General features: G+C 66.4%; 115 protein-coding genes and 1 tRNA gene (2 of these 116 cut by a window edge). 63 read left to right on the top strand and 53 right to left on the bottom strand.

Annotated features, from left to right (window positions below; all coding sequences use genetic code 11):
• The 5 genes in view from C4N9_RS01665 to dxs are tightly spaced (at most 43 nt apart) and all read left to right on the top strand, a layout consistent with a single transcriptional unit that may run on beyond the window.
• Window positions 1-84, top strand: partial view of a glycosyltransferase gene (locus tag C4N9_RS01665; protein ID WP_109531543.1) — the final stretch only. The gene continues 1089 nt to the left of window position 1, outside the view; only the last 84 of its 1173 coding nucleotides appear in the window; the start codon falls outside the window, past its left edge; the stop codon is at window positions 82-84.
• A gap of 43 nt (window positions 85-127) precedes the next feature.
• The gene (locus C4N9_RS01660; RefSeq protein WP_109531748.1) at window positions 128-1054 is read left to right on the top strand and encodes a histone deacetylase family protein; all 927 of its coding nucleotides are present in this window, start codon (window positions 128-130) and stop codon (window positions 1052-1054) included.
• Complete coding sequence (locus C4N9_RS01655; RefSeq protein WP_109531542.1) at window positions 1051-1287, top strand: exodeoxyribonuclease VII small subunit; 237 nt, start codon at window positions 1051-1053, stop codon at window positions 1285-1287. Before C4N9_RS01660 ends, C4N9_RS01655 begins: the two co-directional genes overlap by 4 nt.
• Window positions 1284-2135: a polyprenyl synthetase family protein gene (locus C4N9_RS01650; protein ID WP_109531541.1), complete on the top strand. Its 852-nt coding sequence runs from the start codon at window positions 1284-1286 to the stop codon at window positions 2133-2135. Before C4N9_RS01655 ends, C4N9_RS01650 begins: the two co-directional genes overlap by 4 nt.
• A 14-nt stretch (window positions 2136-2149) precedes the next feature.
• Window positions 2150-4078, top strand: a complete 1929-nt coding sequence (gene dxs, locus C4N9_RS01645; protein ID WP_109531540.1) for a 1-deoxy-D-xylulose-5-phosphate synthase — start codon at window positions 2150-2152, stop codon at window positions 4076-4078.
• A gap of 62 nt (window positions 4079-4140) precedes the next feature.
• On the opposite strand, the gene C4N9_RS01640 is transcribed toward dxs, so the two are convergent.
• Both C4N9_RS01640 and C4N9_RS01635 read right to left on the bottom strand, forming a co-directional pair.
• Window positions 4141-4764: an outer membrane protein gene (locus tag C4N9_RS01640; RefSeq protein WP_109531539.1), complete on the bottom strand. Its 624-nt coding sequence runs from the start codon at window positions 4762-4764 to the stop codon at window positions 4141-4143.
• Window positions 4765-4966: 202 nt separating this feature from the next.
• Complete coding sequence (locus tag C4N9_RS01635) at window positions 4967-5578, bottom strand: outer membrane protein (RefSeq protein WP_109531538.1); 612 nt, start codon at window positions 5576-5578, stop codon at window positions 4967-4969.
• Window positions 5579-5872: 294 nt separating this feature from the next.
• Between C4N9_RS01635 and C4N9_RS01630 the strand changes: the two genes are divergently transcribed.
• The 4 genes from C4N9_RS01630 (at window position 5873) to ligD (ending at window position 11551) form a co-directional block, all read left to right on the top strand.
• Window positions 5873-7348, top strand: coding sequence for an AMP nucleosidase (locus C4N9_RS01630; protein WP_109531537.1), 1476 nt, complete (start codon window positions 5873-5875; stop codon window positions 7346-7348).
• Window positions 7349-7507: 159 nt separating this feature from the next.
• On the top strand, window positions 7508-7795 hold the full coding sequence (locus tag C4N9_RS01625) for an HU family DNA-binding protein (RefSeq protein ID WP_109531536.1): 288 nt from the start codon (window positions 7508-7510) through the stop codon (window positions 7793-7795).
• 372 nt (window positions 7796-8167) lie between these two features.
• Complete coding sequence (gene ku / locus C4N9_RS01620) at window positions 8168-9019, top strand: non-homologous end joining protein Ku (RefSeq protein WP_109531535.1); 852 nt, start codon at window positions 8168-8170, stop codon at window positions 9017-9019.
• 12 nt (window positions 9020-9031) lie between these two features.
• On the top strand, window positions 9032-11551 hold the full coding sequence (ligD, locus tag C4N9_RS01615) for a DNA ligase D (RefSeq protein WP_109531534.1): 2520 nt from the start codon (window positions 9032-9034) through the stop codon (window positions 11549-11551).
• Window positions 11552-11557: 6 nt separating this feature from the next.
• On the opposite strand, the gene ku (C4N9_RS01610) is transcribed toward ligD, so the two are convergent.
• From ku (C4N9_RS01610) to C4N9_RS01600, 3 genes are all read right to left on the bottom strand, one after another.
• Window positions 11558-12361: a non-homologous end joining protein Ku gene (ku, locus tag C4N9_RS01610; protein WP_109531533.1), complete on the bottom strand. Its 804-nt coding sequence runs from the start codon at window positions 12359-12361 to the stop codon at window positions 11558-11560.
• Window positions 12362-12449: 88 nt separating this feature from the next.
• Entirely contained in the window at window positions 12450-12797 is a 348-nt protein-coding gene (locus tag C4N9_RS22050; protein ID WP_210403962.1) for a hypothetical protein, read from the bottom strand.
• 57 nt (window positions 12798-12854) lie between these two features.
• Entirely contained in the window at window positions 12855-13712 is an 858-nt protein-coding gene (locus tag C4N9_RS01600) for an SDR family oxidoreductase (RefSeq protein ID WP_109531746.1), read from the bottom strand.
• A 326-nt stretch (window positions 13713-14038) separates the two neighbouring features.
• Between C4N9_RS01600 and C4N9_RS21760 the strand changes: the two genes are divergently transcribed.
• Window positions 14039-14206: a hypothetical protein gene (locus tag C4N9_RS21760; protein WP_168192086.1), complete on the top strand. Its 168-nt coding sequence runs from the start codon at window positions 14039-14041 to the stop codon at window positions 14204-14206.
• Window positions 14207-14212: 6 nt separating this feature from the next.
• Here the strand turns inward: C4N9_RS21760 and C4N9_RS22210 are convergent, their stop codons facing one another.
• The 3 genes from C4N9_RS22210 to C4N9_RS01585 all read right to left on the bottom strand — a co-directional run bounded on the left by C4N9_RS22210 (window position 14213) and on the right by C4N9_RS01585 (window position 16659).
• Window positions 14213-15073 (bottom strand): hypothetical protein, encoded by an 861-nt coding sequence (locus C4N9_RS22210; RefSeq protein WP_245902418.1) that lies wholly within the window; start codon window positions 15071-15073, stop codon window positions 14213-14215.
• A gap of 112 nt (window positions 15074-15185) precedes the next feature.
• Window positions 15186-15758: a superoxide dismutase family protein gene (locus C4N9_RS01590; RefSeq protein ID WP_109531532.1), complete on the bottom strand. Its 573-nt coding sequence runs from the start codon at window positions 15756-15758 to the stop codon at window positions 15186-15188.
• Window positions 15759-15933: 175 nt separating this feature from the next.
• The gene (locus C4N9_RS01585) at window positions 15934-16659 is read right to left on the bottom strand and encodes a hypothetical protein (RefSeq protein ID WP_168192085.1); all 726 of its coding nucleotides are present in this window, start codon (window positions 16657-16659) and stop codon (window positions 15934-15936) included.
• Window positions 16660-16849: 190 nt separating this feature from the next.
• Between C4N9_RS01585 and C4N9_RS21755 the strand changes: the two genes are divergently transcribed.
• Together C4N9_RS21755 and C4N9_RS01575 are read left to right on the top strand one after the other, a co-directional pair.
• Window positions 16850-17269 carry a BON domain-containing protein gene (locus C4N9_RS21755; protein WP_168192084.1) on the top strand — a complete coding sequence of 140 codons (420 nt, stop codon included), beginning with the start codon at window positions 16850-16852 and terminating at the stop codon, window positions 17267-17269.
• A 15-nt stretch (window positions 17270-17284) separates the two neighbouring features.
• Entirely contained in the window at window positions 17285-17779 is a 495-nt protein-coding gene (locus C4N9_RS01575) for an MgtC/SapB family protein (RefSeq protein ID WP_109531529.1), read from the top strand.
• Between the two features lie 10 nt (window positions 17780-17789).
• On the opposite strand, the gene C4N9_RS01570 is transcribed toward C4N9_RS01575, so the two are convergent.
• From C4N9_RS01570 to otsB, 7 genes are all read right to left on the bottom strand, one after another.
• Window positions 17790-18824: a glycosyltransferase family 2 protein gene (locus C4N9_RS01570; protein WP_168192083.1), complete on the bottom strand. Its 1035-nt coding sequence runs from the start codon at window positions 18822-18824 to the stop codon at window positions 17790-17792.
• Window positions 18821-19384: a class I SAM-dependent methyltransferase gene (locus C4N9_RS01565; RefSeq protein ID WP_109531527.1), complete on the bottom strand. Its 564-nt coding sequence runs from the start codon at window positions 19382-19384 to the stop codon at window positions 18821-18823. The genes C4N9_RS01570 and C4N9_RS01565 overlap by 4 nt, the downstream gene beginning before the upstream one ends.
• Window positions 19381-20100 carry a PIG-L deacetylase family protein gene (locus C4N9_RS01560; RefSeq protein WP_245902417.1) on the bottom strand — a complete coding sequence of 240 codons (720 nt, stop codon included), beginning with the start codon at window positions 20098-20100 and terminating at the stop codon, window positions 19381-19383. Before C4N9_RS01560 ends, C4N9_RS01565 begins: the two co-directional genes overlap by 4 nt.
• Window positions 20093-21094 (bottom strand): acyl-CoA dehydrogenase, encoded by a 1002-nt coding sequence (locus tag C4N9_RS01555; protein WP_245902416.1) that lies wholly within the window; start codon window positions 21092-21094, stop codon window positions 20093-20095. Before C4N9_RS01555 ends, C4N9_RS01560 begins: the two co-directional genes overlap by 8 nt.
• A gap of 131 nt (window positions 21095-21225) precedes the next feature.
• Complete coding sequence (locus C4N9_RS01550) at window positions 21226-22470, bottom strand: MFS transporter (RefSeq protein WP_109531525.1); 1245 nt, start codon at window positions 22468-22470, stop codon at window positions 21226-21228.
• Between the two features lie 157 nt (window positions 22471-22627).
• Window positions 22628-24043, bottom strand: coding sequence for an alpha,alpha-trehalose-phosphate synthase (UDP-forming) (locus tag C4N9_RS01545; protein ID WP_109531524.1), 1416 nt, complete (start codon window positions 24041-24043; stop codon window positions 22628-22630).
• 91 nt (window positions 24044-24134) lie between these two features.
• Complete coding sequence (otsB, locus tag C4N9_RS01540; protein ID WP_109531523.1) at window positions 24135-24896, bottom strand: trehalose-phosphatase; 762 nt, start codon at window positions 24894-24896, stop codon at window positions 24135-24137.
• Window positions 24897-25039: 143 nt separating this feature from the next.
• On the opposite strand from otsB, the gene C4N9_RS01535 reads away from it, so the two are divergent.
• Window positions 25040-25300 (top strand): hypothetical protein, encoded by a 261-nt coding sequence (locus C4N9_RS01535; RefSeq protein ID WP_109531522.1) that lies wholly within the window; start codon window positions 25040-25042, stop codon window positions 25298-25300.
• A 9-nt stretch (window positions 25301-25309) separates the two neighbouring features.
• Here C4N9_RS01535 and C4N9_RS01530 read toward each other — a convergent pair whose 3' ends face one another.
• Complete coding sequence (locus C4N9_RS01530; RefSeq protein WP_109531521.1) at window positions 25310-25891, bottom strand: response regulator; 582 nt, start codon at window positions 25889-25891, stop codon at window positions 25310-25312.
• A 228-nt stretch (window positions 25892-26119) separates the two neighbouring features.
• Between C4N9_RS01530 and C4N9_RS01525 the strand changes: the two genes are divergently transcribed.
• The 3 genes from C4N9_RS01525 (at window position 26120) to C4N9_RS01520 (ending at window position 30466) form a co-directional block, all read left to right on the top strand.
• A complete protein-coding gene (locus tag C4N9_RS01525; protein ID WP_109531520.1) occupies window positions 26120-29212 on the top strand; it encodes a CheR family methyltransferase in 3093 nt (1030 codons plus the stop codon).
• A gap of 157 nt (window positions 29213-29369) precedes the next feature.
• On the top strand, window positions 29370-29537 hold the full coding sequence (locus C4N9_RS21750; protein WP_168192082.1) for a hypothetical protein: 168 nt from the start codon (window positions 29370-29372) through the stop codon (window positions 29535-29537).
• A gap of 377 nt (window positions 29538-29914) precedes the next feature.
• Window positions 29915-30466 carry a sigma-70 family RNA polymerase sigma factor gene (locus C4N9_RS01520; protein ID WP_245902415.1) on the top strand — a complete coding sequence of 184 codons (552 nt, stop codon included), beginning with the start codon at window positions 29915-29917 and terminating at the stop codon, window positions 30464-30466.
• A 94-nt stretch (window positions 30467-30560) separates the two neighbouring features.
• On the opposite strand, the gene C4N9_RS01515 is transcribed toward C4N9_RS01520, so the two are convergent.
• Complete coding sequence (locus tag C4N9_RS01515) at window positions 30561-30911, bottom strand: PRC-barrel domain-containing protein (RefSeq protein ID WP_109531519.1); 351 nt, start codon at window positions 30909-30911, stop codon at window positions 30561-30563.
• Window positions 30912-31152: 241 nt separating this feature from the next.
• Here C4N9_RS01515 and C4N9_RS01510 point away from each other — a divergent pair, with 241 nt between their 5' ends.
• The 3 genes from C4N9_RS01510 (at window position 31153) to corA (ending at window position 35474) form a co-directional block, all read left to right on the top strand.
• Window positions 31153-33261: a catalase gene (locus C4N9_RS01510; RefSeq protein ID WP_109531518.1), complete on the top strand. Its 2109-nt coding sequence runs from the start codon at window positions 31153-31155 to the stop codon at window positions 33259-33261.
• A gap of 269 nt (window positions 33262-33530) precedes the next feature.
• Window positions 33531-34406, top strand: a complete 876-nt coding sequence (locus C4N9_RS01505; protein ID WP_109531517.1) for a DMT family transporter — start codon at window positions 33531-33533, stop codon at window positions 34404-34406.
• A 6-nt stretch (window positions 34407-34412) separates the two neighbouring features.
• On the top strand, window positions 34413-35474 hold the full coding sequence (corA, locus tag C4N9_RS01500; protein WP_109531516.1) for a magnesium/cobalt transporter CorA: 1062 nt from the start codon (window positions 34413-34415) through the stop codon (window positions 35472-35474).
• Between the two features lie 10 nt (window positions 35475-35484).
• Here corA and C4N9_RS01495 read toward each other — a convergent pair whose 3' ends face one another.
• Both C4N9_RS01495 and mutY read right to left on the bottom strand, forming a co-directional pair.
• Window positions 35485-36630, bottom strand: coding sequence for an alkane 1-monooxygenase (locus C4N9_RS01495; RefSeq protein WP_109531515.1), 1146 nt, complete (start codon window positions 36628-36630; stop codon window positions 35485-35487).
• A 24-nt stretch (window positions 36631-36654) separates the two neighbouring features.
• Window positions 36655-37734, bottom strand: a complete 1080-nt coding sequence (mutY, locus tag C4N9_RS01490) for an A/G-specific adenine glycosylase (protein WP_109531514.1) — start codon at window positions 37732-37734, stop codon at window positions 36655-36657.
• An 86-nt stretch (window positions 37735-37820) separates the two neighbouring features.
• On the opposite strand from mutY, the gene C4N9_RS01485 reads away from it, so the two are divergent.
• From C4N9_RS01485 to C4N9_RS01475, 3 genes are read left to right on the top strand one after another with little or no spacing between them, the layout of a single operon-like run.
• Complete coding sequence (locus C4N9_RS01485; RefSeq protein ID WP_245902414.1) at window positions 37821-38429, top strand: DUF721 domain-containing protein; 609 nt, start codon at window positions 37821-37823, stop codon at window positions 38427-38429.
• Window positions 38426-39112, top strand: coding sequence for a DsbA family protein (locus tag C4N9_RS01480; RefSeq protein ID WP_109531513.1), 687 nt, complete (start codon window positions 38426-38428; stop codon window positions 39110-39112). The genes C4N9_RS01485 and C4N9_RS01480 overlap by 4 nt, the downstream gene beginning before the upstream one ends.
• Window positions 39109-40284 carry a CaiB/BaiF CoA transferase family protein gene (locus C4N9_RS01475; RefSeq protein ID WP_109531512.1) on the top strand — a complete coding sequence of 392 codons (1176 nt, stop codon included), beginning with the start codon at window positions 39109-39111 and terminating at the stop codon, window positions 40282-40284. Before C4N9_RS01480 ends, C4N9_RS01475 begins: the two co-directional genes overlap by 4 nt.
• 211 nt (window positions 40285-40495) lie before the next feature.
• Here the strand turns inward: C4N9_RS01475 and htpX are convergent, their stop codons facing one another.
• The 5 genes from htpX to C4N9_RS01450 are packed head-to-tail and all read right to left on the bottom strand — an operon-like array spanning window position 40496 to window position 44759.
• Window positions 40496-41419, bottom strand: a complete 924-nt coding sequence (gene htpX / locus C4N9_RS01470; protein WP_109531511.1) for a zinc metalloprotease HtpX — start codon at window positions 41417-41419, stop codon at window positions 40496-40498.
• Window positions 41420-41474: 55 nt separating this feature from the next.
• Entirely contained in the window at window positions 41475-42467 is a 993-nt protein-coding gene (locus tag C4N9_RS01465; protein WP_109531510.1) for an adenosine kinase, read from the bottom strand.
• A complete protein-coding gene (locus C4N9_RS01460; protein ID WP_109531509.1) occupies window positions 42464-42862 on the bottom strand; it encodes a RidA family protein in 399 nt (132 codons plus the stop codon). Before C4N9_RS01460 ends, C4N9_RS01465 begins: the two co-directional genes overlap by 4 nt.
• On the bottom strand, window positions 42859-43503 hold the full coding sequence (gene nth / locus C4N9_RS01455) for an endonuclease III (RefSeq protein WP_109531508.1): 645 nt from the start codon (window positions 43501-43503) through the stop codon (window positions 42859-42861). Before nth ends, C4N9_RS01460 begins: the two co-directional genes overlap by 4 nt.
• Before the next feature lie 38 nt (window positions 43504-43541).
• The gene (locus C4N9_RS01450) at window positions 43542-44759 is read right to left on the bottom strand and encodes an MFS transporter (RefSeq protein WP_109531507.1); all 1218 of its coding nucleotides are present in this window, start codon (window positions 44757-44759) and stop codon (window positions 43542-43544) included.
• 99 nt (window positions 44760-44858) lie between these two features.
• On the opposite strand from C4N9_RS01450, the gene C4N9_RS01445 reads away from it, so the two are divergent.
• From C4N9_RS01445 to C4N9_RS21745, 5 genes are all read left to right on the top strand, one after another.
• Window positions 44859-46034, top strand: a complete 1176-nt coding sequence (locus C4N9_RS01445; RefSeq protein WP_109531506.1) for a 4Fe-4S double cluster binding domain-containing protein — start codon at window positions 44859-44861, stop codon at window positions 46032-46034.
• A 100-nt stretch (window positions 46035-46134) separates the two neighbouring features.
• Window positions 46135-46977: a methylated-DNA--[protein]-cysteine S-methyltransferase gene (locus C4N9_RS01440; RefSeq protein WP_109531741.1), complete on the top strand. Its 843-nt coding sequence runs from the start codon at window positions 46135-46137 to the stop codon at window positions 46975-46977.
• A 127-nt stretch (window positions 46978-47104) separates the two neighbouring features.
• Window positions 47105-47731, top strand: a complete 627-nt coding sequence (locus C4N9_RS01435; RefSeq protein WP_109531505.1) for a YiaD family glycine zipper/OmpA-like lipoprotein — start codon at window positions 47105-47107, stop codon at window positions 47729-47731.
• Window positions 47732-47875: 144 nt separating this feature from the next.
• Window positions 47876-48646 carry a FadR/GntR family transcriptional regulator gene (locus C4N9_RS01430; protein WP_109531504.1) on the top strand — a complete coding sequence of 257 codons (771 nt, stop codon included), beginning with the start codon at window positions 47876-47878 and terminating at the stop codon, window positions 48644-48646.
• 8 nt (window positions 48647-48654) lie between these two features.
• Window positions 48655-48819 carry a hypothetical protein gene (locus C4N9_RS21745; protein ID WP_168192081.1) on the top strand — a complete coding sequence of 55 codons (165 nt, stop codon included), beginning with the start codon at window positions 48655-48657 and terminating at the stop codon, window positions 48817-48819.
• Window positions 48820-48951: 132 nt separating this feature from the next.
• Here the strand turns inward: C4N9_RS21745 and C4N9_RS01425 are convergent, their stop codons facing one another.
• From C4N9_RS01425 to C4N9_RS01415, 3 genes are all read right to left on the bottom strand, one after another.
• On the bottom strand, window positions 48952-50061 hold the full coding sequence (locus tag C4N9_RS01425; RefSeq protein ID WP_109531503.1) for a site-specific DNA-methyltransferase: 1110 nt from the start codon (window positions 50059-50061) through the stop codon (window positions 48952-48954).
• Window positions 50062-50177: 116 nt separating this feature from the next.
• Complete coding sequence (locus tag C4N9_RS01420) at window positions 50178-50810, bottom strand: ribonuclease HII (RefSeq protein ID WP_109531502.1); 633 nt, start codon at window positions 50808-50810, stop codon at window positions 50178-50180.
• Between the two features lie 183 nt (window positions 50811-50993).
• On the bottom strand, window positions 50994-51704 hold the full coding sequence (locus C4N9_RS01415; RefSeq protein ID WP_146195101.1) for a hypothetical protein: 711 nt from the start codon (window positions 51702-51704) through the stop codon (window positions 50994-50996).
• A 263-nt stretch (window positions 51705-51967) separates the two neighbouring features.
• Between C4N9_RS01415 and C4N9_RS01410 the strand changes: the two genes are divergently transcribed.
• Both C4N9_RS01410 and C4N9_RS01405 read left to right on the top strand, forming a co-directional pair.
• Window positions 51968-52258 carry a hypothetical protein gene (locus C4N9_RS01410; RefSeq protein WP_109531500.1) on the top strand — a complete coding sequence of 97 codons (291 nt, stop codon included), beginning with the start codon at window positions 51968-51970 and terminating at the stop codon, window positions 52256-52258.
• A complete protein-coding gene (locus tag C4N9_RS01405) occupies window positions 52236-52940 on the top strand; it encodes a hypothetical protein (protein ID WP_109531499.1) in 705 nt (234 codons plus the stop codon). The genes C4N9_RS01410 and C4N9_RS01405 overlap by 23 nt, the downstream gene beginning before the upstream one ends.
• Window positions 52941-53005: 65 nt before the next feature.
• Here the strand turns inward: C4N9_RS01405 and C4N9_RS01400 are convergent, their stop codons facing one another.
• Both C4N9_RS01400 and C4N9_RS01395 read right to left on the bottom strand, forming a co-directional pair.
• The gene (locus tag C4N9_RS01400) at window positions 53006-54274 is read right to left on the bottom strand and encodes a phosphopantothenoylcysteine decarboxylase domain-containing protein (protein WP_109531498.1); all 1269 of its coding nucleotides are present in this window, start codon (window positions 54272-54274) and stop codon (window positions 53006-53008) included.
• Window positions 54271-55257 carry a transglutaminase domain-containing protein gene (locus C4N9_RS01395; RefSeq protein WP_168192080.1) on the bottom strand — a complete coding sequence of 329 codons (987 nt, stop codon included), beginning with the start codon at window positions 55255-55257 and terminating at the stop codon, window positions 54271-54273. Before C4N9_RS01395 ends, C4N9_RS01400 begins: the two co-directional genes overlap by 4 nt.
• Before the next feature lie 434 nt (window positions 55258-55691).
• On the opposite strand from C4N9_RS01395, the gene C4N9_RS01390 reads away from it, so the two are divergent.
• Genes C4N9_RS01390 through C4N9_RS01365 form a run of 6 tightly spaced genes read left to right on the top strand, consistent with a single transcriptional unit; the run spans window position 55692 to window position 62305 of the window.
• Window positions 55692-56567, top strand: coding sequence for a branched-chain amino acid ABC transporter permease (locus C4N9_RS01390; protein ID WP_109531496.1), 876 nt, complete (start codon window positions 55692-55694; stop codon window positions 56565-56567).
• Window positions 56568-56571: 4 nt separating this feature from the next.
• Window positions 56572-57651, top strand: a complete 1080-nt coding sequence (locus tag C4N9_RS01385; protein ID WP_109531495.1) for a branched-chain amino acid ABC transporter permease — start codon at window positions 56572-56574, stop codon at window positions 57649-57651.
• Complete coding sequence (locus C4N9_RS01380) at window positions 57648-58448, top strand: ABC transporter ATP-binding protein (RefSeq protein WP_109531494.1); 801 nt, start codon at window positions 57648-57650, stop codon at window positions 58446-58448. The genes C4N9_RS01385 and C4N9_RS01380 overlap by 4 nt, the downstream gene beginning before the upstream one ends.
• Window positions 58445-59215, top strand: a complete 771-nt coding sequence (locus tag C4N9_RS01375; RefSeq protein WP_109531493.1) for an ABC transporter ATP-binding protein — start codon at window positions 58445-58447, stop codon at window positions 59213-59215. The genes C4N9_RS01380 and C4N9_RS01375 overlap by 4 nt, the downstream gene beginning before the upstream one ends.
• Window positions 59212-61074 carry an AMP-dependent synthetase/ligase gene (locus C4N9_RS01370; protein ID WP_425440789.1) on the top strand — a complete coding sequence of 621 codons (1863 nt, stop codon included), beginning with the start codon at window positions 59212-59214 and terminating at the stop codon, window positions 61072-61074. The genes C4N9_RS01375 and C4N9_RS01370 overlap by 4 nt, the downstream gene beginning before the upstream one ends.
• Before the next feature lie 43 nt (window positions 61075-61117).
• Window positions 61118-62305 (top strand): ABC transporter substrate-binding protein, encoded by a 1188-nt coding sequence (locus tag C4N9_RS01365; protein WP_109531491.1) that lies wholly within the window; start codon window positions 61118-61120, stop codon window positions 62303-62305.
• A 91-nt stretch (window positions 62306-62396) separates the two neighbouring features.
• On the opposite strand, the gene gltB is transcribed toward C4N9_RS01365, so the two are convergent.
• From gltB to C4N9_RS01345, 4 genes are read right to left on the bottom strand one after another with little or no spacing between them, the layout of a single operon-like run.
• A complete protein-coding gene (gene gltB / locus C4N9_RS01360) occupies window positions 62397-66935 on the bottom strand; it encodes a glutamate synthase large subunit (protein WP_109531490.1) in 4539 nt (1512 codons plus the stop codon).
• 14 nt (window positions 66936-66949) lie between these two features.
• Entirely contained in the window at window positions 66950-67396 is a 447-nt protein-coding gene (locus C4N9_RS01355) for a GFA family protein (RefSeq protein WP_342748759.1), read from the bottom strand.
• Window positions 67393-68097: a hypothetical protein gene (locus C4N9_RS01350; protein ID WP_109531489.1), complete on the bottom strand. Its 705-nt coding sequence runs from the start codon at window positions 68095-68097 to the stop codon at window positions 67393-67395. The genes C4N9_RS01355 and C4N9_RS01350 overlap by 4 nt, the downstream gene beginning before the upstream one ends.
• A complete protein-coding gene (locus C4N9_RS01345; RefSeq protein ID WP_109531488.1) occupies window positions 68097-69533 on the bottom strand; it encodes an NAD(P)-dependent oxidoreductase in 1437 nt (478 codons plus the stop codon). Before C4N9_RS01345 ends, C4N9_RS01350 begins: the two co-directional genes overlap by 1 nt.
• A 214-nt stretch (window positions 69534-69747) precedes the next feature.
• Between C4N9_RS01345 and C4N9_RS01340 the strand changes: the two genes are divergently transcribed.
• Window positions 69748-70551, top strand: a complete 804-nt coding sequence (locus tag C4N9_RS01340; RefSeq protein ID WP_109531487.1) for an undecaprenyl-diphosphate phosphatase — start codon at window positions 69748-69750, stop codon at window positions 70549-70551.
• Here the strand turns inward: C4N9_RS01340 and C4N9_RS01335 are convergent.
• The gene (locus tag C4N9_RS01335) at window positions 70542-71528 is read right to left on the bottom strand and encodes a complex I NDUFA9 subunit family protein (protein WP_109531486.1); all 987 of its coding nucleotides are present in this window, start codon (window positions 71526-71528) and stop codon (window positions 70542-70544) included. The two genes, C4N9_RS01340 and C4N9_RS01335, sit on opposite strands and share 10 nt — an antisense overlap.
• Window positions 71529-71732: 204 nt before the next feature.
• On the opposite strand from C4N9_RS01335, the gene C4N9_RS01330 reads away from it, so the two are divergent.
• Both C4N9_RS01330 and pcaF read left to right on the top strand, forming a co-directional pair.
• Window positions 71733-71819 (top strand) — tRNA-Leu (locus C4N9_RS01330).
• Window positions 71820-72042: 223 nt separating this feature from the next.
• Complete coding sequence (gene pcaF, locus C4N9_RS01325) at window positions 72043-73245, top strand: 3-oxoadipyl-CoA thiolase (protein WP_109531485.1); 1203 nt, start codon at window positions 72043-72045, stop codon at window positions 73243-73245.
• Between the two features lie 48 nt (window positions 73246-73293).
• On the opposite strand, the gene C4N9_RS01320 is transcribed toward pcaF, so the two are convergent.
• From C4N9_RS01320 to C4N9_RS01300, 5 genes are all read right to left on the bottom strand, one after another.
• A complete protein-coding gene (locus tag C4N9_RS01320; RefSeq protein WP_109531484.1) occupies window positions 73294-73617 on the bottom strand; it encodes a DUF3775 domain-containing protein in 324 nt (107 codons plus the stop codon).
• A 68-nt stretch (window positions 73618-73685) separates the two neighbouring features.
• Window positions 73686-74417 (bottom strand): SDR family NAD(P)-dependent oxidoreductase, encoded by a 732-nt coding sequence (locus tag C4N9_RS01315; protein WP_109531483.1) that lies wholly within the window; start codon window positions 74415-74417, stop codon window positions 73686-73688.
• Complete coding sequence (locus C4N9_RS01310; RefSeq protein ID WP_109531482.1) at window positions 74414-74965, bottom strand: DUF3833 domain-containing protein; 552 nt, start codon at window positions 74963-74965, stop codon at window positions 74414-74416. Before C4N9_RS01310 ends, C4N9_RS01315 begins: the two co-directional genes overlap by 4 nt.
• A complete protein-coding gene (locus C4N9_RS01305) occupies window positions 74962-75717 on the bottom strand; it encodes a DUF1365 domain-containing protein (protein ID WP_109531481.1) in 756 nt (251 codons plus the stop codon). Before C4N9_RS01305 ends, C4N9_RS01310 begins: the two co-directional genes overlap by 4 nt.
• Window positions 75714-77006: an NAD(P)/FAD-dependent oxidoreductase gene (locus C4N9_RS01300; protein ID WP_109531480.1), complete on the bottom strand. Its 1293-nt coding sequence runs from the start codon at window positions 77004-77006 to the stop codon at window positions 75714-75716. Before C4N9_RS01300 ends, C4N9_RS01305 begins: the two co-directional genes overlap by 4 nt.
• Before the next feature lie 305 nt (window positions 77007-77311).
• Here C4N9_RS01300 and C4N9_RS01295 point away from each other — a divergent pair, with 305 nt between their 5' ends.
• Together C4N9_RS01295 and C4N9_RS01290 are read left to right on the top strand one after the other, a co-directional pair.
• On the top strand, window positions 77312-77818 hold the full coding sequence (locus C4N9_RS01295; RefSeq protein WP_168192096.1) for a sigma-70 family RNA polymerase sigma factor: 507 nt from the start codon (window positions 77312-77314) through the stop codon (window positions 77816-77818).
• Between the two features lie 12 nt (window positions 77819-77830).
• Complete coding sequence (locus C4N9_RS01290; protein ID WP_109531478.1) at window positions 77831-78472, top strand: ChrR family anti-sigma-E factor; 642 nt, start codon at window positions 77831-77833, stop codon at window positions 78470-78472.
• 63 nt (window positions 78473-78535) lie between these two features.
• Here the strand turns inward: C4N9_RS01290 and C4N9_RS01285 are convergent, their stop codons facing one another.
• From C4N9_RS01285 to sseA, 3 genes are read right to left on the bottom strand one after another with little or no spacing between them, the layout of a single operon-like run.
• Window positions 78536-79714: an amino acid aminotransferase gene (locus C4N9_RS01285; RefSeq protein WP_109531477.1), complete on the bottom strand. Its 1179-nt coding sequence runs from the start codon at window positions 79712-79714 to the stop codon at window positions 78536-78538.
• Between the two features lie 16 nt (window positions 79715-79730).
• Window positions 79731-80297, bottom strand: coding sequence for a GNAT family N-acetyltransferase (locus C4N9_RS01280; protein ID WP_109531476.1), 567 nt, complete (start codon window positions 80295-80297; stop codon window positions 79731-79733).
• 1 nt (window position 80298) lies between these two features.
• Window positions 80299-81150, bottom strand: a complete 852-nt coding sequence (gene sseA, locus C4N9_RS01275) for a 3-mercaptopyruvate sulfurtransferase (RefSeq protein ID WP_109531475.1) — start codon at window positions 81148-81150, stop codon at window positions 80299-80301.
• 170 nt (window positions 81151-81320) lie between these two features.
• On the opposite strand from sseA, the gene zapE reads away from it, so the two are divergent.
• Entirely contained in the window at window positions 81321-82412 is a 1092-nt protein-coding gene (gene zapE, locus C4N9_RS01270) for a cell division protein ZapE (protein WP_109531474.1), read from the top strand.
• On the opposite strand, the gene C4N9_RS01265 is transcribed toward zapE, so the two are convergent.
• Together C4N9_RS01265 and C4N9_RS01260 are read right to left on the bottom strand one after the other, a co-directional pair.
• Window positions 82409-82594, bottom strand: a complete 186-nt coding sequence (locus C4N9_RS01265; protein ID WP_109531473.1) for a hypothetical protein — start codon at window positions 82592-82594, stop codon at window positions 82409-82411. The two genes, zapE and C4N9_RS01265, sit on opposite strands and share 4 nt — an antisense overlap.
• Window positions 82595-82654: 60 nt before the next feature.
• Complete coding sequence (locus tag C4N9_RS01260) at window positions 82655-83542, bottom strand: NAD-dependent epimerase/dehydratase family protein (protein ID WP_109531472.1); 888 nt, start codon at window positions 83540-83542, stop codon at window positions 82655-82657.
• An 87-nt stretch (window positions 83543-83629) separates the two neighbouring features.
• On the opposite strand from C4N9_RS01260, the gene C4N9_RS01255 reads away from it, so the two are divergent.
• A complete protein-coding gene (locus tag C4N9_RS01255; protein WP_109531471.1) occupies window positions 83630-84532 on the top strand; it encodes a LysR family transcriptional regulator in 903 nt (300 codons plus the stop codon).
• On the opposite strand, the gene C4N9_RS01250 is transcribed toward C4N9_RS01255, so the two are convergent.
• Window positions 84522-84932 (bottom strand): hypothetical protein, encoded by a 411-nt coding sequence (locus C4N9_RS01250; RefSeq protein ID WP_109531470.1) that lies wholly within the window; start codon window positions 84930-84932, stop codon window positions 84522-84524. The two genes, C4N9_RS01255 and C4N9_RS01250, sit on opposite strands and share 11 nt — an antisense overlap.
• Before the next feature lie 190 nt (window positions 84933-85122).
• Here C4N9_RS01250 and leuB point away from each other — a divergent pair, with 190 nt between their 5' ends.
• The 3 genes from leuB to C4N9_RS01235 all read left to right on the top strand — a co-directional run bounded on the left by leuB (window position 85123) and on the right by C4N9_RS01235 (window position 87670).
• A complete protein-coding gene (gene leuB / locus C4N9_RS01245) occupies window positions 85123-86229 on the top strand; it encodes a 3-isopropylmalate dehydrogenase (protein WP_109531469.1) in 1107 nt (368 codons plus the stop codon).
• Window positions 86230-86677: 448 nt separating this feature from the next.
• Entirely contained in the window at window positions 86678-87019 is a 342-nt protein-coding gene (locus C4N9_RS01240; RefSeq protein ID WP_109531468.1) for a hypothetical protein, read from the top strand.
• A gap of 207 nt (window positions 87020-87226) precedes the next feature.
• Window positions 87227-87670, top strand: coding sequence for a YybH family protein (locus C4N9_RS01235; protein WP_109531467.1), 444 nt, complete (start codon window positions 87227-87229; stop codon window positions 87668-87670).
• A gap of 6 nt (window positions 87671-87676) precedes the next feature.
• On the opposite strand, the gene C4N9_RS01230 is transcribed toward C4N9_RS01235, so the two are convergent.
• Window positions 87677-88276 carry an exopolysaccharide biosynthesis protein gene (locus C4N9_RS01230; RefSeq protein ID WP_109531466.1) on the bottom strand — a complete coding sequence of 200 codons (600 nt, stop codon included), beginning with the start codon at window positions 88274-88276 and terminating at the stop codon, window positions 87677-87679.
• 312 nt (window positions 88277-88588) lie between these two features.
• Here C4N9_RS01230 and purU point away from each other — a divergent pair, with 312 nt between their 5' ends.
• From purU to C4N9_RS01190, 8 genes are all read left to right on the top strand, one after another.
• Window positions 88589-89473 (top strand): formyltetrahydrofolate deformylase, encoded by an 885-nt coding sequence (purU, locus tag C4N9_RS01225; protein WP_109531465.1) that lies wholly within the window; start codon window positions 88589-88591, stop codon window positions 89471-89473.
• Between the two features lie 134 nt (window positions 89474-89607).
• Complete coding sequence (locus tag C4N9_RS01220; RefSeq protein WP_109531464.1) at window positions 89608-90219, top strand: ribonuclease D; 612 nt, start codon at window positions 89608-89610, stop codon at window positions 90217-90219.
• 1 nt (window position 90220) lies between these two features.
• On the top strand, window positions 90221-90847 hold the full coding sequence (lptC, locus tag C4N9_RS01215) for an LPS export ABC transporter periplasmic protein LptC (protein ID WP_168192079.1): 627 nt from the start codon (window positions 90221-90223) through the stop codon (window positions 90845-90847).
• A gap of 10 nt (window positions 90848-90857) precedes the next feature.
• Complete coding sequence (locus C4N9_RS01210; RefSeq protein WP_109531462.1) at window positions 90858-91379, top strand: LptA/OstA family protein; 522 nt, start codon at window positions 90858-90860, stop codon at window positions 91377-91379.
• Between the two features lie 7 nt (window positions 91380-91386).
• Window positions 91387-92127, top strand: coding sequence for an LPS export ABC transporter ATP-binding protein (lptB, locus tag C4N9_RS01205; RefSeq protein ID WP_109531461.1), 741 nt, complete (start codon window positions 91387-91389; stop codon window positions 92125-92127).
• 18 nt (window positions 92128-92145) lie between these two features.
• Window positions 92146-93426 carry an RNA polymerase factor sigma-54 gene (locus C4N9_RS01200; protein WP_109531460.1) on the top strand — a complete coding sequence of 427 codons (1281 nt, stop codon included), beginning with the start codon at window positions 92146-92148 and terminating at the stop codon, window positions 93424-93426.
• Between the two features lie 81 nt (window positions 93427-93507).
• The gene (gene hpf / locus C4N9_RS01195; protein ID WP_109531459.1) at window positions 93508-94074 is read left to right on the top strand and encodes a ribosome hibernation-promoting factor, HPF/YfiA family; all 567 of its coding nucleotides are present in this window, start codon (window positions 93508-93510) and stop codon (window positions 94072-94074) included.
• Between the two features lie 66 nt (window positions 94075-94140).
• Window positions 94141-94605 (top strand): PTS sugar transporter subunit IIA, encoded by a 465-nt coding sequence (locus C4N9_RS01190; RefSeq protein WP_109531458.1) that lies wholly within the window; start codon window positions 94141-94143, stop codon window positions 94603-94605.
• A gap of 46 nt (window positions 94606-94651) precedes the next feature.
• On the opposite strand, the gene C4N9_RS01185 is transcribed toward C4N9_RS01190, so the two are convergent.
• From C4N9_RS01185 to C4N9_RS01175, 3 genes are all read right to left on the bottom strand, one after another.
• Window positions 94652-95302 carry an RluA family pseudouridine synthase gene (locus tag C4N9_RS01185; protein ID WP_109531457.1) on the bottom strand — a complete coding sequence of 217 codons (651 nt, stop codon included), beginning with the start codon at window positions 95300-95302 and terminating at the stop codon, window positions 94652-94654.
• A 26-nt stretch (window positions 95303-95328) separates the two neighbouring features.
• Window positions 95329-95670: a DUF2794 domain-containing protein gene (locus C4N9_RS01180; protein ID WP_109531456.1), complete on the bottom strand. Its 342-nt coding sequence runs from the start codon at window positions 95668-95670 to the stop codon at window positions 95329-95331.
• 283 nt (window positions 95671-95953) lie between these two features.
• Window positions 95954-96352: an I78 family peptidase inhibitor gene (locus tag C4N9_RS01175; protein WP_168192078.1), complete on the bottom strand. Its 399-nt coding sequence runs from the start codon at window positions 96350-96352 to the stop codon at window positions 95954-95956.
• A gap of 79 nt (window positions 96353-96431) precedes the next feature.
• Between C4N9_RS01175 and smpB the strand changes: the two genes are divergently transcribed.
• Complete coding sequence (gene smpB / locus C4N9_RS01170; protein ID WP_109531738.1) at window positions 96432-96908, top strand: SsrA-binding protein SmpB; 477 nt, start codon at window positions 96432-96434, stop codon at window positions 96906-96908.
• A 187-nt stretch (window positions 96909-97095) separates the two neighbouring features.
• On the opposite strand, the gene C4N9_RS01165 is transcribed toward smpB, so the two are convergent.
• Window positions 97096-97794, bottom strand: coding sequence for a hypothetical protein (locus tag C4N9_RS01165; protein ID WP_109531455.1), 699 nt, complete (start codon window positions 97792-97794; stop codon window positions 97096-97098).
• A 93-nt stretch (window positions 97795-97887) separates the two neighbouring features.
• Between C4N9_RS01165 and C4N9_RS01160 the strand changes: the two genes are divergently transcribed.
• Window positions 97888-98778 (top strand): LysR family transcriptional regulator, encoded by an 891-nt coding sequence (locus tag C4N9_RS01160; RefSeq protein WP_168192077.1) that lies wholly within the window; start codon window positions 97888-97890, stop codon window positions 98776-98778.
• Between the two features lie 123 nt (window positions 98779-98901).
• On the opposite strand, the gene dapB is transcribed toward C4N9_RS01160, so the two are convergent.
• Window positions 98902-99711, bottom strand: coding sequence for a 4-hydroxy-tetrahydrodipicolinate reductase (gene dapB, locus C4N9_RS01155; RefSeq protein ID WP_109531453.1), 810 nt, complete (start codon window positions 99709-99711; stop codon window positions 98902-98904).
• Window positions 99712-99801: 90 nt separating this feature from the next.
• Between dapB and rbfA the strand changes: the two genes are divergently transcribed.
• Genes rbfA through C4N9_RS01140 form a run of 3 tightly spaced genes read left to right on the top strand, consistent with a single transcriptional unit; the run spans window position 99802 to window position 102480 of the window.
• Window positions 99802-100242 carry a 30S ribosome-binding factor RbfA gene (gene rbfA, locus C4N9_RS01150; RefSeq protein WP_109531452.1) on the top strand — a complete coding sequence of 147 codons (441 nt, stop codon included), beginning with the start codon at window positions 99802-99804 and terminating at the stop codon, window positions 100240-100242.
• Window positions 100232-100993 carry a phosphodiester glycosidase family protein gene (locus tag C4N9_RS01145; protein WP_109531451.1) on the top strand — a complete coding sequence of 254 codons (762 nt, stop codon included), beginning with the start codon at window positions 100232-100234 and terminating at the stop codon, window positions 100991-100993. The genes rbfA and C4N9_RS01145 overlap by 11 nt, the downstream gene beginning before the upstream one ends.
• A 53-nt stretch (window positions 100994-101046) precedes the next feature.
• A complete protein-coding gene (locus tag C4N9_RS01140) occupies window positions 101047-102480 on the top strand; it encodes a protein adenylyltransferase SelO (protein WP_210403960.1) in 1434 nt (477 codons plus the stop codon).
• Here C4N9_RS01140 and C4N9_RS01135 read toward each other — a convergent pair.
• The gene (locus C4N9_RS01135; protein ID WP_109531449.1) at window positions 102461-103033 is read right to left on the bottom strand and encodes a hypothetical protein; all 573 of its coding nucleotides are present in this window, start codon (window positions 103031-103033) and stop codon (window positions 102461-102463) included. The genes C4N9_RS01140 and C4N9_RS01135 overlap by 20 nt on opposite strands.
• 102 nt (window positions 103034-103135) lie before the next feature.
• On the opposite strand from C4N9_RS01135, the gene C4N9_RS01130 reads away from it, so the two are divergent.
• Entirely contained in the window at window positions 103136-103480 is a 345-nt protein-coding gene (locus C4N9_RS01130; RefSeq protein WP_146195100.1) for a dihydrodipicolinate reductase, read from the top strand.
• 55 nt (window positions 103481-103535) lie between these two features.
• On the opposite strand, the gene C4N9_RS01125 is transcribed toward C4N9_RS01130, so the two are convergent.
• A complete protein-coding gene (locus C4N9_RS01125; RefSeq protein WP_109531447.1) occupies window positions 103536-103724 on the bottom strand; it encodes a DUF1674 domain-containing protein in 189 nt (62 codons plus the stop codon).
• A 76-nt stretch (window positions 103725-103800) separates the two neighbouring features.
• Here C4N9_RS01125 and C4N9_RS01120 point away from each other — a divergent pair, with 76 nt between their 5' ends.
• The 4 genes in view from C4N9_RS01120 to lspA are tightly spaced (at most 55 nt apart) and all read left to right on the top strand, a layout consistent with a single transcriptional unit that may run on beyond the window.
• Window positions 103801-105024 carry an RsmB/NOP family class I SAM-dependent RNA methyltransferase gene (locus tag C4N9_RS01120; RefSeq protein WP_109531446.1) on the top strand — a complete coding sequence of 408 codons (1224 nt, stop codon included), beginning with the start codon at window positions 103801-103803 and terminating at the stop codon, window positions 105022-105024.
• Between the two features lie 55 nt (window positions 105025-105079).
• Window positions 105080-106834 carry a heparinase II/III family protein gene (locus tag C4N9_RS01115; RefSeq protein WP_109531445.1) on the top strand — a complete coding sequence of 585 codons (1755 nt, stop codon included), beginning with the start codon at window positions 105080-105082 and terminating at the stop codon, window positions 106832-106834.
• A 13-nt stretch (window positions 106835-106847) separates the two neighbouring features.
• Entirely contained in the window at window positions 106848-108431 is a 1584-nt protein-coding gene (gene purH, locus C4N9_RS01110) for a bifunctional phosphoribosylaminoimidazolecarboxamide formyltransferase/IMP cyclohydrolase (protein WP_109531444.1), read from the top strand.
• A gap of 4 nt (window positions 108432-108435) precedes the next feature.
• On the top strand, window positions 108436-108841 hold the 5' portion of the coding sequence (gene lspA / locus C4N9_RS01105; RefSeq protein ID WP_109531443.1) for a signal peptidase II. It continues 74 nt past the right edge of the window; only the first 406 of its 480 coding nucleotides appear in the window; it begins with the start codon at window positions 108436-108438; its stop codon lies beyond the right edge, outside the window.

Below are 108841 nucleotides of genomic sequence, written 5' to 3'. Positions count from 1 at the left end.
GTCGATTTCGCCCGCGCCAATTCCTTCGAGCATGTCTTCTCGCGCCGGATGACCGATCTGCGCGATATCGCCGGTCTGGACTGAGCGCGGCTTGCCGCAGGCCGGGCCGGGCGCTAGCGTGATCGCCATGAGCACCGCGTTTTTCACCGATCCCGCCTGCCTGACCCATGTCACCCCCGACGGCCATCCCGAGCGCGTGGCGCGGCTGAACGTCGTGCTCGACGCGCTGGCACCGCTGGAGCTTGACCGCCGCGACAGCCAGCCCGCGCCCGAGGCAGAGCTGCTGCGCTGTCATCCGCAGGATTACGTCGACCGGATCCGGCAGGCGATCCCTGCAAGCGGGCAGGAACAGCTCGACGCCGATACCTGGCTGTCGCCGGGCAGCTGGGACGCGGCTCTGGGCGGGTTGGGCGCGCTGCTGGCCGCGCTCGATACCGTGCTGGCGGGCGAGGCACGGAACGCCTTCGCCGCGATCCGCCCGCCCGGCCACCATGCCGAAACCGCTACGCCGATGGGGTTCTGCCTGTTCGGCAACGTCGCCATCGCCGCGAAGCGCGCGCTTGACCATCACGGGCTGGAGCGCGTCGCGGTACTGGATTTCGATGTCCATCACGGCAACGGGACGCAGGACCTTCTGCAATCGGATCCCCGCGCGCTGTTCGTGTCGTCGCACCAGTTTCCGCTCTGGCCTGGCACCGGCCGGGCCGAGGAAACCGGCCCCCACGGCACGATCCTGAACCTGCCCCTGCCGCCCGGAACGCAGGGCGCAGAGTTCCGCGACGCCTGGGACAGCGTCGTCTTCCCCCGGCTTGACGATTTCCGCCCCGAACTGATCCTCGTCTCGGCCGGGTTCGACGCCCATGTCGACGACCCGCTCGCCCAGTTGGCCCTGACCGAAGAGGATTTCGTCTGGATCACCCGGCGGATCTGCGAGACCGCCGACCGCCATTGCGCGGGCCGGGTGGTCAGCGTCCTGGAAGGCGGATATAACCTCGACGCGCTCGCCGCCTCGGCGCTGGCGCATGTCCGGGTACTGATGGAGCAAGGCGCATGAAAGACGTGGCCGAGATGTCGTTCGAAGAGGCTCTGCGCGAGCTTGAGCAGGTCGTCGGACAGCTTGAAAGCGGCAATGTCGATCTGGAGAAATCCATCGCCTTCTACGAACGCGGCGCGCTTCTGAAAAAGCATTGCGAAAGCAAGCTGGCGCAGGCGCAGGCGCGGATCGAGCAGATCACGCTGGCGGAAAACGGCCAGCCCGACGGCACCGCCCCCTTCGACGCGAAATGAGCTTTCCCGACGATCTGAGCGCCGCCGCCATCGCCGTGGCGGGCCGTCTTGCCACCGCGCTGGACGCGCTGCCGCCCAGCCGCGTGCGCGACGCCATGGGCCATGCCCTGCATGGCGGCAAGTGCCTGCGCGGTTATCTGGTGCTGGAAAGCTGTGCGCTGCACGATGTCGACCGCGCGCGGGCCCTGTCCGCCGCCGCCGCGATCGAGGCGATGCATGCCTATTCGCTGGTCCATGACGACCTGCCGGCAATGGATGACGACGCCATGCGCCGGGGTCGCCCGACCGTGCATATCGCCTATGACGAGGCGACCGCGATCCTTGCTGGCGACGCGCTGCAGACGCTGGCTTTCGAGCTGTGCGCGCAGACCGGCGATGCCGCGCTGACCGGTGCGCTGGCCCGCGCCGCCGGGGCGCAGGGCATGGTGCTGGGACAGGCGCTGGATATCGAGGCCGAAACCGCGCCCGAGCCGCTGACGCTGGATCAGATCGTCCACCTGCAGCAGGGCAAGACCGGCGCGCTGTTCGGCTGGTCCTGCACCGCCGGGCCGATGCTGGCAGGCGCCGATACCGCGCCGCTTTCTGCCTATGCCGAGGCGCTGGGCCTTGCCTTTCAGATCGCCGACGACATCCTTGATACCGAGGGCGACGCCGCGACCGCCGGCAAGCGCCTGCAGAAGGATGCCGAGGCGGGCAAGGCCACCTTCGTCTCGCTTCTGGGCCTTCAGGCCGCCAAGCACCGCGCCGCCGGGCTGATTTCACAGGCCTGTGACGCGCTGTCACCCTACGGTGCGCGGGCGGATTCCTTGCGGCAGGCGGCCCGTTTCGTTATCAGCCGCGACAGATAAGTTCCGGAGCGTACATGACCAGCCGACCCGCCACTCCGCTCCTCGACACCGTGCACAGTCCCGCCGACCTGAAACGGCTGAGCGATTCCCAGCTCAGACAGGTCGCGGACGAGCTGCGGGCCGAGACGATCAGCGCCGTCAGCGAAACCGGCGGGCATCTGGGCGCGGGGCTGGGCGTGGTGGAACTGACCGTGGCGATCCACGCGATCTTCGACACGCCGCGCGACCGGCTGATCTGGGACGTGTCGCACCAATCCTATCCGCACAAGATCCTCACCGGGCGCCGCGACCGCATCCGCACGCTGCGGCAGAAGGACGGGCTGTCGGGCTTCACCAAGCGCACCGAAAGCCCCTATGACCCGTTCGGCGCCGCGCATAGCTCGACCTCGATCTCGGCGGCTCTGGGCTTCAAGGTCGCGCATGATCTGGGCGGCACGCCCGACCCGGCGCTGGGTGACGCCATCGCTGTGATCGGCGACGGCTCGATGTCGGCGGGCATGGCGTTCGAGGCGATGAACAATGCGGGCCATATGGGCAAGCGGCTGTTCGTCATTCTCAACGACAACGAAATGTCCATTGCGCCGCCCACCGGCGCGCTGTCGTCCTATCTGTCGCGGCTCTATGCCGAGAAGCCGCTGCAGGACCTGAAAGCCGTCGCCAAGGGCGCGCTGGGATTCTTCCCGCCGCCCTTCCAGGACGCCGCGCACCGCGCCAAGGACATGCTCAAGCACATGACCGTCGGCGGCACGATGTTCGAAGAGCTGGGCTTCAACTATGTCGGCCCGGTCGACGGCCACGACATGGACAGCCTGTTGGCCGTGCTGCGCACCGTGCATGACCGCGCCTCGGGGCCGACGCTGATCCATGTGCTGACCAAGAAGGGCAAGGGCTATCGCCCGGCCGAGCTGGCCGACGACAAGGGCCACGCCACCGCCAAGTTCGACGTCATCAGCGGCAAGCAGCACAAGGCGCCCTCGAACGCGCCGAGCTACACCAAGGTCTTCGCGCAGTCGCTCATCAAGGAGGCGCAAGCGGATACCAAGGTCGTGGCGATCACCGCCGCCATGCCCTCGGGTACCGGGCTGGACCTGTTCGCCGAGCATTTCCCCGAACGCTGCTTTGACGTGGGCATCGCCGAACAGCATGGCGTGACCTTCTGCGCGGGCCTTGCCGCGGGCGGAATGAAACCCTTCTGCACGATTTATTCGACCTTCCTGCAACGCGGCTACGATCAGGTCGTCCACGATGTCGCGCTGCAGAACCTGCCCGTGCGCTTTGCCATCGACCGCGCCGGACTGGTGGGGGCGGACGGCGCCACCCATGCCGGCAGCTTCGACGTGGCCTATCTGGCCAACCTGCCCAATTTCGTGGTCATGGCCGCCGCCGACGAGGCCGAGCTGGTCCACATGGTCGCCACCGCCACCGCGCATGACACCGGCCCCATCGCCTTCCGCTTTCCGCGCGGCGAGGGCGAGGGCGTCGAGATGCCCGAACGCGGCGTACCGCTGGAAATCGGCAAGGGCCGCATGATCCGCGAGGGCAAGCGCGTCGCCATCCTGTCCTTCGGCACCCGCCTGTCCGAGGTGATGAAGGCGACAGAGGCGCTGTCGGCGCGCGGCATCGAACCCAGTGTCGCCGATGCCCGCTTCGCCAAGCCGCTCGACCGCGATCTGATCCTGAAGCTGGCGCAGGATCACGAGGCGCTGATCACCATCGAGGAAGGCGCCGTCGGCGGTTTCGGCAGCCATGTCGCCCAGCTTCTGGCCGAAGAGGGCGTGTTCGACAAAGGGCTCAAATACCGTTCGATGGTGCTGCCCGACATCTTCATCGATCAGGCCTCGCCCGCGCAGATGTACGAAGCGGCGGGCCTGACGGCGGCGGATATCGAAGCGAAGGTGCTCGACGTGCTGGGGGTTGTCCGGATCGGCGCGAAGCGGGCGTAACCTCCAGAACGCAAGCGGCCGCGCCCGAAGATGCGGCCGTCCTTCTATCCGATGCCCTGATCTCAGAACCGGAAACCCACGCGCAGCGTCGCGGTGTCGATCTGGGCACCCAGCCCGCTGGTCTGGTCCAGATAGACCTCGCGGCGGGCCAGTTCGAGGCCCACGGACATCCGTTCGGTCATCATCATCTCGGCGCCCAGCCCCCAGACATAGCCGGTTTCGGCGTCCGGTGTCCCGCCCATGCCATACGCCATCGTCAATTCCGACCGCGCGGCGCCGACGAAGCCATAGGCCATGATCCGCCCGAAATCGTATCCTGCGCGGGCGCGCAGTTCGACCGAGTCGCCCTGATGGACATAGGGCAGCCAATAGGTCGTGCCGAAATGGACATAGCTCAGCTCGCCGCCGAACACGAAGCCGCCGCGCTGCCAGTTATAGCCCACGAAGCCGCCAAAGCCCGTCGTGTCGTCGAAATCCGCGATCATACGACTGTTCAGCGCCGAGCCCGCGACTGCGGAATAGCTCAGACCGGCATAGAAACCGGCCCAGTCACGCTCTGCGCTGATCGGAGCGGCGAGCGAGACGGGCTCGGATACCGTCACCGGGCCCGAAGCCAGCGCCGACCCGGCGCAGAGCGTCAGCGCCGAGGCGGAAACAGTCAGGGAAAGAAGGAACGTGCGGGACATCGTACGCAGGCCTCATGGCTAAAACGTTGTTTACCCTGCTCTTTGAGGCTTCAACAAAGGCGACAAAAAGGCGCGATCCGGGTGCTTTTCGGCTGCTGTCACGATTTTCCGATGCGCCCCTGCCGCCGCCGGCCCGGCACAGAAGAAAGCCGCCCTCCCGGCAGGGAAGGCGGCGTTCCGGATGGCGCTGTTCGCCGAAGGCTCAGAACTGATAGCCCAGCCGCAGGCTGAGGGTGTCGATCTCGGCCTCGACCGCGATCCGGTCGTTGCCCACGCGCCGCCGGGCATATTCCAGGCCGACGAAGACATTGTTGCCCAGATGCGCCTGCACGCCCAGCCCCAGGCTGTAGCCTTCAAGCCGGGGATAGGCGATGACGCCGGTAAATTCCGAGCGCGACGCCCCGGCAAAGCCATAGACCAGCACGTTGTCAAAGGCATAGCCGGCGCGGATTCGCAGATCCAGCGCGTTGTCCTGAGTGTTCAGGAAGCCGGGCAGCCGCGCTTCGAAGTCGCTATAGGCCAGCTCGGTGCCGAACACGAAGCCGCCGCGCTGCCAGTTGTAGCCCAGGAAGATCCCGAGAGCGGTTTCATCCGTGAAGTCGCTCACCGCGTTGACGATATCGACCTGCGTGGCGACCCCCGAATAGCTCAGGCCGCCATAGGCCCCGGCCCATGAGAATGCCGGCGCCGGGGCGGCGATGACCGCCGGGGCCCGGGTTTCCGCCACCGGCCCCGAGGCCAGCGCCGGACCGGCTGCCAGCGCAAGCGTGGCCGAGGTCAGGGCAAGAAGGGTTTTGCGGGCAATCGTCGTCATGTCACTCGTTCCGTTTCTTAGACCCCGCGCTTTGAACGGCCCGGGGTGGCAGGAAGATGGCGTGAACCCGGCTTCTTTCGGTTGCCAACGCAATTCGGTCGCCCGTGCATCGCGGCCGCCGTTGACCCGGCATCATCCTGCACAGCGCTGCGTCAGGTTTTCCCAGACCCCTTGCCGAACAGCGCTTTCACCGCCATCTTGGCGCATGGAACCCTATTTCCCCTCAGCCTCGTGTCATAGGCCCGCCGCAAGCCTGCGGCAGGGAGGGGACACTTATAAGAAACGAGATGATGCATGAAACCGACCCGCTCTTTGCCGATCCAGACGGCGCCCGATGCCGAGCCGCAATCCTTTACCGACGCGCAAGAGGCCGTGGCGCATCTGCGGATGCTCTATGACCGCGCGACCGATTTTCTGGCCGACCAGTTCCGCGAGGCCGTGTCCGATGGCCTGCCCAAGGCCCGTTCGCGCGCCTATTACCCGGAAATCCGCCTGACCACGACGACCTTCGACCTGCCCGACAGCCGGCTTGCCTTTGGCTACGTGCCCGAACCCGGCACCTATGCCACCAGCGTGACGCGGCCCGACCTGTTCCGCCATTACCTTGAACAGCAGATCGACCTTTTGCTGAAAAACCACGGCCAGCCGGTGGTGATCGGCTATTCCGACACGCCGATCCCTCTGCATTTCGCGATGGCCGGGCGTGACGATGTGGCGATGGCGGGCGAGCTGGCCTTTACCCTGCGCGACGTGTTCGATGTGCCGGACCTGTCGATTACCAATGACGACATCGTCAATGGCGAAGGCGTGCGCAATGCCGACGGCTCGATCCCGCTCGCGCCCTTCACCGCGCAGCGCGTGGATTACTCGCTGGCCCGGCTTGCGCATTACACCGCGACCGATCCCGAGCATTTCCAGAACCACGTCCTGTTCACCAATTACCAGTTCTACGTGGACGAATTCGAAGCCTATGCCCGGTTGCAACTGGCCGATCCCGAGAGCGGCTACACTGCCTTCGTCTCGCCGGGCAACCACGTGATCGACAGCGAAGACGGCGTGATCCCGATGCTGACGCGCCTGCCGCAGATGCCGACCTATCACCTCAAGCGCAAGGACGGGCAGGGCGTGACGCTGGTCAATATCGGCGTCGGCCCGTCCAACGCCAAGACCGCAACCGACCATATCGCCGTGCTGCGCCCCCATGCCTGGCTGATGGTGGGCCATTGCGCGGGGCTGCGGAACTCGCAGAGCCTCGGCGATTTCGTGCTGGCTCATGCGTATCTGCGCGAGGACAAGGTGCTGGACGAGGATCTGCCGATCTGGGTGCCGATCCCCGCTCTGGCCGAGATCCAGATCGCCCTGCAGGAAGCGGTGGCCGAGATGACCCAGCTCAAGGATTACGAACTGAAGCGCATCATGCGCACCGGCACCGTCGCCACCGTCGATAACCGCAACTGGGAACTGCGCGACCAGTCCGGTCCCGTGCAGCGCCTCAGCCAGTCGCGGGCCATCGCGCTGGACATGGAAAGCGCCACCATCGCCGCCAACGGCTTCCGCTTCCGCGTGCCCTATGGAACGCTGCTTTGCGTGTCCGACAAGCCGCTTCATGGCGAGCTGAAACTGCCCGGCATGGCCTCGGCTTTCTACAAGACACAGGTTGCGCGCCACCTGCTGATCGGTGTACGCGCGATGGAACGTCTGCGTGAGATGCCTCTGGATCGCATCCATTCCCGCAAACTGCGCAGCTTCGAGGAAACGGCTTTCCTGTAGGGCCGGATTTCCAAGCGAAACACCGTGTTTTCGGTGTAATTTCGCCTGTACCAGTGCCTTTGCGATTGCCTGACCCGCGCGCAGAAGATAGACGCGCTGCACCACATAGCGGGGCCTCAGAATCCCGCCACCGTCGCTTGACACACGGAGAGCAAGAGAATGACCACCAAGCCGATGACCAAGACCCAGCTCGTCGCGACCCTCGCCGAACAGATGGGCGCCGACAAGAAGACCGCCGCCGCCGCGCTGGATACCCTGGCTTCGATCGTCGCCAGCGAAGTCGCCGCCGGTGGCGCCGTCACCCTGCCGGGCATCGGCAAGGTCGCCTGCCGCGCCCGCCCCGAGCGCGAAGTGCGCAACCCCGCCACCGGCGAGACGCTGACCAAGCCCGCCGACCGCGCGGTGAAAGTCACCGTCGCCAAGGCGCTGAAGGATGCCGTGGCCTGATCGCAGGATCACCGGACCGCTTGCAAAGGCCGCCCCACCGGGCGGCCTTTTCGCGTTGCAGGGCCCACCGCTGCCGGCAGGCCGGTTTCGGCGGGCATGAGGGCCGGACGGACCCGGAGAGACGCCCGTCCGGCCGAGATCGCCCAAGGCCCGGGAGCAAGGCCCGGCGTCTCTGTTTGTCCTGAGCGGTGACTTGCGCGGATGGCACCGGTTTCGCCGCCCTGGACAGCCGGGCAACCTGTCCCGGGGCCGGATGTTCCTGCAGCGGCGCCCCGTTTCGCGGCTCCGCTGGCAATGTCCCGTCCGGCCGGACAGGAACAATCCTTGGCCTGCCGGGTTCCCCAGACGTCCGGAACCCGAGGAAAAGGCACGATGGCACCACGCGCGAACTGGAAGGGGACGTTGTCCATCGGCGAAGTCAGTTGCGCCGTGGCGCTCTACACTGCCGCGTCGACCACGGGGCGGATCGCCTTTCACACGATCAACCGGAAGACGGGCAACCGCGTGCGGCGCGACTATGTCGATGCCGAGACCGGCAAGACGGTCGACCGCGACGCACAGGTCAAGGGCTACGGGACGGGCGACGATGACTATATCGTCTTCCAGCCCGAGGAAATCGCCGAGGCCGTGCCCGACAGCGACAAGGTTCTGAAAGTCGAGGCTTTTCTTGCCTGCGACGATATCGACCCGACCTATTTCGACAAGCCTTATTACCTGGCTCCCGCCGATGACGCCGCGCATGAGGCCTTTGCACTGATCCGCGAGGGGATGCGCGCAACCGACACCGCCGCGCTGGCGCGCACCGTTCTGTTCCGGCGTCTGCGCACCGTCCTTATCCGGGCGCAGGATGACGGGCTGATCGCGCGCACGCTCAATTTCGATTACGAGGTGCGCTCGGCCGAGGAAGCCTTCGAGGACATTCCCGACCGCAAGATCGGTGGCGAGATGCTGGATCTCGCGCAGCATATCATCGAGACGAAGGCAGGCGATTTCGACCCCGCTGCCTTCGATGATCGCTACGAGGCCGCGCTGGCCGATCTGGTCAAGGCGCGCGCCGAAGGGCGCGAACCCGACCGCCCGGAACCGCGGAAAGACGAGAGTGTCGTCGATCTGATGGAGGCCCTGCGCCAGAGCGCGGGCCAGAAAGCGCGCAAGGCAAAGCCGAAAGCCAAGACCGCCGCCGGGCGCAAGAAAAGCGCGCCGTCGAAGCGCAAGGCGGGGTAGGGAGGGCAATCCATGGGTCTCGACCGCTACCGCGAATTGCGCGATTTCGGGGAGACGCCCGAACCCAAGGGGCGTGTGTCGCGCAAGCGGGGGCGGTCCTTCGTTGTCCAGAAACACGCCGCGCGCCGGCTGCATTACGATTTCCGGCTGGAAATGGACGGGGTGTTGCGCAGCTGGGCGGTGACGCGGGGGCCGAGCCTCGATCCCGGGCAGCGGCGGCTGGCGGTCCATGTCGAGGATCACCCGCTGGATTACGGCAGCTTCGAGGGCACGATTCCCAAGCGCGCTTACGGCGCCGGGACGGTCATGCTGTGGGATCGCGGCAGCTGGGAGCCGATCGGCGACGCCGCAAAGGGATACGCCAAGGGGCATCTGGAGTTCCTCCTGTCGGGCGAGAAACTGACAGGCCGCTGGCATCTGGTCCGGATGCAGGGAAAGAAGGGCGAGAAGCGCGAGAACTGGCTTCTGATCAAGGCCCGCGACGAGGCTGCTCAAGACGAGGGCGATATCCTGAAGGACGCCCCGCTTTCGGTGGAAAGCGGCCGCGAGATGGCAGCGATTGCGCGCGGCGATAAGCCGGATGACAAGGAAGACGAGGCCGCCGGAAAAGCCGGGCAGGGGCGCGACGACAGGCCCGGCCTGACAATCCCCAAGTCTGCCAGGGCCGAGAGCCTGCCCGATTTCCTTCCGCCGATGCTGGCCACGCTGTCCGCCAAGGCTCCGTCCGGACGGGACTGGCTGCACGAGATCAAGTTCGACGGCTACCGCCTTCAGGCGCGGATCGGGAACGGAAAGGCGCAACTGCTGACGCGCAGCGGGCAGGACTGGACCGACCGTTTCGGGCCGGCGCTTGCCAAGGCGCTGGGGGACTTGCCGGTTGCGCAGGCCGTGCTTGACGGCGAGGTTGTGGTGGAAACCGGCGCGGGCGCGTCGGACTTCTCGGCGCTGCAGGCCGACCTGTCCGAAGGGCGCAGCGACCGGTTCATTTACTATGCCTTCGACTTGCTGCATCTCGACGGGCGCAACCTGCGCCCGCTGCGGCTGGAAGACCGCAAGGCCCTTCTGGAACCCTTGTTGGCCGAAGCGGCGCCAAACCTGCGCTACAGTGCGCATTTCGACGAAAGCGGCGCGATGGTGCTGCGCCATGCCTGCCGGCTCAGTCTGGAAGGCGTGGTCTCGAAGAAGCGGGGCGCGCCCTACACCGCGAAACGCTCGAAAAGCTGGCTGAAATCGAAATGCTCGGCGCGGCAGGAATTCGTGATCGGCGGGTACAAACCCTCGTCGGTCTCGCGGGGGGCCATCGGATCTCTGGTGCTCGGTGTGTTCGAGGGGGGCAAGCTGCGCCATGTCGGACGGGTGGGCACCGGGTTCTCGGCGGCCATGGCCCGGGATCTGTACAAGCGTCTGGCGCCGCTCGAGCGCGCGGACAGCCCTTTCGAGGCGGCGCTGAACGCCACCCAGAAGCGCGATGTGGTCTTCGTGAAGCCCGATCTTGTGGCCGAAGTCGAATTCCGCGCCTGGACCGGGGACGGACAACTGCGCCACGCCGCGTTTCGCGGACTGCGCGAGGACAAGCCCGCGACGGACGTCGTGGCCGAAGCCGCGCCTGAGACCGCGCCCAAAGCACCGAGCCGGGCGCCGATGCCGCGCGTGCGCCTGACCCATCCCGACCGGGTTTACTGGCCCGACGCCGGGATCACCAAAGAGGGGCTGGCCGAGTATCACGCGCAGGTCTGGCCCCGCATCGCGCCTTTCGTGGTGAACCGTCCGCTGGCGCTGCTGCGCTGCCCGACCGGGATCGGCGGTCAGACGTTCTTTCAGAAACATCCGTGGAAAGGGATGGGGTCCGAGATCGACGCGCCGACGGACAAGAAGGATGGCGAGCCGGCCATCGCGATCGGCAATCTGGCCGGGCTGGTCCGGCTGGTGCAGGGTGCCGCGCTGGAAATCCACCCGTGGGGCGCCTCGCTGGACGACTGGGAGCGGCCGGACATGCTGATCATGGATCTGGACCCGGGCCAAGGCGTCGACTGGCCGCGTATCGTCACCGCCGCGCGCGATCTGCGCGAACGGCTGGGCGAGGCCGGGCTGGAAGCCTTCGTCAAGACGTCGGGGGGCAAGGGGCTGCACGTCGTGGCCCCGCTCAAACCCCATGCGACATGGCCCGAGGTCAAATCCTTTACCAAGGCGATGGCGCAGGCGATGGCCTCGGATCAGCCGGGGGATTACGTGGCGACGGTATCCAAGGCCAAGCGCAAGGGTCGGATCCTGATCGATTACCTGCGCAACCAGCGCGGCGCCACGGCTGTTGCCGCCTATTCCCCCCGCGCGCGTCCGGGTGCGCCCGTTTCGACCCCGGTATCCTGGGACGAACTGGACGAGATCGGGCCCGCGCTGTTCACGGTCGAAACCCTTCCGGCGCGGCTCGATGCGCTGACACAGGATCCGTGGGAGGATTTTCACGCTGCCGCCCTGCCGCTGAAAACCGGCAAGACAGTGGCCAGCGCGGGGGGATCGCGCAAGAGGCGTTGATCAGTCCTATCCCTTGCCGGCTTTCTCGTCCTTCAGGCTGCGCTTCAGCGCGTCCATGATATTGACCACGTTGTCCGCCTGCGGCGCCGGTCTGGCCGAGGGTTTCGCCCGACGCTTGCGCCCCTTCTGCCGGGCCGCGATCATGTCCTGCAGTCGTTCCTGCACGGGGTCGGTGACCATGTCGGGCGTCCAGTCGCGGGTGCGTTCTTGTATCAGCGACTTCATCAGCTTGAGCGGCTTCGCGCCGGGCTTTCCGCTTTCGATGCCGTCGAAGTAGGGCGTCTGGTCGCGCACCTCGTCGCCGTAGCGCAGTGTCCACAACACGATCCCCTTGCCACGCGGACGCAGCATGACCGCGCGCTCACGGCGGTAGAGGACAAGCCGGGCAATGCCCACCGTGCTGGTCCCGGCCATGGCGGCGCGGATCACCGAGAACGCCTCTTCGCCCACCTTGTCCGCGGGTACGAGGAAATGCGGCCGGTCGTACCAGATCCAGCCGATAGACGCGGCGGGAACGAAGGTCTCGATATCGATGGTACGCGTGCTTTCCAGCGCGACGCTCTCCAGGTCCTCGTCTTCCAGCAGGACGAAGTCGTCCTCGCCCATCGGATAGCCGCGCGCCTCGTCCGCCTCGCGCACGGGTTTTCCCGTCTTCTCGTCGACATAGCGCGAGACGACGCGGTTGCCGGTGGCTTCGTTCAGGGTGTGAAAGCGCAGCTTCTCGGATTGGGTCACGGCCGGTTGCAACGTCACCGGGCAGGTGACGAGCGAAAGTTTGAGATAGCCTTTCCAGAAGCTGTTGCGCGCCATGCGGTCCCCCTTGGCAGACAGGAAGAACCCCGGCCGTCCGCGATTGTTCCCGCGCAGGGTCCCGAGGCGCATGTCGGCGCCGGGGTTCTCAGACGCTGCCCGACAGGCCCAGTGCCACGAGCCCGCCTGCGATGAGCGCAAGCAGGGCCACGATCACCGCGACCCGCCCCCGGTGTCGTCGCGGACGAGGCGGGGGCGGCGGCGGGGCCTCGGTTTCGGCCAGAGCGGCGGGCGGGGGCGTGCCCGCCGCTTCGTCATCGGTGCCCAGCGGCGCGGCGGCGGGATCTTCGCCTGCCACCTTGTCGCGCATGACCCCTTGGTCGATGGCGCGCCGCAATTGCGCGGCCACCGCGGGGCCGGGGTCCCGGTGCGATGGTGGCGCGACGCTTTTCCCGTCTTGCGGTGGCGCGCGCCTGGTATCCGGCTGTTTGGTCATCTGTTTCTCCTTTCCGCCCGTTCCGGCCTGGGGTGACGCGCGCCACCGCGCCCCGGATCAGATCATCGGGCGCCCGCCGGTCACGGCGATCGTCGCGCCCGAGACGTAGCTCGACGCGGGTTCGGCCAGCATGACATAGGCGCTGGCCAGTTCGGCAGGTTGCGCGGGTCGCTTCATCGGGCTGTTCTCGCCAAAATGCGCCACTTTCTCGGGCGACAGGCTGCCGGGGATCAGCGGGGTCCAGACCGGACCGGGCGCCACGCAGTTCACGCGGATCCCCCGCTCGGCCAGCATCTGCGCCAGACCGGCGGTGAAATTCTGGATCGCCCCCTTGGTGGTGGCGTAAGCCAGAAGTGTGGGGTTCGGATCGTCGGAATTGATCGAGGCCGTGTTGATGATCGCGCTTCCCGGCGGCATGTGGGGCACCGCCGCTTTCGCCAGATAGAACATGGCGTCGATATTCACCGCGAAAGTGCGGCGCCATTCTTCGTCGGGAATGTCCTCGAGCGCGCCGAAGGTCTGTTGATGCGCCGCGTTGTTCACCAGGATGTCGATATGGCCGAATTCCCGCAGCGTCTGGGCCACGATGTCGCGGCAGGTGCCGGGATCGGCAATGTCGCCCGGCAGCGTGACGCACCGCCGGCCGGTGGCCTCGATCATGTCGCGGGTATCAAGCGCCTCAGGCATCTCGTTGAGATAGCTCAGCGCGATATCGGCCCCTTCGCGGGCATAGGCGATGGCAACGGCCCGCCCGATTCCGCTGTCGCCCCCGGTAATCAGCGCGACCGAGCCGTCCAGCCTGCCATGCCCGATCCAGCTTTCCTCGCCATGGTCGGGGCGCGGGTTCATCGACATGAAGCTGCCGGGCAATTCCTGGTCCTGCCGGGGAAAGGGCGGCGTCGGGTAAGACGGCAGAGCGCGGGCGCGGGGCGGCGGGGTGCGCATCGTCTTCTCGGTGTCGTCGGGGCCAGCCATATCCATCCTCCGTGTCACATGGGGCGTCGGAGGCCATTCAACCGGCGATCCACCGGGATGTTCCCGTTGATCTGCCTGCTCGCCCAAGGCTCCGGCCCGGGTTGCGGCAACCGAACCCGTTGAAGGCGGCGGCGAATGATGCGACTGGGCCACACGGTCGCCATGCTTTAGGGTATCCGGTAACGCGCACGCTGACCCGCGATGCCCTGCATTGTCGTCCGGATGGCCACCCGGCCTGCATTGTTTATAACGAGGAGGCCGTGCAGATGGTCGATCCCAAGCACACCGCCCCGACACCGCAGACGGATAACGTCGAAAAGACGCTGTCCAAGCTGCTGAAACAGGTCAAATCAGAGCCGGTGTCGCGCGAACTGGCCGATCTGGCGCTGCAGCTGAAACTGGCGGTCGAGGCCCGCAACCGCGACCCGCATTAGGGGGTCTCAGTAATTCGCCGGCGGATCGCTTGCGGGGAAGGATTCATCGCTTTCCTCGTCCGTGGGCGTCCAGTGCCGCGGCGGATTGCTCATCTGCTTGCGCCCCGCAACGCGCACTTCGGGCGTGTCGCGGCCGGTTTCGGCTTCGTCGCCGATGCGCCCGGGCTGTTTGGTCGTTGCTCCCATGGGATCATTCGGATCCTCGGTCACGCGGCCGGCCGGGTCGATGCGCGATTGCCGCTCGTCGATGACGCCGGGTTCCGGGTGCCGCATCGCGTCGAGCCGGGTGTCGACGACGGGCTGGGCCGGCGATTGCGCAGGCGGCGGGACCGTCGCGGCGGGTTCGGGCTGTGCGCTGCCGCGGTGACGCGCGGAAACGTCCCCTCGCAGGCCCAGGGACAGGCCCAGCGAAAGGCCAAGGCCGAGCATCACGAAGCCCATCGCCACCCAGAGGGCGGGCAGGCTGTGTTCCCATCCCGGGCGCAGGGCGGCAGGAAGAAGGACGTAATCGACAACGCCCGCCAGCGCCGCCGTGCCGAACCCGGCGATCCAGCCCCGCGCAGTGCCAGTCCTGCCGCGCGACAGAAGCCCGGCGCCGAGCGTGGCGACGGACGCCCAGAAGAAGCAGGCGGCGGCGTTGATGGCCGCTCCCAGCCCGGTACGGGCGGCGTCGAACCCGCCCGCAAGCGCGGCTTCGGGTCCTTGGATGATGTGGGTCGTGGCGTTGATCGGCGCCCAGGCGGGCTGCCCCACGAGAACAGCGAAGAGCGGCAGCGAGACCAGCACAAGGCACGCGGCCAGCAGTCCGGCGGCCAGCCAGACGGCCAGAAAGGACGTGCGCGTGGGCGAATGCGGAGACGAGGTCATCGGGAAAACTCCTGCTGCAAGGGGTGGGCCAGCGCAAGAACCGGTTTCCCGCGCGATTGTTCCCGGGCGCGGACTCTGCCCCGCCCGGGAACCGCTTCGCATGGGCAGGGCCTCAGGGGATGGGGGCGCAGGCGATCCTGTCACCGGCGTCGCCCGAAGGCTGGCTCTGGTAATCGTCGGGGCCGGAATGGATCATGAGCGCCCGGCCGTGGATCGAATCCTCGCCCGCGTCGAAACGGATATAGGGATTGAGCGTTTCGGCCTGCACCCGGCCCTCGGCGTCGGTGTAGAGATTGGTCATGTCGCCGGCATGGGGACCGGTTTCGGTCAGAAGGCCGTGCTCGACACCCGAGGGATTGAAATGTCCGCCTGCGCCTTCGAACGCGGTTTCGGGATCGCAATCCGCGGTCTCGTGGATGTGGAAGCCCAGCCAGCTCTTGGCGGGAAGCGATCCCAGATCGACGCGGATCAGGACGCCGTTCGGGGTGCTGGTCAGCTCGGCGGTGCCGATCTCCGTGCCGTCCGTGTCGATGAAGCTGACACTCTGTTCCTGCGCGGCGGCCACCACGGGCAGGGCAAGCAGCGGCAGCGCCACGAGCGACAGGGCGAGCACCCGGTCGCGCAGGCGCGCGGATGCCGGCCGGGTCCGGGCGAAAGCGGGGGTCGAGGGGGCGAGACAGGGCATGGCATGTCCTTTCTGTGCGTCGCTGTTGGCGGGTCCAACCGGCTACGGCTGCCGATGTTCCTGCGGACGGGTCCGATGGCCCGGATCCGCCTGCCGGGGTCGGCGTGGTCCCGGGTGGACCGGGTGTGAAAAAAAAGCCCGGCGCGGGGCCGGGCTTTTTCCTGTTGAAGTCGCGTCAGTACGTGTTGCGCGGGGTCAGCGAGCGGCCATAGGTCGCCATGTCCCCTTCGACATATTCGGGCAGTTCTTCAAGCTGCTCCTCGGTCCAGGGCAGGTAGACGCGCACGTCGTCCGCGTTTTGATAGATCTGCAGGTCGCTCACCGGCACCGCGACGCGGTGCTCGCCAAGGCCCAGGAAACCGCCGATGTCGAGAATGGCATGCGACAGGGTTTCCGCCCCGTCCTGCCCCCCATGACCCGGAGTCGCGGTCGTGGCGGTCTCGCCCAGATCCGCAGCGCGGGGTTCGTCGTCCATGGTATTCTCGGCATCCATGTCCGGCGGATTGGTCATCTCGACCCCGGCGGACGCGCCGGTTTCGGTCTGGTCGACCGGGTCGGTCATGGCGCCTTCGGTTTCGCCCATCGCCATGTCTTCGCTGGTGGCGCCGTCCATCGCCCCTTCGGCCATAGCCGGATCATGCTGCATGTCCGAATGGCCTGCCTCGCCGAGAATGAGGTCGTGCACATCGCCGATGGCGTCGCCGGTCGGGCCGTAGATCGTCGCGTCGAGCAGATGCTCGGCGGTCAGCGGCATGTCGCTCAGCTGATACCCGTCGGGTGCCACGATGTCGGCGGTCATGCCGCCATTCTCGGCCGGTACTGTCTGCGCCAGCGCCGCACCGGTGGTGAGGGCCGCGCCGAGCCCGGTGGCAAGAACGGTCGTAAGCAGAAGCTTCTGCATGGGATCCTCCTTTGATCTGCATATGGGACCGGCAGCCGGCCCCTTTGATCTGCGCCCCTCAACAGGCCGGATGGGTGAATGTTCCCGGCTGTGTTCCGACTCAGCGGGAATTTTCGGCGCGGCGTTGCGGGAACATCCGGGGTTCGCTGCCGTTTCGGTGCCCATGTTCCAGACAGAGCAGGAGCGCAAGATGACCCCGAGGACGCATCAGGACTTCCGCAAAGAGGTCGAAGACAAGGAAAGCCCCAGGCCCGCCCGCAGCGATCGCGCGGATCTGACGGACCGCGCGCAGCTGACCACCGGTGAGCCGCCGCAAGGCGACCATCCGGGCGATCCTTACGGCGCGCCCCCACCCGCCAACACGGGGGAAAAGGCGCCTCCCGCGCATCGCGACGACCGGCAGATCCAAGCCGCCGTTCGGACCGCGCTGGTTTCAGGGGCCGGACCGGAGGCCGTGGGGATCGAGGTCTCCGTCCTTCAGGGCGTGGTGATCCTGCGGGGCACCGTGCCCTCTGCCAAGGCGATGCGCCGGGCGGTGGACCGCGCGCGGGACTGCCCGGGCGTGGTGCGGGTCCATAATGGCCTGCGCGCGGACGATCCCGCCCGATGACCCGGGGAGCCGAGCATGGACAGCCACGACATTCTCAGGATCCTGAGCACCGAGCTTGACGGCCAAGGCGCCTTGCCATGGCCCGTGGTGGCGCTTCGGATCTGCGGGGCGGTGCTGCTCTCGGGCTGCATCGGTTTCGAACGCGAGGTCAGGGACAGGCCCGCCGGTCTGCGTACGCATATGCTGGTCGGACTTGCCTCGTCCTGCTTCTGCCTGCTGACGCTGGAGCTTGTCGCGCGCAATTTCGGAAGCGATGTCCAGATGGACCCGATCCGCACCATCGAGGCCGTGACCAGCGGCGTCGCGTTCCTTGCCGCCGGAATGATCGTGTTCTCGCGCGGCGAGATCAAGGGATTGACCACCGGCGCAAGCCTGTGGCTTGCGGCTGCGGTCGGCGTGGCTGCAGGGCTTGGCATCTGGCTGCTGGCGGTGCTGGCGACGGTGCTGGCCCTGTTCATCATGCATCTTCTGTCGCGGTTCGAACGCCGGATGCAGAAGGGCGACGACTGAGCCGCTTACGCTAGGACGCGGCGCCGGGCCTCCGATGCGTTGCGCAATATTCTCGCCACAGCAGGTGTTCCCGTGCCTGATCGGTCGGGCAGCGGCTCAGACGCTCGACCCACTGCGCGAGCGCCGCAATATCGGAGGTGACGAAATCCGAGGTCGAGACAGGATCGGCGCCGCGCGTCTGCTCAAAGGGTTGCCGCAGCAGCGTCGAGAGCGGGCGCAGCGCCGAATCTGTGGCCGGCAATCCGGCAAGGCGCTGCGCGATGCCGCTGGACATGCCGTCCGGGGCGCGACCCTCTGCCCGCATCGATACCTGCACAAGCGCATCCTTGGCATGGGCAAGACGCCATCCGCCGGTCCGCAACCGCGCGAGAAGGTCGCGATCCTCGTGCGAGGCGAGCGGCGCGTAGCCGCCGACCCCCTCGTAAGCGTCGAAACGGATTCCGAAATTCGCGCCCGAGGCAAGGTTCAGCCCTTGACCGCCCCTTGGGGCGACCAGCGACAGGAATTCCTCGGTCAGTTGCAGGTAGCGCGCGTGCAGGGCGCTCTGGCAGTGGAAGGCCTGCGGCATCGCGGCCAGTTCTGCCGGGATCGGTTGCACCAATCCGGTCGCCGCGTCGGCCCATCTCAGGGCGCCGGCCATCGCGGCGATCCAGCCGGGCGCGGGCACGGCATCGGCATCGGTCGACAGCAGGAAACGGCAGCGCGGGGCCCTGTCGCGGACCAGCCGACCCCCGAGCCGTCGCGCGGCACCGACGCCCCCGGCTTCGATACGACCCTCCCACAGGATCAGCGGCAGCCGCCATTCCCGCGCCTTGGCCAGGGCGATCCGGGCGGTCGCGTCGCGGCTGTTGTTGACGATCAGCACGATCGCGGCGCGCAGGGGCGAAAGCTGCGGCGCAAGCGCGGCCAGACAGCGCGGCAGCAGCGCTTCCTCATCGCGGGCCGGAATGCAGATGACGACCTCGGCCGCCCGAACGGCCTGTTCCCCGACCACGACCAGACGCGCCGCCCGGCTTTCGGGGCTGACGAACGAGGGCGCCGTCACCGTCGCAGCCCGCGTGCCAGATCCAGCCGGTAGCCCGGTCCCCTTCGCAGGCAGGTGAAGCGCCGTGCCGAGGCGTGGCAATAGAGCGCAAGCGCCTGACGACCCTGAAGCGGGTTGCCGCTGGGTCCGAGCCATGTGCCGCACAAAACATCGGCGCGCGGATGGTTGCGGTCGATCTGGCGGGCAAGGTCCCCCAGCGCGGCGGGATCGAGAAAATACAGGATCTCGGACAGCAAGATCAGGTCGAACCGGCCCCGGGGCAGCGGTGCGGGCAGCAGCGTTTGCCTGAACCGGGCCTGCGGCAGCGCGGCCCGGGCCGTCGCCAGCGGCTTTTCCATCGCGTCGAGCCCCAGATAGCGGTCGCAGCGCTTGGCGATATGGCGCGCCAGTGCCCCGTTTCCGCAGCCGATTTCCAGCACGGCGCGATAACGGCTGCGGGGCAGGGCACGGGCCGTCGCACGAAAACGCCGCCGCTCATACGCGCTCGACCGGAAGTTCCACGGATCGTCGGTGTCGCGATAAAGACGCTCGAGATGCTCGATGCTGACCCGGGTTGTCATCTGGACCTCTCGAAGAAAAGCTCGGGCCCGGTCGAGAGATCCTCGACAAAACCGGGGTCAAGCCGGAAGGACACGGCCGCATCGTCGATCAGCGGTTCGAGCTGGCTGCGATGCGCGGCAATCGCGGCGCGCTTGCGGGCCGCGTGGGGGCCCGGCGGAAGCCGGTGTTCGGTCCAGCCCGTCAGGTCCGCACGGAAATCCGGGCGCTGCCAGCGGGTCCAGATCGGGTAGCCGAAATGTCTCAGGCCCACCCGCGCGGCGACCGCCTCGGCGATGGCGGCGGCGGTCTTGTGATCCGTATGCGGATCGGTTTCGAGCGTGGCAAAAAGGGAGCCCGCGCCAAGCCGCTGGCAGGTCCGGCACAACAGGCGGATCACCGCCGGGATCCTCGGATTGCCGGCGGTTCGCGCGTCCTCGAGCCCCAGCCACAGGATGTCGCGCGGCGTTCCGCCCAGCCGGAGGACAGCCTCCTCAAGCTCGCGCCGTCGCAGCGCGGCAAGGCGCGAGGGCGGATAGCGGCGAGACCCTTTATGCGAAGCGCTGCCATCCGTCAGGCACACGACCAGCGCGCCCGTTCCCGCCGCGAAGGCCTGCGCCAGCAGCGCTCCGCAGCCCAGCGATTCGTCGTCGGGATGCGGGGCCAGCACGACCAAAGGCGCGCCGTGCGTCAGGGCATCGAAGCTGGTGGTCATGGCCATGGATGACGGGTCACGCATCGAACCACGCCTCCAGCCCCGCGCCCTGTCCTGTGCCCCCGGTCAGCAGGGAACGTGCGACGCGCAGCATCATCGCGTCCCGTGCGGCCTGCCGGATATAGCAAGCCAGATCGCGGGCATGGGTCCCGACCGGGTCGTCGACCCGAAAGAGCGACAATCCCACGGAACGCTCGACCCCGGCGATGGCTTCCTGCGCCAGTTCTTCGGTCAGCAGGCGCATCGCTACCGATCTGGTGGCGGCGGCCTCGGGGTCCTTCTGTCCCGCCGCGCCCTCGGCGATCACGCCGGCCCTGAGGATCGCGTCCTCTGCCGCCAGCGCGCGGATGGCCAGGGGCCCCAGGCGCAGCGCCTGCGCCTCGGCGTCCAGATATCCGCGCCGCCCCAGCGCCAGGGCGGCGCGGTCGAGAAGCCCGGCAATGCCGCCCAGCGTGACCGACGCGATCCGCCATGTGCCGCCCAGAAAACCGGGTTCGCGCTGATAGGTGCCCGGCGCGCCCAGCGTTTCGCCGGTCAGCCCGTCGCAGAGAAACCCGCCCGAAAGGCTGGCCTGCATGCCGGTCATGTTCCAGTCGGCGCTGCGGTGACGCCCCGGATCGGACGCATCCACGATGACGAGTTGCTGCGCGTCAGGGCCAATCGCGGGAACGATGGCCTTGCCCACCCGCCCGAGACCCGACGCGAATTGCTTGGCACCGGACAGGACGCGCCCGTCCCATGCGACCTTGGTCGCGCTGTCGGCGCCCCAGACCCCGAACAACACGCCCGCGCGCATCTCGGACTCGGTCCTGCGGCGTTGCGCGTCGCTGCCCAGGCTGCAGACAAGCCGATGCGCGTTCACATGCCCTTCGAGCAGCCGCGCCTCGCTCAGATCCTCGTGTCCCGCGCGGCGAAGGGCGCGGTGCAGCGACCGGGGATCCGCCCAGAGACCGGGGTCCAGCGGCAGCGCCGAGCTCTCGGGAGGGATGATTCTGCGGGTCTTCTGATCGGCGGTCATGGCAGGTCCCGGTTGCGATGGGCCAGCCTAAACCCGCGCAGGGACAGGTTGTTCCCGCGCGCCGGGCGTCCACAGGCGGAAAGAAAGGCCGTCGGTGTTGGGGGAAGGCCGATGCGTCAGGAAGCGAGCCGTTACCGTGCCTCGGCCATGTCATCCGAAGACAGGGCAACCGTCTCTGGCGTCGACATCCGCGCCATGGGCGAGGCCTGGAACGCCGTCTTCAGGCCCGTGGCGATGGCCGAGCGGACGCGCAGCCGCCAGAGCGTGAAGAGAATGACGCTCAGATGGCAGATCCCTGTCACCAGGAACATTGCGGAGGGATCGGAATAGCCCATGGCCAGCCCGGCGACAGTGGGACCGATCACCGAGCCGATGCCGGTGACCAGCAAGAGCCCGCCGCTGACCTGGATGAAGGTTCCCGGCGCCGCGTGGTCATTGGCATGGGCGACGATCACCGGATACATCACGAAGACCGTCGCGCCGAAAGCGGCCGAGAGGCAGAACAGCAGGACCGGATCCGTGCTGCCGGTGAACAGGAAAGCCAGATCGGTGATCAGCGCCAGAACCGACACGCCCAGCAGCACCCGGCGCCGGTCGAACCGGTCCGAGGCGGCGCCGATCGGGATCTGCGACAGCGCCCCGGCCAGGATCGGGATGCTGGCGAACAGGGCGATATCGGTGATCGAGAACCCGGCCCAGTCGGCATAGACGGCGGCAAGGGTGCCGAAGGCGGAATTGGAAATGCCGACCATCAGCACCGCAAACACCGCGACCGGCGAATTGCGCCAGAGCGCGCCGACATCGAGCTTCACTACCGTCAGGGGCGTGGGGCTGGTCGTGGCCCCCACGGCGGTGGGCAGAAGCGCCAGGCAATACACGATGGCTCCCAGCACGAAAAAGAAGAACCCCGACGAATCCCCCAGCGACAGGATCATCTGCCCGGCCGTCGTCGCGGCAAGGTTGACCATGGTGTAGATGCCGAAGATCCTGCCGCGCGAGCGGGCATCCGCTTTCTCGTTGAGCCAGCTTTCGGCGATCATCGCCGCACCGGCAAAGCAGAAGCCGGACAGGGCACGCACCGGGATCCAGATCCCGGGCGCGATCACCAGAAGGGAAACCAGGATGGCCACCGCTGCCCCGGCGCACATCGCGCCGAACGCCCGGATATGGCCCACGCGCACCACCAGCCACGGCGTCAGCAGGCAGCCCGCGATATAACCGACCGCCCAGCCCGTCCCCAAAAGCCCCAGCGACGTGGCACTGAAACCCTCGGCGGTTCCGCGCACGGGCAGGATCAGGCCGTTGATCCCGCCGGCGAAAAGCAGAAGGGCGGTGCCCATGAACAGGGCGATGAGCGGAAGAAGACTACGGGACATACTTCGTGATCTGGGGTCGGTTTTCGGGCGAATGCCGCTTGCGGGTTAACATTAGTCAAGGTCAACGGACGGGTCCGGGACGGGTTCCCTTGCGATCCGGGTCACGGTCCGATCCACCGCCTTGCGCCAGCTTTTGCCCGAAAGTGTGACGGGATGATTAATCCGAAGGCGCCAGGAATTCGCTGTCTTCCAGCCGTCCGGTACTGCCCGGCCAGACGAGGGTTCCCGGCACCTGCGACAGGACGCTCACGAAAGAACGCGCCCAGCCGGTCGCATCGTTGGCCATCACGGCCTTCAGGCAGGCCGCGTGACGGCGCTGGCGCTCGGCAAGCGGCATGGAAACGGCCTGACGGATCGCGCCGGCGATATCGTCGATATCATAGGGATTGATCAACAGAGCGGCGGACAATTCCTCGGCCGCGCCGGCCAGCCGCGACAGGATCAGAACGCCGGGGTCGTCAGGGTCCTGCGCCGCGACGTATTCCTTCGCCACCAGGTTCATCCCGTCCGCATACGACGTCACCAGGCATCCCCGCGCTCCGCGGAACAGGCGCGCCAGCCGGTGACGCGGAACGCTGCGGTGGATGTAGCGCAGCGGCGTCCAGTCCAGTTCGGCAAAGGTGCCGTTCAGGTGCCCGGCGATCTCTTCAAGCTCGCGGGTGATATCGTGATAGGCCTGCACCCGTTCGCGCGAAGGCGGCGCGATCTGGACCAGACAGGGACGCTGGTCGGGCGGGCGGTTTTCGAGATAGCGACCGAAGGCCCGGAACCGGTTCGGCAGGCCCTTGGAATAATCGAGCCTGTCGACACCGATGAAATAGCTTTCCGGCGCTTCCTTGCCCAAGGGCTGCTCATCCTGCGCCGCCGCGTCCTTCTGGAATTGTTCGACATCGATGCCGATCGGAAAGGAACGCACCGAGGTGATCCTGTCGCGGAACTTGACGGTGCCGTCCATCAGGAATTCGGCCCGGGGATCGGCGCGGAACATCTCGAGCGCGCGCGCCACGTCCGACAGCGTCTGAAGGCCGACAAGGTTGTAATGCCCCAGCCACTCGGCAAAATCCGCAGGCTGGCTCAGGACGGAAAGATCGCCGAGAGACGGGAACGGGATGTGCAGGAAGAAGCCGATCCTGTTCTGCAGGCGCAGCGCCCGCAATTCCGCGGCCAGCGGGAAGAAATGGTAATCGTGCACCCAGATCGTGTCTTCGGGCCGGGCAATCGCCGCGATCATCCGCGCCACCCGCCGGTTCACGGCCCGATAGCTTTCCTCGTAGGCGGGTTTCAGGTCGACTAGGTCGGGACGACGGTGACAAAGCGGCCACAGCACCGAATTCGAATAGCCCAGGTAGAAATGCTCGATCTCCTGATGGCTCAGCTGATAGCCCAGCCGACTGTAGGGCTGGCTGGACAGAACCCGCAGGCTTTCCCCGGGCGTCTCGACAGGGTCCGCTTCCGCGCCGATCCACAGGCCACCCGTCGCGCTCAGAGCGTCGTGCAGCGCGACGATCAATCCGCCCGCACCCCCGGTCTCGCTTGGGATCCGGTTCGATACAACAATCAGCCTGCCTGTCATTCCACCCCCCCTGATGTCCGGTTTCCGACCGTCCGGTCGGACGGTCTCTCGGGCGGCACAACCGCCGCATCGCCGGAAATGTTCCCGCCGGTCAGACGCTTCGTTCAACGCCCGCGCGCAGCCAGTCCATCGCGCTGTAGCGGTCGGGGCAAAACAGCCGGGCGCAGCTGTCCCTGCGGCCGATGCTCACGCCGATACCGCCGAGCTGTTGCGCCGCCAGAAATCCGTCCTCGTCCGTGGTGTCGTCGCCGACCATCACGGGGATGCGGTCGCGGAACGGCGCTTCGCCCATCAGCGTCTGCAGGGCGCGGCCCTTGTCGTAGCCGGTCAGCATTGCCTCGCAGACCATGTTGCCCGCGATCATCCGAAGGTTCGATTTGCGGGCCACCTCTGACACGGCGTTCTTGCACAAGGGCGCCAGGTCGGGCCGGTTGCGGTAATGCAGCGCCAAGGCGCCCGGCTTGGTTTCAAGCAGCAGGCCGTGGCTGCGGGCCAGATCGTCCAGCACCCGATACGCGGTATCGAGCGCCCGGCGATCCGCGAAAGAGGGGGTCAGCGTTCCCGCGTCGCGCCTTATCTCGACGCCATGCGTCCCCGCGAGAACGGGTGCAACCTGCGCCGTCAGGCGTTCAAGCTCGGCAAGCGCGCGCCCCGAGAGAATGGCCACGGCGCCGTCGCTGGCCCGCTGAAGCGCCTTCAGGAGATCCACGGTTTCAGGCAGCAGCACGACCTCGGACGGGCGCGCGGCAATGTCGACAAGGGTGCCGTCGAAATCGAGAAAGAAGGCATGACGCGCAGGGTCCGGCGGGGCGTGGCGGCCCGGCCCGCGCAGAGCATGAAGGGTGTTCGGCATCGGTTTCCGACCTTTCGTCCGGGTTCCGGGAGGTCGCCTCGGATCGAGACCCGGTGGGAACAACCGGGCGCGGCGGATGTTCCCACCTGTGGCCACGTTTCGTGGACCCCGCTCAGAAAGGGGCGCTCAGAAAGGGGAAAGACATGACCGATCCGGAAACCGAAATCGAGGCGCTGAAGGCCAGTCTGAGCGCCTTGCGCCGCGTGGTGGCCAAGACCGTCCTCTTGCTGCCCGAGGCCGAACGGCAAGAGCTTTGCGACTGGCTGCTCAGGGCGTCGATGGCAACCGACGGGCAGGAAGACCCCGGCGCCGTGACGATCCCGGGCGTCCCCAACGGCATGAAGCGCGCGGCCGAGATGGAGGAAGTCCTTGCCCTGATCCGGTTCTACCAGAAAGGCGAGTAGCCCGTGTTGTCAGTGGAAATGGCGGCGTCGGCGGTTGCGCAGCTCGTCGTTCAGCAGACGGCGCAGCCAGGGACCGGTCTCTTCGCCGTCGCTCCGTTTCGGAGCCTTGCTGATCGCGTCGCGCAGCACCGCGGCAACGAGCCGCTCGGCGGCGGAGCGGTCGGGCAGGACCCCGCGGGCGTGATCGAGAAGCCCGTTCACCACGCTTTCGACCGGTTCTGTTGTCGTGATGCCCATTCCCGGCCCTATTCCCGGCTCTGCAACTGGCATACTGAGCGCCTGAAGCAGGGAATCGGCGGTGGTGGGCTTGGCAAAGACGCGCACATGGCTCAGCCGTTCGGGAACCTTGCGGTTGTCATGCGCCGTCAGAAACAGGAACGGCACCCCAGAACACATCAACGCGTCGGCCACGGGGAACGAGACCGAATTGCCCAGACACACGTCGAGAATGGCGGCGTCGCTCGACTCGATATGGGGCAAGGCCAGCTGCATGGTCGGAAACGGCCCGATCACGCTGTTGCCCGTCCTGCGAATCTCGGACGCAAGCTGTTGCGCGCCAAAGAAATCATCTTCTACAATCAGGATCCGCAAGCGTCTTCCTCCGGGTTTCGTCTCCTCTGATGTCTGGTTGGCACCGCCCTGTTTCAACCGGGGGATGCGCCGTTCACCCATTGTGTTAACCTAAGGCCAATCGGCGAATGACAATGATTCGTATGAAGGAAAGCCGCCAACAAGCGGACTTCCGGGCTTTTTTTGTTTGCCCTGCCGGTTCGGTAACACGCTCTTTGGCCCGATTCGTCCTGATGCTGGAAAGCCTACATGCCTGACAGTAGATACCCGATCGTCGCAATCGGCTGCTCGACCGGCGCGGCGGAAACGCTCCGGGCCTTTTTCGGTGCCTTTACCGAAGAACCCGGCTTCGCGATGATCGTGATCCCGCCGGTCGAAACGCATGGATGGGAGGATCTTTGCAAAGAGCTTTCCACCGGCTCGCCCGTCAAGTTCGCGATGGCCGAGGACGGCGTTCGTGTGCTTGCCGGGCATGCCTACCTGATCCCGCATCATTGTGCCGCGACGTTCCGTGACGGAGCGCTTCACCTGTCCGTACCGCAGCCGGGCGAACATGCGCCGCGTCCCATCGACAATTTCTTTGCCTCGCTGGCCGAGGATCGGAGAGAATACGCGGTGGGCGTGTTGCTGGCGGGGGAGGACGGCGACGGGACGCTGGGATCGAAGGCGATCCGCGAGGTGGGGGGCCTGACCCTTGCCCGGGTGACAAAGGCCGAGCCCATGGACACCGCGGCCATGCCGGAAAGCGCGGTGTCGAGCGACGTGGTCGATCTGGAAATGCAGCCCGAGGCCATGCCGCACCGGCTGGAAGTCTTCGCGCGCAGTTTCCGGGCGCTGTCCGACGCGCGCAGCGCCGGCGATGCCCATCGCGCGGCCGAGCTTGACCGCATCCACCACGAGATCTGCGCCCTTCTGACCGCGCATTCGAGCCACGATTTTTCCGGCTACAAGACCCGGAGTTTCTTTCGCAGGGTCTATCGCCGCCTTCAGGTCCGGCAATTGCAGACGCTCGACGCCTATCTCGAATTGTTGCGAAAGGATCCGGTCGAGATCGGGAACCTGTTCCGCGATCTGCTGATCAACGTCACGAATTTCTTCCGCGACGCGGAGGCTTTCGCCCAACTCGAGCGCCAGATCGTGCCGCTTCTGTTCGAAGGCAAATCCCGGGGCGACACGCTGCGGATCTGGGTGCCGGGCTGTTCGACCGGGGAAGAGGTCTATTCGCTGGCGATCCTGCTGCGCGAGCATATGGACCGGATCGAGACTCCGCCGCAGGTTCAGATCTTCGCGACCGATATCGACGAGGCGGCGCTGTCGGTGGCGCGGACCGGGCGGTATCCCGACAGCCTGCTGGCCGAGGTCTCGCCCGAGCGCGTGAAGCGGTTCTTCAAGCCCGACGGCGACAGCCGGGTCGTCACCGCCGAGATCCGCGAGCTGTGCATCTTCTCGCCGCACAGCCTGGTGCGGGACCCGCCGTTCTCGCGAATGGACATGGTGTCGTGCCGGAACCTGCTGATCTATTTCGGCCCCGACGTGCAGCGTCACGTGATCCCGACCTTTCACTACTCGCTGCGACCCGGGGGCTACCTGTTCCTTGGCAGTTCCGAAAGCATCGGGCCGCATGGCGACCTGTTCGCCACGATCGACAAGAAACACCGCATCTATCAGGCGCGGGAACATGTGGGCCGCTCGCTGAAGGTGCCCGCTCTCACGGGCCCCAGCCGGGCGCGCAATTTCTCGGAAGGGACTGCCTCGATGCCGAAAGAGCGGATGGGCTCGCTGCGCAGCCGGATCGAAAGCCGGATCCTCGAACGCTATGCGCCGGCGCATGTGGCCGTCACCTCGGATGCGGATATCGTCTATTACTCGGCCGGAACCGGGCGTGTCCTCGAAGCGCCGCAAGGCGCCCCCAGCCGCCACCTTCTGACGCTGGCGCGGCACGGGCTGCGGCTGGATCTGCGGGGCGCGCTGCGGGAATGCGTGCGCACGCAGACGCGCGTCACCCGGCAGGGCCTGCGCATCGAGAGCGAGGGCGAGCCGATCCAGCTGGTCGATATCAGCATCGAGCCGCTGGGCGATTCCAAGGGTGCGGATCTGCTGTATCTGGTCGTGTTCGACCTGCGCGGCAGCCCCGATGCGGAGGCGATACCGCAGACGGGCGACGACGAAGCCCGCCGCCACGGCGAATACGAGCAGGAGCTGCGCGATACCAAGGAGCGGCTGCAATCGACGATCGAGGAATACGAAACCGCGCTGGAAGAGCTGAAATCCTCGAACGAAGAGCTGACCTCGGTCAATGAAGAGATGCAATCCGCCAACGAGGAACTGGAGGCATCGAAAGAGGAATCGCAGTCGCTCAACGAAGAGCTCAACACGATCAACGCCGAGCTGAACCACAAGATCGACGAGCTGGACCGCGCCAACAGCGACCTTCAGAACCTGTTCGAAAGCACGGGAATCGCCACGATCTTTCTGGACGAGGCGCTGGTGATCCGCAGTTTCACACCGGCGGCGGCCGCGTTCTTCAACCTGCGCAACAGCGATATCGGGCGACCTCTGACCGACCTGTCGGGCGCGCAGGAATATCCGGATCTGCACGCCGAGATCGACCGCGTGTTCCGTCTGGGCGAGCCGGACCAACGGCAACTCGGCGCCGATGCGGACGGGCGGCACTACCTGTTGCGCCTCAATCCCTACCGGACCGGCAGCGCGGCCATCGACGGGGTCGTCGTCACCTTCGTGGATGTCACCCAGCTGGCAGAAGCCGAACAGCATCAGCAGGTTCTGGTCGACGAGCTGAACCACCGCGTCAAGAACCTGTTGCTGGTGGTCACCGCGATTTCGCGCCGGACGCTGGAACGCTCGCCGGATCTCGAGACCTTCGGGCAGGCTTTCACCGGCCGGCTTGAGGCGCTGAACCGGACCTACGGCACCTTGTCGCGCGAAAGCTGGAAGAACGCCTCGCTCGCCGGGATCCTGGCCGACGAGCTTCGGCCGCATGGCGAGCAGGCCTTCTCGCTCGAGGGTGAGGACCTGAACCTGTCGCCGCAGATGGGCCTGTCGCTGGCGATGGCCGTGCACGAACTGGCCACCAATGCAATGAAATACGGCGCGCTCTCGGCCGAGGGCGGGACTGTCACCGTTTCGTGGTCGGTCGATGCCGGGCGGCTGCGGATCCGGTGGCGGGAAACCGGCGGTCCGCCCGTCACCCCGCCCGAGGACAAGGGCTTCGGAAGCGAGCTGCTGCATGGCGAGATCGAATATCGCCTGCAGGGGACGCTGACGCTTGCCTTTCCCCCCGAAGGGCTCGACGTGCAGATCGAGGTCCCGCTGGGTACGTGAGCGCCGGTATTTCCGGTCGTCTGGGTGAAAAACGCCGTGCCGCGGTGATCCGGGGGAACGAACCGGACGTACCCCCCTTTGACCTGCCGCGCACAGGGCCTTTGCCCCCCGATGACTGCAAACCGCCAGCGCGGCGTTGCGAAGAGAGATACGGACGATGGTTTACCGCAAAGAAACCGATCTTGCCGTCGCGCAGGAGCAATTTGACCGGACGCTTTCCCAGTTGCTCAAACAGGTCGAGGCCGAGCCGGTGTCAAAGGAATTGTCGGATCTTGCGCTCAAGCTGAAACTCGCGGTCGAAGCGCGAAACCGGGCGTCGCACTGATCCTGCGCACTCCTTCAATACCGACATGAGCCGCTAGGCGCCGTCTTCGCAAAGCCCTCCGGCTGGCTGCGATCAGCGGCCCGTTGCCCGAGTCTGAGCGGACAACCGCCTTTTTTTCGCGCAGCGGTGGACAAGGGCCTGACCCCGCACCACCCTATCGGAAAGACTGGGCGGGAGGCCTGCACAATTGCCGGACCGGGGCGGAGGACAAGAATTTCATGACCGTCTCATCCGGGGCCTGCCGTTCATCGAGCCACACGACGTGATACCACCCGGCGCCTGATATGTCCTGTCGGCGCGCGGGAAGGGTCACGACAAAAAAATGCGCTGGGACATCCCCGAGCGGGCTGTTTCAGACACATATTGGGAGAAGTGCCATGAAGCTGGCCAGCGAAGCCATGGGCGGCAAGGCGGCGGTGCGTCCGCCCGTATCAGTGCAACGCGATTCGTCCGAGACCGTGCAATCGGACGCCGTCATCGAGTTCATTCCGCCACTCCGTCTTTTTGCCCGGTCCCTGTGCAAGAACCCGGTCGAGGCAGACGATCTGGTGCAGGAAACCTTGCTGCGGGCGATCGAGAACATCCATCTCTACAAGCCCGGCACCAATCTGCGGGCGTGGTTGTTCACCATCATGCGCAATCGTTTCTATTCGAATTGCATCAAGCAGGCGCGCGAAAAACCGGGCAGCAAGGATTGCGTGGCCAGTATCCCCGTCGGGATCGTCGATACGCAATACTGGCATCTGCGCATGTCCGAGATGGTGCGCGCCATCAACGACCTTCCCGTGCATTTCCGCGAGACCTTCGTGGCCGTGGTGATCCTGGGCGTCAGCTACCTTGATGCGGCAGAGATGTTCGATTGCGATATCGGCACGATCAAGAGCCGCATCTACCGCGCCCGCGCGACCCTGGCGTCGGCAACGCAATAGCGCCGGCCCTGTTCCTGTCAGTCCCGGACAGGCCCGTGAGGAAAAGCCCGGCGCAAGCGCCGGGCTCTTGTTTGTCGTGAGGTCCGCGCCGGGATCACATCCAGTACGGCGGCAACCCGTAGACCGCATGCGTGCGCTCTTCCCAGTCCCGGTCCCTGTGCCATTGATCGTTCTTGGCCGGTGCGTCGGACAGCTGGTCCTCGGTGATGTTGGTGCGGAACCCGCCGAGGCTGGTGTCGTAGTTCAGCGCACCCCACGGTACGGGCCGCTCATCGCCGCCGATGCCGAGAATACCGCCGAAACTCATCACCGCATAAGCCACCTTGCCGCTGACCTTGTCGATCATCACCCGGTCGATCGATCCGACCTTGCTGCCATCCGGGCCATAAACGCTGGTGCCCGCGACATTGTCGGCGGAAACCAGATTGGAACCTTCGACGTCCATTGCATCTCTCCTTCGTGAGACGGCGCCGGATCACGGCGATCCGGCTTTACGGGCCATGAACCGCGTCGCAACCGCTATGTTCCCGCCGCCGCGTGAAAATCGGCGGAAGACGCGCCCCGCATCAGCCGGGCCGAAGGTCCGGGAACATCCCCGCGATCAAGCGGTTTACAGCCGCACGGAATCGGGGTTGGCGCACCACGCCCCCGGTCCCCCCTCTAGATCCAGCGCAGCAGGTAACGCCATGACCGACGATCCCCTCTATCGCCCGACCGCCGACAGCCAGACCGGCACCGCCACGACCGAGCATGCCGCCGCGCGCGGCGAGGGGGGCGAATGGCATCAGCACCCGGGCTCCGACAAGGAGCGGATGACGACCGCGCAAGGAGCGCCGGTGCGGGACAACCAGAATACCTTGCGGGCCGGCGCGCGCGGCCCCGCGCTGCTGGAAGACGTCCATTTCCGCGAGAAGATGTTCCATTTCGACCACGAGCGCATCCCCGAGCGCGTCGTTCACGCGCGCGGTTACGGGGCGCACGGCTATCTGGAAGTGACCGAGGCGATCCCCGAACTGACCTCGGCCAGCCTGTTTCAGAAAGCCGGAACCCGCGTGCCCGCCTTCGTCCGCTTCTCGACGGTGGCAGGCAACAAGGGCTCGGCGGATCTTGCCCGCGATGTGCGCGGCTTCGCGGTGAAGCTCTACACCGACGAGGGAAACTGGGACATCGTCGGCAACAATATCCCGGTCTTCTTCATCCAGGATGCGATGAAGTTCCCCGACCTGATCCACGCGGCCAAATCCGCGCCGGATCGCGGCTTTCCGCAGGCCCAGACCGCGCATGACAATTTCTGGGATTTCATTTCGCTCATGCCCGAGGCAATGCACATGGTCATGTGGACCATGTCCGACCGTGCGATCCCGCGATCCTTCCGGTTCATGGAGGGTTTCGGCGTCCACACCTTCCGCTTCGTCAATGCCGAGGGGGAAAGCCACTACGTCAAGTTCCACTGGAAGCCCAAGCTGGGCCTGCAATCGGTGACATGGGACGAGGCGATGAAGATCATGGGCGCGGACCCCGATTTCCATCGCCGCGACCTGTGGACGGCGATCCAGTCGGGCGATTTCCCCGAATGGGAGCTGGGCGTGCAGGTGTTCGACGATGATTTCGCGGACTCGTTCGATTTCGACGTGCTCGATGCGACGAAACTGATCCCCGAAGAGGAGGTCCCCGTGCGCATCATCGGCCGTCTGGTGCTGGACCGCATGGTCGACAATTTCTTCGCCGAGATCGAACAGGTGGCCTTTTGCACGCAGAACATCGTGCCGGGGATCGATTTCACCAACGATCCGCTGCTGCAGGGCCGGAATTTCAGCTATCTCGACACCCAGCTCAAGCGGCTGGGCGGGCCGAACTTCACCCATCTTCCGATCAACGCGCCGAAATGCCCGTTCCATCATTTCCAGCAGGACGGCCACATGGCGATGCACGCGCCCAAGGGCCGGGCCAATTACGAGCCGAATTCCTGGTCGCAGGGCGGGCCGCGCACGGATCCGGACACCGGCTTCCGGTCTTACCCCGAGCGCGTCGAGGGCGAGAAGCGCCGCCTGCGGCCCGAGAGCTTTGCCGACCATTACAGTCAGGCCCGCCAGTTCTATCGCAGCCAGACCGGGATCGAGCAGAAGCATATCGCCGATGCGCTGATCTTCGAATTGTCGAAGGTCGAGACCCCTGCCATCCGCGAGCGGCTGGTCTCGCATCTGCCGCATATCGACGAGGGGCTTGCCAAGGCCGTTGCCGAGGGGCTTGGCCTGGCGCAGCTGCCCGATACCGCCGAAGCGGCGCGCGCGCCTGTGGATCTGAAAGCGTCGGACAGGCTGTCGATCCTGAAAAACGGCCCCGACGCGTTCAAGGGCCGCAAGCTGGGTCTTCTGGTCACCGACGGGGCGGATGCCGCGCTGGTCCGCGCGCTGCAGGAGGCCGTGGACAAGGCCGGTGGTATGGTCGAGGTCGTCGCGCCCCATATCTTCGGCGTCACGCTGTCCGATGACGAGGAACTGCCCGCGCAGCAGAAGGTCGAAGGCGGGCCGTCGGTGCTGTACGACGCTGTCGCCATCGTCGTCAGCAAGGACGGGGCCGAGGCACTGGCACAGATGCCGGCCGCGCGCAGCTTTGTCGCCGATGCCCATGTCCACGCCAAGTTCATCGCCTATTCGCCCGACGCCGAAACGCTGCTCGACCGCGCGGGCGTCGGTGAACCGGATGCGGGGATGGTCCGGCTCGACAAGGCCAAGGACGCGTCCGGCTTCGTGAAGATCTGCGGCGCGCTGCGGTTCTGGGACCGCGTCGCCTGACGGGGAACGGCCAGAGCCGGAAACCTCTGGCCCGGGGGAGGCCAGGTCCTGACCCCCGGGACGGAACAGCGGTCCGGCGCGCGAATTGCGTGCCGGATCGGCGTTCCTGTTGCGGGTCTTTTCGTCCGACCCTTCGCGCCGTTTCCAATCCGTCGGACTCCTGCGCCTTGCCCCCTCTGCGGCCCAAAGGAGGCCCCTTTCCCTCGGCGGAAAGCCCGGCTAGTCTCGCCGCCGGGGACCCGGCCGGCCCCGCTGGACAGAGGATTCCCATGGATTTCAAAGCGCTCTTCATGGGCCTCGCTTTCGCCTTCATGTGGTCCTCGGCCTTTACATCGGCCCGGATGATCGTCGCGGACGCGCCGCCTCTCTACTCGTTGTCGCTGCGGTTCCTCATCTCGGGGCTGATCGGCGTCGCGCTCGCGCGGATGCTGGGCGAAAGCTGGAACCTGACGCGCTCTCAGTGGCGGGCGACGATCATTTTCGGGATCTGCCAGAACGCGGCCTATCTGGGCCTCAACTTCATCGCCATGCAGTGGATCGAGGCCTCGGCCGCCGCGATCATCGCCTCGACCCTGCCGCTGATGGTGGCTGCCGCCGGCTTCCTGTTCATGGGCGACAGGCTGAAACCCGTCGCCGTCGCCGGGTTGGTGGCCGGTTTCGGGGGCGTGATCCTGATCATGGGCGCGCGTTTCGGCGGCGGGCTGGACCCGGTCGGTGTCGCGCTGTGCGTGCTGGCCGCCATCGCGCTGACCATCGCCACGCTGGCTTTGCGCGGCGCCTCGTCGGGCGGGAACGTGATGATGGTGGTCGGGCTGCAGATGCTGGTGGGCTCGGTCGCGCTGATCGGCCCGGCGCTGGCCTTCGAGACGTTCGAGGTCCACTGGACCCCGCGCCTGATCCTTGCCTTCCTCTATACCACGCTGGTGCCGGGCCTCGCCGCGACCTGGGTCTGGTTCATGCTGGTGCAGCGCATCGGTGCGGTGCGCGGCGCGACCTTCCATTTCCTCAATCCGTTCTTCGGCGTGGCCATCGCGGCGGCCCTGCTGGGCGAGGGGTTGGGCCTGATCGACGTGATCGGCGTCGCCATCATCATGGCCGGGATCCTGGCGGTGCAGCTTTCCAAGGCGCCGCCCCGGCCTATCTGATCCGCCATGAGCAAGGAACCACGCTATTCCCGCCGAAGCCGCACGCCCCCCGGGGCGCCCCCCGGCACGCTGTCGGTCGATCCCGAGGCCCGCGCCACGAGGGTCCATTCCTTCCGCTTCTCGCCCGACGGGGTGGAAGAGAAAGAGGGCCTTCTTCCGGTCGAGGAGGGGCAGGTGCTGTGGCTGAACGTCGACGGTCTGGGCGACCACAAGATGCTGAGCCATATCGCCGCGACCTTCGGCCTGCATCCCTTGGCGATGGAGGACGTGGTCAGCGTCCATCAGCGCCCCAAGGCCGAGGAATACGAAGCCCATCACTTCATCGTCTTGCGCATGCCCGACCGGGGCGCCGCGCAGCTGGCGACCGAACAGGTGGCGATCTTTCTGGGTGACGGCTATGTCATCACCTTCCAGGAGAAGCCCGGCGACGTGTTCGATCCCGTCCGCGCCCGGCTGCGCAACCCGGTCGGCCAGATGCGCAAGCGCGGCGCGGATTACCTGTGCTATGCGCTGATCGACGCGCTGATCGACGCCTATTTCCCGGTGGTCGAACAGCTGGGCGATCAGCTGGAGACGCTGGAAGACGACATCGTCTTCCAGACGGGCGAGGTCGAGATGGGCCAGATTCACGCCCATAAGCGCGAATTGATGAGCGTGCGCAGCGCGGTCTGGCCGATGCGCGACGTGGTGGCGACGCTGCAGCGCGAAGAGATCCAGCGCTTTTCCGACAATACCCGGCTGTATCTGCGCGATGTGCAGGATCACACCGTGCAGTTGATCGAAACGATCCAGACCTACCGCGAAATTGCCACCGGGCTGGTCGATCTGCTGCTGTCGAGCCAGGCCAACAAGTCCAACGAGGTGATGCAGGTCCTGACGCTGATCGCCACGATCTTCATTCCGCTGACCTTCATCGTCGGCGTCTACGGGATGAATTTCGACTACATGCCCGAGCTGCACTGGAAATGGAGCTATCCCATCGTCATGGCGCTGATGGCGATCATGGCGCTCGCGCTGACCTACTGGTTCCACCGCAAGGGCTGGCTGTGGAGCAAGCCCCGGCGCTGACCCCGCCCGGTCAGATGGCGCCGCGCGGCATCGGGTTGGTGCCGGCCTTGTAGGCGGACCAGTCGTCGATGTCGGGATAGAATTGCTTGCGCCACGCGCGGACGCGCGGATTCATCATCCGGCGCCACCACGGCGGAAACGCCGCGACGAAGATCATCGCCGGATAGCCCGCCGGCAATTGCGGGGCTTCCTCGGCCGTGTAGGTCCGCAGAAGCGGAAAGCGGCGGTCGGGCTTGTAATGATGATCGGAATGGCGCTGCAGATTGATCAGCAGCCAGTTCGACGCCTTGTGCGCCGCGTTCCACGAATGCCGCGGCTGGACATGCTCGTAGCGGCCCTCGCCCAGGTATTTGCGCGTCAAGCCGTAATGCTCGACGTAATTCGTCAGCTCCAGAAGGAAGATCGCCGCCATCGCCTGATAGACGAACAGCGCCAGCCCCAGCCAGCCGCCGACGACGAAAGCCAGAATCAGGAACCCGGCCTGCAGCCCGGCATAGCGCCAGAACGGGTTGGCGGGGTCGAACGGACCTTTGCCCGCACGCTTCAGCATCGCCACCTCGGCCCGCCAGGCCGAGCGCGGGCAATCGCGCAGCACGCGGACAAAGAAGCTCCAGAACCCCTCGTTATAGCGCGCACTGACCGGATCGCGCGGCGTGGCGACCCACAGGTGATGCACGCGCAGATGCTCCGAGCGGAAATGCGAGTACAGCGCCTGCGCCATCAGCAGATCGCCCAGCCAGCGCTCGGACGGGGATTTCTGATGCATCAGCTCATGGGCATAGACGATGCCGATGCCGCCGGTCGCCATGCCAAGCCCGTAGAACAGCACCAGCAATTCGTGCCAGACCAGATCGCCGCGATGGGTGACGTACCAGATCAGGCCGAAGATCATCGCGGTCTGTATCGGGAACCAGATCAGCGTGATCAGGCGATACCATAAAAGCTGCTCGACGGGCGTTCCGGTATCGGGATTGGCAAGGTTCAGCCCGCCGATCGCATCCATGAGCGAGATCAGCCCGAATGCGTAGAGCGGCGCCAGCAGCAACCAGAAGCCGCCGCCCCACGCACCGATCCAGATCAGCGGCACGAAACCCAGCGACAGCCAGAAAGGCAGCGCGGCGGCAAGCGACGAGATCGGTCTGACGGCGGTGGTCATGGAAGCGCTCCGTTCCCCGCTACCCTAATCCCGCTTGCGCGGGGCGAAAAGGTCGCCCGATGCCGCATCCGCGTGATCGTGGACCTTGCGCATCAGCGTGGGCAGCGCGGTCGGGTCGAAGCCGGGGCGGAAGTCGCCCCGCTCGGGCGCGGCGTCCTGCGGCAGATGGGCCAGCGCGACCGTCAGCTCCAGATGGAAATGGGTGAAGGTGTGCTTCACCACGCCCGGCAGGATGGTCCAGTCCGCCGGGATAGGCGGCGCGGGGTCCGGATCGTCGGACCAGTCGGTGCCGGGCCATCCGGGCATCCCGCCCAGAAGCCCCTTGGGCGGGCGCGTTTCCAGCAGCGGCGCGCCGTCCGCGCGGAACGCGACATAGGCGATGCCGCGCCGGGTCGGCTTGGGCGCCTTGGGTGTCTTGCGCGGCAGCTCGGCGGCGATCCCCTGCGCGCGCGCCGCGCAGAAACCCTCGAGCGGACAATCGGCGCAGCGCGGATTGCGCGGCGTGCAGACCGTCGCGCCCAGATCCATCATCGCTTGCGCGAAATCGCCGGGGCGCTGCTGCGGTGTCAGGGTCGCGGCCAGCCGCGCCAGCGTTGGTTTCGACTTGGGCAACGGGTCCTGTACCGCGAAAAGCCGCGAGACCACGCGCTCGACATTGCCGTCGACCACCGTTTCGGGCCGGTCGAAGGCGATGGCGGCCACGGCAGCGGCGGTATAGGCGCCGATGCCGGGGAGCGCGCGCAGCCCGTCCAGCGTATCGGGAAACGCCCCCGCCTGTGCGACCTGCCGCGCACAGGCGATCAGGTTGCGCGCGCGGGCGTAATAGCCAAGACCCGCCCATTCGGCCATCACCTCGGCATCCTCGGCGGCGGCCAGTGCCCCGACATCGGGCCAGCGGGTGGTGAAACGGTCGAAATAGGCTTTCACGCTGGCCACCGTCGTCTGCTGCAGCATGATCTCGGACAGCCAGACGCGGTAGGGATCGGGCCGTTCGCCCGCCGCACGGTCTGCCGGCCCCACGCGCCACGGCAGCACCCGTGCGGCCCGGTCGTACCAGCGCAGAAGCGCCGCGGCTTCGTGGCGTGTTGCAGTCCCGTCACGCATTCTTGACGCCTCCTGTCGCGCGGCCTCTGGCCAAGGCTTTCAGAGTCACTAAGATATTGCCGACTGACAGGAAAGCCCGCCCCGCAATGACCTCTGCCTCGAAAGCCCCCGATGCCCCGCGCGCGAAAGCCTCGCGCCGGATGCGCGGATTCGAGCCGGCCAGTGGGCTGTTGCGCGACCCGATCCGCAAGGCGGGCGAATCGCGCGGCTTCGCCGTCACCCGCCTGCTAACCCACTGGCCGGAGATCGCCGGCCCGGAACTGGCGCGGATGTGCCGGCCGGTGAAGGTCAGCTATGCCCAGCAGGGGATCGGCGCCACGCTGACGCTGCTGGCCTCGGGCGCCGCCGCGCCGCTGGTGCAGATGCAGGCCGACACGCTGCGCGACAAGGTGAACGCAATCTACGGCTATGCCGCGATCAGCCGGGTCCGCGTGACCCAGACCTCGGCGCGCGGGATGGCGCCGCAACTGGCCCCCGGACTGGCAGAATCGCAGCGCCCCTTCGAGGGGCCGAATATCGCCACACCCTCGCCCAATGCGCTGTCGCGTGCGCGGCAGGTGGTCGAGGGTATGACCGAAGGCGTGAGCGATGGCGGGCTGAAGGCCGCGCTGGATCGTCTCGCCACCCAAGTTCTCATGCGACAGGACCGGCAAGCCCAGACACGGCGCCGGGACGAAGGAAAGGATACAGAATGAACCGACGCTCGCTTCTGCTTTCGGGCGGCGCCGCTTTGGCCGCCGCCGGTGCCTATGCCGGCTACACCAATCTGACAGGTCGCCCGGTGCCCGGCCAGACCCTGATCGCGCCCGGCGCCGCCCATGCCCAGACCGAGGGCGAGGTCGATACCTCGCGCGTCGAGGACCTGGTTCTCGGCAATCCCGATGCCGAGGTGACGATCATGGAATTCGCCTCGTATACCTGCCCGCATTGCGCCAACTTCCATGCAAGTGTATGGCCGCAACTGAAGGAAGAATACATCGATACCGGCCGCGTGCGCTTCGAATACCGCGAGGTCTATTTCGACGCCTATGGCCTGTGGGCCGCGCTGGTCGCGCGCTGCGGCGGGCAGATGCGCTATTTCGGCATCTCGGACATCCTGTATGACGAGCAGCAGCAATGGGCGCGCGGCTCGGACGCCAACGAGGTCGCCGACAACCTGCGCCGCATCGGCCGCCGCGCCGGGCTGACCGACGAGGCGCTGAACGAATGCCTCGCCGACCGCGAGATGGCCACGGCCATGATGCAGGTCTACCAGGAAGGGATGGAGGAATACGAGATCACCGGCACCCCGTCCTTCGTGATCAACGGCACGACCTATTCCAACATGAGCATGGATGAATTCCGTGCGATCCTGGACCCGCTGCTGGCCGACGGATGAGCGCAACACCGCTGAAAGGGCTGCGCGTCGTCGAACTGGCGCGCATCCTTGCCGGCCCCTGGGCCGGTCAGACGCTGGCCGATCTGGGCGCCGAGGTGATCAAGGTCGAGGCCCCTGAAGGCGACGATACCCGCCGCTGGGGGCCGCCCTTCATCGACCGCGACGGCACCCCGGTCGCGGCCTATTTCCATTCCGCGAACCGCGGCAAACGCTCGGTCACCGCCGATTTCCGCACGCCCGAAGGGCAGGCGAAGGTCAGGGCCTTGCTGGCCGATGCCGATATCCTGATCGAGAACTTCAAGGTCGGCGGGCTGAAGAAATACGGCCTCGATTACCAGACGCTGAAAGACGTCTTCCCGCGGCTCATCTATTGCTCGATCACCGGCTTCGGGCAGGACGGCCCCTATGCCCACCGCGCGGGCTACGATTACATCATCCAGGGGATGTCCGGGCTGATGTCGATCACCGGCCCGGCCGAGGGCGAACCGCATCGCGTGGGGGTCGCCGTAACCGACCTGTTCACCGGGGTCTATTCCACCACCGCCATTCTTGCCGCCGTGATCGAACGCGGGCGCACGGGGAAGGGCGCGCATGTCGACATGGCGCTTCTGGATTGCGCGGTCTCGGTAATGGCGAACCAGGGCATGAACTACCTGTCCTCGGGCCATGCGCCGGGCCGGACCGGAAACTGGCATCCCAACCTCGTGCCCTATCAGGTGTTCGAGGTCGCGGATGGCCATATCATCATCGCCACCGGGAACGACGCGCAGTATCACCGGTTGTGCACGCTGTTGGGTCTGGAAGACCTGATCACGCATCCCGATTACCGCGACAATGCCGGCCGCGTCGCCAACCGCGCGCCGCTTTGCGAGGCGATCTCGGCCAGGACGCGCGGCTGGACCAAGGCCGCGCTGCTTGCCGGATGCGAGGCTCAGGGAATCCCGGCCGGGCCGATCAACACGATGGACGAGGTCTTCGCCGATCCGCAGGTCAGGGCCCGCGGGATGGAGCTGGATCTGGGCGCGCATCGCGGCATCCGCTCGCCTTTCGTCTTCGACGGGGAGCCTGCGGTCTCGGCGCGTCCCGTGCCGACCTTGGGCGAGGCGGATGACGGGCAGGGGGGCTGTCTGCCCCCCTCGTCGCTGCGCTCCTCACCCCCCGAGGATATTTGAGGAACAAAGAGGGCCGCGTTTACCTGGCATCAAGGTTAATGCGCCACTCTGGCGGCACGGGACAGGCAGGGATGCCGATGACCGTGAACGAAGACGGCGGCGTGGTCGACTCCCGGCCACGCCGTTTGTCGTGCATCTTTGGTCCATAAATATCCCGGGGGGTCCGGGGGGCAGCGCCCCCCGTCCGTCCTCTCCGTCAGCCCCCCCTCCGTCAGCCCCAGGGGCCGGGGTCGTGGCGCGGGTCCGCGCTGCGCCGGTTCGAGGCCGGGCGGCCGCCCATGCCCGTCGCGCTGCGGGTACCCATCTCGACGGCCAGTTTCTCAAGCGCGGCGATGCGGTTCTCGGTCGCCGGATGGGTCGAGAACAGCTTGTCGCGCGCATGGGCATGCAGCGGGTTGATGATGAACATATGCGCCGTGGCGGGGTTGCGTTCGGCCGCGTCGTTGTCGATCCGGCTGGCATAGCCCTGGATCTTGCGCAGCGCGTCGGCCAGCCACAGCGGGTTGCCGACGATCTGCGCCCCGATGCGGTCCGCCTCGTATTCGCGCGAGCGCGAGATCGCCATCTGCACGAGCGCCGCCGCCAGCGGCGCAAGGATCATCATCGCGATCATGGCGATGGGATTCGCGCGTTCGCGCGAGCCGCCGAAGAACATCGCGAAATTCGCCAGCATCGAGATGGCCCCGGCGAAGGTTGCGGTGATGGTCATCGTCAGCGTGTCGTAATTCTTGATATGCGCCAGTTCATGCGCGACCACCGCCGCGACCTCTTCGCGCGACATGCGGTCCATCAGGCCGCGCGACACCGCGACCGCCGCGTTATCGGGGTTGCGGCCCGTGGCGAAGGCGTTGGGCTGGTCGCTTTCGATGACATAGATTGCGGGCGGCGGCAGGTCGGCATTGCGCGCCAGCTCCATCACCATCTGCTGCAGGTCGGGCGCGGTATGGGCGTCGACGGGGCGGGCATTGTGCATCCTCAGCACCGCCTTGTCCGAGTTCCACCAGGCGAAGGCGTTCATCCCGGCGGCGACGACCAGCGCGATCACCGCGCCGTAGCTGCCGCCGATGAGATAGCCCATGCCAAGGAACAGGGCGGTCATCGCCGCCATCAGGATCCCGGTCTTGACGTAACCCATGCGCGCCTCCGCTTTTACGCCTTCCGATATGGGGAGTGCCCGGCCTGCTGCAAGGTCAGACCAGCCCCTCGGCCTTGAACAATGCGTGTATGTCGGCGCGGGGTCGGGCGCCGATATGGCCGATCACCTCGGCCGCGGCGATGTTGCCCATGCGCCCGCAGGTTTCCATCGACCGCCCGGTGACCAGCCCGTAGAGAAACCCCGCCGCGAACTGGTCGCCCGCGCCCGTCGCATCGACCGGGATCCGCGTGTTGACCGGGGCTTCGACCCGATGGCCGTCCTTGATCACCACCACGGGATCGCCCGAGCGGGTGCAGACGACGATGCCGCAATCCCGGGCGGCGAGCGCCAGCGCCTCGTCCAGGTCGTTGACCTGATAGAGCGAGGTCCATTCCTTTTCATTGCCGATGACGTAATCCATTTCGTCGGCGACAAGGCGGCGGAAATCGGCGCGGTGACGGTCGACGCAGAACGGATCGGACAGGGCGATGCCGACCCGGCCGCCGCCCTTGTGGCAGGCGCGCGCGGCTTTGAGGAACGCTTCCTTTCCCTTGTCCTTGTCGAACAGGTAGCCTTCGAGGAACACGATCTCGGTATCGGCCATGACCGCGTCGTCGACATCGTCGGGGCCCACTTCGGACGAGATGCCCAGATAGGTGTTCATCGACCGCTCGCCATCGGGCGTCACGAAGATCATCGAGCGCGAGGTCGGCAGCTCGCCCCCCTTGACCGGCGGGTTGACGAAGGCGGTGCCGGTGCGTTCGGTATCCTGCGCGAAGAACCGACCGAGGCTGTCGTCGCGCACCCGACCCACCAGCGCGGTTTTCAGGCCCAGCGCGCCGACGCCCGCGATGGTGTTGCACACCGACCCGCCCGACGCTTCCTGCCGGTCGCGCATCGCGCCGAACAGGGTTTCGGCGCGTTCGCGTTCGATCAGCTGCATGATGCCTTTCCGGATGCCCATATGGTCCAGAAAGTGGTCGTCCACGGTCGAGATCACATCGACGATGGCGTTGCCGATGCCGGCGACCTGATAGGTTTTGCTCATTGCCCTGCCTCCGGGATGATCGCGTCCATTTCGGTTTCGACCAGCCAGTCGGGATCGACGAAGCCGCTGACCGCCATCACGGTGCAGGCGGGGCGGATCTCGCCGAAGACTTCGCCGTGGACGCGCGCGGCCTCTTCCCAGCGGGCGATATCGGTGACGATGATGCGCGAGCGGATCACGTGTTCGGGGCGCGCGCCCGCATCGGCCAGCGCGGCAAGGCTGATTTCCAGGCAGCGGCGCATCTGCGCGGCCATGTCGCCCACGCCATGCGTGCCGCCGCCCACGGCGATCGGTGCGGTACCGGCGATCGAGACATGCTGTCCGATGCGGACGGCGCGGCTGAAGCCGATGATCGGTTCGAGATACGAGCCGGAGGAGACATTGGTACGGGTCATAGGGTTTTCTCGTCGAAGGGGCAGAGGTCACGGATCAGGCAGGCGGGACAATTCGGTTTGCGCGCCTTGCAGACATAGCGGCCATGCAGGATGAGCCAGTGATGGGCGTGGTGCTGGTACTCGGCGGGGATGTTGTCCTCGATCGCGCGTTCCACCGCGTCGACATCCTTGCCAGGGCAGATGCCGGTGCGGTTGCCGATGCGGAAGATATGCGTGTCGACCGCCTGCGCGGGCACACCCCACCACATGTTCAGCACCACATTGGCGGTCTTGCGTCCGACGCCGGGCAACGATTGCAGCGCCGCGCGGGAGGACGGCACCTCGCCGCCATATTGCTCGACCAGGATGCGCGACAGCTTGATCACGTTCTTGGCCTTGTTGCGGTAAAGGCCGATGGTCTTGATATGCTCGATCAGCCCTTCTTCGCCGAGGGCCAGCATCTTTTCGGGCGTGTCGGCGATCTTGAACAGCGCTTTCGTGGCCTTGTTCACGCCGACATCCGTGGCCTGCGCCGACAGCGCCACCGCCACGACCAGCGTATAGGCGTTGGTGTGGTCGAGTTCGCCCTTGGGTTCGGGTTCGACCTCGTGAAACCTGCGGAAGATTTCCTTGAGCGTGAGATAGTCGAGTTGCGCGGCCATGAGGGTTCCTTGCAATGCCGGGCAGGCGGGCGCAAGCCTTACTCGTCCCGGCGCCTGAGCAGACGTCCGATCAGGAAGGATGTGCGCGGCGTGTAAACATAGGGTGTGTGGTGATCGGGCGTGCGGCCGACGCGCATCCGCACCAGCCCGAAGACGATCAGCAGCACATGCGCCAGCGCGATGAAGGCGAACATCGAGGCCGGGCCGAACGCGCCGATGAGCGCCGAGGCGATGACCGGCGAGGCGATGGCGCCGACGGCATAAAGAAACATCTGCGCGGCGCTGAGTTCGACGCGCTCGTGCTGCTCGGCGAAGTCATGGGCGTGCGCGGTCGATATCGAATAGATCGGGAAGGTGGTGAAGCCGAAGAATCCGGCGGCCAGGAAGATCGTGACGATGTTCCCCTGCGCCCCCGCGACCATGCCGGCGCATCCCAGGATGGACGCCGCCGAGATCCAGATCAGCACCAGCCGCCGGTCGTATTTGTCGGCGATCCAGCCCATCGGGAACTGGGCGAAGGCGCCGCCCAGCACATAGGCCGACAGGAACAGCGCGATGCGGTCGGCCTCGAGCCCCACGGCGATGCCGAAAAGCGGGCCGACCATGCGGAAGGCCGCGCCGGTCACGCCCGAGACCACGACACCCACCGCGCCGAGCGGCGATTTGCGCCACGCCATCATCGGCCTCAGCCGGGGCGCGGCGCCGGCCGGCGGGGCCTCGACCCGCGTCAGAAGCAGCGGGAACAGCGCAAAGCACATGAACAGCGCCAGCAGGTTGTAGCTGACATAGGCGGCGGGGGTCAGGAAGGCGATCATCACCTGCGCGCCCAGATTGCCGGTCACGTCGACCATCCGGTAGACCGCCATCGCCCGCCCGCGCGTGGCATTGGTGACCTTGGATTGCAGCCAGGCCTCGATGATCGTGTAGCAGCCCGCGACGGCCAGCCCCGACAGCATCCGCATCGCCGACCAGGCCCAGGGATCGACCCACATCATATGCGCGAGGATGCCGGTCGTGCCAGCGGCGGCGAAGGCGGCGAAGGCGCGGGAATGCCCCACGCTGCCCATCAGCCGGGGCGCCCACCAGCAACCCACGAAGAAGCCCAGGAAATGCGCCGAGCCCATCGCGCCGATCTGTTCGGCGCTGAAGCCCAGCTCGGTGCCCGACAGCGCATCCAGCGGCACCACGCCGCCCAGTCCCATCTGCAGCAGGAAGACCGAGACGAACAGAGCCGCGAAGGAAATGAGCAGGGACATGGGGGGGCCGGAAAAGCGTCTGTGCGTCACCATGGCGCGGGCGGGGCATTGCGTCCAGAGGCTTTGACAGCGCTCAGGCCCGGGGCGTAGCGTGGCGCCATGACACAGCCCGGCCATAACCACCCGCCCGACCCGCTGGATGCGGCGGCGGGGATCGTCGTCACCGATGCGTTCGAACGCTTCCGCCAGCGCGACGACGTATTCACGCGGGCGTTCTGGGACCCGTCGGTGCGCTCGAAACAGACCGATGCGTTCTTCGCCAGCTACCGCATCGACGCGACGCCGCGAAAGGGCGAGGGGTTCCAGCAAAAGGATTTCGCGCTGAGAAACGCGGCCTGGCTGGTCAGCGACATCGTCTCGAACCGCTCGGCGGGCGAGGGGGTGCGCGAGGGATTTCAGGCCCCGATCCGCGCGGACACGCCCATGGCCCCGGTGCAGGTGGCGGTGGACGACCCGGCGCGGATGGCGGGGGAGATCAAGCGCGTGGCGGCCTTCTTCGGGGCCGATCTGTGCGGGATCACCGCTTTCGATCCGCGCTGGATCTATGAAACGCAGGTCGATACCCGCGATTTCAGCGAGGCGCCGGTGGATCTGCCGCCCGGTATGACCTCGGTGATCGTGCTGGGCCACCAGATGGACCAGCCGCTGGTGCAGACCTATCCCTCGGCGCTGGCGGGCGCGGCGACGGGGCGGGAATACAGCCATGAAGCGGCGATCATCATGCAGCTCGCGGCCTTCATCCGCAACTTGGGATACGAGGCCGTGGCCTCGATGAACGATACCGGCCTGGTGATCCCCTATGCGGTGAAGGCGGGCTTGGGCGAATACGCGCGCAACCAGCTCGTGATCACGCCCGAATTCGGCCCGCGGCTGCGGTTCTCCAAGATCTTCACCAACCTGCCCCTGACCCACGACGCGCCGAAACCATTGGGCGTGAAGGCGGTCTGCGATATCTGCACCCGCTGCGCCGATGCCTGCCCGGTCAAGGCGCTGCCCTTCGATGCGCCCTCGGACCGGAGGCCGGGACGCAGTGCGATCAGGGGCGTGGTGAAATGGACCTCGGATGCCGAGAAATGCTTCGGTTACTGGGCGAAGCTGGCTTCGGATTGCGCGATCTGCCTGCGGGTCTGCCCCTTCAACCGGGACTTTTCGAAGCGCCGCAACCGGCTGTGGCTGACACTGGCGCTGTCGCCGCTCCGGCGGCTGGCCCTGTGGCTCGACGACCGGTCCGGGCGCGCCAAGCGGATGAAACCCCGCGACTGGTGGGGCGCGTGAATGCGCAGGTTCCGGGTCGAGAGCCCGCGCGCCGGTGGATAGGATGCCCCCGAAGGTGAGTATTTCCGGCAGAATGAAGGGGCGCGGGATGGACGGGGTGATGGACGAAGGCAGATATCATTACGGCGTCATGGCGCGCGCGATTGCCGAGATCGATGCGGCGGGCGGCGAGCGCGTGGCGTTGGAGGACTTGTCCGGGCGGCTGGGCATGTCGGCGGCGCATTTCCAGCGCGTCTTCACGCAATGGGTGGGCGTGTCGCCCAAGCGCTATCAGCAATATCTGGCGCTGGGGCATGCGCGCAGCCTGCTGGCCGAGCGCTTCACCGTGCTGGAGGCGGCGCACGAGGCCGGGTTGTCGGGTCCCGGGCGGCTGCATGACCTGTTCCTGCGCTGGGAGGCGATGACGCCGGGCGATTACGCGCGGGGCGGCGCGGGTCTGCGGATCTATTGGGGCTGGTTCGACAGCCCGTTCGGCGCGGCGCTTGTGATGGGGACGGACAAGGGCCTGTGCGGCATGGGTTTCGCCGCCGAAATGGGGGCCGAGGCTGCCTTTGCCGATCTGGTGCGCCGCTGGCCCAAGGCCGATTATGTCGAGGATCCGATGCGGCTGAAGCCTTGGGTGGATACCGCCTTCGGCCATGAGGGCGGGCTGCGCGAGACGCCGCTCTACCTGATCGGCGCGCCGTTCCAGATCAAGGTCTGGGAGGCGTTGCTGACGATCCCCTCGGGGCATGTCACGACCTATTCCGAGATCGCCCGTGCCATCGGCAGCCCAAAGGCGAACCGGGCGGTTGGCGCGGCGGTGGGGCGCAACCCGATCAGCTGGCTCATCCCGTGTCACCGTGCGATCGCCAAGTCGGGCGCGCTGACAGGCTATCACTGGGGCCTGCCGGTGAAGCGGGCGATGCTGGCCTGGGAGGCCGCGCGCGAAGACGCGGCCTAGCGGGCAGCAATCCGCCGATCAATCGATCGTGACGCGGGCGGTGCAACAAGGCCACTGTCCGCGCTGCAAGGCTTTGGATATTCTGCGCTCCGACAGTTTTGTCCCCAAGGACTTAAAGGAGATTTCCATGACCGCAACGAAGGCGATGGCGGCGATGTCCGCGCTGGCCCTGATGGCCGCCTGCACCACCTCGACCGGCGATCCCTATCGCGCCGGCACCGGCGCGCTGACCGGCGCCGCCGTGGGCGGTCTTCTGGGCTCCATGGTCGGCGACCGGGGCGACGCGGCGATCGGCGCCGGGCTTGGGGCTATCGCGGGCGGCATGATCGGGGCGCATATGGACCGGCAGGCGGCCGAGCTTCAGGCCTCGCTGGGATCGAACGCGCAGGTCGTCAACACCGGCCAGGAAATCGTCGTGACGATGTCGCAGGATATCCTGTTCGCCACCGACAGCTCGGCCGTGCGTCCGGATCTGCAGACCAATCTGCGCGCCGTCGCGCAGAACATCAACAGCTACCCGCTGAGCATGCTCTTCGTCACCGGCCATACCGACTCGACCGGTTCGGACGCCTATAACCAGGCGCTGTCGCTGCGCCGCGCCGATGCGGTGGCCGGCGTGCTGATCTCGGCCGGCGTGCCCGCGCAGCGCGTGCAGACCCGCGGCATGGGCGAAAGCCAGCCGGTGGCCTCGAACGAGACCGCGACGGGCCGGGCGCAGAACCGCCGGGTGGTGCTGACGATCCGTCCGAACTGAGCTGTCCGGGCCAGACCTTACAACACGTCGATTTCGGGGGCCGGGCCGCGTTGTCCGGCCCCCGATTATTCTGTCCGGTTTTCGGCGCAGCCAGTTGCCCGGCGGCAGGTGCGGTCATATCTTTTGACCAATCAGGGGGGGAAGATGCCGTTTCAGCCGGTCCAACAAGAAAAGCTCTCACGCGGGGTCGTTCGCCAGATCGAGCTTCTGATCCTGCGCGGCCTGCTGCGCCCCGGCGAGCGTCTGCCGTCCGAGCGCGAGCTGGCCGAGCGTATGGGCGTCAGCCGTCCGTCGCTGCGCGAGGCGATCGCCGACCTGCAGGAGCGCGGTCTGCTGGTCAGCCGCGCCGGGTCGGGCGTGTTCGTGGCCGACATGCTGGGCTCGGCCTTTTCCGAGGCGCTGATCAAGCTGTTCGCCACGCATGAAGAGGCGGTGGTCGATTACGTCAGCTTCCGGCGCGACCTTGAAGGCATGTGCGCCGACCGCGCGGCGCGGTTCGGATCGGATACCGATCTGAAGGTGATTGACACCGTGTTCCGAAAGATGGAAGCCGCGCATCTGAAGCGTAACCCGGCCGACGAGGCCGAGCTCGACGCGGAATTCCACCTCGCCATCATCGAGGCAAGCCACAACATCATCATGCTGCACACGATGCGGGTGATGTTCGACTTGCTGAAGGCCGGCGTTTTCTACAACCGCCAGCAGATGTTCCGCCAGCGTTCGACGCGGGATCTGCTGCTGGAACAGCACCGGGCGATCAACGCGGCCATCCAGGCGCGCGATCCCCAGGCCGCCCGGCAGGCCGCCGAGGCGCATATGAACAAGGTCGAGCAGACGCTCGGCGAATTGCGGCGCGCGGATCGCAACGAGGATGTCGCGCGGCTGCGGTACCAACACGAACTGGCGCGGGAGTAAGCGACCAAATGCCTGATTACAGCAAATCCGGGGGCCGTGGCGCGCCGGGGAAACATCCGCGCAACAAGACGGTGAACGAGCATCCGAAAGGGAAGCTGGGCGGCGATGCCGACAAGACGGCGCTGATCGAACGGATGAAGAAAGCGGCCGAGAAAAACCAGCAGGCCGATTGAAAAGGACGCGCCGGAATCGCTTGACCGATCCCGCGCCGCGCTATCTGATAAAAAAAGCCCCCGCCACGAAGGACGGGGGAAAGTGGCGTCCATGCGCGGAAGCACGGACGCTGGCGGTAAACTGTTGATGCGTCAGCCGTTTCGGGCCATTTCGGACCGGATCTGCTGGCGCAGGATATCGATGGGGATCAGCTGCCCGTCGCGCTTGAACTGCCAATAGGTCCAGCCGTTGCACGAAGGCGCGCCTTCCAGTGCGGCGCCGACCTGATGGATCGAGCCGCGATGCGCTTCCGAGACCAGCGAGCCGTCGGCGCGCACCTTCGCGGGCTTGCCGCGCGGTGACAGAAGAACCTCGCCCGGACGCAGCATCCCGCGCTCGACCAGCTGGCCGAAGGGCACGCGCGGTTCGGCGCGTTTCGAGGTCGAGATCTCGAGCGCCGAGGCGTCGAGCCTGCGCACCTTGTCGAGCCGTTTCAAAGCCGCCTTGCGGTAGCCTTCCTCGCGCTCGATGCCGATGAAGTGACGGCCCAGCATCTTCGCCACGGCGCCGGTGGTGCCGGTGCCGAAGAACGGGTCCAGCACGACATCGCCGGGATTGGTGGTGCCGATCAGCACGCGATGCAGCAGGCTTTCGGGCTTCTGCGTCGGGTGGACCTTGTCGCCGTTGTGATCCTTCAGGCGCTCATGGCCCGTACAGATCGGCAGCACCCAGTCCGAGCGCATCTGCACACCTTCGTTGAGCGCCTTGAGCGCCTCGTAATTGAAGGTGTATTTCGACGCTTCCGCCTTGGACGCCCAGATCATCGTCTCATGCGCGTTGGTCAGCCGCTTGCCCTTGAAGTTGGGCATCGGGTTGGACTTGCGCCAGACGACATCGTTGAGCACCCAGAACCCGGCGTCCTGCAACGCGGTTCCGACGCGGAAGATGTTATGGTAACTGCCGATAACCCAGATCGCCCCGTCCGGCTTCAGAAGCCGGCGCGCCGCGTTCAGCCATTGGCGGGTGAACTTGTCGTAAGCCGCGAAGCTTGCGAACTGGTCCCAATGGTCGGTCACCGCGTCCACAGCCGAATTGTCCGGCCGGTGGAGAGCCCCCTTGAGTTGGAGGTTATAGGGCGGATCCGCAAAGATCAGATCAACGCTGCCTTCCGGCAGGCTGTTCATCATTTCAATGCAATCGCCCGCAAGTATCTGGTCGAGCGGGAGCCTTTCGGCCACCGTCGCCCGGGTCTTCATTGCCATCACTGCCTCATTCCGGGCGCCGGTTTTTTGTTTGGTGGCGCTCCGATGGACTTAAGATGATTCAAGTTGGAGTCCGCGTCAATTCCCTTTCTGAATCAGTCCCTTATTTTGCGTTCTTAACACAACATCTTGCGGACGGGGGCGAAAGAGCGCCTATGATGCGGGGTTACCCCCCTCTCCTGCAGCGCCTTCAGGTGCGCGGGCGAGGGGTAGCCCGCGTTCTTTTCCCAGCCATATCCAGGGTTTGTGAGCGAAAGTTCAGACATGATCGCATCGCGCTCGACCTTGGCCAGGATGGATGCGGCGGCGATCGACAGGCTGAGGCTGTCGCCCTTCACCACGCATTGCGCGGGGATCGTCAGGTCGCGCGGCAGGCGGTTGCCGTCGATGAGCGCATGGGTTGCCACGGGCTGCAGGGCCGACAGCGCGCGCAGCATCGCCAGGTGGCTGGCCTGCAGGATATTGAGCGTGTCGATTTCGTCGACGCTGGCATGGGCCACGGCCCAGGCAACGGCGTTGACGCGGATCTCTTCGGCGAGCCGCAGGCGGGCGGGTTCGCGCAGGCGCTTTGAATCGTCGATCCCCGCGGGCAGCCGCGCCGGGTCCAGGATCACCGCCGCCGCCGTTACCGGCCCGGCCAGCGGTCCGCGCCCCACCTCGTCGACGCCTGCCACCAAGGGCACGCCGAGCGCGGTTTCAAGCGACAGGTCGGGCAGCGGGCGGGCGGTTCTGGTCAGTGTCAGGGTCATGACCCGAGAAACCACGCCGCGCGCGATCAGGCAAGTCGCGGCGCCCCTTTGCGGGGCAAAAGGGGGCAAGCCCAAGGCCTGCCCCCTTTCTCCGGGTTTCCCCGGCTCACGCGTCCCGGCCGCGATGCCGTTCGAAAGGAATTGCGGTGAAATACGAGGTCGCACCGCAACCGGGACGGTGACTCAATAGCCGGACTGCCGCAGGCAGGTGGCGTTGAAGATCCGGTCGCCGTTCGTCGCGGTGACGCGGCAGCGACCCGGCAGGTTGTTGTAGCCCGCGTTGCGCAGGCAGTTGGCCCAGTAGCCCTGCACGCTGCGCCCGTTCTGACGATAAGACATCAGGCAGCGGTTGGGCAGGTTGCCGCGCACCTGCGGCTGGCCGTGATAGGGCGGCGAGACGCGGGGCGGCTGGGCCTGGATCGGCGGGGAATAGGGCGGCTGGTAGCGCGGCGGCGAGGAATAATAGCCGCCCTGACCGCGATAGCCGGCCTCGTAGAGGCATTCGGCGATATAGCCGCGCCGGACATGGCCGCCCCGCAGCCGGAACTCGTAGCTGCAACGGCCGGGCAGGCCCTGATAACCCGCGCGGCGCAGGCAGCGGGCATTGTAGGATTGCACATTGCGATGGTTGACGCGGATGGTTTCCAGGCACGAATTCGGCAGCGCCCAGCGGCCGTAATATTGCGGCGTGTGGTTGTCGTCGATGGCGTTGACGATGGCGCCGACGACGATGGCCCCGGCAAGAAAGCGCAGGATGTCGTCGGCATCGGCCTTGGCCGGACGCGCGGTAGCGCCCAGACCGGCGAGCAGGAGTGCGGCGGCAGCCACCAGCATGGTCAGTCGCTGCGGCAACGCGCGCATCCCGGCCGAGGGATTGCGAGAGAGGGATGTCATGACAAGACCTTTCAGGATGTCGGTTACGCGGAATGTCGGTGGCACGATGCGTCGGCAACGGGCGTCTGAACCCGCAAGACACGCGGCGCGCGTGTGGACCGTCATGGACTCAGCCTGCGCAAGCCGGTCGTGAGAGGCAATATCGGGGGGTGGTTATCGGATAACGTCGGCGAAAACGCGCCTTTCCGGGGGCCGATATTGCATAGCGGGGCCGGGATGCGCATGGTCGGCAGGTATCCGCTCCATAAAAGCCCGAGACCGCCATGACCTTCCGTTCCCTGATTCTCACCGCCGCCACGCTTACGGCGCTTGCAGCGCCCGCGCAGGCCGCCTGCTATGCCGAGTATCGGGCGCAGCGGCAGAACCCCGTCCAGCTTGCCTTTGGCGTGGCCGAGATCCGCGGCGGGGCCTGCAATGCGCAGGCTGCCGCCGATTATCTGCGCAACGCGCTGGGCCGCTCCGGCTGGACCTTGTCGAATATTGTGTCCACAGTTAACTCGAACGCCGCTCCGGGAAATTCGGGTTACACGAATGGCCACTACCTCCGCTTCTGAAACCAGCCTGACGCGCGCGGGCTCGCGCGCGATCGTTCTGGGGATCGCTGCCATCGTGCTAATCCTAGCACTGGCGGCGGTTCTTTTGTTCATCAACCTGCCCGACACGAACGAGTTCAACGCGCGGGTGCTGCAGATCTTCAACGACAACGCCGACCTGACCGGCAATGCCGAGCTGCGGCTCCTGGAGATCCTGGCTCAGTCGGGCACCACCTTTACCGAGGTGCTGGTCAGCTATCGCGGCGTGATCTTCGTGCTGATCGTCTTCGCCAGCCTGCTTCTGATCACGTCGCTGGTTCTGGTTCTGGTGCTGATCGGGCTGAACCGAAAGCTGGCTGAGGTGCAGAAGACCGGCATTCAGGTATCGTCTCTGGTCATCAGCCGGGGTGAGCGCAAGGTCTATATCAACGACATGGAGTTCAACCTGACCGAGGCCGCGGTCGAGGCGCTGGCGGTGCTGGCCGAGGCGCGGATGGATGACGAGATGATGTCGGGCGCGTCGCTGGAATCGGTGATCTCGGGCCGCAAGGAGGCGGATTGCGAGGAAGCGGCAGGCGCCACGCGGATCAAGCGGCTGCGGGATTCGCTGGGCAACCAGATGGTCAGCGAATTGCTGGTGCGCAACATCCCGCGTCAGGGTTACATGCTGGCCGTCGAAAAGGACGTGATCCGCATGATCTGAGCCGCGGGAGCATACGAAAAGAGCGGCCGGAATCCCCGGCCGCCCTTTCGCGTTGTCCCGGTGGCTTACTCGGCGGCGTTCAGCATCGCCGGGCTGTCGACCAGCCCCTCGAGGTAGTCCGAGATCGCCCGCGCGATGGCGCGCTTGTCATCGACGGGCGTCACGCCCTCGGATGTCACCATCAGCGCGCGCTGATCGGTGCCGCGCGTATCCTCGCCGCGCGTGGCGACGACCAGCCCGGCACGGTCCAGCCGTTTCGACGCGACGCGGATCAGCTCTTCCTCGGAAACGCCCTCGAGATACTTGAACGCGACCGTGTGCATCCGCGTATCGGCGTTCATCGCAAGGTCGATCACCTTCTCGGTGGGTTCCAGATCCAGCGTCAGGCTGGCCTGACCCGAGGCGATCTTGCCGGTGACCGCCTGCCGGGGCCGGTAATCCGCCACCCCGGCCGAGAACACGCCCGCCCAGAGCCCGGATTTCACGCGCGAAACGACGGTATCCCGGTACTCGTCGAAGGTGCGGGTGACGGTGATCGGCATCGGCGTTTTCGGACGCCAGGCGCCGTCGCCAAGGATGAGCTCGGCCTCGGCCCCGCGCCAGACCAGCTCTTCGGCCAGCTGCGCGCCCAGACGGCCCCGGAAACGGTTGACGATGCGGCGCACGCCGTCGATCGGTACCGGGGTCGGGCCCGCCGTGACCATGATCCGGCGGCCCTGCAGCGGCGACTCGCTCAGCGCACGGCCCACGGCGATGCACAGAAGCTCGGTCTCGGGCAGGTTGTGCTTGCCATAGGCGTCACGGGGCGCGATCAGGTGCACGCCCTGCGCCGCCAGCCTGCGCGCATTGTCGACAAGCTGGGCGTTGTGCATCGTGCCGTGCATCGTCGGCGCAATCAGCACCTTCGCGCGTCCCTGTTCCATCCGGCCCAGGGCCGAGATCAGCGTCGAGGTGACGACGGTGTCGCCGATCCCGTGCGCCATCTTGGCGATGGTCGAATGAGTTGCCGGGGCAACAAGGTAGGCATCGAAAGGCTGCCCATCGCTGAGATGCTCGGCACGCCAGGTCAGTCCGGTCACGACCGGACCCAGCGTGGCCCATTCCAGCGCCTCGCGGGCGACGTAGTTCAGCGCGTCCTCGCTGGCGAAAGCGGTGACGCTGGCCCCGTGCCGGCGCAGACCGCGCGCCAGTTCGGGGGTCTTCATCGCCGCGATCCCGCCGGTCACGAGCAGCGCAATGCGTTTGCCCGCCAGCCGGTCCGAGGCGCGCGGCACGTCGTGGTCGCCCATCGACGACGGCGTCGGGGCGCTGAAGTCCCAGTCGTATAGACTCATGCGCTGACCCCGTTGCCGGCGACGGCCTCGGCGGTCGAACCCAGCCAGCGCTGGTGCACACCGCGCGCGCGATCGACATGGGTGTTGAGCGCTTCGAAATGGCGGGTTTCGAACCGGCTTTTCTTGCCCATTTCCCCGGCGATCGAGTCGACGACGGTGATGTCGAACAGGTCCTTGTGCTGGATCTCGAGGCAGGGAATATAAGGCGCGCCCTCGGTCAGGACCGGCTCTTCGCGATGCGCCATCCACGGAAACATTTCCAGGAAGATGCGGTAGCTGGCGTAGTCGTAGGACGAATCCGCGCCATGCCACACGCCGTTCAGCTTCACCGCGGCGAAGTAGTGACGCACGGTCGGGCGTTGCAGGGCCAGCCAGCTCGACGGCATCAGCTTGCCCAGAACCGAGGTCGGCATCGGCACTTCGACAAAGCCCGCTTCCAGCCCGGCGGCGCGCATCAGCGCGACCTGAAGATTGGTCTTGGTCGTACACATGCCGACGCCACGCTTGAGCGTGTCCGAGGCGCGTTCCTGCCAGGCGCCGAAGCGATAGGGGAAACCGTGCACGAATTTCAGGATCGCCTCGGCCGTGCTGGCGGGCGAGGCGCGGCGCAACCGTGCGGCCTGACGACGAATTTCCGGGTGATCGGCATCGCAAAGCGAATCAGCCTCGGGCAGTTCGTCGGCCGGTTTGGCCGCCGCTTCGGCCATGTCCGAGGCAATCAGCGCCTTCGTCATGCCGCGCCGCAGATCCATCGGCAGGGTGGTCGTATCCACTACCCAGACGCGCGCAGGGCGGTCCAGCGCCTGCAATTCGCTTTCCGGTGTCCCGAAATGGTTGCCCGGACCGAACCAGCCCGACGTCCCCGCAAGGCGCCCATCGAGCACAACATGAAGCGGTGACTCGGTTTTCGCGGGCAAGATGTCGCCCGCATCAAGGTAATCGATTGTTCCGAAGCTGAACAGTTCCGCCTCCCGTCCGGGCATGAAAAGCCCGAGGGTAGAATCCGAAAACATATTCAGCAATTCAGAGTTGTACTTGTCGAAAGCAGCTACCTGCATGTGAACCCCCAATAGTCTCGACGTTTTTTGCTTTCGCCCCGCACCCATCCAAAACTGGCAACCTGAATGAATGCGATCACAGCGCTAGATTAACGCCAGAATGCACGCACAAGAAGAAGAATGTTTCTATGAGGGAAACAAACTTCTGAAATGACTCACAGAATGCAACATGCCGCGTTGCAGAATGCACCGGCCCGATGGCTTCCGTCGCGGCAGGGATCTGCAAATTTTCGTCAGAGAATGGCTTTCTGTAGTTGAAATGCCCCGATCTTCCGTCAATCCTGAGACGACGCGCCGAAGGAGGCCGGCACCGGCGATCAACGCCGGGTCGAGACGGCGCGGGTCTGGGAGGACCATCCATGGATGTGTTGCAACTGCTGTTGAGCGGGCTCGCCAACGGCTGTGTCTACGGCCTCGTCGCCTTGGGATTCGTGCTGATCTACAAGGCGACCGAAGCCGTGAATTTCGCGCAGGGCGATTTCATGATGCTCGGCGCTTTCGTCATGGTGGGGCTGGTGAACCCCCATTTCATGGGGCTGAACTTCTGGCTGGCGGTGCCGATCGCGCTGATCATCATGGGCGCGCTGGGCTATCTGCTGGACCTGACCGTCCTGCGGTTCATGTTCGGGCAAAGCCAGACGGCGGTGGTGATCCTGACGATCTCGCTGGGATTCGTGATCCGTTTCGTCGCGGGGGTGATCTGGGGCCACGAGCCGCAGAACCTGCATTCCCCGCTGGCGCTGGGCGATGTGCGATTCGGCGGGGTGGTGCTGTCGCTCGCCGATATCGCGGTGATCGTCGTCACGCTGCTGATGACCCTTGCCCTGTGGCAGTTCTTTCAGCGCACGAAGCTGGGACTGGCCATGCAGGCGGCGTCGCAGAACCAGATGGCCGCCTATTACATGGGCATTCCGGTGAAGCGGGTTCAGGGCGCGGTCTGGGCGCTGGCGGGGATCGTCGCCTGCGTGGCGGGGATCCTCTACGGGTCGAAAGGGACGCTCGACATCTCGGCCGGGTTCATCGGCATCAAGGCCTTTGCGGCGGCGGTGATCGGCGGGTTCGGCAGCCTGCCGGGCGCGCTGATGGGCGGGCTGATCGTCGGCGTGATCGAGCCTTTCGCCGCGCGCTATCTGCCGACCGGCTATTCGCAGATCGCCCCCTACGCGATTCTCATCTTCGTGCTGGTATTCCGGCCGCACGGGCTGTTCGCACAAGTCCGCGTCAAGAAGGTCTGATCCCATGCGCTTTCACTTCAAGACATCCTACGATCAGGACATCCGGCTGTTCCCCGACTGGTGGAACTTCTCGCTTTACGTGGCGCTGTTGCTTCTGATGCTGGTGCTGCCGTGGCTGATCGACGGCTTTTATCTGGGCGAAGTCACCAACGTGCTGATCTGGGCGGTGGCGGGCCTTGGCCTGATGCTGCTGACCGGGCAGACGGGACAGGTGAGCCTCGGGCATTCGGCCTTCATGGCGCTGGGCTGCTACAGCTGCGTCAATTTCATGGAGCTGGGACTGCCGTTTCTGGCCGCGTTCCTGCTGGCCGGGATCGTGACCGGCATCATCGGCGCGATCATCGCCATTCCGGCGCTGAAACTGCACGGTGTCTATCTGGCGATCTTCACGCTGGCGCTGGCCATTCTGGCAGACGACCTGATCGTGATCCTTGAACCCTGGACCGGGGGCGTGAACGGCTATTTCGCCCCGGTGATCGAGATCTTCGGGATCGAGATCAACCGCTGGGCCGCGCCCGAGACCTGGTATTACCTTGCGCTGGGCACGTCGATCTTCGTCGCGCTGCTCTATCGCAACCTGCTGCGCTCGCCGCTGGGCCGGGCCTTTGCCGCCGTGCGGGATTCCGAGATTTCGGCGCAGGCGATGGGCGTCGATGTGGCGCGCACCAAGACGCTGGCTTTCGGCCTGTCCTGTGCCTTTGCGGGCCTTGGCGGGGCGCTGATGGGCCTGTTCGCGGGCGCCTTCAACAACGAAACCTTCAACTTCCTGATCGCGATCCAGCTTCTGATGATGATCATCATCGGCGGGCTGGGCTTTATCCACGGCGCGTTTCTGGGTGCGATCGTCATCGCCTTCCTGCCGCAATTCCTGTCGATCCTGACCGACAATCTGGGCTCGGCCTCGATCCCCGGGCTGGAGACCGGCGTGTTCGGCATGATCCTGATCGCCTTCATCCTGTTCGAGCCGATGGGCCTGTACGGACGCTGGCTGAAGATCCGCACATGGCTTGAGCTGTTCCCCTTCGCCCGCCGCGACATGTTCCGTCGCCAGAAAACCTATCTGAAGACGGAGCGCCTGAGATGAGCCTTTTGGAACTCGACGGCGTCACGCTGAAATTCGGCGGCGTCACGGCGGTGAACAACCTGTCGATGTCCGTGAACGAGGGCGAGGTCTTCGCGCTGGTCGGCCCCAATGGCGCGGGGAAATCGACGGTCTTCAACATGATCTCGCGGTTCTACCGCCCGGTTCGGGGCTCGATCCGGTTCGATGGCGAGGACCTGCTCAATCACCGCGCGCATGAGATCGCCAATCTGGGCATCGCCCGGACCTTCCAGAATATCGAGCTGTTCGAACGCGCGACGGTGCTGCAGAACCTGCTGGTCGGACGGCATCGTCACCGCCGGTCGACCTTGCCCGAACAATTGTTCTTTGCCGGGCGGATCCGGGCGGAAGAGCGCGAGCACAGGCATGCGGTCGAGGAGGTGATCGATTTCCTCGATCTGCAGGTCTACCGCGACAAGATGATCGCCGGGCTGCCCTACGGCGTGCGCAAGGTGGTGGAACTGGCGCGTGCGCTGGCGACGAAGCCGCGGCTTCTGTTGCTGGACGAACCGGCATCGGGCCTGTCGGTCGAGGAAACGCAGGACATGCGCTGGTGGATCGACGACATCCGCCGCCAGATGGGCATCACGGTGCTGATGGTCGAGCATGACATGGGGCTGGTCTCCAAGGTCTGCGACCGGGTGCTGGCGCTGGCCGACGGGGCCAAGCTGGCCGAAGGCACGCCCGCCGAGGTTCAGTCGCATCCGGCGGTGATCGAGGCTTACCTCGGCACCTCGGCCGTATCGAAGACCGCGAATGCGCAGGGAGAGCGGGTATGAGCGCGCTTCTTGAAGTCAAGAACCTTGAAACCTTCTACGGGCCGATCATGGCCATTCGCGGCGTCAGCCTGGAGGTGCAGAAGGGACAGGTCGTCACCGTGCTGGGCGCCAATGGCGCGGGCAAGACGACCCTGCTGAAGACCATTTCCGGGATCATGGACCCGGAAAAGGGGCAGATCCTGTTCGAAGGCGACCCGATTCAGGGCCGCGAGCCGCATCAGGTGGTGCGGCGCGGCATCGTGCAGGTCCCCGAGGGGCGCGAGGTCTTCCCCCTGCTCACGGTCGAGGAAAACCTCAGCCTCGGGGCCTATACCCGCTCGGACCGCGCCGAGATCGCGCGCGACCGGGACATGGTGTTCAGCTATTTCCCGATCCTTGCCGAGCGGCGCGAGCAGGAAGCGGGCACGCTGTCGGGCGGTCAGCAACAGATGCTCGCGATCGGACGGGGGTTGATGCTGCGGCCCAAGATCATGCTGCTGGACGAGCCGTCGCTGGGCCTGTCGCCGCTTCTGACGCAGGAAATTTTCGACATCCTGCGGCGTCTGAACAAGGACGAAGGCGTCACCATGATGCTGGTCGAACAGAATGCCGCCGTCGCGCTGGATCTGGCCGATCAGGGCTACGTGATGGAGCTGGGCCGGATCGTCATGGCCGACAGTGCCGCGAAGCTGGCGGCGTCCGAGGATATTCAGAGCTTCTATCTGGGCCATGCGAACGAGGGCGCGCGGGGCGAGAGGCGTTGGAAGAAAAGGAAAACATGGCGATGAGCGGCGAGAAGGTTCTCAAGGGCGTTCGCGTCAATGCCGAGCCCGGGCAGCGGCCCGTCCGCATCGACGGCCATGTGACGGTGCCCGCGCTGTTGCGTGCGCGCTGTCAGGAAAACGGGCTGGCCACCGCGCATCGCGAAAAGGATCTGGGCATCTGGCAAGCCTATAGCTGGACCGATTACCTGACGCATGCGCGGCTGATCGGCATGGGGCTGCGGGCGCTGGGGCTGGCGCGCGGCGACGTGATCTCCATCCTGTCCGAGGACAACAAGGAGTGGATGTATATCGATATGGCCGCGCAATGCATGGGCGCGGTCTCGTCGGGTGTCTACACGACCGACAGCGCCCAGCAGCTTGCCTATCTGGTCAATGACAGCGCGACGAAGTTCCTGTTCGTCGAGAATGACGAACAGCTCGACAAGTTCCTGGAAGTGGCCGACCAGATGCCGTCTTTGCAGAAGGTCATCATCCTCGACCCCGAGGGGCTGCACGACTTCGCGCATGAGAAATGCCTGTTCCTTGACGATCTCTACGATCTGGGCCGCCGTCACGACGACGAGGCCGTGTTCAACGCCGAGATCGACAAGGCCAAGCCCGAGGATGTCTGCGTGCTGATCTATACCTCGGGTACGACCGGGCAGCCCAAAGGCGTGATGCTGACGCAGGAAAACATCATGGCGGGGATGGAATGCTCGCTGTCGGGGCTGGGATTCGAAAAGCGGGCCGAGCAACTGTGCTTCCTGCCCCTGTGCCATATCCTGGAACGGATCGTGTCGCTTTACACGCCGCTGATCGTGTCCTCGACGGTGAATTTCGCGGAAAGCCCGGAAACCGTCTTCGACAATCTGCGCGAGATCTCGCCGCATGGTTTCGTTGCCGTGCCGCGGGTGTGGGAAAAGATCTATTCGCGCGTTCTGGTCATGGCGCAGGAATCCACCGCTCTGGGTCGCTGGGCCTTCGGGCAGGCGATCAAGGCCGGGCGCGCGCGGGCGGATTGCCTGCTTGACGACAAGCCGGTGCCCGCGGGTGTCGCGTTGCGTTACCGGATCTGGGATTTCCTTGTCCTGTCGAACCTGCGCCGGATGCTGGGCATGGACCGGATCGAGCGCGGATTGACCGGCGCCGCGCCCATCTCGCCCGACCTTTTGCGCTGGTATCACGCGATCGGCGTGCCGCTTTACGAAGGCTTCGGCATGTCCGAGACGGCGGGCGTGGCCACCATCAACCTGCCCGAATCCAATGCCACAGGGTCTGTGGGTCGCCCCAATCCAGGCGTCGCGGTGCGGATCTCGTCCGAGGGCGAGATCCAGGTCAAGGGGCTCAACGTCTTCAAGGGTTATCTCAACAAGCCCGACAAGACCGCCGAGGCTTTCACCGAGGACGGCTGGCTGAAGACCGGCGATGTCGGCCGGCTGGACAATCAGGGCTTCCTGACGATCACCGGCCGGATCAAGGACATCATCATCACCGCCGGGGGCAAGAACATCACCCCCGCCGAGATCGAGAGCCGTCTGAAATTCAGCCATTACATCAGCGATGCGGTGATCATCGGCGACCGGCGCAAATACCTGACCTGCCTGATCATGATCGACCAGGAAAACGTCGAGAAATACGCCCAGGACCACAAGGTGCCGTTCAGCGATTTCCGGTCGCTGTGCCGCGCCCCCGAGGTGCTGGACCTGATCCGCGCCGAGGTGGATGCGGTCAACAAGGAGTTCGCGCGGGTCGAGCAGATCAAGGATTTCCGTCTGATCGACGTGCTTCTGACAGCCGAGGATGAGGAGCTTACGGCCACGATGAAGCTGAAACGCGCAACCGTCGAAACGCGCCACAAGGCGCTGATCGACGCGATGTATTGAAACATCAAGACAGGGCCCTCGGGTCCGAAAAGGGGAGGAAGACATGAAGACCAAACTGATGATCGCCGCCGCCATCATGGCCGTGGCCGGCACGGCGGGCGCGCAGACCCGTGGCGTCACCGACAGCGAGATCCTGATCGGCGGCGCGCATGACCTGTCGGGCGTGTTCGCGGCGGTGTCGACCCCGGCGGTGAACGGCGCCAACCTGTTCTTCGAGCAGGTGAATGCCAATGGCGGCGTGCATGGCCGCCAGATCCGCTACATCACCGAGGATCACGGCTATCAGCTGCCGCGCGCCACGCAGGCCTATAACAAGCTGATCGAGCGCGACGGCGTCTTCGCGATGCTGCTCAATCTGGGCACGCCGCACAACCTGGCGCATTACCCGCTGATGGAGCGGCGCGGCGTCCCCAATATCAGCCCGCTGACCGCCGCGCGGGCCATCCTGCCCGAACCGCCGGGCATGAACTTCGTCGCGTTCTCCAGCTATTACGACCAGGTGCAGGCGGGGATCGAGTATCTGAATGCCGAAACCGGCGCGACCAATGTCTGCTCGATGTATCTGCCCACCGATTTCGGTGAAGAGATCGCGCTGTCGTCGCGCGAAGCGGCCGAGCGGCTGGGGCTGAACTATGTGGACGAAACCACGCACCGTCCAGACGAGCAGGACTTCGTCGGCGCCGTCAGCCGTCTGCGCGACGCGGGCTGCCAGATCATCACGCAGGCGCTGGGCGTCCGCGCCGGGATCACCGTCGTCGGCACGGCCAAGCGGCTGGGCTGGGAAGACGCGATGTTCCTGACCACGTCGGCCGGGTTCCTCGAGCCGGTGGCGATGGTGCCGGGCGGCGTGACGGACGGGCTTTATGCGTCGTCGGGCTGGCAGGATCTTTATGCCCGCGCGAATGACGAAGCCCCCGCCGCGTTCATCGAGGCCTATCAGGCGCGCTACGAGCAGCCGGCGTCCGGCTTCGCTATGCTGGGCTACACCGCGGCGCAGAACCTCGTGATGGCGCTGGAAGAGGCCGGGCCGGATCTGACCACGGAGAATTTCGTGGCGGCGATGGAATCGCTCGATTTCGATGACGCGCTTCTGGGCACGCATGTCAGCTACGGCGCCGATCACCAGGGATCGAACGACATCTTCATCAGCCAGGTCGGTGACGGGGCGTGGCACACGATCGCCCGGATCGACGGCGATACGATGGAAACGGTCGACATGACCGGCGAGTGATCGCCACCGGGCCTTGCCGGGAAGCGAAAGGGGCCGCGAAAGCGGCCCCTTTTTTGCGGTCCATGCGTGGCGGGGGCGAGCCGCCCGCGGCTCACTCGGCCGGCATGGCGGCCGGTTCGACCGACAGAGGATGCGACAGATGCACCAGCATCTCTTTCGGGCAGATCTGGATGAAGTTCGACTTCTCCATATCCCAGCGGCGCAGGATCTCGGTGCCGCGCACGCTTTCCGTCTCGGCGACGTGCTGCTCGATCAGGCCCTTCAGCTCGGCCTCCCAATGGTCGACGGTCACCGGGCAGGTCACCAGCGTTTCCATGTTCAGCATGTCCGCCGCCAGCCCCTCGGGGTCATAGACATAGGCCATGCCGCCGGTCATGCCCGCGCCAAAGTTCGCGCCGATCGAGCCCAGGATCACGGCCACACCGCCGGTCATGTATTCGCACCCGTTCGAGCCGCAGCCTTCGATCACCACCCGGGCGCCCGAGTTCCGCACCGCGAAGCGCTCGCCCGCGCGACCCGCCGCGAACAGCGTGCCCGCCGTCGCGCCGTAAAGCACGGTGTTGCCGATGATCGTGTTCTCGGACGCTTTCAGCGGCGAGGACATCCGCGGACGCACCACGATCAGCCCGCCCGACAGGCCCTTGCCGACATAGTCGTTGGCATCGCCGAAGACCTCGATCTTCATGCCGCGGACCGAGAAGGCGCCCAGCGACTGACCGGCGGAACCGGCCAGTTTCACCGTCAGGTGGTCGGCCTGAAGATTGTTGTTCATGCCGAATTTCTTGACGATATGGCTGGCCGCGCGCGTGCCCACCGTGCGGTGCGTGTTGCGCACCGCGTAGCTGAGCTGCATCTTCTCGCCCTCTTCGAAGAAGCGGGCGGCGTCGCGGATGATCTCGCTGTCCAGCGTCTCGGGCACGGCGTTGCGCGGCTTGTCGCGGTCGTAGCGGATCTTGCGCGCGCCATCGACGGTGATCAGCATCGGGTTCAGGTCCAGATCGTCCAGATGCGCGGCACCCCGGCTGACCTGCGTGAGCAGGTCGGCGCGGCCGATGATCTCGTCAATCGACCGGGCGCCGAGGCTGGCGAGGATCTCGCGCACTTCCTGCGCGTAGAAGGTGATGAGATTGACCACCTTGTCCGCGTTGCCGGTGAACTTCTGGCGCAGCTCTTCTTTCTGCGTGCAGACGCCGACCGGGCAGGTGTTCGACTGGCACTGACGCACCATGATGCAGCCCATGGCGATCAGCGCGGCGGTGCCGATGCCGTACTCCTCGGCCCCCAGCATTGCCGCCATGACGATGTCGCGACCCGTGCGCAGACCGCCATCGGTGCGCAGCGTCACCCGGTCGCGCAGGTTGTTCATCGCCAGAACCTGATGCGCCTCGGTCAAGCCCATCTCCCACGGCAGGCCCGCATACTTGATCGAGGTCGCGGGCGACGCCCCGGTGCCGCCGTTATGGCCCGAGATCAGGATGATGTCGGCCTTGGCCTTGGCCACGCCAGCCGCGATCGTGCCGACGCCCGAGGACGCCACCAGCTTCACGGTGACCTTGGCGCGCGGGTTGATCTGCTTGAGGTCGTAGATCAGCTGCGCGAGGTCTTCGATCGAATAGATGTCGTGGTGCGGCGGCGGCGAGATCAGCGTGACGCCCTTGGTCGAGTGGCGCAGCTTGGCGATCAGGTCGGTGACCTTCATGCCGGGCAGCTGACCGCCCTCGCCGGGCTTGGCGCCCTGGGCAACCTTGATCTCCAGTTCCTCGCAATGCAGCAGGTATTCGGCGGTCACGCCGAACCGGCCCGAAGCCACCTGCTTGATCTTGGCCGAGGCGTTGTCGCCATTGGGTTCGGGCGTGAAATCGTCGGGGCTTTCGCCGCCTTCGCCCGAATCCGACTTGGCGCCGATGCGGTTCATCGCGATGGACAGCGTGCGGTGCGCCTCGGGCGAGAGCGCGCCCAGCGACATGCCCGGCGTGACGAAGCGCTTGCGGATCGAGGTGATCGATTCGACCTCTTCGATCGGGATCGCCCGGCCCAGCGGTTTGAAATCCAGCAGATCGCGCAGATGGATCGGCGGGTTCGCCTGCAATGCAGCGGTATATTTGCGCCACATGTCATAGCTCGCGCGGTCGCAGGCCGATTGCAGCAGGTGCATGGTCTGCGCTTCCCAGGCGTGTTTTTCGCCCGAGCGCCGCGCCTTGTAGAAGCCGCCCACCGGCAGCGGGCCCACGGGCATCTTCCAACCCTTGGAATGGACCTCGACCAGCTTCATCTGGATCCCGTGCAGACCGATCCCCGAGATCCGGCTATGCATACCGGGGAAGTAATCGGCGACCAGCGCGCGCGACAGGCCGACGGCCTCGAAGTTCAGGCCACCGCGATAGGACGAGATGATCGAAATCCCCATCTTCGCCATGATCTTCAGCAGGCCCGCATCCACCGCGTCGCGGTAACGGCGCATGGCATCGACCAGCGAGCCTTCCAGAAGGCCACGGTCGATCCGGTCGGCGATGGTGTCCTCGGCCAGATAGGCATTCACGGTCGTCGCGCCGCAGCCGATCAGCACAGCGAAGTAATGCGGATCGACGCATTCGGCCGAGCGCACGTTGATCGAGGTGAAGGTCCGCAGGCCCTTGCGGGTCAGCCACGAATGAACCGCCGAGGTCGCCAGGATCATCGGCATCGGCACCCGGCTGGGACCCTGCTTTTCATCGGTCAGCACGATATGCGCATTCCCCGAGCGCACGGCATCCTCGGCCTCGGTGCGGATCCGCTCGAGCCCGTTGCGCAGCGCGTCCTCGTCGCCATCATCGTCGAAGGTGCAGTCGATCACCGCCACGCCGCCGCCGAATTGCTCGACCATGACGCGGAATTCCTCGTTCGCGATGAACGGCGATTCCAGCATCAGGATCTCGGTCTGGGCGCTGGATTCGTCCAGCACGTTCTTCAGGTTGCCGAACCGCGTCTTCAGCGACATCACCCGGCTTTCGCGCAGGCTGTCGATCGGCGGGTTGGTGACCTGGCTGAAGTTCTGGCGGAAGAAGTGGCTGAGCGGGCGATAGATTTTCGACAGCACGGCCGAGGGCGTGTCATCCCCCATCGAGGCCACGGCTTCCTTGCCGTCCTCGGCCATCGGCGAGAGGATCTGCTCGACCTCTTCCATCGAATAGCCGGCGGCGATCTGGCGGCGGCGCAGGTCCTCGCCCGAGAACATCGGCTTTTCGGGAACGTCCCGCAGCAGCGCGTTCAGGTCGACGATCTTGTCGATCCATTCGCCGAAGGGCTGGCTGGCCGACAGGCGGTCCTTCAGCGCGACGTCGCGGTAAAGTTTGCCATCTTTCATGTCCACGGCGATCATCTGCCCCGGACCCAGCGCGCCCTTTTCGCGCACGGTCATCTCGTCGGTCGGAACCATGCCGGTTTCCGACCCCGCGATCAGCATCCCGTCGCCGGTCACGACATAGCGCATCGGGCGCAGGCCGTTGCGGTCGAGACCCGCGCAGACCCAGCGGCCATCGGTCATGGCCAGGGCGGCGGGGCCGTCCCACGGCTCCATCACCGAGTTGCAATAGGAATACATGTCCTGCCACGCTTTCGGCAGCTCGACCGTGGTTTTCGACCACGCTTCGGGGACCAGCATGGTTTTCGCCATCGGCGCCGAGCGGCCCGAGCGCACCAGAACCTCGAACACCGCGTCCAGCGCGCCCGAATCGGACGTGCCCGCCGGGATGATCGGCTTGATATCCTCGGCCATGTCGCCGAAGGCCGACGAGGCCATGCGGATCTCGTGCGACTTCATCCAGTTGACGTTGCCCTTGAGCGTGTTGATCTCGCCGTTATGGGCGAGCATCCGGAAGGGCTGCGCCAGCCACCATTGCGGGAAGGTGTTGGTCGAATAGCGCTGGTGATAGATCGCGAAGGACGAGATGAAACGCTCGTCTTTCAGATCCGGGTAGAACTCGGCCACCTGCTCGGCCAGCATCATGCCCTTGTAGATCACCGAGCGGCAGCTCAGCGAACACAGATACATCCCCTGGATCTGTGCGTCGGCGGCGGCTTTCTCGATCCGGCGGCGGATGACGTAAAGCTCGCGCTCGAAGGTTTCCTCGTCGGTGCCCTTGGTGTTGCGGATCAGGATCTGTTCGATCTCGGGGCGCGTCGCGTTGGCTTTCTCGCCCAGCACCGAGGTATCGACCGGCACGTGACGCCAGCCGTAGATGTAATACCCCATCCGCAGGACTTCGGTCTCGACGATCGAGCGGCAGCGTTCCTGCGCGCCGAAATCGGTGCGCGGCAGGAAGACCTGGCCCACGGCGATCAGCGCGTCCAGATCGGGCTCGTGCCCGGTGCGGCGGATCTGGTCATAGAAGAAGGGGACGGGGATCTGCACATGGATACCCGCGCCGTCGCCCGTCTTGCCGTCGGCATCGACCGCGCCGCGGTGCCAGATCGCTTTCAGCGCGTTGATCCCGTTCACCACCACCTGACGCGAGGGCTTGCCGTCGATCGTCACGACAAGGCCCACGCCACAGGAGGCATGCTCGTCATCGGCCTTGTAAAGGCCGTTCTCATCCATCCACTGGCGCTTTGCCTCTTCGGCGGCGACCCAGCTTTCGTCATAGACGGTCATGGCAAGTCTCCTGTTCAGGTATTGGCGTTGGGGGCGTATTTGGCGAAGGTTTCGGCGCGCGTCATGGTGTGCCGCCCCTCGCCCGCATAGGTGAAACTGTCGGGCTTCTGATCGATGAAGATCTCGTTGGTCATCGTCAGCCCGCCGGCATCGTCCAGAAGCCCGATGGGCAGTTCCAGATCGGCCGACATCGGCCCTTCGGCTGTCAGGTGATAATAAAGCGGCGTTCCGCATTTGTTGCAGAAGGCGCGTTCGGCCCAGTCGGACGACTGGATCCGGCTTACATTCTCGGTGCCCTGCCAGGTGACATTGGCCTGCGGCACCGTGATGCCCAGAAGCGCCGAGCCGGTCCAGCGGCGGCACATCTCGCAATGGCAGGCGCCGAATTCCAGCTTGGTCAGCTTGGCCGTGAAACGGACGGCGCCGCACATGCAGCCGCCGGTGCGGGTCATATCGGTCATGCGTGATCCTCCGGCCGGGTCAGGGCGCTCATCATCTGGCCGCAGCCATGCAGCGGCATGGTCGAGCCGAAGCCCGGCTCGCCCTCGAACACGAAAGCAACGGGCGAGCGGTCGGTGGTGACGCTCTCGCCGTCGATCTCGGTCGTGCGCAGGCCGGCAAAGAAGCGGCTGTGCCGGCGCGAGGCGTATTCCTCGCCCGAGGAAACGCTCAGCTCGGTGCCGTCCATCGTCAGCGTGCGGAAGCTGTATTGCGTGCGCTCAAGCTCTTCGCCGTCGATCACGACGGTCTGGCCCAGCAGCCGGTCGTATCCTTCGACCCGCACCCTCTCGCCCGAGGGACGCCGCTCGACAAAGGCCCAGTCGTCGCGGCCGGTGTCGAACAGCGTGCTGATCGAGGCCGGGTCCGCAGCGGGTTGCTCCGTCATCGTCCACGCACCATCGGGCAACGAGCGGTCGCGCAGCCACTGGGCCTCGGCGTCGATCTCGTTGATATAGAACGCGCCCTGGCCGTCGAAGCTGATCCGCCAGCGATGGCCGGGGGCGTTTTCGCAGATGAAATGCTGCGAAACGGTGCAGTCGCGCGCCTGCTCGGTCATCGTCAGCGTGCATCCGGCAGGCGGCACGAAATCCTCCGCGAAAGCCGGCAGCGCAAAGCCCGCCATCGCGGCCGTCGCCGCCAGAAGGCGGAGCCGGGCCTCCATCACTCGGCCGCCACGGCGGCGGGCGCCGCCAGGTAATCCAGGATCGACTGCGCCGCTTCGCGCCCGTCGCGGATCGCCCAGACCACCAGCGAGGCCCCGCGCACGATGTCGCCCACGGCATAGACGCCCGGCAGGCTGGTCGCGTGCGTGGTGTGGTCGCAACGGATCGTCCCCCAGCGGGTCACGGTCAGCTCGGGCACGTCCCATAGCGCGGGCAGTTCCTCGGGTTCGAAACCCAGCGCCTTGATCACCAGATCGGCGGGCTCGACATAATCGGCGCCTTCGATCAGCTCGGGCGAGCGACGGCCAGACAGGTCGGGCGCACCCAGACGCATTTTCTGCACGACGACGCCTTCGACTTTCTCCGTGCCCTCGAAACCGGCGGGGGCGGTCAGCCAGACGAAATCGACGCCTTCTTCCTCGGCATTCTGCACTTCGCGCTGCGAGCCGGGCATGTTGTCGCGGTCACGCCGATAGAGCAGCTTGACCGAGGTCGCGCCCTGCCGCACGGCGGTGCGCACGCAATCCATGGCCGTATCGCCGCCGCCGATGACGACGACGCGCTTGCCCTTCGCATCCAGACGGCCCGAGTCGAAATCCTCGACCTCGTCGCCGAAGCTCTTGCGGTTCGACGCCGTCAGGTAGTCCAGCGCCTTGACGATCCCGTTCAGATCCGCGCCCTTGCCGCCAAGGTCGCGCGATTTGTAGACGCCGGTGGCGATCAGCACCGCGTCATGCTTGCCGCGGATCGCGTCGAAGCTGATGTCCTCGCCCACGGTGCAGTTCAGCACGAATTGCACGCCCGCCGCTTCCAGCTGCTCGACGCGGCGCATGACCACGTCCTTTTCCAGCTTGAAGCCCGGGATACCATAGGTCAGCAGCCCGCCCGCGCGGTCGTAACGGTCATAGACCGTGACCTGCAGGCCCGCGCGGCGCAGGTTGTCGGCCGCGGCCAGCCCGCCGGGGCCCGCGCCGATGATGGCGACCGACTGATCGCGCTCTTCAAGCGGGGCGCCGACCTTGACCCAGCCTTTTTCCCACGCGGTGTCGGTGATGTATTTTTCGACCGCGCCGATGGTGACGGTGCCGTGACCCGATTGCTCGATCACGCAATTGCCTTCGCACAGGCGGTCCTGCGGGCAGATGCGGCCACAGATCTCGGGGAAGGTGTTGGTCGATTGCGACAGCTCGTAGGCTTCCTGCAGCCGGCCCGTCGCCGTCAGCATCAGCCAGTCGGGGATGTTGTTGTGCAGCGGGCAGTGCGACTGGCAATAAGGGACGCCGCACTGGCTGCAGCGGCTGGCTTGCTCCTGCGCCTTTTCGGCCGCGTATTCGCGGTAGATCTCGGCGAAATCCTCGCGCCGTTCGTCCGGAGTGCGCTTGGTCGGCATCTCCTTGGACGTGGTCACGAATTTGAGCATAGGCTGTTTTGCCATGGGTACGGCCTCCCGATGTGTCGCGCAGAGATACTCTGAACCGCGGCGCAATAAAAGTCAGTATGCGTGACCTATATCCACTTTATTTTTGTCCATGCAATGCCAGCGCAGGATTTTTCCCGGAAAATAGGTCAGCATGAGTTACATATGTTTTCGGATGAAGCTGTCGCGCATTGCCGCTAAGGTGCGCGCGCACGGACCGGAGTCTTCCTGAATGCCGCTCTACCACATCCTGATTCTGGCGTTGATTCAGGGCATTACCGAGTTCCTTCCGATCTCGTCCTCGGGTCATCTGATCCTGTTCCCGCAATTGACAGGCATGCAGGACCAGGGCGTCGCGCTGGATGTCGCCGTGCATGTGGGCACGCTGTTTGCCGTGATGCTCTATTTCCGTGACGACGTGGTGTCGGTGCTGCGCGGCATGCCGGACATGATTCGCGGCCGGTTCGAGACCGAGGGCGCGCGGTTGGCCGGGCTTCTGGCCGTCGCCACGGTGCCGGTGATCCTGTTCGGGCTGATCCTGAAAGTCACCGGCCTGATCGATGCGATGCGGTCTGTCGCGGTCATCGGCTGGGCGATGCTGGGCTTCGGGATCGTGCTGTATATCGCCGACAAGAAGGGCCCGGAAACGCGCGCGGCCGAGGGCTGGAACCTGCGCGACGCGATGATCCTTGGCCTGTGGCAGGCCGTGGCGCTGATTCCGGGCACGTCACGCTCGGGCAGTACCATCACCGGCGCGCGGTTCCTGGGATTCGAGCGTCACGACGCCGCGCGGCTGTCGATGCTGATGTCGATCCCGACGATCATCGCCTCGGGCGCGATCACGGCGCTGGACCTGGTCGAGACCGCGAATGCCCGGGCCGCGATAGACGGCGCCATCGGCGCGGCGATCAGCTTCGTCGCGGCGCTGGTCGCGCTGAAGCTGATGATGCGGTTCCTCGCCGCCGTCAGCTTCACGCCCTACGTGATCTACCGGATCGCGCTGGGCGTGTTCCTGTTGTGGCTGGCTTATTCCTGACCGCGCAGGCCCTTCGCCGATTCCTTGATCGCGGCGTATTGCCCGGCGGGCCGGAAGCGCCACAGATAGGTCGGCAGGATCAGTTCCATCGGCGTGGGTGTGATGCCCAGATCGGTCAGGCCCTTCGCCTCGCCCGACACCACGTTGTCGCGCTGCAGATCGGCGATCTGGTCGCGGGTCAGTGGGTTCTTGACGATGCCGATGGTCAGGAACTGCACCACGCCCATCAGACGCGACACCAGCCCCGCCATCCAGCGCGGCATGTTGAAGATCACGCGGTTGCGGCGGATGTCATCGAGCATCATCGCCATCAGCTCGCGGAAGGTCATCACGTCGGGGCCGCCCAGCTCGTAGATACCGGGGGCGGCATCGCCCGTCGCGCCCTTGGCGGCGGCTTCGGCCACATCGTCGACATAGACCGGCTGGAACTTCGTCTGGCCCGCGGTGATCGGCAGGATCGGCGAGCTGCGGACCATCCCGGCGAAACGGTTGAAGAACTCGTCCTCGGGGCCGAAGATCACCGAGGGGCGCAGGATCACCGCGCTGGGGAAGGCGTCAAGCACCGCCGCTTCGCCCGCCGCCTTGGCGCGGGCATAGCCGCTTTCCGCCTGCGCATCGGCGCCGATGGCCGAGATATGCACCATATGCGCCACGCCCGCCTCGGTGGCCAGCCGCGCGACGCGCCCCGGACCTTCGGCCATCACCGCGCTGAAGCTGTTCTTGCCGCTTTCGGTCAGCACGCCCGCGCAGTTCACCACCGCGTCGGCGCCCTGCAGCACCGCGCGAATCGAGGCATCGTCGCGGATGTTGCACAGGACCGGCTCGACCTGACCGACGACGCCATAGGTCCGCACGAAGAGATGTTCGCTGGGACGGCGCGTGGCGACGCGAACGCGCCAACCCGCCTGTGCCATGCGGCGGGCGACATAGCGCCCGACAAAGCCCGAACCGCCCAGGATGGTGACAAGTTTCGACATTTCGCCCTCCGTACAGAGATCGCTGCGTCCATAGCGTTGTCTTGCTGAATACCTGCGCCCCCCAGTCGCGACAAGTTAAAACCACGAAACCGGCTAAGCGCTTGCTGCGATGCGGCGAGAGATTTCTTTCCCCGCCGCGCGATTTTTTCACGAGCCCCGTTGACAGTGCCCGAGGGCACGGATAATCAGCCGCTCACGCAACCGGCCCAGGTGGCGGAATTGGTAGACGCGCTAGCTTCAGGTGCTAGTTTCCGTACGGAAGTGGAGGTTCGAGTCCTCTCCTGGGCACCAATTGCGACAATGAAAACCCCGCAAGGTTCAAAGCCTTGCGGGGTTTTTTCTTGTCCGGCGCGCAGCCCCTGGGACAGGCGGGCCATGCGCTTCTCGCCCTGCGGTCCCGTCCCGCATTTCGTTGCAGATCCGGCATCCGCCGCTTAGCGTGCGCGCGGAACGGACGGCCCCGCGCCGCGCCGTCCAGACCCGTCCTGACGCTGCCACCGAACCGGAGACCCCCATGCCCGATGCTTACCTTTGCGATTATGTCCGCACGCCCATTGGCCGTTTCGGCGGCGCCCTGTCCTCGGTCCGGGCCGATGACCTGGCCGCGGTTCCCCTGCGGGCGCTGATCGAGCGCAACGCCGGCGTCGACTGGGCGGCGGTCGATGACGTGATCTATGGCTGCGCCAACCAGGCCGGCGAGGATAACCGCAACGTCGCGCGCATGGCCGCGCTGCTGGCCGGCCTGCCGGTCGAGGCCTCGGGCACCACGATCAACCGCCTGTGCGGCTCGGGGATGGACGCGATCCTGGCCGCCGCCCGCGCGATCAGGGCGGGCGAGGCCGATCTGATGATCGCGGGCGGCGTCGAAAGCATGTCGCGCGCGCCCTTCGTCATGCCCAAGGCCGACAGCGCCTTCTCGCGCAACAACGCGGTTTACGACACGACCATCGGCTGGCGCTTCGTCAACCCGCTGATGAAGGCGCAATACGGCGTCGATTCGATGCCCGAAACGGCCGAGAATGTCGCCGTCGACCACGGCGTCGCGCGCGCCGATCAGGACGCTTTCGCCCTGCGCAGCCAGCAGAAGGCCGCCGCAGCGCAGGCAAACGGGCGTCTGGCGAAAGAGATCACGCCGGTCGAGGTGAAAAGCCGCAAGGCCACCACCCTTGTCGATACCGACGAGCATCCGCGCGCCTCGACCACGCTGGAGGATCTGGCGCGTCTGCGGCCCATCGTGACGGCTGACGGTACGGTGACGGCGGGCAATGCCTCGGGCGTCAATGACGGGGCGGCGGCACTGATCGTGGCGTCCGAGGCGGCGGTCAAGGCCCATGGCCTGACGCCCATCGCCCGCATCCTGGGCGGCGCGACCGCCGGGGTGCCGCCGCGCGTGATGGGGATCGGTCCGGCGCCCGCCTCGCAGAAGCTGATGGCGCGGCTGGGGCTGACGCCGGCGGATTTCGACGTGATCGAGCTGAACGAGGCTTTCGCCTCGCAGGGGCTGGCCACGTTGCGCCAGCTTGGCATCGCCGATGACGACCCGCGCGTGAACCCCAATGGCGGCGCCATCGCGCTGGGTCATCCGCTGGGCATGTCGGGGGCCCGGATCACCGGCACCGCCGCGCTGGAGATGCAGCTCAACGGTGGGACGCGCGCGTTGTGCACCATGTGCATCGGCGTGGGGCAGGGCATTGCCATCGCGCTCGAGCGCGTCTGAATTCTGCGGGCGCAGCCTTCCCGGCTGCGCCGTTTCGCCCGTTGCGGATCAGCGGTCGTAGAAATCCTCTTCCGCCTCGGTCACGTCGATTTCCAGCGCTTCCAGCCCGGATTCGAGGTTCTCGGACAGGTGCGGCATGCCCATCAGGTAATCGGCGGTGGGCGCCGTCGCCTCGGCATAGGCGGTCTTCAGTGCCTCGTCGAAATCCTCGGGCTCGAAGGCGCCGCGCCCGACCCAGGCGACGGCGACCAGATTGGCCTTTTCGTCTTCGTTGAGCGCCTCGATGAAGGCGTGCAGTTCGGCGGTCCGGCCCGTTTCACGGGCCTGAAAGATGATATGCACCACTTTCTTGATGCTGATCTCGGGCGTCATCGGAATCTCCTGCGTTGTGGATCAGCATCGCCTTGAACGCCCATCGGTGCAAGGGGAGCCGGCGGCGTTCAGCCGCGCGCGAAGATCCGGTTCCACATCCCGGTGGGCAGGTTCCGCCCGGCGCGGAACAGCCACGAGAACAGCGCGGGAAACGAGGTCGCCGGTTTGCCGCTGCGGATCGCCTTCACGACGTGCCCGGCGGCTTCCTCGGGCTGCATGAGGAACGGCATCGAGAAATCGTTCTTGTCGGTCAGCCGGGTCTTGATGAAGCCCGGATTGACCAGTTGCACCGCCACGCCGGTGCCCTGCAGATCGGCCTGCAGGCCCTGCGCAAGGTTCATCAGCCCGGCCTTGGACTGCCCGTAGCCCAGGCTGCCGGGCAGGCCCCGGAACCCGGCCAGCGACCCGGTCAGAACGATCCGCCCCCGGTCGCGCGCGATCATCGCGGGCAGGACATGGCCCAGCACCCGCACCGCGCCCGTCAGGTTCACGTCGATCATCGTCTCGATCTTGCCGCTGTCCCATTCCTGCGCCCTGAGCGGCCAATAGGCCCCCGCCAGGTAGATCAGCCCGTCGATCTCGCCCGCCTGCTCGGCCGCTTGCGCGACCGAGTCGGGGTCTGACACATCCACCGTCAGCGGACGGCCCCCGGTTTCCAGCGCGACCTCGCGCAGGCGATCCTCGGACCGGGCCGACAGGATCAGCTCGGCGCCGTCCTGCGCCATGGCCTTTGCCACCGCGTGACCCAAACCCTCGGACGCGCCGATCAGCCACCATGTCTGGCCTGCAAGCGTGCTCATGCCGGAACCCTCCGCATCGTCGCGACCAGCTCGGCCACCTTGATGCCGAACTTGCGGAACTGGCTGCGGTTGATGATCGTGCCGTTCTCGGTGAGATACATCCAGTCCGTCACGTCCAGCACCCAGCCGCCCGCCTTCTCGGGCAGGCGAATGCGGTAGCACAATTGCAGCGCCGCGCCTTCCTGACGGCCCCGGCCCGGATCGGCAAGATCGTCGGCCTCGGCCCGGACCTCGCCGTCATTGGCCAGCGTCAGGCGCCATTGACGGATCTGCGTTTCACCGCTGGAATAGCGGAAATGCTCGTCCAGGACGCCGCGATTGCCCTCCCAGCGGCCCTGCATGTCGGCCACGAAACGCGAATTGACGCGTCCCAGCGGGCCGTAGATGACGCCTTCGCACAGAAGCGGACCGTCGAGGTGGCGGCGCAGATCGAATTGCGGCTGCTGGCCTGCGTAATGCGCCGGACGCTGGGCCGTGAAGCCCAGGAAATTGCGCGCCACCAACGTCAGAACGGCAAGGGCGCCGAGGGTCAGCAGGATCTCGGTCATCGCGAAACCTCCTGTTCGGGGGGCAGGGGGTGGGGGCGGTAGACCGCGCCTTTCCACCACAATTTGAGCGCCTGCCAGTGAATCAGCGCCAGCACCCGGCGCGAGCCGAAGGGGCGGCGCAGCATCGCGCGCAGCAGGCTGCCGGTCGTGGCCCGGCGGCGCGGGCCGGTCAGCGTGGCAACCAGCCCGCCCCCCGCATGGTCATAGGCGATGCGGATGGCGATCCGATCGGGGCGGATGTCGAAGCGGAAGCGATAGCCGCCCTCGACGGGCTGGAAGGGCGAGACGTGGAAGATCTTCTGCGCTTCCAGCGTGTCCTCGGGCCCGATCGGGGCAAAGCCGTCGTTGTGGCACAGATAGGAATGGCGGTCGCCGAAGGTGTTGTTAACCTCGGCGATTACGCAGACCAGCGCGCCCTGAAGATCGTGGCACAGCCAGAAGCAGACCGGGTTGAACACGTGACCCAGCACGCGTGGCTGGGCCAAAAGCTCGATCCGGCCGATCTGCGGCGCCTCGGTGGCTTCCATCACCGTGCGCACCCAGGCCGCGCCCCGCCCGGCGCCGCGTTCGCCGCCATGGTCGCGGTCGTGCAGCGAAATCAGGTTGGCGCGGTTGCGCGAGAACAGGCGCGGCGCGCTCTGCGCGGCCTCGGCATCGACCAGCACATAATCGACGCCGTAAGAGAAACGGTTCGACAGGGTGTCGTTGCGCCCGTGAAAGGTCTGCCCGGCGATATGTTCGACGGCGCTCATGCGGCCTCGGCTTCGGCGCCGGCGCCCATCTTGGTGACGACGTCCACCGCGCTGGCGAACCCGTCTTCGTGGAAGCCGTTCTTCATCCAGGCCCCGCAGAACCACGTGTTGCGCCGTCCGTTCAGCACGCGCAGCACGTCCTGCGCGGCAAAGGCCGCGATATCGTAGACGGGATGCCGGAAGGTATGCTCGTCGTAGATCCGGTCCTCGCGCACCGCGCGTGTGCTGTTGAGCGTGACGAACATCGGATCGTCCTGCGGGATCGGCTGCAGCGAGTTCATCCAGTAGGTCAGGCTGATCCTCTCGCGGTCCTGCGGCGAATGCTCGGTATAGCTCCACGAGGACCAGACCTTGCGGCGCTTCGGCATCAGCGTTTCGTCGCAATGCAGCACCGCGTGGTTGTCCTGATAGCGCACCGCGCCCAGGGCGGCGCGTTCCGTCGCGCTGGCATCCGAGAGCAGCGACAGGGTCGTGTCGGAATGCGTGGCAAAGATCACGTCGTCGAATTTTTCCCATTCGCCGCCCTGAAGCCGGACCTCGACCCCGTCGGGCAGGCGCCGCACGGCCTCGGTCCGCGCGTTGAGGCGGATATCCACGCCCCGGACCCTAAGGTCGCGTTCCAGCCGCGTGACATACTGGATCGAGCCGCCCTGCACGGTATACCACTGGTGCTGGCCCTTGTTCGACAACAGCGCATGGTTGCGGAAGAACTCGACCATCGCCCGGGCCGGGAAATCCATGATCTTGTCCGTGGGCGTTGACCAGATCGCGCCCGAGAACGGGGCGATGTAGCGCTCGCGGAACCAGCGGCCCATGCCCAGCCGGTCCATCAGGTTGCCGATGCTCATGTCCTGATCGGTCGCCGCATGTTCGGCGCGGGAATTGAAGCGCAGGATATCGCGCACCATGCGCAGGAAGCGCGGATCGGCCAGGTTGCGCCGGGTTGCAAACAGCGTGTCGAGATTGGCCAGCGCGTATTCGCAGGTGCCGCCTTCGAACGAGGCGCCGAAACTCATCTTGGCGGGCGCGGTCGGCACGTCCAGCGCTTCAAACATTGCCGTCAGGTTGGGATAATTCGCGTGGTTGAAGACGATGAAACCGGTATCCACCGGCTGATCGCCCCATTTCCCCGCGATCACGGTCCGCGCATGGCCGCCCAGCCGCCGCTCGGCTTCGATCAGCGTTACCCGGTGGCCCGGCGCCAGCATCCACGCGGCCGCCATCCCCGAAATCCCGGCACCGATGACGGCAATCCGCTTGGGCGGTACTGGAACGGATTCGAACGGCATCTTGCACTCCCGATGGTTTGGACAGGATACGCGCGGCAACGGGAAACGGATGAAAACAAATCCGAAAAAATGTCCGGTGAGGGATCCGGTCCCCTGTCTTGTCCCGTGTCTTGCGAAAAAATCGCGCGGCCGGTGATCCGGTTCGGCGGGAATAGCGTATTGACCGCATGTTGCAAGAACTCCGGGATCCGAAGACAATCGCTGTGCCGGTGCCGCCTGTGGGGCGCGCATCGTCCAACCGATTCACCGGCGGAGGGCCAAGCGACGTGACCAGCGACGACGATAGTCTGCGCTATGCCAATTTGATGATCGCGGTGGCGCGCGATGCAGACAAAGCGGCGTTTGCGGCCCTGTTCACGCATTTCGCGCCCCGGGTGAAAGCCTTCCTGATCAAGTCGGGCGCAACGCCCGCCGTGGCGGAAGACTGCGTTCAGGACGTGATGGCCACGGTCTGGCGCAAGGCGCGGATGTTCGATCCGGCCCGCGCCTCGGTCGCGACGTGGATCTTCACGATCGCCCGCAATCGCCGCATCGACCTGTTGCGGCGCGACCGCCGCCCCGAGCCCGAGGACCTTCCCTGGGGCCCGGAACCCGAACCCGATCAGCTTGATTCGCTGGTCCTGCAACAAGAGACAGAACGGCTGGGCGAGGCTCTCGCCCGGCTGCCCGAAGACCAACGCGCGCTGATCGAGCGGGCCTATTTCGGTGATCTGAGCCATTCCCAGATCGCCACCGCAACCGGGCTTCCGCTCGGGACGATCAAGTCGCGTATCCGGCTGGCGCTGGAAAAACTGCGCCAGCATATGAGCTGAGGACACCAACAGATGATCCGTCATCACCTCTCTGACGCCCTGCTGACCGGCTATTCCGCCGGAATCCTGCCCGAGGCGTTCAACCTGCTCGTCGCCACGCATGTGTCGATGTGCGACGAATGCCGCGCGCGGCTGCAGGCGCAGGACGCGGTCGGCGGCGCGCTTCTGGAAGACAGCGGCGCGGTGGCGATGGCGGGCGGCGCGTTGGCGGCGGTGCTGGAGCGGATCGGCGCCGATGCGCCCGAGCGTCCCGCGCCGCGCCGGGCTTCGACCGGCATTTTTCCGACGCCCTTGCAGGAGTATGTCGGCGGCGACAGCGACGCGGTGGCGTGGCGCAGCGTGGGCGGCGGGGTGCGGCAGGCGATCCTGACGCAGGGTCCGGACAGCAGCGCGCGGCTGCTCTACATCCCGCCCGGCACCGCTGTTCCCGATCACGGTCACCATGGCACCGAGCTGACGCTGGTGCTGCAGGGGGCGTTCCGCGACGAAACCGATCACTTCGCACGGGGCGATGTCGAAATCGCCGATGAAGCGCTCGAGCATACGCCGGTCGCCGAACCGGGGGCGCCGTGCATCTGCCTGGCCGTGACCGATGCGCCGTTGCGGTTCAACGGGCTGATCCCGCGCCTGCTGCAGCCGTTCCTGAAGATCTGACCCGGCCTGTTGCCGGTTCGCGAACGGGGGCGGTGATCGCCCCCGTTCTGCTTTGCGGCCGTGTCAGAGCACCGTGGCGATGGCCCGGGCGACATGGGGGATCGACTCTTCGGTCAGGCCCGCCATGTTCAGCCGTCCGCCGCCGACGACATAGACGCCGAATTCCTTGTGCAGGCGGTCGATCTGCGCGTCGTCCCCGCCAAGGACCGAGAACATCCCTCGCTGATCTGCCAGAAAGCCGAAACGGTCCGACCCGCATTCGCGGCGCAGGGCATCGGCCAGCTGGCGGCGCAGCGCGTTCATGCGGTCGCGCATCTCGGCCAGTTCGTGTTCCCAGGTTGCGCGCAGGGCGTCGTCGTCCAGGATCATCGTCACCAGCCGCGCGCCGTGATCGGGCGGGAAGCTGATGGCCTGCCGCTTGATCGTCTCCAGCGTGCCCTGCACGGCGGCACGCTCGGCCTCGGGGCTGATGACCAGACAGCAGCCGGCGCGGTCGCGGTACAGCCCGAAATTCTTCGAGGCCGAGGCGACGACGATCATCCGCTCCATCTGCCCGGCCAGCAGGCGCAGACCGGCGGCGTCCTCGTCCAGCCCGTCGCCGAAGCCCTGATAGGCGATGTCGATGAAGGGCATGACGCCCTTGGATTTGCAGAACTGGGCCATCTGCGCCCAGTCATCCGTGCCCAGATCGGCGCCGGTCGGGTTGTGGCAGCAGCCATGCAGCATGACCACGTCGCCCTCTTTCGCGCCGTTCAGGTCTTCCCACATGCCCGCGCGGTTCAGGCTGCCGCTTTCCGCGTCGTAATAGCGGTAGGTCTGGAATTTCAGCCCCGCCGCCTTGGTCAGCGCGAAGTGGTTGGGCCAGGTGGGCGTCGAGATCCACACCGTCGCCTCGGGGTTCGCCTGACGGATCAGCTCGAGCCCCTGCCGCACCCCGCCGGTGCCGCCCGTGGACGAGCTTCCGGCCAGCCGCGCGGCGGGGACCGTGTCGCCCAAAACCAGCTTGGCGACCGCTTTGGAATGCGCGGGATCGCCGGCAAGCGTGGTGTAGCTCTTGGTGTCCTGTTGCGCGACAAGCTGTTCTTCGGCCAGTTTGACCGCGCGCATCACCGGGGTGTTGCCGCTGGCATCCTTGTAGACACCCAGACCCAGATCGACCTTCTGCTCGCGCGCGTCCTCGCGATACATCGTCATGACCTTCAGGATCGGATCGGCAGCCGGGGCGGGCAGGCTCTGGAACATGGCGTTCTCTCTTCTTTCAGGTCAGGGGTTGCTTGGCGGTGAAATCCTGCGCCAAGGTCCGGGAATGCACTTCGGTCTTCAGCGGCGAAAAGCCCATGCGCTGGTACTGCGCCAGCGCGCGCGGGTGATCGAGCGTGCAGGTATTGACGGTCATGCGGGTCGTGCCCGCGCGCTCCCAGCCCGTCAGAATCGCGGTTTTCAGCAGCCAGCTTCCCAGCCCCATCCCGACCGCTTCGGGCACCAGCCCGAAATAGGCCAGATCGCAGGTTCCCGTCTCGCGCCAGTCGAGCATGAAGAAGCCCTGCGGCCAGCCTTTGCCCATCAGCGTGTACAGCGACACATCGGCATGCTGGATCCAGTCGGCAATCGCCGCGTCGTCCATCGCGTGCTTGTCGGTCCAGGCGTAATCGCGCCCGACCGCGTTATAAAGCGCCAGGAACCACCAGGCCGGAGGCGTGTCGGCATGGGTCAGGATCACGTCGCGCCCCACCGGCAGCGATGGCCAGCCATAGCCCGGCCGCCGCGTCATTTCCAGCCAGGTGACCCGGTACTCGACGGTTTCGCCAGCCTTGTAGAGCGTCATGTCAGCCCTTCTCGACCTTCAGGTCGGGATACATGCCCCATTCGCTCCACGATCCGTCGTAGAGCGCGTGTTGCGGGTGGCCCAGCCGTTCCAGCGCCAGCGACAGGATCGCGGCGGTCACGCCCGAACCGCAGGAGGTGATGATCGGCTTCGACAGGTCGACCCCCGAGGCCTCGAAGGCGGCGCGCAGGCCCGCTTCGTCCTTCATCGTGCCGTCTTCGTTCAGCAGGTTGCCGAAAGGCGTGTTCTTCGCCCCCGGAATATGGCCCGAGCGCAGGCCCGGACGGGGTTCTTCGACCTCGCCCTTGAAGCGCGCTTCGCCGCGCGCATCGACGATCTGCCAGTCGCCCAGCTTCGAGGCCGAGGCCACCTGGCTCACATCCTTGACCATATGCGCCTGGCGCTGGGTGGTGATGTGGCGGTCGCGCACGACGGGCGGCAGATCCTCGGTCTCGCGGTTCTCGCGCAGCCATTTCGGCATCCCGCCGTCCAGCACCGCAACATCCATCTTGCCCATCAGCTTGAAGGTCCACCACACGCGCGGGGCCGAGAAGATGCCCACGCTGTCATAGACCACGACCTGATGCCCGTCGCCGACGCCCATCGCCCGCATCCGCGAGATGAATTTCTCGGGCGGGGGGGCCATGTGCGGCAGGGCGCTGCGCTGGTCGCTGATCTCGTCGATATCGAAGAACCGGGCGCCCGGGATATGCGCGGCCTGATACTCGGCCTTCGAATCGCGATCCGAGCCGGGCATGTGCCACGAGGCATCGAGGATGCGCAGATCCGGGTCGTTCAGATGCGCTGCCAGCCAGTCGGTGGACACCAGCGTCCGCGGGTCGTCACTCGCCATCTCTCGCTCCCTGTTCAGCTACGCAACACCGTTACCGAATGCACCCCGGTAAGGGCAAGGCCAGATACGGGAGATCGGCGGGGCGCCCCGGGGAAAACCGGAACGAAACAAGGAAGGCGGAATGCAGCGAGGCGCTGGCGCGGAGCCGGGTGGCGCGCTAAGTCAGCGGGATGCGACAGACATTGACCGAACTCTACGATGCCAAGGTTGCCGCGGGCGACATCCGTCCCGACGCGGCGCAGCGGGCCATCCTGCCGGCGCTGGAGGAACGGCGCGCTTTCCTGGAGCAGCCGGTGAAGAAGGGCCTGCTGGGCGGTTTCTTCAAGAAGGCGCCTGATGGCTACAAGGGGCTCTACCTGTGGGGAGGCGTCGGGCGCGGCAAGTCGATGCTGATGGACCTGTTCGAAAAATCGGTCGATATTCCCGAAAAGCGGCGCGTCCATTTCCACGCCTTCATGCAGGAAGTGCATCACGGCATGCACGAGGCGCGCAAGACAGGCGTCGACGATGCGCTGGCCCCCGTGGGCCGCAAGGTTGCCGACGACGTTCGCCTGCTGGCCTTCGACGAGATGCAGATCACCGACATCACCGATGCGATGATCGTCGGACGCCTGTTCCAGATGCTGTTCGATGCGGGCGTCGTGATCGTGACGACCTCGAACAGGGTCCCCGAGGATCTGTACAAGAACGGGCTCAATCGCGCTCTGTTCGTGCCCTTCATCGACCTGATCCGCCAGAAGATGGACGTGATCGAGATGGAGAGCGAAACCGATTACCGGCAGCACCGGCTGAGCGGCCAGAAAGTGTTCTTTTCGCCCGCCGGGGCGGAGGCGCGGGCGGCGATCAACAATCTGTGGGACGAATTGACCGGCCATGCCGGCGGGACGCCTCTGGTGCTGGAAGTGCAGGGGCGCCGGGTCGAGGTGCCGCACCACCACAATGGCGTGGCACGCGCGTCGTTCTGGGATCTGTGCGCCAGGCCGCTGGGGCCGGCGGATTACCTGGCGCTGGCCGAACGGGTGCGGGTGCTGATCCTTGAAGACATTCCGCGCCTGTCGGCGTCGAATTACAACGAGGCGAAGCGCTTCGTCACGCTGATCGACGCCCTGTACGAGGCCAGGGTCCGCCTGATCGCCTCGGCCGCGGATGAGCCCGAGAGCCTGTATGCCGAAGGCGCAGGTTCCTTCGAATTCGAGCGCACGGCCAGCCGCCTGCGCGAGATGCAGGCGGCTGACTGGAGCGCGGACGGGTCCGAGGGTTAACCCGAAACGCCCCCCTTCTCGATCCTGGTATAGGCCCTGAGCTTTGCCTCGCCCTTGGTGCGTTCGCGTTTCTGCAGCTCGCGGGTGGCGGCGCTGGGCATTTCTGCTTTCTCGGCGGCGGTGAATTTCTCGAGCCGGCCTTTCGACGGGCCGTGGTCGTGATCCAGCGGATGCTTGGACATCGTAGCCTCCTCGTTTCGATAGGACTTGGCCTGACACGGTAGCGCAGCGGGGCGCTCAAGTCACGCTGCGGTTGCGAAACGCGTGTTCCGCGCCAGCACGGTCTGCAGGACTTCGCCGAGCGGGGTGGCGCGAAACTCCGGCAGCCGTTGCGAAAGCGGGCCGTCCGAAAGCCTGTGCGGCAGGTCGTAGAGATAGCGCATCTCGGTCATTTCCCGCGCCAGTTCCCAGAACGGGCCGCCCAGCCGCAACGCCCACCACGGAAAGCGCCGGATGCTCAGCGGGCGGCCGGTCATCTGAGACAGCGACGCGGTCAATTCGCGGATCGTGAAGGTGTGGCCCGGGAATGGGGTATCGCTGAAGGCGGGCAACGCGGCGCGTTTTTCGGCCAGCATGACCATCGCGCGCGCCAGATCGGGCAGGTAGGCATAGGCATGATCGGCATCGGGATCGCCCATGGTGGTGACGATGCCCTTGTGCAGCTTCTTGAGGAAAACGATGCCCATCAGGTCCTGATCGCTGTCGGGATCGATGAAGTCGCCCGCGCGCAGAAGGATCGTCTGCACGCCCGCGTCGGCGGCGGCGCGGTAGCGCGCTTCGACCTCGGCCCGGATGCGGCCCTTGCGCGTGACGGGAACGTGCGGTGTCGTGTCGTCCCATGGGCCGGGCCGGGTGCCGTAGACATAGACATTGCCGGGAAACAGCACCGCCGCGCCCGATGCCTTCGCCGCGTCCAGAACCTGCGTGGTGATGGCGGGCAGGATGTTCGCCCAGTCGTGGTAATTCGGCGGGTTGAGACCGTTGAAGATCACGTCGCATCCCTGCGCGGCCCGGGTCATGTCGGTGCCGCGCTGATAAGGGCGGATGGCCCAGCCCGCCGCGCGAAACGCCCGCGCGACATGGCCGCCGACCTTGCCATTCGCGCCGAGGATAAGAGCTGTCTGTGTCATGGATGTCTCCTTGCGATGGTCTGGATTTACGCGCGGCAAGATCGCAACGGAATTGCATGACTTCGCATGTCATGTATTCATGGATGAATGGATGCCTTCCATTCTCTCGACTGGTCTCTGGTGCAGGCTTTCCTGTCGGTGGCGGAAACCGGCAGCCTGTCGGCGGCGGCGCGGGCGCTGGGCCGAAGCCAGCCGACGCTGGGCCGGCAGATCCGCGCCATCGAGGACCAGCTGGGGGTCGAGCTGTTTCACCGGCAGGCACGCGGGCTGGTCCTGACCGATACCGGCGCCGCGCTGATCGATCCCGCGCGGCAGATGCGCGCGGCGGCGAATGCGATGGCGCTGGCCGCGGCCGGGCGCGAGCAGCGGCTGGAAGGCAGCGTGCGCATCACCGCCTCGGTCGCGGTCTCGGTCTGGCACCTGCCGCGCGTGCTGGCCGCGATACGCCGGCAGGAGCCGCGGATCGCGCTCGAACTCGTGCCCTCGGACCGCTCGTCCAACCTGCTCTATCGCGAGGCGGATATCGCCATCCGCATGTACCGCCCCACGCAGCAGGATCTGATCACCCGTCATCTGGGCGACACGGCGATCGGCGCCTTTGCCGCCCACAGCTATATCGAACGCCGCGGATTGCCCGCCACGCCCGCCGACCTGGCCCGGCATGACATCATCGGCCAGGACCGTGAAACCCTGCTGATCGAGGGGATGCAAAGCTACGGAATCCCCGCCAGTCGCGAGATGTTCGCCTTTCGCTGCGACGACGTGGCGACGGGATGGGAGCTGGTGCGCGCGGGCGCGGGGATCGGTTTCGCGCAGCGCAGCCTGGGTCAGCGCGACCCTCTGGTGCGCGAGCTCGATTTCGGCATTGCCCTGCCGACGCTTCCGGTCTGGCTGACGGCGCATGAAGCCATGCGCCGGACACCGCGCGTCCGCCGCGTCTGGGACCTGCTGGCCGACGCGCTGGTCCCGGCGATGGACCTTACTCGATGAAAACCGGCGCGGCGCCGTATCCGACGAGTGTCATCACCAGGGGCCGCAGATTGCCGGAATAATGCGCGCAGCGTTCGGGCTGACTGTCGAACATCCTCCGGGCGCGCTCGTAATGCGTGGCGTAGAGCTCGGATTCCGAAATGCCCTGGCTCTCGGCCAGCGCCAGCCCGCTGATCCACAGGATCTCGGCTTCCTCGACGGTCAGATCGTCGGGCGTGGTGGCGCAAACTTCAAGCGAGACAGAGGTGGCGACCGCTTCGTCGAACAAGGACTGGCGCCGGTCCTGCGGAATCCGGGACACATCGGGCGGGCGGACTTCCACGGTATCGGCCAGCACGGGCGAGGCGGGGGTCAGCAGCGCGATCGCGGCGGCGAGACAGGTCAGGCGGGAGAAAGGCATCGGTAAAATCCTCGGGACTCAAATCAACGGGGGAAGCGTAGCACGGCCCCGGCGTTTCGCAGAGATCGAATGAACGCCGCTTGCGCGCAGGGCCGGCGGCGTCGCAATGCACGCCATCGCGTGGAAATCTTGACCCTAGGGCACAGGCAGGCTAGGCCGCTCACGCATCCGTAATTCAGGGAGTCCCGCCGTGGCCAATCCTTCCATCCTGATCCTCGCCGGCGACGGCATCGGTCCCGAAGTCATGGGCGAGGTGAAGAAGATCATCACCTGGTATGGCGACAAGCGCGGGCTGAGCTTCGATGTCAGCGAGGACCTTGTCGGCGGCTGCGCCTATGACGCGCATGGAACGCCGCTGACCGATGCCACGATGGCCAAGGCGCAAGAGGTAGACGCGGTCCTGCTGGGCGCCGTGGGCGGCCCGAAATACGACAAGCTGGATTTCAGCGTGAAGCCCGAACGCGGCCTGCTGCGCCTGCGCAAGGAAATGGACCTGTACGCCAACCTGCGCCCGGCCCAGTGCTTTGACGCTTTGGCCGATTTCAGCTCGCTGAAGAAGGACGTTGTGGCCGGTCTCGACATCATGATCGTGCGCGAGCTGACCTCGGGCGTGTATTTCGGCGAGCCGCGGGGCATCCACAAGGAAGGCAACGAGCGCGTCGGCATCAACACCCAGCGCTACACGGAATCGGAAATCGCCCGCGTTGCCCGCTCGGCTTTCGAGCTGGCGCGCAAGCGCAACAACAAGGTCTGCTCGATGGAGAAGGCCAACGTGATGGAATCCGGGATCCTGTGGCGCGACGTGGTGCAGGAAATCCACGACGCGGAATATCCTGATGTCGAGCTGTCGCACATGTATGCCGATGCGGGCGCCATGCAGCTGACCCGCTGGCCCAAGCAGTTCGACGTGATCGTCACCGACAACCTGTTCGGCGACCTGTTGTCGGATCTGGCCGCCATGCTGACCGGCTCGCTGGGGATGCTGCCCTCGGCCAGCTTGGGCGCGCCGATGGCCAATGGCCGGCCGAAAGCGCTGTACGAGCCGGTGCATGGCTCGGCGCCCGACATCGCGGGGCAGGGCAAGGCCAACCCGATCGCCTGCATCCTGAGCTTTGCCATGGCGCTGCGCTATTCCTTCAGCGAACTGGCCGAGGCCGACCGTCTGGAAAAGGCGGTCGAGAAAGTCCTGGCCGACGGGTTGCGCACCGCCGACCTGATGGGGCCCGACGGCGGCACCCCGGTTTCGACCTCGGACATGGGGGATGCGATCATCGCCGCGCTCGACGCGAGCCTCTGATCGTCCCACCGATCCGCATTCTGGAAGGCCCGGCAGGTTCTGCCGGGCCTTTTCCATGGGTCAAGCGGGACATGACGGCTTTGCGTCTGGATCATACCGGCCCCGAAAGGCCGTTTTCGGCCCCCGTGCGAGGGGTAGCCGCCCCTCGTTTTGCCCCCTCTGCAGCGCCGCGATCCCGACCCGTGCGCGACGATCTCGATGCGCCGAGCGGCGTTTGAGCCTTGTCACCGCGACGTCAACCGGCTGTTACAAAATCGTCGCTAGTTCTGTGCGTTCCTGAGATCAAGGTTTTCGTTCGATTGTGTGATGTGCAGACCTGCACACAAAGCGGCTAATTTTGACACATATTCAGACGATTGAAGGCGGCGGAAGTCGGGCCTACCTCCAGCCCATGACCGGAAACGATCATCGAAAAACACAGACAGACTGACAAGAAAGGCAGACTGAAATGAACCGCTTTGCTATCACCGCCACCGCCGCTTTCGTTGCCCTGGGCGCCGTTGCCGCCAATGCGACCGACCTGTCCGCGACCCGCGACGCGTCGAACGCCGCCACCGCGCAGACCGAGTTCCGCGCCGGTGACGTCTACACCACGCGTGAACTGGTCGCCGCTGGCCTTCAAGCCTCGGACATCGTCGAAGTCGGTCCGCGCAAACAGGTGCAGGTCCGCGCCGGTGACGTCTACTCGTCGCGCGAACTGCAAGCTTCGGGTCTCAACGCGAACGACGTTCTGACCGTCAACGATTTCAGCGCCGGTGCCGGCAACCGCCCGAACTACCCGACGCGCTGAGCGGGTATTCCCTGACGGCCTGTTCTGGCCGATCTCTCACGACGCGCGCCTTTCCGGGCGCGCGTCGAAATGATTTTGAAGCACCATATTCGGGCCCCGCGGCCGCAGGCTGTGCCCGAAACCCGCTCCCCTCGCGCCTTAACCCGATTTGGTGAAGCCGCTTGCGACACCCGCTGCTAGGCACGGGGTTTGTCTCAAGGAGCGACCATGTCTTTTCCCCGAACCTTGTTCGCCGCCGCCCTGGGGGCCGCTGTCCTTTCGGCCGCACCCGCCGGCGCGCAGGTCGCCTCGCCCGCCCACGCGGCCGCGGCGATGACCGAGGCCGTTGCCGCCCGCGATGCCGACGCGGTGGCCGCGCTCTATACCCCGGATGCGGTGGTCTTCCTCCACGACGGTCCGATCCTGTCGGGCCGCGATCAGATCCGCGAGGTCTGGGCGCGCAATTTTGCAGGTGGCTATGACCGCCTGACCGTCACGCAGCACCGCGCCGAAACCGGCACCGACCGGGCGGCGCTGGTCATGGTGTGGAATGCGACCGTCTCGCCGCAGGGACAGGTGCCGCAGCAGGTCACGGGGCGGTCGCTTCTGTATCTTGTCCGGGTCGCGGATGGGTGGCTGATCTCGGCGGATATGTGGCAGCCGGGTCGCTGACGGCGATCACACCAGATAGACGACCAGCCCGATCACCAGTCCGATGAAGCCGAAACCGATCAGCGCGAATAGCCCGTCGCGCAAGAGCAGGGTCAGCGCCATCATCGTCACCGCCGCGCCCAGGATCGAGGACGAGAACGGCACGAGTTCCAGCATCGGCATGACAAGGCCGCAGACCATGCACAAGAAATGCGTGATACGGTCGAAGGGCGGCGAGACAAGGAATTGCAGCCGCGCCTTGGTCCGCTTGTCGATCCAGTGTGCCGGCTTGCGCAGGCTGTCAGTGGCCTCGCGCAGGCGCTTGGCCGGGATCGTGCGCTGATCCAGAAACCGCGGGATCCACAACGACGAGCGGCCGAAGAACATCTGCCCGGCCACCAGCGCGATGACCAACCCGCAGAAGCTTGAGAAAAACGGAATCCCCGAAAGCGGCGTCACCACGATCAGCGCCGGAGCCAGCAGGACCGGTACGAAAGACGCGTGTTCCAGCGCGCGCAGCACGGCGCCCAGCGTCGTCTTGCCGTCGCCGGTGGCGGCGTTGCGTATGTCTTCGACGACCTCGGCCATGCTTTGCAGGCTGCCGGTGTCGAGATCCTGGGCGCTCATCTGCTGGGGGTCTCCGGGCCTTGTCACGCTCAGATCTGGCGCGTTCCCGGCGTTCGTCAACCACGGCGTGCGCGGCCTGCCGGGTGCCGGCGGGACCGCTCGCGTACCCGTCCGGCACCGGGAGCCCGCCGTGCGGGGGAAAAAGTTCATCATCCGCGCCGGGCTGCTGCGTTTCGGCGTCGCTGGTATCGCGATTTGCGTCGCCGCCGGGGCTGCAGGGGCATATGCTGCGCCGCAGTATCCGCTAGATTTCCCGCCAGACGCCCCCAACACGCGCCCCCCCAACAGATGCCCGCACAAGGAACCACCCCGATGACCTCTTACGTCCTAACGGTCCGCTGCGACACGCAGCGCGGCATCGTCGCCGCGATCTCGGGCTTTCTGGCCGAGAACGGATGCAACATCACCGATGCCGCGCAGTTCGACGATCAGGGCACCGGCTGCTTCTTCACCCGCATCACCTTCATGGCCGAAACCGGCGCCAGCCCGGAAACGCTGCGCGACGGGTTTGCCCCGGTTGCCGAGAAATTCGGCATGGAATGGGGGATCCACGACACTGCCAAGCGGATGAAGGTCCTGCTGATGGTGTCGAATTTCGGCCATTGCCTGAACGACCTGCTCTATCGCTGGCGCATCGGTGCGCTGCCGGTCGAGATCGTCGGTGTCGTGTCGAACCACCTGACCTATCAGAAAGTGGTCGTGAACCACGATCTGCCGTTCCACCACATCAATGTCACCAAGCAGAACAAGCCCGAGGCCGAGGCCCGGCTGATGGAGGTGGTCGAGGATTCGGGCGCCGAGCTGATCGTGCTGGCGCGGTACATGCAGGTTCTGTCGGACGCGCTGTGCACGAAGATGTCGGGGCGGATCATCAACATCCACCATTCCTTTCTGCCGTCCTTCAAGGGTGCGAACCCCTACAAGCAGGCGTTCCAGCGCGGCGTGAAGCTGATCGGGGCCACGGCGCATTACGTCACCGCCGATCTGGATGAGGGGCCGATCATCGAACAGGACATCGTGCGCATCACCCACGCGCAATCGGCCAGCGATTACGTGTCTCTGGGGCGCGATGTCGAAGCGCAGGTTCTGGCGCGCGCGGTGCATGCCCATGCTCAACATCGCGTGTTCCAGAACGGCAACAAGACCGTCGTCTTCCCTGCCTCGCCGGGGGCCTATGCCTCGGACCGGATGGGCTGAAATCGCGATTTTGCGCGATGACGATACCGGGGCGCCCCACTGGCGCCCCGCTGCGTTCCGGGGCGCCGCAATTGACGCGCGGGGTCGTCGGGGCTAAGCCAAGCGCCAGTTTCCGCGGTTTCGAAAGCTTCAGCATGGCGACGCATCTCTATTCCCGTGACCTTCCCGACGATCTGGATCTGGGCGCGGTCGTGGCGATCGATTGCGAGACCATGGGCCTGAACCCGCATCGCGACCGGCTTTGCCTGGTCCAGCTTTCGGGCGGCGACGGGAATGCGCATCTGGTGCAGATCGACCCGGACCAGGACGACGCGCCCAACCTGAAACGCCTGCTGGCCGATCCGGACGTGATCAAGCTGTTCCATTACGGGCGCTTCGATATCGCGGCGATGTATCATCGTTTCGGCGTACTGGCCGCGCCCGTCTGGTGCACGAAGATTGCCTCGAAACTGGTGCGCACCTATACCGACCGGCACGGGCTGAAGAACCTGCTGTCAGAGCTGGTCGGCGTCGATATCTCGAAGCTGCAGCAATCCTCGGACTGGGGCGCGCCCGAGATCACGCAGGCGCAGCGCGATTACGCGGCGTCGGACGTGTTGTACCTTCACCGTCTGAAATCGGCGCTGGAAGGGATGCTCGCGCGCGAGGGCCGCACCGAGGTCGCGCAGGCCTGTTTCGACTTCCTGCCCACGCGCGCCCGGCTCGATCTGGCGGGCTGGCCGGATGTCGACATCTTCTCGCATTGATATGGCGATAACCGAACCCGACAGCCGAAAGCCGGCGCGCTACAGCAGGCTGGTCAGCGTTCTGAAAGTCGTGCTGCCGCTCGTCGCGCTGATCCTGCTGTCGCTGGTCTTCCTGCTGGCGCGCACCGTCGATCCCAGCGAGGCGATCTCGAATGCCGAGATCGATGTCGAGGAACGCGCGCGCGATCCCCGGCTGTCGGGCGCGCATTTCGCGGGCGTCACCGACGACGGCGCCGCGCTGACCATCCGCGCCGAGACCGCGCGGACCGATCAGGACGCGACCGTCCGGTTCGAGGTGACGGGCCTGTCGCTGCTGATCGAGGGCGCGGATGGCGAGCGTATGGAGGCCCGCGCCGAAACCGGCGCCATCGACCGCGGCAACGGCACGTTCGTGATGCGCGGCGGGCTGGAACTGAGCGTCACGCCGGGTTACACCCTGACCACGCAACGGCTGAGCGGGCTTCTGGACACGACGCTGATCCGGGCGCCGTCCGAGGTTTCCGGCACCGCCCCGGCCGGCACGATCACCGCCGGACGCATGGAGTTGCGCGGCGAAACCGGCGATGATGCGGGTTATGTGCTTGTTTTCGGGGGCGGGGTGCGGTTGAACTATCAGCCAGAAAACTGAGGGGGCTTTCATGCCGCGTCGTCATCTTCGCCTGATCCAAGCGTTCCTTCTGGCGCTGTCGCTTGCCGCGACCGGCAGCGCCGGTTCGGCGCAGACCCAGGACGGCGTGCAGATCACCTTCGGGGAATCGCTGCGCCTGTCAGGGGCCGAGATCGAGGTCACGGCGGATCAGCTCAGCGTCGACCAGACCAGCGGCTCGACCGAATTCACCGGCAACGTGATGGCGGTGCAGGGCGAGATGCGCATCGCCGCCGGGGCGATCCGCCTGGAATATTCCACCGGCGCCCGGAGCGGCACGCAGCGGATTTCGCGGCTGATCGCCTCGGGCGGGGTGACGATGACCACGCCCAACGAGGCGCTCGAAGCGCGCACGGCGACCTATGTGCTCGACTCTCAGTCGCTCGAGATGCAGGGCGACGTTCTGCTGGTACAAGGGCCCAACATGCTGTCGGGCGAGCGGTTCGTCGCCGATCTGCGCGCGGGCAACGGCCGCATGATCGGTCGCGTCCGCACCGTGATCCGGATGGAATGAGCCGGATATGGACGAAGGCCCCGACGCGGCTGCCGGACTGCAGATCCGTGGCCTGAAGAAAAGCTACAAGCGCCGCCCGATCCTGAAGGGGATCGACCTGGATCTTCGCCGGGGCGAGGTGGTGGCGCTTCTGGGGCCGAACGGGTCGGGCAAGACCACCTGCTTTTACTGCGTGGCCGGTCTGGTGCCGTCGGATGGCGGCCATGTGTCCATCGACGGGCTCGACGTGTCGGGCTGGCCGATGTACCGCCGCGCGCGGATGGGCATCGGTTATCTGCCGCAGGAAATGTCGATCTTCCGGGGCCTCTCGGTCGAGGACAATATCTCGGCCATCCTGGAAATCGCCGTGCCGGACCGCGCCACCCGCGCCGCCCGGCTTGAGGAATTGCTGGGCGAGTTCAACATCGCCCGGCTGCGCAAATCGCCCGCCCTGGCGCTGTCGGGGGGCGAGCGGCGCCGCGCCGAGATCGCCCGCTGCCTGGCCTCGGACCCGTCCTTCGTGCTTCTGGACGAGCCCTTCGCGGGCGTCGATCCCATCGCCGTCGGTGACATCCGCTCGCTGGTGTCCGACCTGACCGCGCGGGGGATCGGCGTGCTGATCACCGATCACAACGTGCGTGAAACCCTTGAGATCGTCGACCGAGCCTATATCCTTCATGATGGAAAGGTGCTGATGAGCGGCACCCCGGACGAGGTTGTGGCGAATGACGACGTGCGTCGCGTCTACCTTGGCGATACCTTCCGCTGATCGCTGCGGGTTGCCGTCATGGCGCTGAACCCCCGGCTTGAACTGCGGACCCAGCAGCGCCTCGCGCTGACCCCCGAATTGCGGACCCGGCTCAGCGTGCTGCGCATGACCCCCGCCGAGCTGGACGAGGCGCTTGCCGCCGAAGCCGCGCGCAATCCCTTCCTCAAACGCAATGCGGCGACGGCGGTCGGCGCCGCCACCGGGTTGGATCCGCTGGATTGGGTCGCCGCGCGCGAGGCGCCGTTCCAGGACGACCTGCGCCGCCAGATCGAGCGGATGGGGCTGGATCCCCGGCGCGAGGCCGTGGCGCTGCATCTGATCGCCGAACTGGGCGCGGACGGGTTTCTGGATGTCGGAACGGACGAGCTGGCGCTCGAGTTGGGCCTGCCCGAGGCGCTGATCGCCGACGCGCTTGCGTCCCTGCAAAGCTGCGAGCCTGCGGGCATCGCCGCGCGCTCGGTGAGCGAAAGCCTCGTTCTGCAGCTGGTGGCCAAGGGCATGGCGACGCGCGAAGCGCAGGCGACGGTCCGATTGCTGCCCGACTTCGCGCGGCTGAACTGGTCCGCGATCCAGTCCGCACTGGGGGTCACGTTGGGCGAGGCCCGCGCGCGGGCCGCGTTGCTCCGGACCCTGTCGCCGCGCCCGCTTGCACCGGGCGAATCCCCCCGCGCGGCGCCGCTGGTGGCCGATCTGCGGCTGGTGCGCGACGAATCGGGGCGGCTTGCCATCGTCCCGTCGCACTCGGCGCATCCGTCGGTGCAGCTGGACCAGACGCTGGTGCGCAAGGCCGAGGCCGAAGGCTTCGCGCCCGAGCTTCTGGCGCGCGCGCGGGCGATGCTGGCGGCCATCGACCAGCGGGGGCTCACGCTGGCGCGAATCGGGGAATGGCTGCTGGAAAAGCAGACCGGATTTTTTCAGCGCGGGCTGGGCGCTCTGGTGCCCTCGACCCGGCAGGATCTGGCCGCCGATCTGGGTTTGCATCCCTCGACGATCAGCCGCGCGCTGGCCGGCAAGGCGCTCGACGTGGATGGCCGCCTGTGGCCGCTTTCGACTTTCTTCTCGGCGGCGCTGCCCGGCCGGGACGGGCCGCTTTCGGCGCGCGCGGTCCAGCGGCGGGTCGCTGAGATGATCGCCGCCGAACCCGAGACGCGGCCGCTTTCGGATGAATGCGTGGCGGATCAGTTGCGCGCGCAGGGCGTTGACATCGCCCGGCGAACTGTCGCCAAATACAGGCAAGGCCTGCACATTCCCTCGTCTGCCATGAGGCGGCGACTGGCCGCTGACCGGCGCAGGGAATGACCGCGAAACGACAGGTTGAGAAGGCGGATCGGTCGGGCGTCATGTCGGCTTCCGGTCACCCGCCGCAAGAAGGAGAGGTCCATGCGGTACCAGATCAGCGGCAAGCAAATCGATGTCGGCGAAGCGCTGCAGACACATGTCGAAAGCGCGCTGGGCAATGTGATGGAGAAATATTCCCAGCGCCCCACAGACGCCAACGTCGTGTTTTCCCGCGATGCCCACATGTATGTCTGCGAATCGACCGTGCATCTGAGCTCGGGCCTGACCGCTCAGGCCAAGGGTCAGGCGACGGAAATCTACGCGGCTTTCGATGCCTGCTGCGAGCGTATGGACAAGCAATTGCGCCGCTACAAACGCCGTCTGAAGGACCATCATCGTGACCGGACGGCCCCGGTTGAATTCAACGGGGCTTCCTCGTATATCCTCGCCGGTGACGACGGGTCGGACGGGGAAGAGCCGGACTCCCTGCAGCCGATGATCATCGCCGAGATGGAAGCGCGTATTCCGTCGATCTCGGCCGGTGAGGCGGTGATGCAGATGGAGCTTCAGCACGCCCCGGTTCTGGTGTTCCGGAACGAGCGCCACGGAGGCCTGAACGTGGTCTACCGGCGTGACGACGGAAATATCGGGTGGATCGACCCGCAGTAAATTCGGTCCGGCCTCCGGGGACAACCCGGAGGCCGCGCCCAATACGAACCTAGGCAGGAGCACTGCATGGAAGTGGCCGATCTGTTGACCCCCGGAGCGATCCGGGTCTGCAACGCCGTGAAGAGCAAGAAACGCCTGTTTCAGGACCTTGCAGAAATCGCCGCCGCCGCCCATGACATCGACGAAGCGATCGCCGTGGATGCCCTGCAGGAGCGCGAAAGCCTGGGCCCGACCGGCGTCGGGCATGGTGTCGCCCTTCCACATGCGCGGATTGACGGGATCGACAGCGTCCGGGGCGTGTTCGTGCGTCTCGACCGTCCGCTCGATTACGGTTCGGTGGACCGCGCGCCCGTGGATCTGGTCTTTGCCCTGTTCGCCCCCGTCGACGCCGGGGTCGAGCATCTGAAAGCGCTGGCGCTGATCTCGCGCACGCTGCGCGATCCGGCGGTCTGCGCGAAGCTGCGCGCGAACGAGGAACCGGATGCGCTGTTCGGTATCCTGACCGAAACCACGGATACCAAGGCCGCCTGAACCGGCCTTTCCCGGCCCTGGCAGCCGGGACCCCGTCCCCTGCAGATCAGAACGGAACCGGCGAGCGGAACGTCAGCGCATCGCCGGTCATTGGCTGACGCAGTCTCAGTTCCTCGGCATGCAGCATCAGGCGCGGATAGTCCCGCGCCGCGCCCTCGGCGTAAAGCGGATCGCCCAGGATCGGATGTCCCATGGCCAGCATGTGCACCCTCAGCTGATGGCTGCGCCCGGTAATGGGTTTCAGCGCAACGCGGCTGTTCTCGCCTTCGGTTCTCAGCACGCGCCAGTCGGTCTGCGCGGGCCGACCCTCGACCGGATCGACCTTCTGGCGCGGCCGGTTCGGCCAGTCGACGCAAAGCGGCAGGTCGACGCGGCCTTTCTTCTCAATCGGATGCCCGGCGATGAGGGCGATATAGCGCTTCTGCGTGCGCCGTTCCTCGAACTGCTTGCCCAGATGCGCCTGTGCCTGCGGCGTCAGCGCGAAGACGATCACGCCCGACGTGTCCAGATCCAGCCGGTGCACCAGCAGCACCTGCGGATGCTGCACCCTGAGCCGCGCGATCAGGCAATCGGCCTTGTCCTCGCCCCGACCGGGCACGGTCAGCAGGCCCGAGGGCTTCTCGACGACCAAGAGGTCGTCGTCCAGATGCAGGATCTTCGGGTCGCCGGGGGGCGGGGCATAGACGAAATCGGTCATGCCCCCGCTTAGCGGGCGGGCCGCGATCAGTCCAGCGTGCGCAGAAGCTTGCGTTCCAGCGGAGCCAGCACGCCGCGCAGCGTCGCGCCGCGCTTCAGCGTCTGGCCTTCGGGGCCGAACAGCGCGTAAAGCCCCTGCTTGTTGCGCAGGGCCGGGATCTTCTCGACGCGGTAGAGCGGGCTTTCGGCGGCGCGGCGGAAGATGCTGAACACCGCGCGGTCGCGCAACAGCGAAATGCCGTAATCGCGCCAGTGTCCGGCGGCGACAAACCGCCCGTAAACCGAGAGGATCTCGCCAAGTTCGAAACGGTCGAAGCTGACCTGTTCGGGATAGGGGGCCTTGGGCGGGACGATGCGTTGCACGTTCATGATGAAATCGTGGCGCCCGGGCAGGGGGAAATCAAGAGCGGGGCCGCCGATCCTGACAGTTTTCAGCGGTTTCCGGCGGAAAGCCGGGAAAACCCGCCGATCATGCCCTCGAATCGCCGCTTTCCCGGGGCAGCGTCAAGGCGTGACCGGGATCCCGGACCCGCGCGAGCCCCCACTCGGACCCCGTCCGCCCCGGGCACGGAAGGGCCGGACGCATCGCGTCCGGCCCCCTCGTATCGACGCGCCGATAGCGGGCTGTGGCGGTGCCCGCCCGCCGCTGCGATCAGCCGCAGGAAATCGACACGACGCGCTGGCGGTTCTCGGCATCGACCACGACATTCACCCGGTTCTCGTTGTGATCCATGGTGATCGGATCGCCCTCGGCATAGACGCGGACCGGGCCGGGCGCCGGGAAGGGCTGCGGCGCGACCGAACCGACGAAGCCCTGCAGGCTTTGGGCGCCGCAGGGATCCGACGCGCTGGTCGGCAGCGATTGCATCGGCGGCTGGGCGGGCGCCGTGCCGCTCATGTCGGGGGACGAGGGCACGCTGGCGACCGGTTCCTGCACGCGCGGGGGCTCGGCCGCGATGGGCGTGCGATAGGACGGCGCGGGCGTCATCGGTGTCATGTTGCAGGCGGTCAGGGTCAGGGCAGCGGCGCCGAGGGCCAGGATGGATTTCACGGTCAACTTCCTTTCGGACTTGCAGAGCGCCCGCCGGCGCCCTCTGGACAGGGTGCTATCAAAACAATATCTGGCCATGATGGCCCAGAAAAAACACGATCCCAACAGCAAAGTCATCGCCGAGAACCGGCGGGCCCGGTACGATTACTTCATCGAAGACGATCTTGAATGTGGACTTGTCCTGATGGGGTCCGAGGTCAAGTCGCTGCGTCAGGGTCAGGCCAATATCGCCGAAAGCTATGCCTCGGTCGAAGACGGGGAATTGTGGCTGATCAACGGCGCCATCGCTCCCTACCTGCAGGCGAAAACCTGGGGCCACGAGGAGCGGCGCAAGCGCAAGCTGTTGGTCAGCAAGAAGGAATTGGCGCGGCTCTGGGCCGCGACGGCCAAGGACGGGATGACGCTGGTGCCGCTGGTGATGTATTTCAACGATCGCGGCGTGGCGAAGCTGAAAATCGGCATCGCCAAGGGCAAGAAGCTGCACGACAAGCGCGAGACGTCGGCCAAGCGTGACTGGGACCGGCAGAAACGGCGGCTGTTGAAAGAACACGGCTGATCGCTTCGTGCCGATGCCGTGAAGGGGGCTGTGTGCCCCCCCTCGGCGCTTTCAGCGCCTCCCCCCGCCCGAAAGACATGGCTCCGATAGCGGCGGAAGGCGAACATCCGCCAAGCGAGCGTTCTGCCCGGCACCAAAGAGGCGCCGGGCGTTTCACATGGTCCGGTTTCTCAACGCGACGGTTCGGTCACTCCAGGATCGCGGCCTGATAAGCACTGGCGTCGATGATCCCGAAAAAGGCCCCCATTTCGGGCATTTGCGACAGGGCGCCCAGAGCGGTCATGAACTGTTCCTGGTTGTCCCAGCCGATCATGACCACGCGCTGGCCATCGGCGGTGACGAATTCGCGGTCAAAGATGTAGCCGGGCTGTTCGGCGACACGGCCAAAGAACGCGGCGCGGGCGGCATCGAAATTGCCTTCCTCGCCGGGCTTGGGCGTGCGCACCGCGACCTCCAGCACCTGGCCGGGGCGATTGATGTAGTCCTCCAGCAGGAAGGGCTGGCCATCGGCGGGCGCGACCTGCACGAAGGCCTGCATGTTGACCGTCTCGAAGAAGCTCTGCACCACCGGCATCGTCATCATGGCCTGCGAGGCGGCGCTGAAATGATCGATCGAGGACCAGCGTGTCAGACCGACAAAGACAGGCAGGGGGCCGGGTTCGGGGAAGGTGAAGAATGCCCGCAGCGTCCAGTCTTCTTCGACGCCGGGCGTCTGGGCCAGACCTTCCAGCAGCGGCGCCCGCGCGGCGGTCCATTCGGCGACGTCGCCGTTGCGGATTTCCTGAATGGCGATTTCGTAGACGGGTCCGGTCAAGGGGGTCTCCTGTGCCAGGGTGGCGCCCGGGATCAGGGCGAGGGCGGCGGAAAAGGTGAGGGCTTTCAGCATTCCGTTCTCCATCGGTAGGAATGAAAACACTGTGGCTGCCCGGCGGGTTATTAACTATTTGCTATTTCTCAATTGAAATGCTTGGTTATGCCTATGAATGACCTCGACTTGCTGCGCCCGACGCTGGCCTTTGCGACCGTGGTGGAAACCGGCAGCTTCCGCGCGGGCGCCGACCGGCTGGCCCTGTCCCCGCCATATGTCAGCCAGATGGTGTCGGACCTGGAAGCGCGGCTCGGGCGGCAACTCCTCTACCGCTCGACCCGGCGGATTGCGCTGACGGCCGAAGGCGAGGCCTTTCTGCCGCATGCGCGCGCGCTGGCCGAGGCCTTCGCCGAGGGGTTGGAAACCGTGCGTGATGCGAAACGGCGATTGACGGGGCGCCTGCGCATCTCGGCCCCCACGGTTCTGGCCAGCCCGGCCTTCGCCCGCGTGGTCAGAACATTCGCCGCCGATCACCCCGGCATCGCGCTGGAAATCGACATGGACGACCGGGTCGACGACCCGGTCGCCGCACAGGTCGATCTGGCCCTGCGCATCGGCGACCCCGGCAAGGATCCCCGGCTGGCGCGGAAGCTGTTCACGACGCGCGGCGTCGTCTGTTGCGCGCCGGAACTGGCGGGAAAATTGATCGAACCTCAGGATCTGGCGGAACTGACCTGGCTGCGTTCACCCGCCACCCCCACGCGCCTGATCCTGCGCGGGCCGGACGGGCGGGACCATGCCGCCGAACCCGGCAGGCAGATGGTCATCAACAACGCGGCGCTGATCCGGACCCTGCTGCAAGACGGCGGCAGCTTCGCCCTTTTGCCCGAATTCACGGTGCGCGAGGCCCTGAAGACCGCGCGGCTGGGCATTGCCTGCGCCGCATGGTCGATTCCTGAGGTCGGCGTCCATGCCCTCTACACCGAACGGCGCACCGCGCTGACCAATGCGCGCGCCTTCGTTGACTGTCTTCAGGGCGTACTCGCTTCAAGGCGGACGTGACGGCGCTTGTTGATGCCGCACGCCAGGTCGGCGCAGGGTCGATACAAGCCCGACCTCGCCGCCTGATACCCACTTGCTTCGCGTTGCACTCCGAGATGACGAGGGCTTGCGCACTGAGCGCTGTCAAAGGCCCAGAACGGCAGCCATGTCGTATTCGCCGGCGGGTTTGCCCCGCGCCCAGAGCGCGGCTTTCAGCGCGCCGCGCGCGAAGACCGAGCGATCCGAGGCGACGTGGCGCAGGATGATCCGCTCGCCATCTGCGGCGAACATCACGTCATGCTCGCCGATGATATCGCCGCCGCGGATGGCCGAGAAGCCGATCGTGCCGGGCTGACGCGGGCCGGTGATGCCGTCGCGGCCGCGCACCGCCGCCTCGTCGAGCGAGACGCCGCGCCCTTCGGCGGCGGCCTGGCCCAGCATCAGCGCGGTCCCCGAGGGCGCGTCGACCTTGTGGCGGTGATGGGCCTCGATCACCTCGATGTCGTAATCGGGATCGAGCGCCTGCGCGACCTGCCGGGTCAGCGCGACCAGCAGGTTCACGCCAAGGCTCATGTTACCCGCCCGCACGATCACGCCGTCACGCGCGGCGTCGGCGATGCGGGCAAGGTCGTCTTTCGTCATGCCCGTAGTGCCGATCACATGCGCCGCTCCCGCCTGCATCGCCACCGGGGCCAGCGCCACGCTGGCGGCGGGCGCGGTGAAATCGATCACCGCCTGCGCGCCTTTCAGCGTGGTCGCCGGATCGTCCGAAACCGTCACGCCATTGGCCGCGCCGCCCAGCATTTCGCCCAGATCCTTGCCGATCCAGGCATGGCCCGGCCGTTCCAGAACGCCCGCCAGATGCGCGCGTTCGCTGGCGGCGATCACCTGAACCAGCATCCGGCCCATCCGGCCCGAGACGCCATTCACCACGATTCCGGCGGTATCGGTCATGTCAAACTCCTGTGTTGGGCTGTGCATAACCTGCACCGGGGATCAGGAAAACCGCTTTTCGCCGGACCCGTCTTGCCCTAGATCAGAGCCATGTGTGCAAAACGTTTCTCTCAGGGTTCGGGACCCAGCCAGCGCCAGCTGCGCGTGGCCGAGGTCATCCGTCACAAGCTGGCCGAGGTGCTGGCGCGCGGCGACGTGCACGATCCGGAGCTGTCGCGCTTCTCGATCACCGTCTCCGAGGTCACGACCTCGCCCGATCTGAAACACGCGACCGCCTATGTCATGCCGCTGGGCGGGCAGGGTGAGCAGGACGCGCTGAAGGCGCTGCGGCGCAACAAGGCCGAGCTGCGCCATCAGGTGTCGCGCGATCTTGGCCTGAAATACGCGCCCGACCTGAAATTCGAGCTGGACGGCACGTTCGACCGGATGGACGATGCGCGGCGGATCTTCAACGATCCGCGCGTTCAGGCCGATATCGCCAGCGATGACGATGCGACGGACGGTGCAGCGGACGGGGACGATGACCGCTAGGCTGGTCGCCGCTGCCCGTCTGGCGCTGGGCCTGTGGGCGGCCGCGAGCCTGCCGGCGCTGGCCGCGCAGGATCCCTGCTGCCGCGAGACCGAGTTCGAGGGTCAGCGATTCGCCCTGTGCGAAGTGGACGCGGACCAGGATCTGCGGCTTTTCCTGTCCGACGAGTCGGGCGAGGTGTTCGGCACGTTCAACCGGCTGGCCGCCGCGCTGGACGCACAGGGCAGCCGGCTGGTCTTTGCCATGAACGCGGGCATGTTCCATTCCGACCGCGCACCCGTGGGCCTGTATGTCGAGGACGGCGAACAGCGCGCCGGGATCGTCACGCGCGAAGGGCCGGGCAATTTCGGGCTGCTGCCCAACGGGGTGTTCTGCATCGGCGAGGGTGGCTTCTCGGTCGTCGAAAGCCGCGCTTTCGCCGAGACGGCGCCCGAATGCCGCTATGCCACGCAGTCGGGCCCGATGCTGGTGATCGACGGGGCGCTGCATCCGCGTTTCCTGCCCGATTCCCAGTCGGTCTTCGTGCGCAACGGCGTGGGCGTCAGCGATGACGGGCAGGTCGCGTGGTTCGTGATCTCGGATCAGCCGGTGACGTTCCATCTCTTCGCGCGCTATTTCCGCGAGGCGCTGGGCGCCAACAATGCGCTTTATTTCGATGGCAACGTGTCGCGCCTTTACGCGCCGGAATTGCAGCGCGCGGATTGGGGCCTGCCGCTGGGTCCGATGGTGGGGCTGGTCGCGCCCGCCGGCTGAGGGGTTTTCCCGCGCCGTTCGCTGCCTATCTGTTGGGGCAGAGGTGGCCCATGCTGACGATCGATTTCGACAATACCTATGCCCGCGAGCTTGAGGGCATGTACCTGCCGTGGCAGGGCGCGGTGGCGCCCGCGCCCGCCCTGCTCTGGCTGAACGAGGCGCTGGCGCTTGAACTCGGGCTTGACCCGCAGGCGCTACGCGGGTCCGAGGGGCTGGCCATGCTGACCGGCTCCGCGATGCCGGAAGGAGCCTCACCGCTGGCGATGGCCTATGCCGGGCACCAGTTCGGCGGGTTCTCGCCGCAGCTGGGCGACGGACGCGCGCTGTTGGTGGGCGAGGTCACGGACCGGCAGGGCAACAGGCGCGATATCCATCTGAAGGGTAGCGGCAAGACGCCGTTCTCGCGTGGGGGCGACGGCAAGGCGGTGCTGGGGCCGGTGCTGCGCGAGGTGCTGATCGGCGAGGCGATGCACGGGCTGGGCATCCCCACGACGCGGGCGCTGAGTGCCACCACCACGGGCGATACGGTCTGGCGCGAAGGGCCGCAAAAAGGCGCGGTTCTGGCGCGGGTCGCGGCGAGCCATCTGCGCGTGGGCACGTTCCAGTTCTTCTATGCCCGGCAAGAGACCGCGCGGCTGCGGCGGCTGGCCGATTATGCCATCGCCCGCCACGATCCCGATCTGGCGGAACAACCCGACCGTTACCTTGCCTTTCTGCACCGGGTGATCGAGCGGCAGATGGCGCTGGTGGCGCAATGGATGGCGGTGGGCTTCGTCCACGGCGTGATGAACACCGACAACGTGGCGATCTCGGGCGAGACCATCGATTATGGGCCCTGCGCCTTCCTCGACCGTTACGATCCGGCGGCGGTGTTCTCCTCGATCGACGCGCAGGGGCGGTATGCCTATGGCAACCAGCCGCTTCTGGCGCGCTGGAACCTTGCCCGGCTGGCCGAGACGCTGTTGCCGCTGATCGCCGAGAACCCCGACGAGGCCCTCCCGGAACTGCAGGTCGTCATCGAGGGCGGCGAAGCGATCTACGCGGCCCACCGGCGGCGCCTGTTCGGCGCGAAGCTGGGCGTGGCCGGGGCCGAAGACGCGCTGATCGACGGCTTTCTGGAGATGATGGCGCGGCAGGGCGCGGATTTCACCGGCTGCTTCCGGTCGCTGGGCGAGGCCGCGCGCGGACGGGAAGGCGCACTGCGCGCGTATCTCGGGGCGGACGAGGCGCTGGAGGACTGGCTGGCCGACTGGGCCGCGAAACGCACGGAGCCGGGCGACGCGATGGACCGCGTGAACCCGGTCTATATCCCGCGCAACCATCAGGTCGAGGCGGCGCTGGCAGCGGCCAATGACGGCGATCTGGCGCCGATGCAAAGGTTGCTCACAGTGTTCGCCGATCCCTTCACGCAGCGCGAGGGTTTCGGCGATCTCGAAGTCCCGGCGCCCGATGCTTCGGAAGGCTACGTCACCTATTGCGGAACCTGAGGCCGAGCGCGGTCAAAGCCAGAGCCGGCAGGGGGGCGAGAAGGGCCACAAGCAGCGTCCCGAGCGTGCCCCGGTGCAAGGGCGAGGCCAGCGTCATGGCGAGGCTGATCGCCAGCATGCTCAGCGCCGCCACAGGCAAGGGTAGCGCGAGTGGCGGGCGGCGCAGGACCATCGCGGCGGCGAACAGGCAGAGCGGCGCGATCACCCCGTCCAGCCCGTGTCCCCGCATCAGCGCGGCAAGGGCCGGAACGAGCATCAGCGCCCCCAGCGGAAGGGCATAGCCCAGCAGGCGCGAAAGCGGCGGCAGCGCGAGGGCGGCGATCACGATGAGCATCAGAAGCTCGAGAAAGCGGTCGCCAGTGAACAGCCCGATCTGAACCACGACGGGATTGAACGCGGCGTGGTGCTCGATCACGTGGCCCTCTGCGCCGCCCCACGTGAAAAGGTCGAGAAAAGCGGCATGAAAGGGCGGCGACAGGAAGATCGCTAGGCCCGTCAGGCCGGCCGCGATGAGCCCGCGAAAGGCGGTTGGTCGGGAAGAATGTCTGGGCATGGCCGGGACTCTGGCACGGGGCCGCGGCAGGCGCGGTAAACTTTTCCGCGATTTCTTCGGCATCGGGTGAAACTCTTTGTGTCCGGGCCGCGTTACCGGCGCATGACCCGTATTCTCGCCGTGTTCCTGGCTGCTTTTCCTTCGGTCGTTCTGGCGTTCGAGCCGCTGACGGACGGCGCCGAATTCCGGCGGCTTGTCTTCGGGAACGATCTGACCCGGCTGGGCGTGCGTCTGCAGGTGCGCGAAGACGGGCGCATCACCGGCTCGGGGCTGGGCCAGCCGGTGACCGGGGAATGGGAATGGCGCGACGGATATTTCTGCCGGACGCTGTTCTGGGACGGCGACGATCTGGGCGCGGATTGCCAGCTGGTGCTGCGCGACGGCGACCGGCTGCGATTCGTCACCGAGCGGGGCGCCGGCATGGGCGCGAATTTCAGCATCCGGTAAGGGCGCCTTCTGGCGAGGCGGGGCGGTGCGTGCACAGCACGCACCCTACAGCCGCTCAGAAATCGATGGCGAGGCCCTTCTTTTCCCAATCGCCGTAGCGCACGGGTTCCGGCCCTTTGCGCCCGCCCAGTTCCTTGGGCAATGGGACTGCCTCGGCCTCGGCCTTGCGGCGGCGTTCATCGGCTTCGGCCAGCGCGCGCTGGGCGGCGGGCGGAAGATCGGCGCGGCGATCGGCTTCGGACATCGGCTTTCCTCGCACAGGGCAACGGGGTAAGGGCTAGGTAGCCCTGCTCTGTCCCTTCCGCAAGTCCGAGGACCCGATGCCGCAACCCGCCGAACCCCGCCGGATGGCCGCCACGCTGCTGGCGGGCGTCATCGAGGGCCAGATGCTGCCCGAGGTTCCGCTGCCCCCGGCAGACCCCGCCGCGCGTGCCCGCGCGCAGCGGCTCGCGCTGGTCACGCTGCGCAACTTCGCTCGCACGCAAACCGTGCTGGGCCCGATGCTGCGCCACGAGCCGCAGCCTGCCGTGATGGCGGCGTTGCGGGTGGCTACGGTCGAGATGCTGGAGCTGGGCGAGGCGCCGCACGGGGTCATCAACGACACGGTCGAGGCGCTGAAGCGCGAGCGTGTCACGCAGAAAGCGGCGGGAATGGCGAATGCCGTGCTGCGCCGCGCCGCGGCTTTCGAAGGCTGGACCGATCTGCCGGTGCAGCCGCTGCCGGGCTGGCTGAAACGGCGGCTGAAATCCGTCTATGGCGCCGACGCCGTCGCCGCGATCGAGGCCGCGCATCACAAGGGCGCGCCACTGGACCTGTCGCTGAAACCCGGAGGGACGGCGCCCGAAGGGGCCGAGCCGGTCGGCGCCTCGTGGCGGCTGCCCGCCGGGGTTCAGGTCAGCGCATTGCCGGGGTTCGAGGCGGGCGATTGGTGGGTACAGGACGCGGCGGCGGCCTTGCCGGCGTTGCTGCTGGATGCCGGGCCGGGCGAGACGGTGCTGGATCTGTGCGCGGCGCCCGGCGGCAAGACGATGCAGCTGGCCGCGACCGGGGCACGGGTCACCGCGCTGGACCTGAGCGACGGTCGGCTGAAGCGCCTGCGCGACAATCTGGCCCGCACCGGGCTGCAGGCCGACATCGTCTGCGCCGACGCGCTGGACTGGACGCCGCCGGCGCCCGTTGATGCGGTGCTGCTGGACGCGCCCTGTTCGGCCACCGGCACGATTCGCCGCCATCCCGATCTGCCCTTCGTGCGCAAGCCCGCCGATGTCGCGGCGCTGACCGCGTTGCAGGCGGCGCTGCTGGACCGGGCCTTGGGCTTTCTGAAACCCGGCGGGCGGCTGGTTTACTGCACCTGCTCGCTGTTGCCGGACGAGGGCGAGGCACAGATCGAAGCGGCGCTCGGCCGTCATCCGGACCTGCGTGCCGAGACCCGGGGTCTGCCGCTGGGCCGGGCAACGGCAGAGGGGGGCTGGCGCACGCGGCCCGACGATCATCCGCAGGGCATCGACGGTTTCTACATGGCGCGGCTGCACCGGGCGGGATGACAGCGGCGGGCCGGGGCGGTATGCCCTGAGGGAACACTCGCAACGGGGACCGGGCATGGAGCAGGGCTGGGCAGCGCGCAAACGCCGGTGGGGCAATCGCCTTGCCCTGCGCGCCATGCGCCGGGCGCCTGCCGCGAAGGGCTTCCATGCGATCCCCGAACCGCGCACGGTGGGGTTCTTTGCCAAGGGGCGGCAGCTGGCGGCGGGGAATTTCCTGTTGCATGGCCATATGGTCGAAACCCTGCAGCCCTGGGACGAAGAGCCGCCCAGCCAGGGATTCGCGGCGGAATTGCACGGCATGGCATGGCTGGACCATATGGCCGCGACGGGCGACCGTGCGGCTCGGCTGGCGGCGCAGGGCTGGGTGTTTGACTGGATCCAGCGCTTCGGCATGGGGCAGGGACCGGGATGGCAGCCCGACCTGACCGGGCGGCGCGTGCTGCGCTGGCTCAACCACGCGATGTTCCTGTTGGCCGCCCGCGACGAGGCCGAGCGCGCGCCGTTCTTCGCCGCTTTGGGGCGGCAGACGGCCTATCTGGCGCGGCGCTGGCATCATGCCGATGCCGGCTTGCCGCGCTTCGAGGCACTGACCGGGTATCTTTATGCAGCCTTCGCGCTGGAGGGGATGGAGCGGCACCGCGAAGACGCGCTGACAGCGCTCGAGCGCGCCTGCCGTGAGGATATCGCCGCCGATGGCGGGCTGTCGAACCGCTGCCCCGAGGATCTGCTGGAAGTGTTCACGCTGCTGAGCTGGGCGATGACCGCGCTGGGCGAGGCCGAGGCAGAGATCCCCGAGGCGCTGGAAGACGCGCTGGCGCGGATCGCGCCCTGCCTGCGTACGCTGCGCCATGCCGATGGCGGGCTGGCGCGGTTTCATGGCGGCGGACGCGGGATGGAGGGGCGGCTGGAGAATGCGCTGGCCGTGGCGCCGGTGCCGATCGGGCCGAACCGGGCGCGGGCGATGGGCTATGCACGGCTCGAAGGCGGGCGCTGTTCGGTCATCGTGGACGCGTCCGAACCCCCGCGCGACGCCGCCGCGACGCGGGCGCATGCCTCGATGCTGGCGTTCGAGCTGACCTCGAACCGGCGCCCGCTGATCGTCAATTCGGGATCGGGCGTGCCGTTCGGGCCGGAATGGGAAAAAGCGGGCCGCGCGACCAATTCGCATTCCACGCTGTCGATCGACGGCTGGTCCTCGGCCCGGTTCGGCCGCCCCTCGCGCCCCGAGGAAGGCGGCGCGCCCCTGGTCGAGGGCCCCTCGCTGGTCACGCTGCATCGCACCGACGAGCGCGACGGATCGTCGCTGCTGCTCAGCCATGACGGCTATGTCGCGACCCACGGGCTGACCCATGTGCGCGCGCTGTCGTTGGGCGAGGACGGGCGCGTGCTGCTGGGCGAGGACACGCTGGCCGCGCTGGAACCCGCGCACAAGACGACCTTCGAGGCCGCGCTGGTCAAAACGAAAATGCGTGGAATCTCCTACGCCTTGCGGTTCCATCTGCACCCCGATGTCGATGCCTCGCTCGATCTGGGCGGCAGCGCGGTTTCGGCGGCCTTGCCCTCGGGCGAGATCTGGGTGTTTCGCTTCGACGGGCCGGGACGGCTGTCGCTGGAGCCGTCGGTCTATCTGGAAAAGGGACGTCTGGCCCCGCGCCCGTGCCAGCAGATCGTCGTCCGCGCCGCGATCCTCGACGATAGTAGCCAGATAAACTGGACACTGGCAAAGGCACAGGATACCCCGCTGGCGATCCGTGACATCGGCCGTGACGACGATCTGGCCCTGCCGCGGGACCTGTTTGCTCTCGACTGAGGATAGCGCCCCCATGACCGATCTCGTCCCCGTCAAACGTGCCCTGCTTTCCGTCTCGGACAAATCCGGGCTGATCGAGCTGGGTCAGGCTCTGGCCGCGAAGGGCGTTGACCTCGTTTCGACCGGCGGCACCGCCAAGGCGCTGCGCGAGGCGGGGCTGGCGGTCAGGGACGTGGCCGAGCTGACGGGCTTCCCGGAAATGATGGATGGCCGGGTGAAGACGCTGCACCCGATGGTGCATGGCGGTCTGCTCGCGCTGCGCGACGATGCCGGGCACAAGGCGTCGATGGACGAACACGGCATCCTGCCGATCGACCTGCTGGTGGTGAACCTGTACCCGTTCGAAGCCACCGTCGCGAAGGGCGGCGATTACGACGATTGCGTCGAGAATATCGATATCGGCGGCCCCGCGATGCTGCGCGCCGCGGCCAAGAACCACGCCTATGTGACGGTCATCACCGACCCCGAGGATTACGCGCCGCTGCTCGATCAGCTGGAACAGGGCGGCACGACCGCGCGCTTCCGGCAGGAATGCGCCGCCAATACCTATGCCCGCACCGCCGCCTATGACGCCGCGGTCAGTGCGTGGTTCGCCAGGACGCTGGAGATCGCCGCCCCGCGACGCCGGGCCTTTGCCGGCACGCTGGCCCAGACGCTGCGCTATGGCGAGAACCCGCATCAGACGGCGGCGTTCTACACCGATGGCTCGGGTCGCCAGGGCGTCGCCACCGCCGTGCAGCATCAGGGCAAGGAGCTGAGCTACAACAACATCAACGACACCGACGCCGCTTTCGAGCTGGTGGCCGAGTTCGATCCCGCCGACAGCGCCGCCTGCGCGATCATCAAGCACGCCAATCCCTGCGGTGTGGCGCGCGGCAAGACCCTGCTGGAAGCCTACAAGGCCGCCTTCGATTGCGACCGGACCTCGGCCTTCGGGGGGATCGTCGCGCTCAACAAGCCGCTCGACGCCGAAACCGCGCAGGAGATCACCGGGATCTTCACCGAAGTGGTCATCGCGCCCGGCGCGTCCGACGAGGCCAAGGCAATCTTCGCCGCCAAGAAGAACCTGCGCCTGCTGACCACCGACGGGCTGCCCGACGTGAAAGCGGGCGGGCTGACCTTCCGGCAGGTTGCGGGCGGGCTGCTGGTTCAGGACAAGGATTCGGGCTTTATCGGCATGGATGACCTTAAGGTCGTGACGAAGAAGGCGCCCACGCCCGAGCAGATGACCGACCTGCTGTTCGCGTGGAAAATCGCCAAGCACGTCAAGTCGAACGCCATCGTCTACGTCAAGGACGGTGCCACCGTGGGCGTCGGCGCGGGTCAGATGAGCCGCGTGGATTCGGCGCTGATCGCCGCGATGAAGGCCGAGCGCATGGCCGAGACTCTGGGCCTGTCGCAGCCGCTGACGATTGGCTCGGCGGTCGCGTCGGATGCCTTCTTCCCCTTCCCCGACGGGCTGATGGAAGCCGCCGCCGCCGGTGCCACCTGCGTGATCCAGCCGGGTGGTTCGATGCGCGATGACGAGGTGATCGCCGCAGCGGACGAGGCCGGGCTTGCCATGGTCTTTACCGGCATGCGCCATTTCCGGCACTGAGCCCATGCGCACAGCCTTCTGGACCTCGTTTCTTGTTCTGGCCGTCGATCAGGCGCTGAAATGGCTGATCGTCGTCGGCCTGAACCTGCGCGAAGAGCTGCTGATCAACATCTGGCCGCCCTATCTGACGCTGACCATGGCGTGGAACCGGGGGGTCAATTTCGGCCTGTTCGCCGCCGATTCCGTCTGGCTGCGCGCGTTCCTGGTGATCCTGCCCGTGGTTGTGTCGGTCTGGGTCTGGCGCTGGGTGCGCAAGGAGGGCGCGCATGCCGGGCTGCAGGTCGCGGCGGGTTTCCTGATCGGCGGCGCGCTGGGCAATGCCATCGACCGCGTGGTCTGGGGCGCGGTGGCGGATTTTCTGAACGTGACCTGCTGCGGAATCCGCAATCCCTGGGCTTTCAACGTGGCCG

It is taken from the genome of Pararhodobacter marinus, from assembly GCF_003122215.1.
Taxonomy (GTDB): Bacteria; Pseudomonadota; Alphaproteobacteria; order Rhodobacterales; family Rhodobacteraceae; genus Pararhodobacter; species Pararhodobacter marinus.
The sequence above is the reverse complement of the archived record's forward strand: the minus strand, read 5'-3'. Positions and strand labels throughout refer to the sequence as shown.

Excerpts from the sequence above, each read along its gene's own strand:
- dapB (WP_109531453.1), bottom strand. The coding sequence starts at position 99,711 with ATGACCGATACCGCCGGAATCGTGGTGAATGGCGTCTCGGGCCGGATG.
- mutY (WP_109531514.1), bottom strand. The coding sequence starts at position 37,734 with ATGCGTGACGGGACTGCAACACGCCACGAAGCCGCGGCGCTTCTGCGC.
- C4N9_RS21755 (WP_168192084.1), top strand. The coding sequence starts at position 16,850 with ATGACCCCGAGGACGCATCAGGACTTCCGCAAAGAGGTCGAAGACAAG.
- pcaF (WP_109531485.1), top strand. The coding sequence starts at position 72,043 with ATGCCCGATGCTTACCTTTGCGATTATGTCCGCACGCCCATTGGCCGT.
- C4N9_RS01295 (WP_168192096.1), top strand. The coding sequence starts at position 77,312 with ATGATCGCGGTGGCGCGCGATGCAGACAAAGCGGCGTTTGCGGCCCTG.
- C4N9_RS01535 (WP_109531522.1), top strand. The coding sequence starts at position 25,040 with ATGACCGATCCGGAAACCGAAATCGAGGCGCTGAAGGCCAGTCTGAGC.
- C4N9_RS21745 (WP_168192081.1), top strand. The coding sequence starts at position 48,655 with ATGCCTGATTACAGCAAATCCGGGGGCCGTGGCGCGCCGGGGAAACAT.
- C4N9_RS01350 (WP_109531489.1), bottom strand. The coding sequence starts at position 68,097 with ATGGAGGCCCGGCTCCGCCTTCTGGCGGCGACGGCCGCGATGGCGGGC.
- C4N9_RS01425 (WP_109531503.1), bottom strand. The coding sequence starts at position 50,061 with ATGGCAATGAAGACCCGGGCGACGGTGGCCGAAAGGCTCCCGCTCGAC.
- C4N9_RS01565 (WP_109531527.1), bottom strand. The coding sequence starts at position 19,384 with ATGACAACCCGGGTCAGCATCGAGCATCTCGAGCGTCTTTATCGCGAC.
- C4N9_RS01185 (WP_109531457.1), bottom strand. The coding sequence starts at position 95,302 with ATGACCGATTTCGTCTATGCCCCGCCCCCCGGCGACCCGAAGATCCTG.
- C4N9_RS01190 (WP_109531458.1), top strand. The coding sequence starts at position 94,141 with ATGGAAGTGGCCGATCTGTTGACCCCCGGAGCGATCCGGGTCTGCAAC.
- C4N9_RS01515 (WP_109531519.1), bottom strand. The coding sequence starts at position 30,911 with ATGGACGTCGAAGGTTCCAATCTGGTTTCCGCCGACAATGTCGCGGGC.
- C4N9_RS01395 (WP_168192080.1), bottom strand. The coding sequence starts at position 55,257 with ATGCCCGGACGGGAGGCGGAACTGTTCAGCTTCGGAACAATCGATTAC.
- C4N9_RS01370 (WP_425440789.1), top strand. The coding sequence starts at position 59,212 with ATGAGCGGCGAGAAGGTTCTCAAGGGCGTTCGCGTCAATGCCGAGCCC.
- C4N9_RS01440 (WP_109531741.1), top strand. The coding sequence starts at position 46,135 with ATGGACGAAGGCAGATATCATTACGGCGTCATGGCGCGCGCGATTGCC.
- C4N9_RS01135 (WP_109531449.1), bottom strand. The coding sequence starts at position 103,033 with ATGCCCAGACATTCTTCCCGACCAACCGCCTTTCGCGGGCTCATCGCG.
- C4N9_RS01635 (WP_109531538.1), bottom strand. The coding sequence starts at position 5,578 with ATGACGACGATTGCCCGCAAAACCCTTCTTGCCCTGACCTCGGCCACG.
- C4N9_RS01130 (WP_146195100.1), top strand. The coding sequence starts at position 103,136 with ATGACCCGTATTCTCGCCGTGTTCCTGGCTGCTTTTCCTTCGGTCGTT.
- C4N9_RS01365 (WP_109531491.1), top strand. The coding sequence starts at position 61,118 with ATGAAGACCAAACTGATGATCGCCGCCGCCATCATGGCCGTGGCCGGC.
- C4N9_RS01650 (WP_109531541.1), top strand. The coding sequence starts at position 1,284 with ATGAGCTTTCCCGACGATCTGAGCGCCGCCGCCATCGCCGTGGCGGGC.
- C4N9_RS01200 (WP_109531460.1), top strand. The coding sequence starts at position 92,146 with ATGGCGCTGAACCCCCGGCTTGAACTGCGGACCCAGCAGCGCCTCGCG.
- C4N9_RS01380 (WP_109531494.1), top strand. The coding sequence starts at position 57,648 with ATGAGCCTTTTGGAACTCGACGGCGTCACGCTGAAATTCGGCGGCGTC.
- C4N9_RS01115 (WP_109531445.1), top strand. The coding sequence starts at position 105,080 with ATGGAGCAGGGCTGGGCAGCGCGCAAACGCCGGTGGGGCAATCGCCTT.
- C4N9_RS01265 (WP_109531473.1), bottom strand. The coding sequence starts at position 82,594 with ATGTCCAAGCATCCGCTGGATCACGACCACGGCCCGTCGAAAGGCCGG.
- C4N9_RS01230 (WP_109531466.1), bottom strand. The coding sequence starts at position 88,276 with ATGAGCGCCCAGGATCTCGACACCGGCAGCCTGCAAAGCATGGCCGAG.
- C4N9_RS01560 (WP_245902417.1), bottom strand. The coding sequence starts at position 20,100 with ATGCGTGACCCGTCATCCATGGCCATGACCACCAGCTTCGATGCCCTG.
- C4N9_RS01375 (WP_109531493.1), top strand. The coding sequence starts at position 58,445 with ATGAGCGCGCTTCTTGAAGTCAAGAACCTTGAAACCTTCTACGGGCCG.
- C4N9_RS01165 (WP_109531455.1), bottom strand. The coding sequence starts at position 97,794 with ATGCTGAAAGCCCTCACCTTTTCCGCCGCCCTCGCCCTGATCCCGGGC.
- C4N9_RS21760 (WP_168192086.1), top strand. The coding sequence starts at position 14,039 with ATGGTCGATCCCAAGCACACCGCCCCGACACCGCAGACGGATAACGTC.
- C4N9_RS01465 (WP_109531510.1), bottom strand. The coding sequence starts at position 42,467 with ATGAGCAAAACCTATCAGGTCGCCGGCATCGGCAACGCCATCGTCGAT.
- sseA (WP_109531475.1), bottom strand. The coding sequence starts at position 81,150 with ATGGCGAGTGACGACCCGCGGACGCTGGTGTCCACCGACTGGCTGGCA.
- C4N9_RS01280 (WP_109531476.1), bottom strand. The coding sequence starts at position 80,297 with ATGACGCTCTACAAGGCTGGCGAAACCGTCGAGTACCGGGTCACCTGG.
- C4N9_RS01495 (WP_109531515.1), bottom strand. The coding sequence starts at position 36,630 with ATGACCACCGCCGTCAGACCGATCTCGTCGCTTGCCGCCGCGCTGCCT.
- C4N9_RS01320 (WP_109531484.1), bottom strand. The coding sequence starts at position 73,617 with ATGACGCCCGAGATCAGCATCAAGAAAGTGGTGCATATCATCTTTCAG.
- C4N9_RS01590 (WP_109531532.1), bottom strand. The coding sequence starts at position 15,758 with ATGCCCTGTCTCGCCCCCTCGACCCCCGCTTTCGCCCGGACCCGGCCG.
- C4N9_RS01355 (WP_342748759.1), bottom strand. The coding sequence starts at position 67,396 with ATGACCGATATGACCCGCACCGGCGGCTGCATGTGCGGCGCCGTCCGT.
- C4N9_RS21750 (WP_168192082.1), top strand. The coding sequence starts at position 29,370 with ATGGTTTACCGCAAAGAAACCGATCTTGCCGTCGCGCAGGAGCAATTT.
- purU (WP_109531465.1), top strand. The coding sequence starts at position 88,589 with ATGACCTCTTACGTCCTAACGGTCCGCTGCGACACGCAGCGCGGCATC.
- corA (WP_109531516.1), top strand. The coding sequence starts at position 34,413 with ATGAGCAAGGAACCACGCTATTCCCGCCGAAGCCGCACGCCCCCCGGG.
- rbfA (WP_109531452.1), top strand. The coding sequence starts at position 99,802 with ATGTGTGCAAAACGTTTCTCTCAGGGTTCGGGACCCAGCCAGCGCCAG.
- C4N9_RS01400 (WP_109531498.1), bottom strand. The coding sequence starts at position 54,274 with ATGAGTCTATACGACTGGGACTTCAGCGCCCCGACGCCGTCGTCGATG.
- C4N9_RS01390 (WP_109531496.1), top strand. The coding sequence starts at position 55,692 with ATGGATGTGTTGCAACTGCTGTTGAGCGGGCTCGCCAACGGCTGTGTC.
- C4N9_RS01180 (WP_109531456.1), bottom strand. The coding sequence starts at position 95,670 with ATGAACGTGCAACGCATCGTCCCGCCCAAGGCCCCCTATCCCGAACAG.
- C4N9_RS01305 (WP_109531481.1), bottom strand. The coding sequence starts at position 75,717 with ATGAGCGCCGTCGAACATATCGCCGGGCAGACCTTTCACGGGCGCAAC.
- lptB (WP_109531461.1), top strand. The coding sequence starts at position 91,387 with ATGGACGAAGGCCCCGACGCGGCTGCCGGACTGCAGATCCGTGGCCTG.
- C4N9_RS01160 (WP_168192077.1), top strand. The coding sequence starts at position 97,888 with ATGAATGACCTCGACTTGCTGCGCCCGACGCTGGCCTTTGCGACCGTG.
- C4N9_RS01310 (WP_109531482.1), bottom strand. The coding sequence starts at position 74,965 with ATGACCGAGATCCTGCTGACCCTCGGCGCCCTTGCCGTTCTGACGTTG.
- C4N9_RS01660 (WP_109531748.1), top strand. The coding sequence starts at position 128 with ATGAGCACCGCGTTTTTCACCGATCCCGCCTGCCTGACCCATGTCACC.
- C4N9_RS01445 (WP_109531506.1), top strand. The coding sequence starts at position 44,859 with ATGACACAGCCCGGCCATAACCACCCGCCCGACCCGCTGGATGCGGCG.
- C4N9_RS01405 (WP_109531499.1), top strand. The coding sequence starts at position 52,236 with ATGGCCACTACCTCCGCTTCTGAAACCAGCCTGACGCGCGCGGGCTCG.
- C4N9_RS01510 (WP_109531518.1), top strand. The coding sequence starts at position 31,153 with ATGACCGACGATCCCCTCTATCGCCCGACCGCCGACAGCCAGACCGGC.
- zapE (WP_109531474.1), top strand. The coding sequence starts at position 81,321 with ATGCGACAGACATTGACCGAACTCTACGATGCCAAGGTTGCCGCGGGC.
- C4N9_RS01340 (WP_109531487.1), top strand. The coding sequence starts at position 69,748 with ATGCCGCTCTACCACATCCTGATTCTGGCGTTGATTCAGGGCATTACC.
- C4N9_RS01630 (WP_109531537.1), top strand. The coding sequence starts at position 5,873 with ATGAAACCGACCCGCTCTTTGCCGATCCAGACGGCGCCCGATGCCGAG.
- C4N9_RS01460 (WP_109531509.1), bottom strand. The coding sequence starts at position 42,862 with ATGACCCGTACCAATGTCTCCTCCGGCTCGTATCTCGAACCGATCATC.
- C4N9_RS01475 (WP_109531512.1), top strand. The coding sequence starts at position 39,109 with ATGAGCGCAACACCGCTGAAAGGGCTGCGCGTCGTCGAACTGGCGCGC.
- hpf (WP_109531459.1), top strand. The coding sequence starts at position 93,508 with ATGCGGTACCAGATCAGCGGCAAGCAAATCGATGTCGGCGAAGCGCTG.
- C4N9_RS01315 (WP_109531483.1), bottom strand. The coding sequence starts at position 74,417 with ATGAGCACGCTTGCAGGCCAGACATGGTGGCTGATCGGCGCGTCCGAG.
- C4N9_RS01240 (WP_109531468.1), top strand. The coding sequence starts at position 86,678 with ATGAACCGCTTTGCTATCACCGCCACCGCCGCTTTCGTTGCCCTGGGC.
- C4N9_RS01260 (WP_109531472.1), bottom strand. The coding sequence starts at position 83,542 with ATGACACAGACAGCTCTTATCCTCGGCGCGAATGGCAAGGTCGGCGGC.
- C4N9_RS01575 (WP_109531529.1), top strand. The coding sequence starts at position 17,285 with ATGGACAGCCACGACATTCTCAGGATCCTGAGCACCGAGCTTGACGGC.
- dxs (WP_109531540.1), top strand. The coding sequence starts at position 2,150 with ATGACCAGCCGACCCGCCACTCCGCTCCTCGACACCGTGCACAGTCCC.
- C4N9_RS01525 (WP_109531520.1), top strand. The coding sequence starts at position 26,120 with ATGCCTGACAGTAGATACCCGATCGTCGCAATCGGCTGCTCGACCGGC.
- C4N9_RS01120 (WP_109531446.1), top strand. The coding sequence starts at position 103,801 with ATGCCGCAACCCGCCGAACCCCGCCGGATGGCCGCCACGCTGCTGGCG.
- C4N9_RS01520 (WP_245902415.1), top strand. The coding sequence starts at position 29,915 with ATGAAGCTGGCCAGCGAAGCCATGGGCGGCAAGGCGGCGGTGCGTCCG.
- C4N9_RS01420 (WP_109531502.1), bottom strand. The coding sequence starts at position 50,810 with ATGACCCTGACACTGACCAGAACCGCCCGCCCGCTGCCCGACCTGTCG.
- C4N9_RS01505 (WP_109531517.1), top strand. The coding sequence starts at position 33,531 with ATGGATTTCAAAGCGCTCTTCATGGGCCTCGCTTTCGCCTTCATGTGG.
- C4N9_RS01210 (WP_109531462.1), top strand. The coding sequence starts at position 90,858 with ATGCCGCGTCGTCATCTTCGCCTGATCCAAGCGTTCCTTCTGGCGCTG.
- C4N9_RS01290 (WP_109531478.1), top strand. The coding sequence starts at position 77,831 with ATGATCCGTCATCACCTCTCTGACGCCCTGCTGACCGGCTATTCCGCC.
- C4N9_RS01545 (WP_109531524.1), bottom strand. The coding sequence starts at position 24,043 with ATGACAGGCAGGCTGATTGTTGTATCGAACCGGATCCCAAGCGAGACC.
- C4N9_RS22050 (WP_210403962.1), bottom strand. The coding sequence starts at position 12,797 with ATGACCAAACAGCCGGATACCAGGCGCGCGCCACCGCAAGACGGGAAA.
- C4N9_RS01430 (WP_109531504.1), top strand. The coding sequence starts at position 47,876 with ATGCCGTTTCAGCCGGTCCAACAAGAAAAGCTCTCACGCGGGGTCGTT.
- C4N9_RS01300 (WP_109531480.1), bottom strand. The coding sequence starts at position 77,006 with ATGCCGTTCGAATCCGTTCCAGTACCGCCCAAGCGGATTGCCGTCATC.
- gltB (WP_109531490.1), bottom strand. The coding sequence starts at position 66,935 with ATGACCGTCTATGACGAAAGCTGGGTCGCCGCCGAAGAGGCAAAGCGC.
- C4N9_RS01415 (WP_146195101.1), bottom strand. The coding sequence starts at position 51,704 with ATGACATCCCTCTCTCGCAATCCCTCGGCCGGGATGCGCGCGTTGCCG.
- C4N9_RS01125 (WP_109531447.1), bottom strand. The coding sequence starts at position 103,724 with ATGTCCGAAGCCGATCGCCGCGCCGATCTTCCGCCCGCCGCCCAGCGC.
- nth (WP_109531508.1), bottom strand. The coding sequence starts at position 43,503 with ATGGCCGCGCAACTCGACTATCTCACGCTCAAGGAAATCTTCCGCAGG.
- C4N9_RS01480 (WP_109531513.1), top strand. The coding sequence starts at position 38,426 with ATGAACCGACGCTCGCTTCTGCTTTCGGGCGGCGCCGCTTTGGCCGCC.
- C4N9_RS01640 (WP_109531539.1), bottom strand. The coding sequence starts at position 4,764 with ATGTCCCGCACGTTCCTTCTTTCCCTGACTGTTTCCGCCTCGGCGCTG.
- C4N9_RS01250 (WP_109531470.1), bottom strand. The coding sequence starts at position 84,932 with ATGCCTTTCTCCCGCCTGACCTGTCTCGCCGCCGCGATCGCGCTGCTG.
- ku (WP_109531535.1), top strand. The coding sequence starts at position 8,168 with ATGGCACCACGCGCGAACTGGAAGGGGACGTTGTCCATCGGCGAAGTC.
- C4N9_RS01335 (WP_109531486.1), bottom strand. The coding sequence starts at position 71,528 with ATGTCGAAACTTGTCACCATCCTGGGCGGTTCGGGCTTTGTCGGGCGC.
- C4N9_RS01235 (WP_109531467.1), top strand. The coding sequence starts at position 87,227 with ATGTCTTTTCCCCGAACCTTGTTCGCCGCCGCCCTGGGGGCCGCTGTC.
- C4N9_RS22210 (WP_245902418.1), bottom strand. The coding sequence starts at position 15,073 with ATGACCTCGTCTCCGCATTCGCCCACGCGCACGTCCTTTCTGGCCGTC.
- C4N9_RS01385 (WP_109531495.1), top strand. The coding sequence starts at position 56,572 with ATGCGCTTTCACTTCAAGACATCCTACGATCAGGACATCCGGCTGTTC.
- C4N9_RS01585 (WP_168192085.1), bottom strand. The coding sequence starts at position 16,659 with ATGCAGAAGCTTCTGCTTACGACCGTTCTTGCCACCGGGCTCGGCGCG.
- lptC (WP_168192079.1), top strand. The coding sequence starts at position 90,221 with ATGGCGATAACCGAACCCGACAGCCGAAAGCCGGCGCGCTACAGCAGG.
- C4N9_RS01625 (WP_109531536.1), top strand. The coding sequence starts at position 7,508 with ATGACCACCAAGCCGATGACCAAGACCCAGCTCGTCGCGACCCTCGCC.
- C4N9_RS01410 (WP_109531500.1), top strand. The coding sequence starts at position 51,968 with ATGACCTTCCGTTCCCTGATTCTCACCGCCGCCACGCTTACGGCGCTT.
- C4N9_RS01485 (WP_245902414.1), top strand. The coding sequence starts at position 37,821 with ATGACCTCTGCCTCGAAAGCCCCCGATGCCCCGCGCGCGAAAGCCTCG.
- C4N9_RS01555 (WP_245902416.1), bottom strand. The coding sequence starts at position 21,094 with ATGACCGCCGATCAGAAGACCCGCAGAATCATCCCTCCCGAGAGCTCG.
- ligD (WP_109531534.1), top strand. The coding sequence starts at position 9,032 with ATGGGTCTCGACCGCTACCGCGAATTGCGCGATTTCGGGGAGACGCCC.
- C4N9_RS01435 (WP_109531505.1), top strand. The coding sequence starts at position 47,105 with ATGACCGCAACGAAGGCGATGGCGGCGATGTCCGCGCTGGCCCTGATG.
- htpX (WP_109531511.1), bottom strand. The coding sequence starts at position 41,419 with ATGGGTTACGTCAAGACCGGGATCCTGATGGCGGCGATGACCGCCCTG.
- C4N9_RS01255 (WP_109531471.1), top strand. The coding sequence starts at position 83,630 with ATGGATGCCTTCCATTCTCTCGACTGGTCTCTGGTGCAGGCTTTCCTG.
- C4N9_RS01655 (WP_109531542.1), top strand. The coding sequence starts at position 1,051 with ATGAAAGACGTGGCCGAGATGTCGTTCGAAGAGGCTCTGCGCGAGCTT.
- C4N9_RS01550 (WP_109531525.1), bottom strand. The coding sequence starts at position 22,470 with ATGTCCCGTAGTCTTCTTCCGCTCATCGCCCTGTTCATGGGCACCGCC.
- C4N9_RS01285 (WP_109531477.1), bottom strand. The coding sequence starts at position 79,714 with ATGTTCCAGAGCCTGCCCGCCCCGGCTGCCGATCCGATCCTGAAGGTC.
- smpB (WP_109531738.1), top strand. The coding sequence starts at position 96,432 with ATGGCCCAGAAAAAACACGATCCCAACAGCAAAGTCATCGCCGAGAAC.
- otsB (WP_109531523.1), bottom strand. The coding sequence starts at position 24,896 with ATGCCGAACACCCTTCATGCTCTGCGCGGGCCGGGCCGCCACGCCCCG.
- purH (WP_109531444.1), top strand. The coding sequence starts at position 106,848 with ATGACCGATCTCGTCCCCGTCAAACGTGCCCTGCTTTCCGTCTCGGAC.
- C4N9_RS01450 (WP_109531507.1), bottom strand. The coding sequence starts at position 44,759 with ATGTCCCTGCTCATTTCCTTCGCGGCTCTGTTCGTCTCGGTCTTCCTG.
- C4N9_RS01345 (WP_109531488.1), bottom strand. The coding sequence starts at position 69,533 with ATGGCAAAACAGCCTATGCTCAAATTCGTGACCACGTCCAAGGAGATG.
- C4N9_RS01145 (WP_109531451.1), top strand. The coding sequence starts at position 100,232 with ATGACCGCTAGGCTGGTCGCCGCTGCCCGTCTGGCGCTGGGCCTGTGG.
- ku (WP_109531533.1), bottom strand. The coding sequence starts at position 12,361 with ATGGCGCGCAACAGCTTCTGGAAAGGCTATCTCAAACTTTCGCTCGTC.
- C4N9_RS01220 (WP_109531464.1), top strand. The coding sequence starts at position 89,608 with ATGGCGACGCATCTCTATTCCCGTGACCTTCCCGACGATCTGGATCTG.